104 protein-coding genes, 1 pseudogene and 1 riboswitch (1 of these 106 cut by a window edge) are annotated in these 98084 nt (G+C 66.5%); of the genes and pseudogenes, 67 read left to right on the top strand and 38 right to left on the bottom strand.

Features of this window, described 5'->3' with window-relative positions:
* Together GFY24_RS22035 and GFY24_RS22030 are read left to right on the top strand one after the other, a co-directional pair.
* On the top strand, window positions 1-449 hold a 449-nt coding region (locus GFY24_RS22035; RefSeq protein ID WP_228566528.1), incomplete at its 5' end, for a hypothetical protein.
* 55 nt (window positions 450-504) lie between these two features.
* Window positions 505-3798, top strand: a complete 3294-nt coding sequence (locus GFY24_RS22030) for an arabinosyltransferase domain-containing protein (protein WP_153806989.1) — start codon at window positions 505-507, stop codon at window positions 3796-3798.
* A 59-nt stretch (window positions 3799-3857) separates the two neighbouring features.
* Here the strand turns inward: GFY24_RS22030 and GFY24_RS22025 are convergent, their stop codons facing one another.
* Both GFY24_RS22025 and GFY24_RS22020 read right to left on the bottom strand, forming a co-directional pair.
* Window positions 3858-4595, bottom strand: coding sequence for a hypothetical protein (locus tag GFY24_RS22025; RefSeq protein WP_153806925.1), 738 nt, complete (start codon window positions 4593-4595; stop codon window positions 3858-3860).
* A 59-nt stretch (window positions 4596-4654) separates the two neighbouring features.
* Complete coding sequence (locus GFY24_RS22020) at window positions 4655-5548, bottom strand: hypothetical protein (RefSeq protein ID WP_153806988.1); 894 nt, start codon at window positions 5546-5548, stop codon at window positions 4655-4657.
* Window positions 5549-5745: 197 nt separating this feature from the next.
* Here GFY24_RS22020 and lspA point away from each other — a divergent pair, with 197 nt between their 5' ends.
* The 7 genes from lspA to GFY24_RS21985 all read left to right on the top strand — a co-directional run bounded on the left by lspA (window position 5746) and on the right by GFY24_RS21985 (window position 10740).
* The gene (gene lspA, locus GFY24_RS22015; protein WP_228566550.1) at window positions 5746-6465 is read left to right on the top strand and encodes a signal peptidase II; all 720 of its coding nucleotides are present in this window, start codon (window positions 5746-5748) and stop codon (window positions 6463-6465) included.
* Complete coding sequence (locus tag GFY24_RS22010) at window positions 6462-7388, top strand: RluA family pseudouridine synthase (RefSeq protein WP_153806923.1); 927 nt, start codon at window positions 6462-6464, stop codon at window positions 7386-7388. Before lspA ends, GFY24_RS22010 begins: the two co-directional genes overlap by 4 nt.
* Window positions 7389-7481: 93 nt before the next feature.
* Window positions 7482-8174 carry a hypothetical protein gene (locus GFY24_RS22005; RefSeq protein ID WP_309231162.1) on the top strand — a complete coding sequence of 231 codons (693 nt, stop codon included), beginning with the start codon at window positions 7482-7484 and terminating at the stop codon, window positions 8172-8174.
* 340 nt (window positions 8175-8514) lie between these two features.
* Window positions 8515-8907 (top strand): hypothetical protein, encoded by a 393-nt coding sequence (locus tag GFY24_RS22000; protein WP_309231161.1) that lies wholly within the window; start codon window positions 8515-8517, stop codon window positions 8905-8907.
* Window positions 8897-9799, top strand: coding sequence for a hypothetical protein (locus GFY24_RS21995; protein ID WP_153806922.1), 903 nt, complete (start codon window positions 8897-8899; stop codon window positions 9797-9799). Before GFY24_RS22000 ends, GFY24_RS21995 begins: the two co-directional genes overlap by 11 nt.
* 120 nt (window positions 9800-9919) lie before the next feature.
* Window positions 9920-10357 carry a roadblock/LC7 domain-containing protein gene (locus GFY24_RS21990; protein WP_228566527.1) on the top strand — a complete coding sequence of 146 codons (438 nt, stop codon included), beginning with the start codon at window positions 9920-9922 and terminating at the stop codon, window positions 10355-10357.
* 11 nt (window positions 10358-10368) lie between these two features.
* Window positions 10369-10740: a hypothetical protein gene (locus tag GFY24_RS21985; protein ID WP_153806921.1), complete on the top strand. Its 372-nt coding sequence runs from the start codon at window positions 10369-10371 to the stop codon at window positions 10738-10740.
* Window positions 10741-10779: 39 nt separating this feature from the next.
* Here the strand turns inward: GFY24_RS21985 and GFY24_RS21980 are convergent, their stop codons facing one another.
* A complete protein-coding gene (locus GFY24_RS21980; protein ID WP_153806920.1) occupies window positions 10780-11382 on the bottom strand; it encodes a hypothetical protein in 603 nt (200 codons plus the stop codon).
* Window positions 11383-11698: 316 nt separating this feature from the next.
* On the opposite strand from GFY24_RS21980, the gene GFY24_RS21975 reads away from it, so the two are divergent.
* Entirely contained in the window at window positions 11699-12610 is a 912-nt protein-coding gene (locus GFY24_RS21975; RefSeq protein ID WP_153806919.1) for an ADP-ribosylglycohydrolase family protein, read from the top strand.
* A 42-nt stretch (window positions 12611-12652) separates the two neighbouring features.
* On the opposite strand, the gene GFY24_RS21970 is transcribed toward GFY24_RS21975, so the two are convergent.
* Complete coding sequence (locus tag GFY24_RS21970; protein WP_153806918.1) at window positions 12653-13480, bottom strand: PhzF family phenazine biosynthesis protein; 828 nt, start codon at window positions 13478-13480, stop codon at window positions 12653-12655.
* A gap of 147 nt (window positions 13481-13627) precedes the next feature.
* Window positions 13628-16120 (bottom strand): HAD-IC family P-type ATPase, encoded by a 2493-nt coding sequence (locus GFY24_RS21965; RefSeq protein WP_153806917.1) that lies wholly within the window; start codon window positions 16118-16120, stop codon window positions 13628-13630.
* A gap of 212 nt (window positions 16121-16332) precedes the next feature.
* On the opposite strand from GFY24_RS21965, the gene rarD reads away from it, so the two are divergent.
* Complete coding sequence (rarD, locus tag GFY24_RS21960) at window positions 16333-17190, top strand: EamA family transporter RarD (protein WP_153806984.1); 858 nt, start codon at window positions 16333-16335, stop codon at window positions 17188-17190.
* On the opposite strand, the gene GFY24_RS21955 is transcribed toward rarD, so the two are convergent.
* Window positions 17150-18394 (bottom strand): MFS transporter, encoded by a 1245-nt coding sequence (locus GFY24_RS21955; protein WP_153806916.1) that lies wholly within the window; start codon window positions 18392-18394, stop codon window positions 17150-17152. The genes rarD and GFY24_RS21955 overlap by 41 nt on opposite strands.
* A 23-nt stretch (window positions 18395-18417) precedes the next feature.
* Window positions 18418-19194 (bottom strand): MBL fold metallo-hydrolase, encoded by a 777-nt coding sequence (locus GFY24_RS21950; protein WP_309231160.1) that lies wholly within the window; start codon window positions 19192-19194, stop codon window positions 18418-18420.
* Window positions 19195-19282: 88 nt separating this feature from the next.
* On the opposite strand from GFY24_RS21950, the gene GFY24_RS21945 reads away from it, so the two are divergent.
* Together GFY24_RS21945 and GFY24_RS21940 are read left to right on the top strand one after the other, a co-directional pair.
* Complete coding sequence (locus GFY24_RS21945) at window positions 19283-19882, top strand: ABATE domain-containing protein (protein WP_153806915.1); 600 nt, start codon at window positions 19283-19285, stop codon at window positions 19880-19882.
* 77 nt (window positions 19883-19959) lie between these two features.
* Window positions 19960-20988, top strand: a complete 1029-nt coding sequence (locus tag GFY24_RS21940) for a hypothetical protein (protein ID WP_194852964.1) — start codon at window positions 19960-19962, stop codon at window positions 20986-20988.
* Here the strand turns inward: GFY24_RS21940 and GFY24_RS21935 are convergent.
* Complete coding sequence (locus GFY24_RS21935) at window positions 20981-21460, bottom strand: GtrA family protein (RefSeq protein WP_309231159.1); 480 nt, start codon at window positions 21458-21460, stop codon at window positions 20981-20983. The genes GFY24_RS21940 and GFY24_RS21935 overlap by 8 nt on opposite strands.
* A 94-nt stretch (window positions 21461-21554) precedes the next feature.
* Between GFY24_RS21935 and GFY24_RS21930 the strand changes: the two genes are divergently transcribed.
* Together GFY24_RS21930 and GFY24_RS21925 are read left to right on the top strand one after the other, a co-directional pair.
* Complete coding sequence (locus GFY24_RS21930) at window positions 21555-22211, top strand: SRPBCC family protein (RefSeq protein ID WP_153806913.1); 657 nt, start codon at window positions 21555-21557, stop codon at window positions 22209-22211.
* Window positions 22211-22588 carry a helix-turn-helix transcriptional regulator gene (locus GFY24_RS21925; protein WP_153806912.1) on the top strand — a complete coding sequence of 126 codons (378 nt, stop codon included), beginning with the start codon at window positions 22211-22213 and terminating at the stop codon, window positions 22586-22588. Before GFY24_RS21930 ends, GFY24_RS21925 begins: the two co-directional genes overlap by 1 nt.
* On the opposite strand, the gene GFY24_RS21920 is transcribed toward GFY24_RS21925, so the two are convergent.
* The gene (locus tag GFY24_RS21920; RefSeq protein WP_153806911.1) at window positions 22569-23621 is read right to left on the bottom strand and encodes an ABC transporter substrate-binding protein; all 1053 of its coding nucleotides are present in this window, start codon (window positions 23619-23621) and stop codon (window positions 22569-22571) included. The two genes, GFY24_RS21925 and GFY24_RS21920, sit on opposite strands and share 20 nt — an antisense overlap.
* 124 nt (window positions 23622-23745) lie before the next feature.
* Here GFY24_RS21920 and GFY24_RS21915 point away from each other — a divergent pair, with 124 nt between their 5' ends.
* The 4 genes from GFY24_RS21915 to GFY24_RS21900 all read left to right on the top strand — a co-directional run bounded on the left by GFY24_RS21915 (window position 23746) and on the right by GFY24_RS21900 (window position 25735).
* Window positions 23746-24264, top strand: coding sequence for an ATP-binding protein (locus tag GFY24_RS21915; protein WP_309231158.1), 519 nt, complete (start codon window positions 23746-23748; stop codon window positions 24262-24264).
* Window positions 24246-24929 (top strand): response regulator, encoded by a 684-nt coding sequence (locus tag GFY24_RS21910; protein WP_309231157.1) that lies wholly within the window; start codon window positions 24246-24248, stop codon window positions 24927-24929. Before GFY24_RS21915 ends, GFY24_RS21910 begins: the two co-directional genes overlap by 19 nt.
* Window positions 24930-24961: 32 nt before the next feature.
* Window positions 24962-25168: a hypothetical protein gene (locus tag GFY24_RS21905; RefSeq protein WP_153806910.1), complete on the top strand. Its 207-nt coding sequence runs from the start codon at window positions 24962-24964 to the stop codon at window positions 25166-25168.
* A 165-nt stretch (window positions 25169-25333) separates the two neighbouring features.
* Window positions 25334-25735 (top strand): VOC family protein, encoded by a 402-nt coding sequence (locus tag GFY24_RS21900; protein WP_309231170.1) that lies wholly within the window; start codon window positions 25334-25336, stop codon window positions 25733-25735.
* Window positions 25736-25760: 25 nt separating this feature from the next.
* Here the strand turns inward: GFY24_RS21900 and GFY24_RS21895 are convergent, their stop codons facing one another.
* Window positions 25761-26378, bottom strand: a complete 618-nt coding sequence (locus GFY24_RS21895; RefSeq protein ID WP_153806909.1) for a class I SAM-dependent methyltransferase — start codon at window positions 26376-26378, stop codon at window positions 25761-25763.
* A 38-nt stretch (window positions 26379-26416) separates the two neighbouring features.
* A complete protein-coding gene (locus GFY24_RS21890) occupies window positions 26417-27802 on the bottom strand; it encodes a S9 family peptidase (protein ID WP_153806908.1) in 1386 nt (461 codons plus the stop codon).
* A gap of 130 nt (window positions 27803-27932) precedes the next feature.
* Here GFY24_RS21890 and GFY24_RS21885 point away from each other — a divergent pair, with 130 nt between their 5' ends.
* From GFY24_RS21885 to dnaE, 3 genes are all read left to right on the top strand, one after another.
* Window positions 27933-29183 carry a serine hydrolase domain-containing protein gene (locus GFY24_RS21885; RefSeq protein ID WP_153806907.1) on the top strand — a complete coding sequence of 417 codons (1251 nt, stop codon included), beginning with the start codon at window positions 27933-27935 and terminating at the stop codon, window positions 29181-29183.
* A gap of 121 nt (window positions 29184-29304) precedes the next feature.
* Window positions 29305-30192, top strand: a complete 888-nt coding sequence (locus GFY24_RS21880) for a DMT family transporter (protein ID WP_309231156.1) — start codon at window positions 29305-29307, stop codon at window positions 30190-30192.
* Between the two features lie 95 nt (window positions 30193-30287).
* On the top strand, window positions 30288-33836 hold the full coding sequence (gene dnaE / locus GFY24_RS21875) for a DNA polymerase III subunit alpha (protein ID WP_309231155.1): 3549 nt from the start codon (window positions 30288-30290) through the stop codon (window positions 33834-33836).
* Between the two features lie 27 nt (window positions 33837-33863).
* On the opposite strand, the gene GFY24_RS21870 is transcribed toward dnaE, so the two are convergent.
* The gene (locus GFY24_RS21870; protein ID WP_309231154.1) at window positions 33864-33998 is read right to left on the bottom strand and encodes an MspA family porin; all 135 of its coding nucleotides are present in this window, start codon (window positions 33996-33998) and stop codon (window positions 33864-33866) included.
* A 76-nt stretch (window positions 33999-34074) separates the two neighbouring features.
* On the bottom strand, window positions 34075-34314 hold the full coding sequence (locus tag GFY24_RS21865; protein WP_153806906.1) for a hypothetical protein: 240 nt from the start codon (window positions 34312-34314) through the stop codon (window positions 34075-34077).
* Window positions 34315-34437: 123 nt separating this feature from the next.
* On the opposite strand from GFY24_RS21865, the gene GFY24_RS21860 reads away from it, so the two are divergent.
* Both GFY24_RS21860 and ilvA read left to right on the top strand, forming a co-directional pair.
* Window positions 34438-34875, top strand: coding sequence for a nitroreductase family deazaflavin-dependent oxidoreductase (locus GFY24_RS21860; RefSeq protein ID WP_153806905.1), 438 nt, complete (start codon window positions 34438-34440; stop codon window positions 34873-34875).
* Window positions 34876-34950: 75 nt separating this feature from the next.
* The gene (ilvA, locus tag GFY24_RS21855; RefSeq protein WP_153806904.1) at window positions 34951-36315 is read left to right on the top strand and encodes a threonine ammonia-lyase IlvA; all 1365 of its coding nucleotides are present in this window, start codon (window positions 34951-34953) and stop codon (window positions 36313-36315) included.
* Between the two features lie 87 nt (window positions 36316-36402).
* Here the strand turns inward: ilvA and GFY24_RS21850 are convergent, their stop codons facing one another.
* Window positions 36403-37080: a response regulator transcription factor gene (locus GFY24_RS21850; protein ID WP_228566526.1), complete on the bottom strand. Its 678-nt coding sequence runs from the start codon at window positions 37078-37080 to the stop codon at window positions 36403-36405.
* 191 nt (window positions 37081-37271) lie between these two features.
* Here GFY24_RS21850 and GFY24_RS21845 point away from each other — a divergent pair, with 191 nt between their 5' ends.
* The 4 genes from GFY24_RS21845 (at window position 37272) to GFY24_RS21830 (ending at window position 41008) form a co-directional block, all read left to right on the top strand.
* On the top strand, window positions 37272-38441 hold the full coding sequence (locus GFY24_RS21845) for a DUF2235 domain-containing protein (protein ID WP_153806903.1): 1170 nt from the start codon (window positions 37272-37274) through the stop codon (window positions 38439-38441).
* A 109-nt stretch (window positions 38442-38550) separates the two neighbouring features.
* Window positions 38551-39540, top strand: a complete 990-nt coding sequence (locus GFY24_RS21840) for an NADPH:quinone oxidoreductase family protein (RefSeq protein ID WP_309231152.1) — start codon at window positions 38551-38553, stop codon at window positions 39538-39540.
* A gap of 107 nt (window positions 39541-39647) precedes the next feature.
* On the top strand, window positions 39648-40649 hold the full coding sequence (locus tag GFY24_RS21835) for an RNA polymerase subunit sigma-70 (protein ID WP_153806902.1): 1002 nt from the start codon (window positions 39648-39650) through the stop codon (window positions 40647-40649).
* Window positions 40650-40774: 125 nt separating this feature from the next.
* Window positions 40775-41008 (top strand): hypothetical protein, encoded by a 234-nt coding sequence (locus tag GFY24_RS21830; RefSeq protein ID WP_153806901.1) that lies wholly within the window; start codon window positions 40775-40777, stop codon window positions 41006-41008.
* A 5-nt stretch (window positions 41009-41013) separates the two neighbouring features.
* On the opposite strand, the gene treY is transcribed toward GFY24_RS21830, so the two are convergent.
* The 3 genes from treY to GFY24_RS21815 are packed head-to-tail and all read right to left on the bottom strand — an operon-like array spanning window position 41014 to window position 46112.
* Window positions 41014-43422, bottom strand: a complete 2409-nt coding sequence (gene treY, locus GFY24_RS21825) for a malto-oligosyltrehalose synthase (protein WP_153806900.1) — start codon at window positions 43420-43422, stop codon at window positions 41014-41016.
* Between the two features lie 11 nt (window positions 43423-43433).
* Window positions 43434-45551, bottom strand: coding sequence for a glycogen debranching protein GlgX (gene glgX / locus GFY24_RS21820; RefSeq protein WP_153806899.1), 2118 nt, complete (start codon window positions 45549-45551; stop codon window positions 43434-43436).
* A 9-nt stretch (window positions 45552-45560) separates the two neighbouring features.
* Complete coding sequence (locus GFY24_RS21815; RefSeq protein ID WP_153806898.1) at window positions 45561-46112, bottom strand: GNAT family N-acetyltransferase; 552 nt, start codon at window positions 46110-46112, stop codon at window positions 45561-45563.
* Window positions 46113-46343: 231 nt separating this feature from the next.
* Here GFY24_RS21815 and GFY24_RS21810 point away from each other — a divergent pair, with 231 nt between their 5' ends.
* Complete coding sequence (locus GFY24_RS21810; protein WP_153806897.1) at window positions 46344-47612, top strand: adenosylmethionine--8-amino-7-oxononanoate transaminase; 1269 nt, start codon at window positions 46344-46346, stop codon at window positions 47610-47612.
* A gap of 4 nt (window positions 47613-47616) precedes the next feature.
* Here the strand turns inward: GFY24_RS21810 and GFY24_RS21805 are convergent, their stop codons facing one another.
* Window positions 47617-47928, bottom strand: a complete 312-nt coding sequence (locus tag GFY24_RS21805) for a hypothetical protein (RefSeq protein WP_153806896.1) — start codon at window positions 47926-47928, stop codon at window positions 47617-47619.
* A 75-nt stretch (window positions 47929-48003) separates the two neighbouring features.
* Between GFY24_RS21805 and GFY24_RS21800 the strand changes: the two genes are divergently transcribed.
* The 4 genes from GFY24_RS21800 (at window position 48004) to GFY24_RS21785 (ending at window position 51825) form a co-directional block, all read left to right on the top strand.
* Complete coding sequence (locus tag GFY24_RS21800) at window positions 48004-49179, top strand: 8-amino-7-oxononanoate synthase (RefSeq protein ID WP_309231151.1); 1176 nt, start codon at window positions 48004-48006, stop codon at window positions 49177-49179.
* Window positions 49176-49865 carry a dethiobiotin synthase gene (bioD, locus tag GFY24_RS21795; protein ID WP_153806895.1) on the top strand — a complete coding sequence of 230 codons (690 nt, stop codon included), beginning with the start codon at window positions 49176-49178 and terminating at the stop codon, window positions 49863-49865. Before GFY24_RS21800 ends, bioD begins: the two co-directional genes overlap by 4 nt.
* Before the next feature lie 263 nt (window positions 49866-50128).
* A complete protein-coding gene (locus GFY24_RS21790; protein ID WP_153806894.1) occupies window positions 50129-50608 on the top strand; it encodes an SRPBCC domain-containing protein in 480 nt (159 codons plus the stop codon).
* Window positions 50609-50670: 62 nt separating this feature from the next.
* Complete coding sequence (locus GFY24_RS21785) at window positions 50671-51825, top strand: alpha/beta fold hydrolase (RefSeq protein ID WP_153806893.1); 1155 nt, start codon at window positions 50671-50673, stop codon at window positions 51823-51825.
* A 50-nt stretch (window positions 51826-51875) separates the two neighbouring features.
* On the opposite strand, the gene GFY24_RS21780 is transcribed toward GFY24_RS21785, so the two are convergent.
* The 7 genes from GFY24_RS21780 to GFY24_RS21750 form a co-directional block, all read right to left on the bottom strand.
* The gene (locus GFY24_RS21780) at window positions 51876-52895 is read right to left on the bottom strand and encodes an ABC transporter substrate-binding protein (RefSeq protein WP_153806892.1); all 1020 of its coding nucleotides are present in this window, start codon (window positions 52893-52895) and stop codon (window positions 51876-51878) included.
* A complete protein-coding gene (locus tag GFY24_RS21775) occupies window positions 52892-53671 on the bottom strand; it encodes an ABC transporter ATP-binding protein (RefSeq protein ID WP_153806891.1) in 780 nt (259 codons plus the stop codon). Before GFY24_RS21775 ends, GFY24_RS21780 begins: the two co-directional genes overlap by 4 nt.
* Window positions 53668-54699, bottom strand: coding sequence for an iron ABC transporter permease (locus GFY24_RS21770; protein WP_153806890.1), 1032 nt, complete (start codon window positions 54697-54699; stop codon window positions 53668-53670). Before GFY24_RS21770 ends, GFY24_RS21775 begins: the two co-directional genes overlap by 4 nt.
* Before the next feature lie 55 nt (window positions 54700-54754).
* Window positions 54755-54826: riboswitch (cobalamin riboswitch) on the bottom strand.
* Window positions 54827-55048: 222 nt separating this feature from the next.
* Window positions 55049-55696, bottom strand: a complete 648-nt coding sequence (locus GFY24_RS21765) for a response regulator transcription factor (protein WP_309231169.1) — start codon at window positions 55694-55696, stop codon at window positions 55049-55051.
* Complete coding sequence (locus GFY24_RS21760) at window positions 55687-56904, bottom strand: sensor histidine kinase (protein WP_153806889.1); 1218 nt, start codon at window positions 56902-56904, stop codon at window positions 55687-55689. Before GFY24_RS21760 ends, GFY24_RS21765 begins: the two co-directional genes overlap by 10 nt.
* A 50-nt stretch (window positions 56905-56954) precedes the next feature.
* Window positions 56955-58445, bottom strand: coding sequence for a nitrilase-related carbon-nitrogen hydrolase (locus GFY24_RS21755; RefSeq protein WP_153806888.1), 1491 nt, complete (start codon window positions 58443-58445; stop codon window positions 56955-56957).
* 118 nt (window positions 58446-58563) lie between these two features.
* Window positions 58564-59148, bottom strand: coding sequence for a TetR/AcrR family transcriptional regulator C-terminal domain-containing protein (locus GFY24_RS21750; RefSeq protein WP_309231150.1), 585 nt, complete (start codon window positions 59146-59148; stop codon window positions 58564-58566).
* A 108-nt stretch (window positions 59149-59256) separates the two neighbouring features.
* Here GFY24_RS21750 and bioB point away from each other — a divergent pair, with 108 nt between their 5' ends.
* The 6 genes from bioB to GFY24_RS21725 all read left to right on the top strand — a co-directional run bounded on the left by bioB (window position 59257) and on the right by GFY24_RS21725 (window position 62940).
* Entirely contained in the window at window positions 59257-60294 is a 1038-nt protein-coding gene (gene bioB / locus GFY24_RS21745; RefSeq protein WP_067573390.1) for a biotin synthase BioB, read from the top strand.
* A gap of 99 nt (window positions 60295-60393) precedes the next feature.
* Window positions 60394-60609: a hypothetical protein gene (locus tag GFY24_RS21740; RefSeq protein ID WP_309231168.1), complete on the top strand. Its 216-nt coding sequence runs from the start codon at window positions 60394-60396 to the stop codon at window positions 60607-60609.
* Window positions 60609-61325 carry a DUF2567 domain-containing protein gene (locus tag GFY24_RS21735; protein WP_194852963.1) on the top strand — a complete coding sequence of 239 codons (717 nt, stop codon included), beginning with the start codon at window positions 60609-60611 and terminating at the stop codon, window positions 61323-61325. The genes GFY24_RS21740 and GFY24_RS21735 overlap by 1 nt, the downstream gene beginning before the upstream one ends.
* Before the next feature lie 71 nt (window positions 61326-61396).
* The gene (locus GFY24_RS41185; RefSeq protein ID WP_194852962.1) at window positions 61397-61573 is read left to right on the top strand and encodes a hypothetical protein; all 177 of its coding nucleotides are present in this window, start codon (window positions 61397-61399) and stop codon (window positions 61571-61573) included.
* Between the two features lie 105 nt (window positions 61574-61678).
* The gene (locus tag GFY24_RS21730; protein WP_153806886.1) at window positions 61679-62071 is read left to right on the top strand and encodes a VOC family protein; all 393 of its coding nucleotides are present in this window, start codon (window positions 61679-61681) and stop codon (window positions 62069-62071) included.
* Entirely contained in the window at window positions 62068-62940 is an 873-nt protein-coding gene (locus tag GFY24_RS21725; protein WP_309231149.1) for a sigma-70 family RNA polymerase sigma factor, read from the top strand. Before GFY24_RS21730 ends, GFY24_RS21725 begins: the two co-directional genes overlap by 4 nt.
* A gap of 6 nt (window positions 62941-62946) precedes the next feature.
* On the opposite strand, the pseudogene GFY24_RS21720 reads toward GFY24_RS21725, so the two are convergent.
* Window positions 62947-63114, bottom strand: a pseudogene (locus GFY24_RS21720) (VOC family protein); the annotation flags it as partial.
* A 212-nt stretch (window positions 63115-63326) separates the two neighbouring features.
* Here GFY24_RS21720 and GFY24_RS21715 point away from each other — a divergent pair.
* The 3 genes from GFY24_RS21715 to GFY24_RS21705 all read left to right on the top strand — a co-directional run bounded on the left by GFY24_RS21715 (window position 63327) and on the right by GFY24_RS21705 (window position 67337).
* Window positions 63327-64451 (top strand): phosphotransferase family protein, encoded by a 1125-nt coding sequence (locus GFY24_RS21715; RefSeq protein ID WP_153806885.1) that lies wholly within the window; start codon window positions 63327-63329, stop codon window positions 64449-64451.
* An 11-nt stretch (window positions 64452-64462) separates the two neighbouring features.
* A complete protein-coding gene (locus GFY24_RS21710) occupies window positions 64463-65563 on the top strand; it encodes a hypothetical protein (protein WP_153806972.1) in 1101 nt (366 codons plus the stop codon).
* Between the two features lie 268 nt (window positions 65564-65831).
* Window positions 65832-67337, top strand: coding sequence for an acyl-CoA carboxylase subunit beta (locus GFY24_RS21705; RefSeq protein ID WP_153806971.1), 1506 nt, complete (start codon window positions 65832-65834; stop codon window positions 67335-67337).
* A gap of 67 nt (window positions 67338-67404) precedes the next feature.
* On the opposite strand, the gene GFY24_RS21700 is transcribed toward GFY24_RS21705, so the two are convergent.
* Window positions 67405-67758: a hypothetical protein gene (locus tag GFY24_RS21700; protein ID WP_153806884.1), complete on the bottom strand. Its 354-nt coding sequence runs from the start codon at window positions 67756-67758 to the stop codon at window positions 67405-67407.
* Window positions 67759-67844: 86 nt separating this feature from the next.
* Here GFY24_RS21700 and GFY24_RS21695 point away from each other — a divergent pair, with 86 nt between their 5' ends.
* Both GFY24_RS21695 and GFY24_RS21690 read left to right on the top strand, forming a co-directional pair.
* Complete coding sequence (locus tag GFY24_RS21695; RefSeq protein ID WP_228566525.1) at window positions 67845-68828, top strand: hypothetical protein; 984 nt, start codon at window positions 67845-67847, stop codon at window positions 68826-68828.
* A 2-nt stretch (window positions 68829-68830) separates the two neighbouring features.
* Window positions 68831-69304, top strand: coding sequence for an NUDIX domain-containing protein (locus GFY24_RS21690; protein WP_153806883.1), 474 nt, complete (start codon window positions 68831-68833; stop codon window positions 69302-69304).
* Here the strand turns inward: GFY24_RS21690 and GFY24_RS21685 are convergent.
* The gene (locus GFY24_RS21685; RefSeq protein ID WP_309231148.1) at window positions 69301-70050 is read right to left on the bottom strand and encodes an NUDIX domain-containing protein; all 750 of its coding nucleotides are present in this window, start codon (window positions 70048-70050) and stop codon (window positions 69301-69303) included. The two genes, GFY24_RS21690 and GFY24_RS21685, sit on opposite strands and share 4 nt — an antisense overlap.
* Before the next feature lie 76 nt (window positions 70051-70126).
* On the opposite strand from GFY24_RS21685, the gene nadA reads away from it, so the two are divergent.
* From nadA to nadC, 3 genes are read left to right on the top strand one after another with little or no spacing between them, the layout of a single operon-like run.
* Window positions 70127-71164: a quinolinate synthase NadA gene (gene nadA / locus GFY24_RS21680; RefSeq protein WP_153806881.1), complete on the top strand. Its 1038-nt coding sequence runs from the start codon at window positions 70127-70129 to the stop codon at window positions 71162-71164.
* A 36-nt stretch (window positions 71165-71200) separates the two neighbouring features.
* The gene (locus tag GFY24_RS21675) at window positions 71201-72841 is read left to right on the top strand and encodes an L-aspartate oxidase (protein ID WP_375336077.1); all 1641 of its coding nucleotides are present in this window, start codon (window positions 71201-71203) and stop codon (window positions 72839-72841) included.
* Window positions 72842-72869: 28 nt separating this feature from the next.
* Complete coding sequence (gene nadC, locus GFY24_RS21670) at window positions 72870-73730, top strand: carboxylating nicotinate-nucleotide diphosphorylase (protein ID WP_153806880.1); 861 nt, start codon at window positions 72870-72872, stop codon at window positions 73728-73730.
* A gap of 58 nt (window positions 73731-73788) precedes the next feature.
* On the opposite strand, the gene GFY24_RS21665 is transcribed toward nadC, so the two are convergent.
* The 3 genes from GFY24_RS21665 to GFY24_RS21655 all read right to left on the bottom strand — a co-directional run bounded on the left by GFY24_RS21665 (window position 73789) and on the right by GFY24_RS21655 (window position 76098).
* Window positions 73789-73968, bottom strand: a complete 180-nt coding sequence (locus GFY24_RS21665; RefSeq protein ID WP_153806879.1) for a hypothetical protein — start codon at window positions 73966-73968, stop codon at window positions 73789-73791.
* An 83-nt stretch (window positions 73969-74051) separates the two neighbouring features.
* Window positions 74052-74537, bottom strand: a complete 486-nt coding sequence (locus GFY24_RS21660; protein ID WP_153806878.1) for a tellurite resistance TerB family protein — start codon at window positions 74535-74537, stop codon at window positions 74052-74054.
* Between the two features lie 382 nt (window positions 74538-74919).
* On the bottom strand, window positions 74920-76098 hold the full coding sequence (locus GFY24_RS21655) for a winged helix DNA-binding domain-containing protein (protein ID WP_153806877.1): 1179 nt from the start codon (window positions 76096-76098) through the stop codon (window positions 74920-74922).
* A gap of 205 nt (window positions 76099-76303) precedes the next feature.
* Here GFY24_RS21655 and GFY24_RS21650 point away from each other — a divergent pair, with 205 nt between their 5' ends.
* From GFY24_RS21650 to GFY24_RS21635, 4 genes are all read left to right on the top strand, one after another.
* Window positions 76304-77257 (top strand): S9 family peptidase, encoded by a 954-nt coding sequence (locus tag GFY24_RS21650; RefSeq protein ID WP_153806876.1) that lies wholly within the window; start codon window positions 76304-76306, stop codon window positions 77255-77257.
* 169 nt (window positions 77258-77426) lie between these two features.
* The gene (locus tag GFY24_RS21645) at window positions 77427-78278 is read left to right on the top strand and encodes an arylamine N-acetyltransferase (protein ID WP_153806875.1); all 852 of its coding nucleotides are present in this window, start codon (window positions 77427-77429) and stop codon (window positions 78276-78278) included.
* Window positions 78279-78572: 294 nt separating this feature from the next.
* Window positions 78573-80177: a protein kinase gene (locus GFY24_RS21640; protein WP_309231146.1), complete on the top strand. Its 1605-nt coding sequence runs from the start codon at window positions 78573-78575 to the stop codon at window positions 80175-80177.
* Between the two features lie 128 nt (window positions 80178-80305).
* Window positions 80306-80905, top strand: coding sequence for a maleylpyruvate isomerase family mycothiol-dependent enzyme (locus GFY24_RS21635; RefSeq protein ID WP_228566524.1), 600 nt, complete (start codon window positions 80306-80308; stop codon window positions 80903-80905).
* On the opposite strand, the gene GFY24_RS21630 is transcribed toward GFY24_RS21635, so the two are convergent.
* Window positions 80902-81747 carry a helix-turn-helix transcriptional regulator gene (locus tag GFY24_RS21630; RefSeq protein ID WP_153806874.1) on the bottom strand — a complete coding sequence of 282 codons (846 nt, stop codon included), beginning with the start codon at window positions 81745-81747 and terminating at the stop codon, window positions 80902-80904. The two genes, GFY24_RS21635 and GFY24_RS21630, sit on opposite strands and share 4 nt — an antisense overlap.
* A 163-nt stretch (window positions 81748-81910) precedes the next feature.
* On the opposite strand from GFY24_RS21630, the gene GFY24_RS21625 reads away from it, so the two are divergent.
* From GFY24_RS21625 to hisH, 8 genes are all read left to right on the top strand, one after another.
* Window positions 81911-82987 carry an aldo/keto reductase gene (locus GFY24_RS21625; protein WP_228566523.1) on the top strand — a complete coding sequence of 359 codons (1077 nt, stop codon included), beginning with the start codon at window positions 81911-81913 and terminating at the stop codon, window positions 82985-82987.
* A gap of 191 nt (window positions 82988-83178) precedes the next feature.
* Window positions 83179-83466, top strand: a complete 288-nt coding sequence (locus tag GFY24_RS21620; RefSeq protein WP_153806873.1) for a putative quinol monooxygenase — start codon at window positions 83179-83181, stop codon at window positions 83464-83466.
* Between the two features lie 65 nt (window positions 83467-83531).
* The gene (locus GFY24_RS21615) at window positions 83532-83828 is read left to right on the top strand and encodes a DUF6412 domain-containing protein (protein ID WP_153806872.1); all 297 of its coding nucleotides are present in this window, start codon (window positions 83532-83534) and stop codon (window positions 83826-83828) included.
* 72 nt (window positions 83829-83900) lie between these two features.
* Entirely contained in the window at window positions 83901-84677 is a 777-nt protein-coding gene (gene yidC / locus GFY24_RS21610) for a membrane protein insertase YidC (protein WP_153806871.1), read from the top strand.
* A 262-nt stretch (window positions 84678-84939) separates the two neighbouring features.
* Window positions 84940-86277: a histidinol dehydrogenase gene (gene hisD, locus GFY24_RS21605; RefSeq protein WP_153806870.1), complete on the top strand. Its 1338-nt coding sequence runs from the start codon at window positions 84940-84942 to the stop codon at window positions 86275-86277.
* Window positions 86274-87404, top strand: coding sequence for a histidinol-phosphate transaminase (locus GFY24_RS21600; protein ID WP_309231145.1), 1131 nt, complete (start codon window positions 86274-86276; stop codon window positions 87402-87404). The genes hisD and GFY24_RS21600 overlap by 4 nt, the downstream gene beginning before the upstream one ends.
* Window positions 87405-87442: 38 nt before the next feature.
* Window positions 87443-88057 (top strand): imidazoleglycerol-phosphate dehydratase HisB, encoded by a 615-nt coding sequence (hisB, locus tag GFY24_RS21595; RefSeq protein WP_153806869.1) that lies wholly within the window; start codon window positions 87443-87445, stop codon window positions 88055-88057.
* Window positions 88054-88686 carry an imidazole glycerol phosphate synthase subunit HisH gene (gene hisH, locus GFY24_RS21590; protein WP_153806868.1) on the top strand — a complete coding sequence of 211 codons (633 nt, stop codon included), beginning with the start codon at window positions 88054-88056 and terminating at the stop codon, window positions 88684-88686. The genes hisB and hisH overlap by 4 nt, the downstream gene beginning before the upstream one ends.
* Before the next feature lie 65 nt (window positions 88687-88751).
* On the opposite strand, the gene GFY24_RS21585 is transcribed toward hisH, so the two are convergent.
* Window positions 88752-89192 carry a nuclear transport factor 2 family protein gene (locus GFY24_RS21585; protein ID WP_153806867.1) on the bottom strand — a complete coding sequence of 147 codons (441 nt, stop codon included), beginning with the start codon at window positions 89190-89192 and terminating at the stop codon, window positions 88752-88754.
* A gap of 98 nt (window positions 89193-89290) precedes the next feature.
* On the opposite strand from GFY24_RS21585, the gene GFY24_RS21580 reads away from it, so the two are divergent.
* The 6 genes from GFY24_RS21580 (at window position 89291) to hisI (ending at window position 93211) form a co-directional block, all read left to right on the top strand.
* Entirely contained in the window at window positions 89291-89740 is a 450-nt protein-coding gene (locus GFY24_RS21580; RefSeq protein WP_153806866.1) for a MarR family winged helix-turn-helix transcriptional regulator, read from the top strand.
* Window positions 89741-89868: 128 nt separating this feature from the next.
* Window positions 89869-90600: a bifunctional 1-(5-phosphoribosyl)-5-((5-phosphoribosylamino)methylideneamino)imidazole-4-carboxamide isomerase/phosphoribosylanthranilate isomerase PriA gene (gene priA, locus GFY24_RS21575; protein WP_309231144.1), complete on the top strand. Its 732-nt coding sequence runs from the start codon at window positions 89869-89871 to the stop codon at window positions 90598-90600.
* Window positions 90601-90606: 6 nt separating this feature from the next.
* The gene (locus GFY24_RS21570; RefSeq protein WP_153806865.1) at window positions 90607-91449 is read left to right on the top strand and encodes an inositol monophosphatase; all 843 of its coding nucleotides are present in this window, start codon (window positions 90607-90609) and stop codon (window positions 91447-91449) included.
* A 4-nt stretch (window positions 91450-91453) separates the two neighbouring features.
* Window positions 91454-92227, top strand: coding sequence for an imidazole glycerol phosphate synthase subunit HisF (gene hisF, locus GFY24_RS21565; protein ID WP_153806864.1), 774 nt, complete (start codon window positions 91454-91456; stop codon window positions 92225-92227).
* A gap of 207 nt (window positions 92228-92434) precedes the next feature.
* Window positions 92435-92797, top strand: a complete 363-nt coding sequence (locus GFY24_RS21560; RefSeq protein WP_153806863.1) for a hypothetical protein — start codon at window positions 92435-92437, stop codon at window positions 92795-92797.
* Between the two features lie 45 nt (window positions 92798-92842).
* On the top strand, window positions 92843-93211 hold the full coding sequence (gene hisI / locus GFY24_RS21555; RefSeq protein WP_153806862.1) for a phosphoribosyl-AMP cyclohydrolase: 369 nt from the start codon (window positions 92843-92845) through the stop codon (window positions 93209-93211).
* A gap of 44 nt (window positions 93212-93255) precedes the next feature.
* Here hisI and GFY24_RS21550 read toward each other — a convergent pair whose 3' ends face one another.
* The 5 genes from GFY24_RS21550 to GFY24_RS41175 all read right to left on the bottom strand — a co-directional run bounded on the left by GFY24_RS21550 (window position 93256) and on the right by GFY24_RS41175 (window position 95565).
* Window positions 93256-93753 (bottom strand): MarR family winged helix-turn-helix transcriptional regulator, encoded by a 498-nt coding sequence (locus tag GFY24_RS21550; RefSeq protein WP_228566522.1) that lies wholly within the window; start codon window positions 93751-93753, stop codon window positions 93256-93258.
* 190 nt (window positions 93754-93943) lie between these two features.
* Window positions 93944-94552 (bottom strand): permease, encoded by a 609-nt coding sequence (locus tag GFY24_RS21545; RefSeq protein ID WP_228566521.1) that lies wholly within the window; start codon window positions 94550-94552, stop codon window positions 93944-93946.
* 109 nt (window positions 94553-94661) lie between these two features.
* The gene (locus GFY24_RS21540; RefSeq protein WP_153806860.1) at window positions 94662-95120 is read right to left on the bottom strand and encodes a peroxiredoxin; all 459 of its coding nucleotides are present in this window, start codon (window positions 95118-95120) and stop codon (window positions 94662-94664) included.
* A gap of 107 nt (window positions 95121-95227) precedes the next feature.
* Complete coding sequence (locus GFY24_RS41180) at window positions 95228-95386, bottom strand: hypothetical protein (protein ID WP_194852961.1); 159 nt, start codon at window positions 95384-95386, stop codon at window positions 95228-95230.
* A complete protein-coding gene (locus tag GFY24_RS41175; RefSeq protein WP_194852960.1) occupies window positions 95383-95565 on the bottom strand; it encodes a hypothetical protein in 183 nt (60 codons plus the stop codon). The genes GFY24_RS41180 and GFY24_RS41175 overlap by 4 nt, the downstream gene beginning before the upstream one ends.
* 173 nt (window positions 95566-95738) lie before the next feature.
* Here GFY24_RS41175 and GFY24_RS21530 point away from each other — a divergent pair, with 173 nt between their 5' ends.
* Together GFY24_RS21530 and GFY24_RS21525 are read left to right on the top strand one after the other, a co-directional pair.
* Complete coding sequence (locus GFY24_RS21530; RefSeq protein WP_153806858.1) at window positions 95739-97286, top strand: anthranilate synthase component I; 1548 nt, start codon at window positions 95739-95741, stop codon at window positions 97284-97286.
* Window positions 97279-98084: the 5' portion of a TIGR02234 family membrane protein gene (locus GFY24_RS21525; RefSeq protein WP_153806857.1), read on the top strand. It continues 130 nt past the right edge of the window; the window shows 806 of its 936 coding nt (coding positions 1-806); it begins with the start codon at window positions 97279-97281; its stop codon lies beyond the right edge, outside the window. Before GFY24_RS21530 ends, GFY24_RS21525 begins: the two co-directional genes overlap by 8 nt.

Below are 98084 nucleotides of genomic sequence, written 5' to 3'. Positions count from 1 at the left end.
GGGCGGGGTTTCCGCGGGTTGGGGTGGGTCGTGGGTTCGGTGCTGGGCGGGGGCGGGTGTTGGTGCGGTCGTTGAGTGGGTTCGGGGAGGTTGGGGAGTTGGATTTGGTGTCGGGGGTTTTGGGTGTGGGGGCGGTGCCGCCGGAGGTGGGTGTTGCGTTCGGGGGCGTGTTCGGGGAGTTGGGTGGGGTGGGGGCCGTGTTTTATCGGGATTCGGCCGGGTTGGTATTGCGGGTGGGGGAGACCGTGATCGGGGTGGGGGCGGGGGTTGTCGCCGAGTGGGAGTTGAGTGCTGGGTTTGCCCGGTTTGCGCTGGTTATCGGGGCGGAGGTCTTGTTCGAGACGTGGTATCGGGGTGGCGGAGGGGAGGGGGATATCGGGGTATTCGTGCGGGATGTGCTCGCTGATCCGGGGCGGCGGGAGCGGGTGTTCGGGGGTGGTGGGCGGTGACTCGGGAGCGGGATATCAGGATTGCCCCTTAATATCGGCGATCGTGACCGACGTGATGGAGAAGGCGGGGCAGGATTCCGCCGGACGAGCTGGGCCCGACACCGATCGAGGAAGATACGGGGGATGGGAGCGGCCCGTCGCGTTGATCGCGGGGTTGATCGCGGTACTGGCGGCGATCGCGGTGCCATTGCTGCCGGTGCGTATCGATGCCGCGACACTCTCATGGCCGCAGGGTGATTCGGCGAAGAGCGTGGAGGCGCCGCTGATCTCGTACGCGCCATTGGCCTTCGACGCGACCGTCCCGTGCGCGGCGGCGGCGCAATTCGATTCGCACGGTGGGACGCTGATCGCGACCGGCCCGAATGGCGCACCGAATCGGGATCGATACGGTTTCGCCGCGCGCGTGACAGCCACCACAACCGGTGCGGACGGGTCGGTCACGCCGGGCAAATTCGAAGCGGTACTGCAGGATCAGGCCCTGGTGAGCGTCCCGCTGGACCAGCTCCCGGCGGGCTGTGTGCTCACCGTGCACACCGAAATGACCAAGGCCACAGCCACTCTCGCGGGCTCGTCGGTGACGCCGGTCACGCTCGAGGGTGACTACCGTCCGCAGTTGGTCGGATTCTTCACCGAGCTGCCGAGCCCGGACGGCGTCACCGCCACCGCGAAGGTCGACAGCCGCTTCTCCGCGCATCCGTCCCAGGTCAAGCGCATCGCGCTGTGGACCGCGGTGCTGGCCACCCTGATCGCGCTGTTCGCCCTCTACCGCCTCGATCGCCTGGACGGCCGCCGCGCCCGTCGTTTCCTGCCGCAGCGCTGGTGGACGTTCTCAGTGGTGGACGCGATGGTGCTGGGCACGCTGCTGCTATGGCATTTCATCGGCTCCACCACCTCCGATGACGGCTACCAGTTCGGTATGGGCCGCACCTCGATTCACGCGGGCTATATGGCCAACTACTTCGCGTACTTCGGTGTCCCCGAAAACCCGGTCGGCACACCGTATTACGACCTGATCGGCCGTCTCGCGGAGATCAGCGTGGCGAGCCCGTTCGTGCGATTGCCCGCACTGCTGGCCGGTTTCATCTGCTGGCTGGTGATCAGCCGTGAAGTGATTCCACGCCTGGGTGCGCGGATTCGCCGCAATCGGGTCGCGGTGTGGACCGGCGCGCTCGGCTTCCTAGTGGTCTGGTTGCCGTACAACAACGGCTTGCGCCCGGAGGCCATGGTCGCCCTGGGTGTCCTGCTGACCTGGGTCTCGGTGGAGCGAGCGATCGCCACGCGTCGACTGCTGCCTTACGGCATCGCGATCATGATCGGCGCGTTCAGCTGTACCGTCGGCCCGTCGGGTCTCATCTGCTTCGCCCCACTGCTGGCCGGTATCCGCCCGATGTGGCGAGTGCTGGATTCGCGGGCGGCCGCGCTGAGCAAGCCGGTGCCCGAGGGCGCGAAGTTCCGGACCGTCCTGCGCACCCGCTTCGTCGCCTATCTCACCCTGGCCACCCCGCTGGTCGCCGCCGGCACCGTGGTGCTGGTTGCCATGTTCGGCGTGGAGACCCTCGCGGCCATGTTCGAGATGAGCCGCGTGCACGGCATTGTCGGCCCGAATGTGAAGTGGCCGGACGAATATCTGCGCTACCAGTACCTTTTCATGGTCTCGATCGACGGTTCGGTGGCCCGCCGCTTCGGCATGTTCATGTTGTGGCTGGGCATGGCGGCGTGCGCGTTCGTGTTGCTGCGCAAGGGTGGTCGGATTCCGACCATCGCGTCGGGTCCGGCCCGCCGCGTGCTCGGCACCACGGTCGGCGTCATGCTGCTGATGATGACCACGCCGACCAAGTGGACGCACCACAACGGCATCTACGCCGGGCTGGCGGGCGTGATCGCGGTGATCGCGGCAGTTGCCTTGGGCCCCAAGGTAATGCGGTCGCCGCGCAATCGCGCGCTCTTCGCCGCCGTGGTGGCATTCATGCTGGCGCTGACCTTCTCCAGCATGAACGGCTGGTGGTACGTCTCGAATTGGGGCATCTCGTGGAATGACAAGATGCCGGTGGTCGCGGGCATCGGCGTGAACAAACTGCTGCTGCTGGTCGCGCTGCTATTGCTGGCGCTGGCCGGTTTCTGGCATGTGCGTGCACCCGAACCCATTGCCCCGCACCGTGTTTCACCGCGTGCCTGGCGGGTGGCGGCGCTCTCGCCGCTGACGGTCGCGGCCGCGTTCATGGTCGTGTTCGAGGTGGCCTCGTTCGCCAAGTCGACCGTCGCCCAGTATCCGGCGTTCTCGCTGGCGCGCTCCAATATGGACGCGGTCATGGGTGAGCCGTGTGGTTTGGCGCGTGATGTGCTGGTGGAGACCGATCCCAACCAGGGCCTGCTGACGCCATTGACCGGTGATGCGTTCAGCACCTTCAACGCCGAGGTGAAGGGTTTCACCGTCGGCGGTGTGGCCACCGATATGCGGGCCGATGACGAGGTGGACACCAGTGCCATCACCACCACGCTGAACAGCAAGTCCGGTAGTAGCGAATCCGGAACCACCACCACCGCACTGCCATTCGGCCTGGATCAGGCAAAGGTGCCGGTGCTCGGCAGCAACGGGACGAGCGAGTCCATCGCCTCCCTCACCACGGGCTGGTATCGGCTGCCCGCGGCGAAGGATAGGGACGGCCTTATCGCCGTCGCGGCGGCCGGACGTATTCGATCGGTCGATCAGTACGGTGTGGTCGCTCCCGGCCAGTCCGTCGAAATCGAGTACGGCACAGCCGATTCCGCCGGTCAGGTGGATCCGCGGGGCCGGGTCACGCCCATCGATATCGGCCCGACGCCGACCTGGCGCAATCTGCGGGTGCCGTTCACCGATATCCCGGCCGATGCCACCGTGATTCGCCTGGTCGCCACCGATCGTGATCAGGACGGTAGGCAGTGGGTCGCACTGACCCCGCCGCGCGTCCCGCAGACCAGGGCGCTGCAGGATGTCGTCGGCTCGGAACAGCCGGTACTGCTGGATTGGGCGGTGGGCCTGCAATTCCCGTGCCAGCGGCCCTTCGACCACCGCTATGGCATTGTCGCGGGGGTGCCCGGCTACCGGATCCTGCCCGACCGCGGTGGCGCGCATGACACGAATCTGTGGGAGAACCACGACAGCGGCGGCCCGCTCGGCTGGAGCACCATGCTGCTGCGCCCGCACACCCTCGCCACCTACCTGAACAAGGATTGGCGACGCGATTGGGGTGAGCTGCAACAGTTCTCGCGCATCGATGACACCGCCATCCCGGCGCGCCCGGTGATCACCCCCGAAACCCATTCGGGACTGTGGAGTCCGGGACCGATCAATGTGACCGGCTGGAAGTAGAAAATTCCGCCCCCGCTGCAACAGCGGGGGCGGAATCTGTTTCCGGTATTCGATGCCGGCTAAGGCCCTGTGGTGCCCCGCAGCTTCCGCACCTGTGCCGCGGTCAGTGCGGTGAGTTGTTGCGAGTCGGGTTCTCTCGCGCCCGACATGGAGAACTGCACCACTGTGGAGCCGACCTGGGTCACGGTCACCGCCGAGTACAGGGTCAGGCCCTGGCTGGTGGTGTGTACCCGGAACGCGAATGAGGCGTCCCCGGAGCTGGGCTGCTCCAGTCCGCCGACCTGATACTCGACCTTGGTTCCATCGGGATCGGTGCTGGAGTAATTCGCACAGTCGCGCAGCAGCGCCTGCACCGTCGAGAATGCCTGCGCCGCTCCGCCGTTCGCGTACGCCGCGGCGTCGATATCGATGCTGTCGAAATCCGGTCCGCCGTATTGCGCGGCAGCCCGGGTGGCGGCATTGGTGGCTTGTTCGGCAATGGGGGCGAGTACTTTCGCGCACTGTGGCGGCGTGGTGTTGGCCCCCGCCCCGGTGGTGCTGCCCGTCGGCGGATCACCGAGGGAGGTGTATCCGCTCGGCAATTGCGAGGCGTCGAGCAGGTTGTTTCGCAGCGCCGTCACATCCGGCACCGGTGCGCCGTCCTGTGTCTTGGGCTGCACCGGGGCACCCAGGGTCGGCAGTGCGGGCGCGGAATCGTGCGAGCCGCAGGCGGATAGCGCCAATGCGGTGATGCCGAGCAGCGCGGCGGTCGCGGTCCGCCCGCGTGGCCGGTATGCGGTGGTGCAGGATGCGGTCACGGCGACATCATGCATGCCCGGTCCGGTTCGGCGCGCGGTCCGGGTCCGCGGCGCGCGTGTCAGGCCCCCCACTGCACCTGGGTGCGCAGGGTCTGGCGCAGCGTGACCGCGCTGTTCGGATCGCGGTAGCTCTGAATCCCGCCGACCTCGACCGAGCCCGAAACGGGCAGTGGCAGACCGAGATCCACGGTGATCACCCCGGTGCCGTGCATGAGGTAGTCCATGATCTCCAACTGTCCGGCCTCATTGGGCAGATGCCATACGGTGGATTTCGGGGTCTGGGTCACATCGAGTGCGATGGTGAGCAGATTGCCGTCGCGATGCGTGAGCGTCGCGGTGGTCACCTGTTCCAGTGGCACACCGCCGGAGACCTGTTGCCGCACCGTCCATACCGCGCCCTCGCCGACGGGATCGTCCGGGAACGCGATGGATTGGTAGACGGCTTGATAGAACGCCTGCTCCAATGCCGCGCGGGCGACATCGGGCGTGGCGGGCTTGGGCGTGAGCCGTAGCGCGGTGATAGCGCCGAGCTCACTGATATCGAATCCGGCGTGCGATCCGTCGGCGGGCAGGAGTGCCTTGGCCAATGCGGGATCGGGGGAGGTGACGGTGCCGAGGGTGAGCTCCACCCCGTCGGTGCCGGCCCGCGCGGTGAGCGGAATCGTCACGGCGGGCGGTGAGATATCGCGGATCGCCTGCGTGCCGATCTGCTGTTCGATGTGATGGTCGGTGCGCAGCGTGACCTGCTGGGCGGAGTCGGGTTCCAGCACCGGGCGCAGCGTGGCACGCGGTTCGGTGCCGGGATCGAGCACGGTGGTGGTCACCGCCTCGATGGGCATGGTGACCTCTTTGCCGAGGCCGACCGGCTCCGTACTGTCGGTCTCCGCGGTGGCCTCGGAGTGGTCGCCGCAGCCGACACCGAAGGCCGACAGGGTGACCGCCAGGACCAGCAGTAGGACGCCGGATCGTGTGGCGCGCTGTCCTTGCCGGGCTCGGCCGGGGGAACCGGTACAGCGTGCGGTGGCGTTCGCCGAGCTGGGGGATGAAGACAACACCGTCACGTCGAACAGGTTACGGCCACTTCCTGATAATCAGCTTGGGATGCGGGCGCGGCGTCCGGTCGACGGTCACTCGATGGCCATAGGGAATGATGTCAGGGGTGAGTACCGACCGGCCGCGCGAATCCGCCGCAGACGAAACAGATGAGTCGCCAGCAGATAGCGCACCCCTCGGCACCCCGGAAGAGGTGGCCGAGGCCGCGGCTTCCGAGTCGGCGGCAACCGTCGAGCCCGCTGCCGCCGAGTCCGATCCGGCTGGAGAGTCCGCGGCGATCGAGCCCGCTGCCGCACAGCCGCTTCGCCTGCGGACGCTGCTGATTGTCGCCGCGGTGCTGCTGGGTCTGGATCTGCTGGCCAAGACGATCGTCGTTGCCAAGATGACACCGGGCCATCCGATCTACCTCATCGGCGATTGGCTGCGACTGACGCTGGTGCGTAATCCGGGTGCCGCGTTCTCGATGGCGACGGGGATGACCTGGCTGCTGACGCTGGTCGCGGCGGCGGTGGTGATCGGTGTGATCCGGATCGGGCGCACCATGCGCTCACTGCCGTGGGCGATCGGGTTGGGCATGGTGCTCGGTGGCGCGCTGGGCAATCTGATCGACAGGTTGTTCCGGGCGCCCGGCCCGCTGCAGGGGCATGTGGTGGATTTCGTGGCGGTCGGCTGGTGGCCGGTCTTCAATGTCGCGGATTCGGCGATTGTTTGCGGTGCGGCGTTACTGGTGGCCTTGACGGTGTTCGGTTTCGAACCCGATGGCACGCGTGCGAACCGGCACGAGGAGGACGAGAGCTCGGAGGAGAAGACCGTATGAGGGAAACCCGCAGTATGCCCGTGCCGGACGGACTGGACGGTATGCGTGTCGATGCCGGACTGTCCCGGCTGCTGGGCCTGTCGCGCACGGCGGTCGCCGCCATGGCCGAGGACGGCTCGGTCCAATTGGACGGTGTGGCGGCCGGCAAGTCCGACAAGTTGAACGCGGGCTCCTGGCTCGAGGTCGAATTCCCCGAGCCCAAGCGGGAACTCACCGTCGAGGCGACCCCGGTCGACGGTATGAAGATCCTCTACGCCGACGATGACATCGTCGCCGTGGACAAGCCGGTGGGCGTGGCCGCGCACACCGGTGTCGGCTGGACCGGACCGACCGTGGTCGGTGGCCTGGCCGCCATGGGTTACCGCATCTCCACTTCCGGCGCGCACGAACGCCAGGGCATTGTGCATCGCCTGGATGTGGGCACCTCCGGCGTCATGGTGGTGGCGCAGTCCGAGCACGCGTACACGGTTTTGAAGCGCGCCTTCAAACAGCGCACCGTGGACAAGCGCTATCACGCTCTGGTGCAAGGGCACCCGGATCCGAGCAGCGGCACCATCGATGCCCCCATCGGCCGGGCGCGCGGTAACGACTGGAAGTTCGCCGTCACCGCCGACGGCCGCCCCAGCGTCACCCACTACGACACGGTCGAGGCGTTCCAGGCCGCGAGCCTGCTGGATATCCACCTGGAAACCGGTCGCACACACCAGATTCGCGTGCACTTCTCGGCGGTCCGCCACCCCTGCTGCGGTGACCTCACCTATGGCGCGGACCCCCGCCTGGCCGAACGCCTCGGCCTGGAACGCCAATGGCTGCACGCCCGCCAACTCGGCTTCAACCATCCCGCTGACGGCCGCTGGATCGAGATCACCAGTGAATACCCCGCCGATCTCGAGCACGCCCTGGATGTGCTTCGCGCACACTGAATTCGGTACACGGTCATGCACGGTCGCGTGCCCGAACCTGTCGGCGTGCCGGGATGATGGGGTGAGGTCGAGTCCCGATGCAAGGAGGATCGCGTGCGGGTCGGTCGGGCGGTAGCCGCCTTCACACGTGATCCTCGGGCCAAGCGGATTCTCGGCTGGTCGGTCGCGGCGCTGCTGGTGATTCTGATTCTGGTGCTGGGGTGGGCGATTCCGCCGCGAGCTTCGATGATCTCCACCGATCGGCTGGGACCGGAGAACAGTGAGCCGGTGGCCGAGTATCTGGCGCGGGCGCAGGACAGCTTGCGAGGCAACGACAGTGCCGGGCATTGGGCGCTGATCTCGTTCACCGCAGGCATTTCGGCCGATCACCTTCCGGAATACAGTGGCGGCCTGCGTATCTCGGATGCGGTTTACCACGTGGCGATCGACCGGGTGGCGACGCCGGTGGTCGATATCCCGCTTCCCGCGGGCGAAGCCGTCGCGGTGGCTTCGCAGCGGTCGGCCGCCGCCGCGGTCGGTGCGGCGCACGCGTACGACGATCGCGGTGTCCGCACGAATGCGGTGGTCGCCGCCCGCCTGCGCGCCAACTGCCCCTGTCTGGTGGGCCTGGTGGTGTACGGCACCCTGGCGGAGCTCCGAAATATAGCCGCCCACCCGGGAGTTCGCGCCGTGGAGGCCCTTCCCGCCGATGCCTCGGCCGCCGTCTTCGCCGTCGCCCCATTGCTCCCCGAGCACCGAGACCTGGCCGACGCCGGCCTCAACGACGGCCCCGTCCCCGACAACTGACCAGCCCCCCGGCGAGTGTGCACTCATGGCGGCGGAATTCTGTCCGATTTCGCCGCCATGAGTGCACACTCGCGGGATGCTCTGCCGGTCGGTAGGTGGGTTGGCTAACGGTCAGCATCGGGTTTGCTGGGAGGGTGTTTTCAGCAAACAATTCGAGTGAATATTGCATTTCGAATGTTGTTGATACCAGCGGGTATTGAGTACCGGAAGGTATTCTTAGAGGGTTTACTGGGGGAATGCTTTGGGGGGCCTTGATTATCGCGCATTCGGGGTGCGGGCGTCTCCGCGCATGTGTAGCGTCTGGAACTCGAATAGGGTTATCTGACAAAGCGGTGGCGCAGTGATCGGTATAGACGGCTGCCTGCAGCGCATCATGGATATTCCGGGTGCGCGCAGTGTGACGCTGGTGGATGGCGCAAGTGGGCTCGCGGTAGCGGGGGCGGGGCGGCAGGACCCCCTCGATCAGCACGAGGACGCCGCGGCAAGCACCGATGTGGTGCGCGCGGTGCTCGGCTGCCCGGCGCTGGCCGGTGGCCGCGACGATGACGACATCTCCGAGATCATCGTCTGCGGCACCCGCGGGTATCACCTGATGAATCTCGTCAAGGGGGACTTCGACGGTCGCCTCTTCGTTCATGTGCTCTTCGATGACGAAACCGGAAATCTCGGTATGGCCCGATTCCGGCTACGCGGAATTCTGGCCGAATTCACCGAGGGCGGTCATGAACGCTGAACTCGCAAGTGAATTGCGGAGATTGGCGGCGGAGGGCTCCACCGGCGTACTGCACGCGGGCGATGGCGCAATCCATCTCACCGAGGGTACGATCGCCCGCGCCGATTGCCGCCGGACTACTGGACTCGATCGACTGGTGGTCGAGGCGGGTGTGGCGACCCCCGAGGAGTGGCAGCGGGCCGAGGCCGGAGATCTGGGTCCGCTGCTGCACCGGCCGCAGCTCGAAACCCTGGCGCTGCTCTCGGTTTTCGATGCCGCGTACTTCCTGCTGGCCGCGCCGACCATCCCCGAATTCCATCCCGCGCCGCCGCATTGGCTGGCGCCCATCTGCCGGATCGCCCCGCCCACGCTCGTCGAAGAGTGCGCGCGCCGTGGCGATCCCGAGTCCGGGCCCTGGCCGGTGACGCTGGTCGACCGCGTCCCCGTGGTCCCGGCCCGTCGTATTCCACGCCGCCGGGTGGTCCTCACCGGCGGCCAGGCCGAAATGCTCGCCGCCGCCGACGCCCGCCGCAGCATCACCACCATCGCGAATGACTTGGGCCGCACCACCTTCGGCTGTCTCACCGCCGTTCGTGAACTCACCGAGGCGGGTTTGATCGAACCGCCCAGGCCGATATCGGTCCCGCGGCACGCGGCCGAACCGCACGCCGCCGCGCCCCGGAATCTGGCATTGATCGTGCCGGCGCGGAGTTCACCGCAGCCGGCGGCGGCCCGCGAACCCGATCCCGGGTCGGCCGCGCCGGATCGTGCGCCGCTGTCGGTGTCGCAGCCGTCTCAACTTCCCCGCCGCCGAACACGTTCCGGCACAACGACTCCCGTGTCGGAACGGTGGAAACCCATCGACCGTGAGGTGCTGGTCCGGGTGCGGGCGGCACTGGAGGAGCTGGCATGACCGTGCGGAAGCCGCGTTCGAGCGAACGCAGGGTACCCGGCGGACGGAGTGGGAGGCGGCCTTGGAGGAGCTGGTGTGACCGCGCGCAGGAGGCGGCTCGGCGAAATGATGGGAAGAAGGATGACGAAGGTGGCGATCTCGCGACCCGAACCGAACACCGTGCTGCTGGCACAGCTGAAGTCGTTGCGGGACAGCATCCCCCGACTGACCGGCGCCCTGGTGGCCTCCACCGACGGGCTGCTCATCGCACACGATCTGCCGCCGCATATCGAACCCACCGGCATGGCCGCGCTCACCGCCTCCCAGCTGTCGCTCTCGCACCGGCTGGCCACCACCGCGCATGGGGGCGGCTTCCACGAGGTCGTGGTGCACGGCTCCGGCGGTTACGTGGTGATCTACGCGGCCGGTTGGACGGCCTCGCTGACCGTGCTGGCGGGCCCGGAGGTGAATGTGGGCCGCCTGCACCTGGAATCGCGTCCGGTGGCACGGGCCATAGCCGAAGAACTCACCGCTCTGGCGAACAACGTCAAGCGCACCCCGAAGAAGAACACCGATTGAAAGGAAAGGCCATGTCCAACATGGATATCGCACTGAAGGACATGATGGTGATCGACGGCGCGATCGGCGCCGCCGTCGTCGACTACAACAGCGGTATGGCGCTCGGCCTGCTCGGCAGTTCCAAGGCGCTGGATCTGCAGGTCGCCGCCGCCGGCAATACCGAGGTGGTGCGCGCCAAGATGCGCACCATCGATCAGCTGGGGATCAATGAGGAGATCGAGGACATTCTCATCACCCTCGGCAACCAGTACCACATCATCCGGCCGATGACGGGCCGAAAGTCCAAGGGCCTGTTCCTCTACCTCGCCCTCGACCGGGGCCGCGCCAATCTCGCCATGGCACGGCACCGCCTCAAGGGCATCGAGGAGGAGCTGGAGGTCTAACCGAATCCCCACGGGCGGCGGCGCGGGCAGCCGCCGCACTTACTTTGCCGCGCTGGTGGTTGCGGGGGAGGTGGCTTCCGGGACCGTTGTCACGGGTGCGGTGGTGGCCGGGTTGGTTGCCGGGCTCGTGGTGGTCGGATCTGCCGGGGGCGCAACGGTTGTCGTGGAGGGGGTGGTGGCCACCGTCGTGGTCGGGACGATCGGGGCGGGGCAGTCGCCGCCGTGGCGTTCGCCCTCGAGGTTGATCTCGGCGTTGGAGCGGGGGTCACCGGCGTAGTTGATCTTGTCGGTGCACTTCACGTAGTGGTCGGTGCCCAATGGGGTGGTCGGCTCGGGTGCGGGCCCCGGTTCGTCGATCGGCGCGGCTCCCGGCGCCTGCGGTTGGGCTTGGGGCGCACCACCACCGCCGCCCGGTTGCGCTCCGCCGGGCTGTGCTCCGCCCGGTTGTGCCGCGCCGGGATTCGCGGCGGATGTGGTGGTCTGCGCGACCGCGCCGGTGGTGACGGCCGGTGATCCCTTGACCGTGGTCGGGCCGGACGAACTCGAAGTGTCGGAGCAGCCCGCGATGAGCGCGAGCGCCGCGACCGCCGCCATGATCGTCGCTGCCCGTCGTGTGCCCGGCCGACGGCTGGTCTGATGCATGGGGAAGTCCTCTTTCTCCGGGAGATCACCGCTGCTCCGCCCGACCGGTGCTGTGCGGCAAAATCTTTCGCTGATTCCGACATGGCGGCACGCCCGATCGAGCCGGGTGGCACCCCCGGCAAGACACTAGGGGCCGCCGCGCCCGCGCACCATCGGACACATGCCCCCAATTCGATGGGCGGCCGGCGCACCGTCAAGGAAGTGCTACCGTCTCCCGCCGCACACCTCGCCGGGGCGGCGCGAGGGTTACCGTGGCAGGAGAGTCGGCCGTGGCAGAGTGGCGGGCAATGGGCTCATCGAGAGGGGCTGGGAGCGGATGGAACTGACCACGGAGCAGGCGGACCGCGCGGCCGGCGTGCTGCTGGGTACGGCGGCGGGCGATGCGTTGGGCGCGGGCTTCGAGTTCACCCATCCCGGACCGGAAGTGGTCATCGAGATGAAGGGCGGCGGCAGTTTCGACTGGGCGCCGGGGGAGTGGACCGACGACACCTCCATGGCGATCGCGGTGGCGCGCGCGGCCGCGCGGGCCGGGAACCTGCACGAGGAGGCCGGCCTCGACGCGGTGGCCGCGGAGTTCATCGCCTGGTGGGATTCCAAACCCGCCGATGTCGGTTTCCAGACCAGCCAGGTGCTGCAGTGGCGCAGTACGTCCGGGCGCGAAATGCAGGTGCGCGCACACGATCTCGGCGGTTTGAAGGCGGGCAACGGCTCGCTCATGCGCACCGCGCCGGTGGCCCTGGCCTATCTCGACGACGAGCCGCACTGCGCCAAGGCCGCGGCCGTGGTCAGCTCGCTCACGCACTACGACATGCAGGCCATGCAGGCGTGCAAACTGTGGACGCTCGCCATCCGGCACGCGGTGCTGTACGGCACCTATGGCGGTGTGCGGCAGGCACTTTCGATCGTCGACTCCGGATTCTGGGGCCCGCTGCTGGACAAGGCCGAGTGCGGTACCCCGGCGGATTTCCCCAAGAACGGCTGGGTGGTGCACGCCCTGCAGACCGCGTGGTGGGCCATTACGCACGCCGACACCCTGCCCGCCGCACTGGAACTCGCGGTGCGGGCCGGCGGTGATACCGATACCACCGCCGCCATTGCCGGTGGGCTGCTCGGCGCGCGCTGGGGTGCGTCGGCGATTCCGGCGGAGTGGCGGGCCAAGCTGCACGGTTATCCGGGCTACCAGGAAGCGGATCTGCTCGCGCTCACCGACAGCATTGTGAATCGCTGACGGCCCGCGCAGCGTCGATGGGCGGTGGCGTCGCTGAAATCCTCAGTCCGCCAGGCGAATTACGCCGTCGAGGTAGCGGCGGCAGCGACCGGCCAGGCGGACGCGATCACCACTGAGCGTGCAGCGCAGCGCTCCGCCGCGGGCGGAGAGCTGGCGCGCGGACAGGGTATTGCGCCCGAGTTCGCGGCTCCACAGCGGCATGAGTTGCGCATGGGCGGAACCGGTTACGGGATCCTCGGGAATGCCCTGGCCGGGCGCGAAGAACCGGGAGACGAAGTCGGCCTCTTCACCGGCGGCGGTGAGAATGGCCCCGCGATGTATTTCCGGAAATTCGGAGAAGTTCGGATTCGCTTCGCGCACTTCATGTTCGGAGGTCACCATCAGCACCACGTCGACACCGGCGTAGGCGCGCAACGGCCGTACCCCCAGCGCTTTGGCCAGGGCCTGCGGAATGTCTTCGTGCACATCGATCTCCACCGAGGCGGCGCTCGGCAGATCCAGCACCAGATCGTCGCGATCGCGATCCACTCGCAACCAGCCACTGCGCGTGTAGAAGTGCACGCGGTCCGCGCCGGGATGCATATCGTCCAGGATCTGCGCCGCGGCGGCGAGTGTGCCATGCCCGCAGAGGTCGACCTCGGTGGTCGGGGTGAACCAGCGTAGGTGGAAGGCGGGCGAGTTGTCCGGCGCCGCACCGGCGTCCGGGGGTAGCGCGGAGGTGTAGAAGGCGGTCTCGGCGAGATTGTTCTCCTCGGCGAGCTGTTGCAGCAGGGCATCCGGCAGCCAGGACAGCAGCGGCATGACAGCGGCGGGATTGCCCGAGAACGGTGCGTCCGCGAACGCGTCGATCTGGTGCAGCAGGACCTCCATGCGGCCCAAGGTACATGGCGAGTCAAAGAACGTCCGGGACAAGGCAGTTCACCGGCGAGCCAAATCATGCGACCAGTTTGGATGTTATGTCAACGGCGGCGCACCGAGTCGGTGCGCCGCCGTCATTGGCACGGAATGTCCTTGATTTCAGTCGTTTTCGCCGGGCGGGCTCGGCAGCAGATGCGGTGTCTCGCCGTGCAGTTTGGCGCTCACCCACCACGCCACCTCGACCAGTACCACGCCGATCGCACCGCAGATGATCGCCGCGGTGGTGAGCGCGATATTGCTCGGATCGAGTTTGAAGAAGTGCCGGGTGAACGGGACCGCGAACAGAATCAGGTAGCCCACAACGGAACCCGCGACCAAGAGCATCTTCCACCAGTTCCACGGCCGCGCCACGATGGCCAGCACCCACACCGCGATAATCAGCAGGGTGATGAGCGCGGTGGTGCCCGCCTGGATCTTCGCGGTCTCGCCCACATCCGGTCCCTTGTAGGCGATCAGGTACGCGATGAACGTCATGACACCGATCACCAGACCGGACGGAATCGCCAATCGCATGACGCGCCCGACGAATCCGGTGCGCGCCCGCTCGTTATTCGGCGCCAGCGACAGAATGAAAGCCGGAATGCCGATGGTGAACCACGCCGCGATCGTGACATGCCGTGGCAGGAACGGATATCCGATCGCCTTGTAATGGAAGATCTGCGAGCCGATACCCGCGATACCGACCAGGAACGCCAGCACCACCGAGTACACGGTCTTGGTGAGGAACAGATTCGAGACGCGTTCGATATTGCCGATCACCCGGCGGCCCTCACCGACCACATACGGCAGCGTCGCGAACTTGTTGTCCAGCAACACAATCTGCGCCACCGAGCGGGTGGCGGGACTGCCCGAACCCATGGCGACGCCGATATCGGCGTCCTTGAGCGCGAGTACATCGTTCACGCCGTCACCGGTCATGGCGACGGTATGCCCGCGCGACTGCAGCGCGGAGACCATGGCGCGCTTCTGATCCGGGCGCACCCGGCCGAATACGGTCTTTTGATCAAGCACGTCCGCGAGCTCGTTCTGATCGGTCGGCAGCGTGCGCGCGTCGACCGGATCGGCGCCGCCCGCCATACCGAGCGAGGTCGCCACCGCGCCGACGGAGACCGCATTGTCACCGGAGATGACCTTGGTCGACACATGCTGCGACGCGAAGTAGTCCAGGGTCTCCTTGGCATCGGGCCGCACCCGTTGCTCCAGCACCACGAGCGCCGCGGGCGTCACCTGCCCCGGCGCGTCGGCCGCGTCCACCGGCCGGTCACTGCCGGCGAGCAGCAGCACCCGCAGCCCCTTCGCCCCGACTTCCTGTGCGACAGCCGCGGTTTCGGAGTTCGGATCGAGGAGCACATCGGGCGCGCCGAGCAGCCAGTTGCCGTGCTCGCCGTAGGAGAATCCACTCCACTTCTTGGCGGAGGAGAACGGCGCGACGCCGCTGGGCTTCCAGCCCGGTGAATCCGGCAGCGCCTCGGCAATGGCCGCCACACTCGCATTCGGTCGTGGATCATCGGAGGCCATCGCCGCCAGCACCTGGGCCAGTTCACCTCCGCCCGAGGAGGATTCGCCATCCACCGCGCCGGATACGGCGGACGGCAAGGCGAGCGCGGTACCGACCCCGTTCGCGTCCACCGGTCGAATCTCGCTGAGCCGCATGCCATTTTCGGTGAGCGTGCCGGTCTTGTCGGCGCACACCACGTCCACGCGCGCCAGGCCCTCGATGGCGGGGAGCTCCTGTACCAGGCACTGGCGCCGCCCCAGCCGGACCACGCCGACGGCGAAGGCGATGGAGGTCATCAGCACCAGGCCCTCGGGGACCATGGGCACCAGCGCCGCCACCATGCCGTTGACGGCGGGCCGCCAGGATTCCTTACTGGAGACCAGCTGGTTGTAGATGGACAGCAATCCCGCCGGAATCAGCAGGTAGGTAATGACTTTCAGAATGGTGTCGATGCCGTTGCGCAGTTCGGAATTGACCAGCGTGAACTTGCTGGCCTCATCGGCGAGTTTGGCGGCGTAGGCGTCCTTGCCGACCTTGGTGGCCCGGTACGCGCCACTGCCGGACACCACGAAGCTGCCCGACATGACCGGCGCCGCAACGGTTTTGTCGATCGGGTCGGCCTCACCGGTGAGCAGTGATTCATCGACCTCGAGCAACTCGGATTCGGTGACCTGACCGTCGACCACGATCTGATCGCCGGGCCCGAGCTCGATAATGTCGCCGAGCACGATCTCCTGCGGCGCGACCTTGGTGGCCTTGCCCTCGCGCCGCACCACCGGCTGCGCCTGTCCGACAATCGCCAGCTGATCCAGGGTCTTCTTGGCCCGGACCTCCTGAATGATGCCGACCGCGCTGTTCGCGACGATGAGCAGTCCGAACATGCCGTCGATAATCGATCCGGTCGCCAGCACCAGAATGAACAGCACACCGAGGATCGCGTTGATGCGCGTGAAGATATTGGCCTTGACGATGTCTCGTACCGAGCGGGAGGCCCGCTCGGGAACATCATTGGTGAGCCCATCGCGACGGCGTTGCTCGACCTCTGCGGAGGTGAGTCCCGTCGCGGGTGTCGCTGCCTGTGCGGTGATCGACATGATCGACAGCCTAAAGGTTTGCCTGTGGTTAACCGGATTTCCCCAGGTGAGCCGTGCGCGCGTCGGCAATCAGGACATATCGGGCGAATATCCGATGGTCGCCTGGTCGTTGCGCAGGCTAACGTTGACGGGTGCCGGAGAGTCCCACTGCCGCCGAGGCAGGTTCAGCCGAATCGTCCCGCGCCGGGCGCGCGGACTACACCGGCACTCAGCTGGGTGTCGCGTTCGGCTTCGGCGCGTATTTCCTGTGGGGCCTGTTCCCGGCCGTGTTCGGACTGCTGAAATTCGCGGACCCGGTGGAGGTGCTCGCCGAACGCATTCTCTGGACCCTCGGTATGGCCCTGCTGGCGCTGCTCGTCACCGGCCGCCTGCGGGAGCTGCGCGGTATCGACGCCCGCACCTGGCGGCTCGCGGCGGCGGCTTCGCTTGCGCTGTCCATCAATTGGGGCGTCTATGTCTACGGCGTCATCAATGAGCAGGTTGTCGAGTGCGCGCTCGGCTACTTCATCAATCCGCTGGTGACGGTCGCGTTCGGTGTCATCATCTTTCGGGAGCGCCTGCGCCGAGTGCAGTGGGTGGCACTGGCTTTGGGCGCGAGCGCCGTCATCGTCCTGACCGTCGACTACGGCCGCCCGCCGTGGATCGCGCTCATCCTGGCCTGTTCCTTCGCCACCTACGGTCTGATCAAGAAGGTCATTCGCCTGGACGCCCTACCCGGCCTTGCGGCGGAGGGTATTTCGGCCGCGCCCTTCGCGCTGATCACGGTGATCGTGCTCGGTGTCACCGGTAATGCCACCTTCGGCTCCAGCGTCTCGCATTCGGCGCTGCTCATGGTCACCGGCCCGATCACGCTCATTCCGCTGCTGTTCTTCGCACTGGCCGCACCGCGAGTTCCCTTGTCCACCATGGGAATCCTGCAATACCTGACCCCGGCACTACAGCTCACCTGGGGCGTGCTGATCGGTCATGAACCCATGCCCGCCTCCCGCTGGGCCGGGTTCGCGCTCATCTGGCTTGCCCTGGCCATCTTCACCGTCGACGCACTGCGACGGCGACAGCGGGCAGGATAGCCAGCGCCAGCAGCCCACCACCCAGCGCCAGCTGCGGGAAGCCCGCGGCCGCGACGATGAACCCCGAGGCCATACCGCCCGCCGCGCCGGCGATGGCAATCGAAACATCCACCAGACCTTGGGTTTTGGCGCGGGTGGCCAGCGGTACGGCATCGGTGATGATCGCGGTGCCGGTGATCAGGCCGAAGTTCCAGCCCAGACCCAGCAGCGCCAGGGCCACCGCGAACGGGGCCAGGGAATCGTCGGGGGCAAGGGCGGCAACGATTCCCGCGGCCAGCAGTGTCACTCCGGAGGCGGCCGCGATCGGGAGCCGGCCGAAGCGGTCGACGAGCCACCCGGTCAATGGTGAGGGCAGGTACATCGCGCCGATATGAATGCCGATGACGAGACCGGTGGCGGCAGCACCGTGGCCGTGATCGTGCATATGGACCGGTGTCATCGTCATGATCGCCACCATGACCAACTGGGTCAGCACCATGATCAGCGCGCCGACCAGCACACCGGAGCGCCGCGCGGAGTGCGGGTCCGCCTCGCCCGGCCGCGAGTCCGTCGCGGTCCCTTCGCCGGACATGGTGCGCGCCAACAGCAATGGGTCGGGCCGCAGCCACACCGCCAGCACCACCGCCGCCAGCGCGTAGGCGACCCCGGCGAGCAGGAAGGGGCCGGCCAGATACGGGATGCCGAGCCCGCGTGCGAGGTCGCCGGTGAGCGCGGTGAGATTGGGGCCGACCACCCCGCCCAGCGTGGTGGCGACCAGAACCGTGGACACCGCACGGGCGCGATGTGCCGGGGCCGCCAAATCGGCTCCGGCATAACGGGCTTGGAGGTTCGTGGCCGTGCCCGCACCGTAGACGAACAGCGCGAGGAACAGCAGGGCGACATTCCCCGCGACGGCCGCCGCGATCACTCCCGCACTGCCGATGGCACCCGTCAGATATCCGGCCGCCAGCCCAGGACGACGGCCGCGAGCGTGCGAAACACGGCCCACGGCAACCGCCGCCAGCGCGGAACCGGCGGTGCCCAGCGCGCTGGGCAGTCCGGCGAGACCGGTGGATCCGAGCATGTCCTGCGCGAGCAGCGCGCCGACGGTTACCCCGGCCGCCAGCCCCGCGCCGCTCAGGACCTGCGCGGCGACCAGGACGGTCAGGATGTGGCGCTGCGCCCCGGGGATATCCTCGGCCCGCTCGGCGACGGAAATTGCCATGAGAGAGTTCCTTTACTGCCCGGTCAGCCCAGCTCGCCCAGGTCCAGGCGGTCGCCCAGTCCGGCGGCGGCGAAGGCTGCCACCAAATCGTCCCGGCCCTCGGTGAAGTGGGCCCAACCCTCGTAGTGAACCGGAACCACCCGTCGCGCGCCGAGGATCGCGGCGGCCTCGGCGGCCTGCGCGCTGTCGAAAACGATTGCCGCACCGTCGAAAAGGATCGGGAAGCGCGGCGCACCGGCGTAGAGAATGGCGGTATCGACGGGGCCGCTACGCTCGGCGATCTCCCGAACCAGGTCCAGCGAGGCATTGTCGCCACTGACATAGACGCTGGGCAGATCCGTTCCGGTCAGCACGAATCCGACGACCTGACCGAGGATCGGTTCGACCTGCTCGCGGGTTCCGGGCCCGTGGATGGCGGGCACGCCCGTCACGGTGATGGTGCCGCCGTCGGGCCGGTCCAGTTCGATCGACTCCCAATCGGCAAGTCCCCGAGCCGAATTCCCCAATCGCTCGGCGCCGCCGGGGGTGGTGAGGGTGAGCGGGACATCGGCGAGCAGGGCCCGGCCGGAGTCGTCGAGATTGTCGGGGTGCTCGTCGTGCGAGAGCAGCACGACGTCGATCCGGCCGAGGTCGGCCACCACCGCGGGTCCGGTCTTGGTCAGCATCCCGCCCTGATATTGCTGCGGTGCGTCGAAGGTCGGGTCGGTGAGGAACCGCAGCCCGCCGTATTCGAACAGCGCGGTCGGGCCGCCGAAGACTCGGACGGGGAAGTGCTGCTGGGTGGTGCCGACGGTGGTCACGATAAAACTCCTCACGGAAGATTGCTTGTCTATCCGTGAGGACAGTAGGCGTGTCTCACGGATAAACGCAAGAGGTAACATGAGATTCATGAGGGAGAACCTGACTACCGAGTCAGTGCTGCCACCCGCGCCGGGCGCGGAGCGATACCTCGCGCTGGACTTCGTCAACAGCGCCATCGCGCTGCCCGGCGGGCAATACATCGATCTGCTCGGCACCCCCGAGACAACCAATCGATGGCTCACCAATCGCGATCTCGCACCGGAAAACGCCGGCGTCCAAGAGATGTGCACGACCCAGCTGCGCGCGCTACGTGAACATGTCAGATCGTTGTTCGCCGCCCGTATCGCCGGAGTAACCCCCCTTCCCGCCGCGCTCTCCGCGGTCAACGACGCCCTGACCAGCGTCCCCACCGCCGCCCTACTGCTGTGGGACGAGCGGAACGGCCCGCATCGCGCGGCGGCGTGCCCGCCCAACGAGATCCTCGAACGCGCGCTCGCCACCCTCGCGGCGGATGCGGCCGACCTCCTCACCAGCACCGATGCCGCGGACCTCACCCCTTGCGACTCCGCCCCCTGCAATCGCTACCTGCTGCGCCACGGACGCCGGCACTGGTGCTCCACCCGCTGCGGCGACCGCGTCCGCGCCGCCCGCGCCTACGCCCGGCGCACCCGGGCGGCGACGGATTGACGCACATGCCGGACAGTGGCCGATTGGCGACCGATTCGGGCAGAGCGGACTCGCGCCGATCGCTTTAGGGTGTTGCGGTGGGTGCTCGAAATGGACGGGGCGGCAACGCCGACAACCTCGCTGTGAATCGTCGGGAGGTGGCGTCCTGGGCCGAGGTCCAGTCGCTGTTGCGTCCGGTCCTGCGGCCGACCGGCTATCGCGCCGGTGCCTCCGGTGCGGGGTTGTTGCGACGGCAGGTCTTCCCGTTCGTCGATGAATTGGTCGTGATCGATCTGCCGGATGCGCGCGCCTTCGTCGACTCGAATCTGGTGCGCCGGTGGGGGGTTCCGCCCGGCGGAGTATTCGCGGTGGCGCGCGCGAACCTGGCCGCGTCGTCGGCGTCGGTGGGTGCCGAGCCCGCGCCCTCACTGCGGATTGTCGACAACAGCGGATACGCCTCCTCGCTACCGCTGCTGGCCGAGTGGCTGTCCGGCATGAGCTATCGGGGCCGGCGCGCGGTCGCGTTCGTGCCCGACCCGGACACCCTGCTGATCGTCGCCGATGAGCCCGGCCTGCTCGACGAGGCGTTCGCGACCGCCGCGGAGCACTACGACCGAGCGGCCAATCCGCTGTCGCCGCAGGGATATACGACCGATGAACACGGCCGGGTCGTACCCTTCGACCACGCGGGCCCGCACCCGTCACTGCCCGCCGCGATCCGCGCCCGCTGTACCCTCGCCGTCAGCGCCTACGCGCCCCAGACCGCATTGCTACGCGGAGCCTTGGACGAATACCTGGAGTACGGAACGGGATTCGAGGCATACGGTATCGAGCCGGCATTCGCGCCGGAGGTATTGCTGGTCGATCGCGGCCGCGGTCCGCTCACCCTGACGACCTGGGTGGAGCAGGAGGCCGATGTGCTGCTGCCGCGTACCGACTGCATCTCCTTCGTGCGCTTCGCCGAGGACAACACCGTGCTCGGTGATTTCGTCGTGCCCTCCGAAGTGGTGGTCAACCTGCTCGGATTGCGGCCCGCACCGGGAATCCGCCCGGAGCGCTTGGTGATTCGGGAATGGCCCAGCCGGTCGGTCTACGCGGCGATTCGCGCCGCTGCCGTCGTCATCTGACCCCGGTCGGTATCATGGCACCGCGGAAGACGAGCCAGCGCATGGCCGCGTACATGTAGAGCCCCTCGCCGGCTCCGCCGAGTACCCGCGCGAGCTGATATTCGATGCCGAGCGCGGTGAATCCGCTGGTGACGCCGAGAATGAAGACCAGATAGTTCACCACGACCACCACCACATACACCGCGAGCTGCGGGCCGACGGCGGCGTGCGAGGAGAAGTTCAGCGTCCGGTTGAGCAGATAACTCAATCCGAACGCGGTGATATAGCCCGCGGTGACCGCGATCGGCAACGGCAGCCCCAGCGTGCCGTGCAGCAGGGTGAGAATGACCATATCGGCCGTGAAGCACACCGCGCTGACCAGTAGATAACCGATGAAGGTCGGCGGCGCGAGGCGTTCCAATCCGAACGGCAGGCGTTCGGAGATGCCCGCACACAGCCGGTGAAACCAGGTATCCGGCATGACTTTCTGCACGAGATCAAGATGGCATCGCGAGATGGCTGGCAGGTTATCCGCGAACCAACTCGCCGCTGGTAATATAAGTCGCAACTTATGCATAGGAGGCGTGATGACCCTGCTCGACGACCCGATAGCCACCGCTGGACTGGTCGCCCGGGAGGTGCGCAGCGGTGCGCGCGACGGCGTGCCGACCCGCATTGCCGTGGCCCGCCGCAGCTACCCGACAGATCAGGCCGACCTCTGGGACGCGCTGACCAATCCCGACCGACTGCCGCGCTGGTTCCTGCCGGTCACCGGCGAGCTGAAGCCGGGCGGCCGGTATCAGACCCAGGGCAATGCGGGCGGTGTCGTCGAGAGTTGTGATGCGCCCCGGCAATTCGCGGTGACCTGGGAAATGGGTCCGACCATGTCCTGGCTGACCATCAGCCTCGCGCCGGACGGTGCGGACACCGTGCTGGAACTGGTGCATGAGGCGCAGGTCGATCCGGGATTCTGGACGCGGTACGGTCCGGGTGCGGTCGGCGTCGGCTGGGATCTCTCACTCATGGCGCTGGGCCTGCACGTCGAATCCGGCGCATCGGTGGATCCGGCTGTGGCCCTGCCCTTTCCGACCTCGCCGCCCGGTATCGAGTTCGTCCGGGCCGCGGGCAATGGCTGGGCCGAGGCCGCCATCGCCGATGGCGACGATCCCGTGACGGCCCGTACCGCACGGGACAATACGATCGAGTTCTACACCGTCGAAGCGGAGGGCAGCGCGGAGTCCTGATGGAGCATTCCCCGGCGAAGATCTTCGACGCGCTCGGCGATCCGGTGCGCCGCTTCATTCTCGAACTGGTGGGTGCGGGTGAACTCCCCGCCGGGTCGATTGTCGCCGCGGTGCAGGCGTTCACGTCGATCTCGCAGCCCGGCGTCTCGCAGCATCTCAAGGTGCTGCGCGACGCCGGACTGCTCGGCGTGCGTGCCGAGGGCACCCGCCGGATCTATGCCATCGATCCCGAGGCGACGCGAGCGGCCCGGTCCTGGCTCGCGGCCCTCGGCGAACAGCCCTTCGCGCAATCGCTCGACGCGCTGGCCACCGAGATCGCCCGTGGGAAACGCGAGCGCCGTGACGACCGGCGCGGTACTACTGCGCGCCCTGCTTGAGCGCCTGCTCCGCGAAGTGATTCGTGTAGGTCGCATCGAGATCGATGCGGTCCCGCACGGGCTTCACATTCCGCGAGTACCGGCCGAGGATACGCAGAACATTCTCCGCCCCTTCGCGTTTCATGAGTCCGTCGCCATTGAACATGCTGATCGAGTCACCGACCGATTTCACGTACAGCTCGGGGTCGCCGCCGGCGTACTGGGACGGCATCTCGGCCGCGATCTCCGCGGGCGTATGTGTCTTGATCCACTGCAGGGTCTGCACGAACGAGGTGACCAATTTCTGCACGATCTCGGGGTGGCTGTCCACGGTCTCGCAGCGCATGTACAGCGACGCAGCCGGATACAGTCCGCCCAGGGCCGCGCGGGTGCCCTGCTCATTGCGCATATCGATGAGTACCTCGGCATCACCGGAGGTGACCATCTTGGCGACGGTCGGATCGGTGGTCATGCCCGCGTCGATGCCATTGTGGTTCATACCCGCGATGAAGGTTTGTCCCGCACCGACTTTCACCCGCGTGTAGTCCGAGGTCTGCAAGCCTTCCTGCCCGGCCAGGGCCTGGGTGAGGAAGTCGGTGGACGAACCCAGTGAGGTGACGCCGAGGTTCTTGCCACGGAAATCCTTGGGGGAGTGGATGGTTTCCGCATCCTGTGTCGATACCAGCTCCACTTCGCCTGGCACAGCGGCGAATTGGACCACGGTGCGCAGGCATTGATCCTTGGCCTGCAGGTCGATGGTGTGATCGTAGAATCCGACCACGCCCTGCACATCGCCGGTGAGCAGCGCGGTTTCGGCGGTCGCGCCGGACTGTTCGCCGAGGAGTTTCACATCGATGTCATTGCGTTCGAAATTGCCGAGCTGCCGAGTCAGCATGGCGGGCAGGTAGATCACCTTCTCCAGGCCGCCGACCATAATGGTGAGCTGCGGTCGGCCGTTCGCCACCGGAATGGTGCGCGAATCACGGCAGCCGGTCGCCAGCAGCAGGGAACAGACGGCGAGCAGAATCAGCGCCAAGCTCTTGCGGTATCTCATGCTCACATCCCGCCGTGGCCCGCGGCCGCCTGCGACGGACGCCATTTCAGCAGGCGTCCCTCGGCCAGACCGATAATCCACTCCGCGAAGGGGCGTCCAGCTCCGCCTCGGACCGAACACCTGGGTGGCGGCGAATCTCGGTGCGCCGGTGGATGTCACGACCGTTCTGGGCAATCTGCTCGACAATGCCATCGAGGCCGCGAGAGAGCAGGCCGCCGCGGGCGGCACCGACGTGGCACCCGCGCCGGAATGCGGTACCGATGAGCCGCCGGTGGTGGAGGTCGAACTGGTGCAGGAGGGTGAGACACTTCACCTCACCGTCGCGGACAGCGGTGCCGGAGTAGCGGTGGATCTGGTGGATTCGGTGTTCAGCGAAGGGGTTTCGACGCGCTCGGGCAGCGGTGTCCCGGGCGGGCGCGGGGTGGGACTGGCGCTTTCCCGACAGGTCGCGCGGGCGCGCGGCGGCGAAGTGTGGCTGGCGCATCCGGGCGGGGGAGCGGTCTCGTCCGTCGAGCCGGACGGATCCGGGCCTGTTGCGGCCACGGGGCGTGCGGCCGAAAAGCCTTTGCGGGGTGCGGAGTTCATTGCCCGGCTACCGGGTGCGCTGACCGAGGGAGAACCGGCGTGGGCCGAGCAGAAGTGAACGTCCTGGTCGTCGACGATGACTTCCGGGTGGCGAATATGCACGCCGGAATCGTCTCGGCGCTACCGGGATTCACCGTGGGCGCGGTGGCCAATACCATGGCCGCCGCGCGCGCCGAGATCGAGCAGGGCGGGTTCGACCAGGCCCTGGTCGATGTCTACCTGCCCGACGGCTCCGGCGTGGACCTGGTGCGCGAGATCCGCTTCGACGCCATGATGCTCACGGCCGCAACCGAATCCGAGACGGTGCGGGCCGCGCTGTCGGCCGGTGCGCTGGGTTATCTGGTGAAGCCGTTCGATCATGCCGCGCTGGCATCCCGGCTGGCCGGATACGCCCGATATCGGCGCATTCTGTCCGCCCCCGAGGTCGCGGCGGCCGAGGTCGATGCCGGCCTGCTCGCCCTACGTCCCGGTGCGTCCACGAACAGCGCCGCGGCGCAGTCCGCCGTGGCCGCCTCGCCCACGAAAGACCTTGTGCTGCAAGCGGTGCGGGGCGCCACCGGCCCCATGTCGGCCGCGCAGGTCGCGGCCGCCATCGGTATCTCCCGTGCCACCGCGCAGCGCTATCCGGCCGCGCTGGTCGGCACCGGCGGTGTGCGCATGCAATTGCGTTACGGCAGCACCGGTCGTCCGGAGCAGGAGTACTTCGCGGGGCCCGTACGCTGAGATCGATAGCCACTACGGAAGGAAATACCCTCATGCGCAATCGTTTCCGTGCCGGAGTCCTCGCGAGCGCCCTGCTGCTCGCACCGTTCGCCGCCGTAGCCACCGCTTCGGCCGTACCGCTCGACCAGGCTCCGGTGCAGAACGCCGATGTGGCGGGCACCGTCTGCGTTCAGCAGTTCCCGCAGAGTGTGATCTGCCTGCTCAGCACGTTCTCGGCCTCGGCGTCGGCGCAGAAGTAGCGCGGCTCGAAGTTAGCTGGTTACGCCGATCATCCTGTGATGCCTGCCACAGGATGGTTGGCGAATCGACCATTCGTTGGCTAACTTCGATGACGTGGCGGTGCTCCTGTCGGCCGACTCGCACCGGTCCAGGGTCGGGATCGCCACGGACACAGGAGAATTCCCATAACTATTCAGTTCAACCACACCATTGTCGCAAGCAATGACAATCGCGAGACCGCCGAATTCTGGGCGGATATCCTCGGATTGGAGGTGGGGGCGGAGTGGGGCCCGTTCATCGCACTGCCGGTGCACAACGGCGTCACTTTCGACTTCGCGAAGAGCCCGCCGGATATTCCGGGCGGCATTCACCCCACTCATTACGCCTTCCTGGTCTCGGAGGACGAATTCGATTCGGCCTACAAGAAGATTCAGGAGCGTGGTCTCACCTACTGGGCGGACCCGCGCATGCAGGCCGAGAACGAGATCAACCACAATGACGGTGGCCGCGGTATCTACTTCACCGATCCCAATGGCCACTATATGGAGCTGATCACCGTTCCGTACGGTGGCTGGCCGGAGAAGTAGTACCCGGAGCGGGGCGTCGGCGATTTCACGCCGAAATCGCCACGCCCCGCGACAGCGCACCGATGAACTTCGGCAACTTGTGCTCGTAGAAGCAATCCACTTCGCGAATCTCGAAGCCCGCCTCCTCGATCATCGCGCGAATATCGCGATTCAAATTGCAGCCGCCGAAGAGTTTCCGCTGCACCGGATTCAAACGGTGCTGCCATTTCTGTACCCCGGCATCCGGGGCGAGCCCGTGTTCGACGAAGTGAAAGGTGCCGCCGGGCACCAGCACTCGTCGCAATTCCGCCAGCGCGGCCTGCGCGTCGGGAATGGTGCACAGTGTCCAGGTGGACAGCGCCGAATCGAAACTGTTGTCCGCGAACGGCAGTGACTGCCCGTCCAGACCCGCCCGCTCGACCGGGACCTTGGCCGCAGCCAGGCGCTTGCTCGCCATTCGCCAGCCGGTATCGACCGGCTCCACCGCGGTCACCGAATCCACCGCGCCCGGATAGAACGGCACATTGCGGCCCGAACCGAAACCGATCTCGACCACCCGCCCGTGCAGGCCCTCGCAGGTCAGTTCGCGTACCGGATCGAGCATGCTCGCCCCGCACGACAGATCGACGATCCGGGGCAGGACCTGGTTCTCGTAGATGCCCATGTCAGCTCTCCCTCACTAAATCTGTTGTGTGCCAGGCACTAACGGTTCGCCGGGAAACGCTGGGTGAGCCAGGCGGTGTAGTAGTCCAGCACCTGCGGGTCGATGGTCGTCTCGATGGTGGAGTACTCGCCCGGCAGTCCGCTGTTCGCCGGTTGCATCAGGTGATCGAGTCCGTCGAAAACATGCACGGTGGCATCGGGATCGGCGGCCAGCAGGGTGCGCGCGGGACCTTCATTCTGTATGGCGAGCACCTGTACATCCTTACCGCCGTACACCGCGAGCACCGGAATCCGCAGGGCCGAAAGCGCCGGGGCCGGATCGTAATTCGCCAGTGCCAGCATGCTCGTGGTCACCGAGCGGTCGATGACCTCCGCACTGGCGCGCTGGTCGGCGGGGAGCGAATCATTGTGCTCGTGCGCGAATTTGCGTGCCGCCGCCAGATCGCCACCGCCCATCACCTCGGTGAGCTTGGTGATGTAGCCGACCTGAGCGGCGACCTGCTCCGGGGTGGCTCCGCTCGTGGTCATGATCAGCCGGTTCTGTTCGATGAGCACCTCGGAGCCGCGCACCGCCGGTCCGGCCATCAGAATCGCGAAGGCGACGCCGCTGTCCGGCTCGGCCGCCACCAGCGGCGCGAGGTATCCGCCCTCGCTGTGGCCCAGCAAACCGATGCGTTTGCCGTCGATCTCCGAACGCCCGTGCAGGAACGCCACTCCGGCCGCCACATCCCCGGCCAGATCCTGATAAGAGGCTTCGTCGCGCTTGCCCCCGGTGCCACCGACACCGCGATCGTCGGTGCGCAGCACGGCATAACCGGCACGCGTCAAAGTGTCCGCGATCAGCAGGAATGGCTTATGCCCCGCGATTTCCTCATTGCGATCCTGCGCCCCGCTGCCGGTGATCAGCACGACCGCGGGATGCGGTCCGGCGCTCCGCGGTTCGGTCAGCGTGCCCGCGATGGTGATATCGCCGCTGCGATAGCTGACATCCTCGGACCGGTACGGCCACGGCGGTTTCGGCTCCTGCGGGCGGGCCGGAGCCTCGACCTTGCCGCGAGTCAGATTCAATGGGAATTGCGTGCCGGACTGGCTGAACTGGCCCTTGATGGTGTCCGCGCCCTTGTCGAAGCTCCCCTTGAACGATGGATCGCCCGGGATCCCGGGAATGGTCCACTCCACCTGCCCCGGATCGTTCCTCACCCCACCGAGCTCCTTGCCCGACACCCCTTGCGCCGGAATATCGATGGTGGCCCTACCGCCATCGGTGAAGCTGACCCCCACCGCCAGCGGCTGGTCCGGGATCTCGATACTCCCGTGCCAATCCCCGGTGATCCCGGCCGGTGTATCAGATTTCGACGAACAACCCGAGGCCGCCAGGGCCACCACGACCAGCACACTCAACGAGAGAGATCGCAAGGCACGCATGCCGCCCAGCGTACGCGGCGGTAACACCCGGATTACCGATCAGACACTCGAAATAACCTCTGGGCCTTGGCCGGTAACTCTCCGGTTCATCCCATTGCCCGGCACCATGCGCGGCTCGTACCGTGAGCCGATGAGCAGTGTCGCCATCGCACCCGGTCTCGCGGATCTACCCACCGGCGTGGGCGGTTACGCGACCTCCGAATTCGGCCCCCTGGTAAAGACTTTCGCACGTCTGATGGGCGGGCAGCCCGGAGCAGGCGGTGCGCTCACCGTGCACCTGCGCGGCACCCCGCTGGTCGAGATCTGGACCGGTGAATCCGCCCCCGCCACCCCCTGGACCGCCGATACCGGCGCGATAGTCTTCTCCGCCACCAAAGGCATTGCCGCGACGGTCATCCATCGCCTCGCCGACCGCGGCCTCATCGACTACGACACCCCCGTCGCCGCCTACTGGCCCGAATTCGCCGCCAATGGCAAAGAGCGAATCACCGTGCGCCACTTGCTCTCCCACCGCGCGGGCCTGTCCGGCCTACCCGAAATCGCCGCGGGCCTGGACGACATCCTCGACCACCGCCTGATGGAACAGCGCCTCGCCGCCGCGAAACCCGACCACCTGCTGGGCACCCCCACCTACCACGCCCTCACCTACGGCTGGCTCCTGGCCGGACTGGCCCGCGCCGTCACCGGCCGCGGTATGGCCGAGCTGTTCCGAACCGAAATCGCCGCCCCCCTCGGCACCGACGGCATCCACTTGGGCCGTCCCCCAGCCACTTCCGCCACCACCGCGGCGACCATGCACGGCGGCCGCCTCGCCTTCATCGGCACCACCTACATCTCCCTCATCCTCGGCCGCACCCACACCCTCCCCGGCGCACTCGGCGCGGCAGCCCGCGCCCTCCTGCTCCCCGGCCTCGAAGACTTCCTGGAGGGCGAGGCCCCACCCATCCTCGACACCGAACTCCCCGCCGGAAACGGCGTCTGCACCGCCACCGGCCTGGCCACCCTCTACAGCGCCCTGGCGAATGACGGCATGTCCCAAGGCCGCCGCTTCCTCTCCCCGTCGACCATGAAAACCATGCGCCGCATCGAGTCCTACTCCCTCGATCACGCCCTCTTCTACATCCCCATGCTCTGGCACATGGGCTACCACTCCCTCCCCATGCCCGGCGCCCGAGCGGGTTTCGGCCACGTAGGTCTGGGCGGCTCCTTCGGCTGGGCCGACCCCCGCCGCGGCCTCTCGGTCGGCTTCGTCCACAACCGCCTCTCCCTCTCCACCCTCACCACAGACCAGTTGGCCACAGCCTGGGTCCTGCCCCTGACCCTGCGCTGCGCCCGCACCACCCGCCGCTCCACCCAACCCGCCATCCCCCGCGCCGCCTGAGTTGCCGCCGAGTGTGCACTCACGGCGGTGATTCCCGGATTTCGCCGCCCTGACTGCACACTCGCGGGGTGCCCTGCCGGTCGGTAGGTGCCGTCGGAGGGCGGGGCGGCAGACTGGGGGAGTGCAGCTTCCTGTGGGTGCGGTGATTTGTGCGTTTGTGGCGGCTCTGCTGTTCGCGGTGTCGGCGGTGGCGCAGCAGCAGGCGGCCTCGGAGGTGCCCGAGGGGGAGGGGCTCATGCGGGCCCTGGTGCGGAATCCGCGGTGGTGGGCCGGAATGATCGGGGACGGTGGGGGATTCGCGTTTCAGGTGGCCGCGCTGGCGTTGGGGTCGGTGCTTATTGTGCAGCCGATTCTGGTGAGTGCGCTGGTGTTCGCGCTGCCGATGGCGGCGCGGTACAGCGGGCGGAAGACCACCGCGGGGATGTGGGCGAACGCATTGGCATTGTCGGTCGCGCTGGCGGTTTTCCTGATTGTCGGGGATCCCACCGAGGGGCTCGACAATGCGCCCTGGCATCGGTGGCTCTTGCCGCTGGGGTTGGTGTTCGGGGTGGTCGTGGCGGGGGTCGTCGGTGCTCGGGTCGTGAAAACGCCTGCGCTGCGGGCACTTCTGCTCGGTGGGGCGGGTGGCACGCTGGTGGGTGTGTCGGCCGCGTTGACCGCGAATGTGACTCGACTGTTCGGGCAGAGCGTCAGCGGTGCTCTCACCGGCTGGCAGTTGTACGCGTTGGTCGCCACCGGCATCGGCGGCGTCTACCTGCAGCAGCGCGGGTATCAAGCGGGGTCGCTGGCCGCGTGCCTGCCGGCGTTCACGATCGCCGAACCACTGGTTGCCGCGTTCATCGGAATCGCCGTGTTGGATGAACGGCTCCGGAGTGGTCCGGTGGGGACCGCCTTCGTCCTGGTGGCGGTTGTCGTCATGTGTGTTGCCACCGTTGCGCTCTCGCGGGCGCAGGCGGGCGAGCCTCTCGAAGCCGGTGATTCCGCACCGGTTTCGCAGCTCCGCGAGTGACCTTCACCACGACACGCGGACCGCGAAACGCCGTACTCCCAAGTCGCCTCCGCGTGCCTTCGGAACTCGTCGGTGGGGGCGCTTAGTATGTCTGCGTGTCAGCCTCGTCGGGATCATTCGTCCATCTCCACAACCACACCGAGTACTCGATGCTCGATGGCGCGGCGAAGATCACGCCTCTGTTCAAAGAGGCCAAACGGCTGGGCATGACCGCGGTCGGCATGTCCGACCACGGAAACATGTACGGCGCTTCGGAGTTCTACAACTCCGCCAAGAAGCTGGGCGTCAAGCCGATCATCGGCATCGAGGCGTACATCGCGCCGGAGTCCCGGTTCAACACCAAGCGCGTGCAGTGGGGCGATCCCTCACAGAAGAGCGATGACGTCTCCGGTTCGGGTGCGTACACGCATATGACCATGGTCGCGGAGAACGCGACCGGTCTGCGGAACCTGTTCAAGCTGTCGAGCCTCGCGTCCATCGAAGGCCAGCTCGGCAAGTGGGCGCGTATGGACGCCGACATCATCGCCGAGCACGCGGCCGGCATTATCGCCACCACCGGCTGCCCCTCCGGCGAGGTGCAGACCCGCCTGCGCCTGGGCCAGGAACGCGAAGCCCTCGAGGCCGCCGCCAAATGGCAGGAGATCTTCGGCCCGGAGAACTTCTTCCTCGAGATCATGGACCACGGTCTGTCCATCGAGCGCCGCGTCCGCGAGGGCCTGCTCATGGTCAGCAGGGAACTGGGCATCCCGCCGCTGGCCACCAACGACTGCCACTACGTGCACGAGACCGACTCGGGTAATCACGAGGCGCTGCTCTGCATCCAGACCGGCAAGACGCTCTCCGATCCCACCCGCTTCAAGTTCGACGGCTCCGGCTACTACCTCAAGTCCGCCGAGGAGATGCGCGCCATCTGGGATACGGAAGTCCCTGGGGCCTGCGACAATACGGTCCTCATCGGCGAGCGCGTGCAGCCCTACGACGATGTCTGGGAACACCGCGACCGTATGCCCGTCTTCCCGGTCCCCGAGGGCGAGACCCAGGGCAGCTGGCTGCGGCACGAGGTGATGGAGGGCCTGAATCGCCGCTTTCCCAATGGGATTCCGGGCGACTACCTGCCCCGCGCCGACTTCGAACTCGACGTCATTATCGAGATGGGCTTCCCCGCCTACTTCCTCATCGTCGCCGACCTCATCAACTACGCCCGTTCGGTCGGCATCAATGTCGGCCCGGGCCGTGGTTCGGCCGCCGGTTCGCTGGTCGCCTACTCCATGGGCATTACCAATATCGACCCGATTCCGCACGGTCTGCTCTTCGAGCGCTTCCTCAATCCCGAGCGCGTCTCCATGCCCGATATCGATATCGACTTCGACGATCGCCGCCGCGGTGAAATGGTCCGCTACGCCACCGAGAAGTGGGGCAGCGACCGCGTCGCCCAGGTGATCACCTTCGGCACCATTAAAACCAAAGCGGCACTGAAGGATTCGGCGCGCGTCCAGTTCGGCCAGCCCGGCTTCGCCATCGCCGATCAGATCTCCAAGGCGCTGCCGCCGCCGATCATGGCCAAGGACATTCCGCTCTCGGGCATCATGGATCCCGAACACGAGCGGTACAAAGAGGCCGCCGAGGTCCGCGAACTCATCAATACCAATCCGGACGTCAATAAGATCTACGAGACCGCCCGCGGCCTCGAGGGCCTGATCCGCAATGCCGGCGTGCACGCCTGCGCGGTCATCATGTCGTCCGAACCGCTCACCGACGCGATTCCGGTGTGGAAGCGCGCGCAGGACGGCGCGATCATCACCGGCTGGGATTACCCGTCCTGTGAGGCCATCGGCCTGCTGAAGATGGACTTCCTGGGCCTGCGCAACCTGACCGTCATCGGTGACGCGCTGCTCAATATCAAGAACAACCGCGGTATCGACCTCGACCTGGACACGCTGCCGCTCGAGGACCCCGCCACCTACGAATTGCTCGCGCGCGGAGACACTCTCGGCGTCTTCCAGCTCGACGGTGGCGCCATGCGCGACCTGCTGCGCCGCATGATCCCCACCGGCTTCGACGATATCGTCGCCGTGCTCGCGCTGTACCGCCCCGGCCCCATGGGCATGAACGCGCACAACGACTACGCCGACCGTAAGAACGCGCGGCAAGAGGTCAAACCTATCCATCCGGAGCTCGAAGAGCCTCTGAAGGTCATCCTGGGTGATACCTACGGCCTGATCGTGTATCAGGAACAGATCATGCAGATCGCGCAGAAGGTCGCCGGGTACTCGCTCGGCCGAGCCGATATTCTGCGCCGCGCCATGGGTAAGAAGAAGGCCGAAGTCCTGGAGGCCGAATTCGAGGGCTTCGAAAAGGGCATGATGGACAACGGCTTCTCCAAGCCCGCCATCAAGGCGCTGTGGGACACCATTCTTCCGTTCGCCGGCTACGCGTTCAATAAATCGCATGCCGCGGGCTACGGCCTGGTCTCCTTCTGGACCGCCTACCTCAAGGCCAATTACCCGGCCGAGTACATGGCCGGTCTGCTCACCTCCGTCGGTGACGACAAGGACAAGGCCGCCATCTACCTGGCCGACTGCCGCCGCCTCGGCATCCAGGTGCTGCCCCCGGATGTGAACGAGTCCGAAATCGAATTCGCCTCCGTCGGTGGCGATATCCGCTTCGGTATGGGCGCGGTCCGCAATGTCGGCGCGAATGTGGTCTCCTCGATTATCGCCGCGCGCAAGGAGAAGTCGAAGTTCACCGACTTCTCCGACTACCTGAACAAGGTCGACGCGCAGGCCTGTTCGAAGAAGGTCACCGAATCCCTCATCAAGGCAGGCGCTTTCGACTCGCTCGGACATCCGCGCAAGGGCCTGCTGCTGGTGCACTCCGACGCCATCGACGCGGTCATGTCGACCAAGAAGGCCGAGGCCATCGGCCAATTCGACCTCTTCGGCGGCCTGGACGACGACGATTCCATGGCGAGTGTCTTCAATGTGAAGGTGCCCGACGAGGAGTGGGAGTCCAAGCACAAGCTCGCCCTCGAACGCGAAATGCTGGGCCTGTACGTCTCCGGGCATCCGCTCAATGGTGTCGAGCATGTGCTTGCGGCACAGTCGGATACGGCCATCCCGACCATTCTCGAGGGTGATGTCAAGGATGGCCAGCAGGTGACCATCGGCGGTATCTTCGCCAGTGTCACCCGCCGCGTCAACAAGAACGGCCTGGCCTGGGCATCGGCCCAGTTGGAGGACCTCACCGGTGGTATCGAGGTGCTGTTCTTCCCGCAGTCCTACTCGGTCTACGGCATGGATGTCACCGAGGACGCCATCGTCCTGGTCAAGGCCCGGGTCTCCGCCCGCGACGATCGCATCTCGCTGATCGCCAATGACCTTGTGGTGCCGGACCTTTCACATATCGGCGTGGAGAAGCCGCTCTCGGTGATCATTCCGACCCGGCTCTGCACCCCCGACAAGATCGGCGCGCTCAAGCGGGTCCTGAACAGTCATCCCGGCACCGCGGACGTCATCATCAAGCACGTCGGCTCCCGCGAACGCACCACCACCCTGAAAGTGGCCGACAACCTACGGGTTTCGCCCTCCTCGGCCCTCATGGGCGATCTCAAGGCGCTACTCGGGCCGGGCTGCCTGGCGAGCTGAGCCGTCGGCGCGTGGGACGTGCCGCGTTCAGAGCCAGGTGGGGTCGCCGAAGACCGCGCCGCTGTCGTCCACTTCGGCGGATTTGGCGTAGAGGTAGGTGTATTGGCGGATCGATACCGGGCCGGCGCACTGATTGACCGAGATATGGAAGTCGCGGATCACTATTTAATAGGCAAACCGCATGATTCGGCCGAATGGCACGTACCGACTGGTCGCGATTGAGATAAGGCCGAAAGTCTCAGTTCGGGCTGCGTGCCGCGTGCCGTACGAGCGCGAGTACCCAGCGCACCGCCATGACGGTCGCACCCGCCAGCACGGCGGTCTGCGCGGAAGCGGTGACCAGCAGCAGAATCAGGGCGATGACCAGCCCGGCGGCGAGGGCCTCGAGCTTGAAAACCGGCCAGGCCGTACCCGCGATATTCACGGTCGCGAGGCGCGCGCGAGGGCGGCGCATCTGCGTTGGGTGAACCACTGCCATCTGATCAGGCTACCCGCAGTCCGAAAGTTCGGGCAAACGAACTTTCTGTCGGACACGCCACAGCGGGTCGGACACGCCACCGCGGCTGGAACATTTCGAGCCCCCGCCGGTGTTAGCTGGGTCATGCCACTAACCGGAGAGTATGAACCCAGCCCTACCGATTGGGCCCGTGAGCAGGCAGAGCTGTACGAAGGCTCGAACGGCGCGGAGGGCAGCGTTATGCAAGGTAAGCCCATCATTCTGCTCACCACCCGCGGCGCGAAGTCCGGCAAGCTCCGTAAGACGCCACTCATGCGGGTCGAACACAATGGTGAGTACGCGGTCGTCGCCTCGCTCGGCGGCGCTCCGAAGCATCCCGTCTGGTACTGGAATATCAAGGCCGATCCGCATGTCGACCTGCGTGACGGCGCGGTCGTGAAGGATTACACCGCCCGTGAGGTCACCGGCGATGAGAAGGCCATTTGGTGGGAGCGCGCCGTGCAGGCGTGGCCGGATTACGACAGCTACACCAAGAACACCGATCGCGAGATTCCGGTCTTCGTCCTGTCCGAGCGCGACTGACGTTCATCGCTTTTGTCCATTACGCCGATCGGGTTCGCCCGGTCGGCGTAATGCTGTCCGGTCCGCCTCAGTAGCATGGGCCGGGTGTCGGATCCGGTAGTAGTCGCAGAGAAAGTGTCCAGTCACGTGCCCGAGTTGAGCGCGGACGAAATCGATGCTGCCGCCAAGAGAATTTCCGACATTATCGAGCCGACACCGCTGCAGAGGATTGCGCGGTTGTCGGCGGCGACGGGTGCCGAGGTCTACCTCAAGCGTGAGGACCTCACCGCCGTGCGCTCGTACAAGCTGCGCGGGGCGTACAACCTCATCATCCAGCTCAATGCCGCCGAACGCGCCGCGGGCGTGGTCACGGCGAGTGCCGGAAACCATGCCCAGGGTGTGGCTTTCGCGTGCAAGGCGATGGGGATCCGCGGCCGCATCTACGTCCCGACCACCACTCCCAAGCAGAAGCGTGACCGAATCCGCGTGCACGGCGGCGAATTCGTGGAATTGATCGCCGTCGGCGATACCTATGACGCGGCCGCCGCGGCCGCCGCCGATGATGTGGCGCGCACCGGGGCGACCATGGTCCCGCCCTTCGACGATCCGCGCACCGCGGCGGGTCAGGGCACGATTGCCGCGGAGTTCCTGGAGCAGCTGGATCGAGCTCCCGATCTGGTGGTGGTGCCGGTGGGCGGCGGTGGCTGCCTGGCCGGAATCAGCACCTATCTCCGGGAACGGTCGCCGCACACCATGATTCTGGGTGTGGAGCCCGCGGGCGCGGCCTCCATGACGGCCGCCCTGCTGGCCGGGGGACCGGTCACGCTCCCGGAGATCGACCCGTTCGTGGACGGCGCGGCGGTGCGTCGCATCGGCGGCCTGCCCTACACCGCGGTGTCCCGGCTCGGTGGCGGCGTGCGCTCGCATGCCTCGCTGCCTTTACTGTCCGCGACCGAATCCGGTGCCGGCGCAGGCGCTTTCCGCATGATGACCGTCGATGAGGGCGCCATCTGCACCACCATGCTCGAGCTCTACCAGAACGAGGGCATTATCGCCGAGCCCGCGGGCGCACTGGCCACGGCAGCACTGCGCGAGATCGAAATCAAGCCGGGCTCGATCGTGGTGTGCCTGCTCTCGGGTGGTAATAACGATGTGTCCCGCTACGGCGAGGTCATCGAGCGGTCGCTGGTGCATCAGGGGCTGAAACACTATTTCCTGGTGGACTTTCCGCAGGAGCCGGGCGCGCTGCGGCGCTTCCTGGACGAGGTGCTCGGACCGGACGACGACATCACGCTGTTCGAATACGTCAAGCGCAACAACCGGGAGACCGGTGCGGCGCTGGTCGGTATCGAACTCGGATCGCCGAATGGTTTGGAACCGCTGCAGAAGCGGATGGACGAGTCACCGATTCGCGGCACCCGCCTCGATCCGGGCTCACCCGCCTACCGCTATCTGACCTGATCGACTCGATCCCGGGCAGGGCGGGGAAGAACCCTGCCCGGGACGGTCGTTCGCGATCCACCCCACTGGGATCGCGGGTCTCGCAGGTCAGATGTGCATCAGATAACCGGGGCCGGTCGGATGAATGAGCTGCGGCTCACCGAGTTTGCGGTCCAGCCGGTGGATGACATCCTCCACGCTCGTCAATGACGGTGTCGCACTGCAGTATTCGGCGATCTCGGTGCGGCTGACCATGGTGCCCGCCCGGGTTGCCAGCAATTCCAGCGCACAGAATTCGCGCGAGGTCATGGTGAGTAGTACGCCATTGCGCTGCACCCGGCGGCGCAGCCGATCCACCACCAGATCGCCGACCGTCAGCACCGGTGCCGGTGAACGCGGGCGGCGACCGCACAGGGCCCGCACCCGGGTGGCCAGTTCGCTCAGCGAGAAGGGTTTGGCCAGATAGTCGTCCGCGCCGCTGGCATAGCCCTCCGAGCGATCCGTCGGGCTGTCCCGCGCGGTAATGACCAGTGCCGGGGTGCGATGACCCGAATCCCGTTGCCGCCGAATCAGATCCAGGCCGTCGCCGTCGGGCAGCCCGCGATCCACGATCAGGCAGTCATAGCGGCGCGTGCCGCAGCTGCGCCCGGCCTCGGCGAGATTTCGGGTCAGGTCGACGATGAATCCGGCCTCTCGCAGCCCGGCCGCGACCCGATCGCCCAGATCGTCGTCGTCCTCGCACACCAGAATCCATATGCTGCGGGGCGTCATCCGATCGTCGGGCATGGCGCAACATTGCCATGCCGATTGTGAACGAATTATGAGCGATCGCCGGATATCCGCCGGGCGTTAACACCCGCGCCGGTCGCGCACGGATTCGCCGAAGTCTCGGTTAACGCGATCACGCGGTTCATACGATGAATCCGAGTAGTCCACTACGCAAGAGAACCCGATGCTCGTGGCGGGAGGATCTGTTCATGAAGAGACTTGTGGTGTGCTGCGATGGCACCTGGAAGGCCGAATCTTCGACGACGGTGTCGAACATAGTCAAAATCGCGCAAACCGTCTGCCATAGCGGCGCGGATCGGGCCGGTAACACCATCGGCCAGCGCGTCTACTACATCTCCGGTCCCGGAGCGCGCGGATTCACCACCGATCGACTGCTCGGCGGCGCGTTCGGACTCGGCCTGGAGGCCAATCTCTCGGCTGCCTACTGGCAGTTGGCGCTGAACTGGGAGCCCGGCGACGAGATCTTCATCTTCGGTTTCAGTCGCGGCGCGTACACCGCGCGCAGTCTGGCCGGGATGATCAACCGGCTCGGCATCCTCACCTACAAGGCCATGATCGACGGTAAGTATCCGGACGCGCTGAAGATCTACCACACCCGCAAGGCCAATCCGGATGATCCGGATCCGCCGGAGTGGGCCGAATTCCGCAGGGCCAATTGCTATCCCGATCCGGTGGTCATCAATTTCCTCGGCGTCTTCGATACCGTCGGTGCGATGGGTATTCCGGGTGTCACGGCCCGGCGGCACCGCTTCCACGATGTGCGGCTGTCTCCCGCCGTGCACTGCGCCCGGCAGGCCCTGGCGCTGAATGAGCGCCGCCGCGCCTTCGAACCCTGCCTGTGGGAGGTTCCGGTCGAAATCGGTCACAAGTATCGCCGCACCGATCGGGTCAAACAGGTCTGGTTCGAGGGCGTGCACAGCGATGTCGGCGGCGGCTACCCCGAATGCGCCCTGGCCGATATCACCCTGCGCTGGATGATCCGCGAGGCCGAGGCCGAGGGCCTGCGCTTCGACCACACCCGCCTGACCGCCCTGCGGCAGCACTGCCCGCATCCGCCGAAAAAGCATCTGCTGCTGCACAATTCGCTCGGCCCGGCATTCCGCCTACTCAATTTCCTGCGCCTGCTCCGCAACCCGCGCAGCCCCCGCTTCTACTGGGATTCCTGGCGTCGCATCCTTACCCCCGCCGACCAGTCCAGCTTCCTGGCCTCCTCCGCCCGCCACGCCCGCGACTACCACCCCTGCAACCTCACCCGCTGGCACGAAACTCTGGACGGCCCAATCCCTTCCGCCCTGATCGAACCCACCGAACTCGGCCCGTTGGACGCTCCGATCGGGGAGCCGGTCACCGTCGGCTGAGGGTTGCCCGCGATTCCTTTCGGCGACGGCCACGGTCTACCTATTCGACGGTGCGGCTCGCACAGGAGGCCGACCGCGACGAGACAGGCCGAGAAGAGAGCTGATCGCCGTGAGTATTCCCACCACTATGCGTGCCCTGCAACAGAATTCGCTGCGGGGGCCGCAGGATATGCGTTCGATCGCCGAGGTGCCGGTGCCGGCCCCGGGCCGGGGTGAGGTGCTGATCAGGGTCGCTGCCGCCGGGGTCAATTTCGCCGATATCTCGAAGGCGCACGGCACTTTTCGGGACGGGCCGCAGCCACCGTATGTGGCGGGCTTCGAGGCCGCGGGGGAGGTGGTCGCGGCGGGGGATGCGGTGACCGGTCCGGCGGTGGGAACCCGGGTCGTCGGCGTCGGGGATGGGGCTTTCGCGGAGTACATGGTGTTGCCCGCGGTCGCCGCCATGCCGGTGCCGCCGGGGTGGACGGCCGAGCAGGCGCTGGGTTTGGTCGTGAACTGGCCGACCGCGCTCGCCGCGCTGAAATTCCTGGGCCGGGTTGTCGCGGGGGAGACGGTCCTGATCCATGCGGCGGCGGGTGCGACCGGCCAGGCCGCGGTGACCTTGGCCAAGCATTACGGTGCGACGGTCATCGCCACGGCCGGGCCGGGTAAGCATGAGATCGTGCGGGCACTCGGGGCCGACCACATCTTGGACTCCGGTTCCGAGCAGCTTGCCGCCGAGGTATCGGAGTTGACCGGCGGTGGTGCCGATCTGGTGCTCGAATGCGTCGGTGGCGCGACGTTTCAGACCAGCCTGAGCGCGGCCAAACGGGTCACCGGCCGGGTTGTCGTCTACGGTCTGCCGGGTGGGGAGGCCGCGATCACGAACTGGGAGTTGGTGTACAAGAACCAGATTCAGTTGATCGGCCTCAATATCGGGGTGCTGATCGAGTCCGCGCCGCAGCTCTTCGGCGAGGTGATGGGTGAGCTGTTCGGGCTCATTGCCACGGGCATCGTCCGGCCCGCTCGTCCCGCCACCCATGACCTGGCCGATGGCCCGAAGGTGCTCGCGGAGCTGGAGAACCGAACTACCATCGGCAAACTGGCCCTGCTGCCCTGACCTCGTCGGGACCCGCGCTGACCTGAGGTTCGATTCCTTCGCGGCGGCGCCCGGGTCGTAATGGGTGAGAGTCCCGCGCGCGGGATCGGCCCGGACGAGGAGCGTGTATGGCAGGCAAGCAAGCCGCGGCGGTGGTGGCGCCGGATCAGGACCGGTTCGCCGCCGAGACCGCATGCTTCCGGCGGGAGTTGTTGGCGCACTGCTACCGCATGGTCGGCTCGGCACATGATGCCGAGGATCTGGTGCAGGAGACGTATCTGCGGGCCTGGCGTTCCTACGCGGGTTTCGAGGGTCGTGCTTCGGTGCGCTCCTGGCTCTACAAGATCGCCACCAATGTCTGCTTGACGGCATTGGAGCCGCGGCATAAGCGGGTGCTGCCCTCGGGCCTGGCCGGTCCCGACGGCAGGCCCGATCGTCCGCCGAGTTATCTTGCGCCGGGCGAGGTTTCGTGGCTGGAACCGCTGCCGGACAGCTGGATCGCCCCGGCCGCCGCGGATCCGGCGATGGCGGTCATCGCGCGGGAGTCGTTGCGGCTGGCGCTGATCGCGAGCCTGCAGCATCTGCCCGCCCGGCAGCGCGCGATCCTCATCCTGCGTGAGGTGCTGGCATTCTCCGCGGCCGAGACCGCCGAGATCCTCGGCACCACCCGGGCGGCGGTCAAGAGCGGCCTACAGCGTGCCCGTGCCCGCCTGGACGAACTCGGCCCGCAATCCGGGGAACTTCTGGAGCCGACCGATGCGCGGGCGCGCGCACTGCTCGACGGCTATATCGCGGCCTTCGAGCGCTCCGACGCCGCACTGCTGGAACAGGTGCTGCGCACGGACGCCACCCTGGAGGCCACGCCGTTCCGGGAGTGGCAGGCGGGTCGCGCGCACTGCATCCACATGCTCGACGCGTATGTCCTCGACACGCCGGGGAATTGGCGAATGCTCGCCACGACGGCCAATGGTCAGCCCGCCGCCGTCAGCTACCGCCGGGGCGCGGACGGGGTGCTGCGGGCGGACGGAGTCGTGGTGCTGACAGTGACCACGACCGGTGTTTCCCAGGTCATCGCCTTCCACCACGACCCGGGACTGGTCGCGCTGTTCGGCTTCCCGGACCTATTGTGAGGCGCGGTCTTGCGGCGGTCCGAGCCCCTGTACCCAGATTCTTACCCGTTCAAACAATCCCGTAACTCGCCGAACGACGTCGAGGTGCACCGAATCGCCTTGTGCCGCCGGTAGCGTCGCGATGTATGACGAAAAAGAAGCCCATCGGCCTGCTTGTCGGTGCGTTTGTTTGCGCCACCGTATTCACCCTGAATCCGTCCGCGGCATGGGCTTCGGGTGATACCGGCCCCGCCGCGCCGGTGCCCGGACCCGGAAAATCCCTGCCCGCGGGCGTGGCCCCGGAAAGGCCGGTCCCGGCCCCCGAAAAGATCCTTCCCGCTCCGCCGCCGGGCGCCGGTGCCTGGTGCCCGACCCTATGACCCATTCATCTAACCAATAGCGCTACAGGCAGCCGGGCGAACAGCTTCTCCAATCGTGATCGCCCGGAGAATGTATGTCCGGTAAGACGGTCGGTCCAGTGTCCCTGGGGCAGATCCAATACGGTATCGCCCCAGCCACCGGCCTCATCGAGTCGAATACTGTGCCGGGTCACCGCGACAATGACCTCCGGTGTCTCACCACTTCGTCCACGCGCATAGGACACCAGATGCTTGGCATGATCGCCGGAGGCGAACAGCGGCGTATATGTCCCGCCGACAAAGCATTCGGGTCTTTCTCGGCGTAGCCATAGCGCATAGGCGACTATCCACATTTTCACCGCGCCGGTGTGGTCGAGATCCGGTGTCCCGGTGAGCGATTGCAATAGCAGCGACCGATGCGTGAAGTCGACGGGCCGGCGATTGTCGGGGTCGACCAGGGAATCTTCCCAGAGTTCGCAGCCCTGATAGATATCCGGAATCCCGGGTCCGCACAGTTGCAGCAGCTTCTGTGCCAGTGCGTCGGTCCAGGCATGTGTCGCGAGATCGGTGACGAATTCCCCCAATTCGACGCCGACCGGGCCGTCGAGAATGTCGTCTATCCATCGGTGCACCGAGCTCTCGAATTCGAGATCCGGTTCCTCCCAGGAGGATTGGGTGCCCGCTTCGCGAACGGCCTTCTCCGCGAACTGATGTAGGCGCTCCCGGAAGCCGGGTACGGTTCCGGCGGGCCGGCCGTCCGCGGGCCACGCGCCGTACATGTTCTGCAAGAGGAACAGTGTGGTCGCGCCGTCGGGGCCGGGGGCGATCTCATTCCACGCGGCCACCGACCGCGACCAGATATCGGATACCTGCGAGAGCATTCCGATGCGCGCCCGGGTGTCCTCGCCGCGCTTGGTGTCGTGGGTGGAGAGCGTGGTCATGGTGGCGGGCCAGCGTGCGGCCCGTTCGGCGTTGGCCAGATGGAATTCGATCATCGAACTGCCGAAGCGCGCCGGATCCGAACCCATCTCCTGCAGCGAGACCAGTCGCGCGGCGCGGTAGAACATGGTGTCTTCCACGGCTTTCGCGGTGACCGCCCCGCCGACCTGCTGGAATCGGGTGGCCGCCTCCCCGCGAATGGCGAGCGCGGTGACCAGGACGTGTAGCGGCGCGGTGAGTTCGCTGTTGCGCTCGGCCACTTCGGCCACGACGGTGCCGACGGTGCCGGCCAGGGGCGCGTAATCGGTGCGCGCGAAGGGTATATGCGAGAGCACTTCGATGGTCGCGTTGGTGAGCGCCATGGTGTCGAAGGCGTCCGCGCGGGCATCGCGTTTGACGGCGGCGACGAGTCTGCGGACCTCCGGCACCAGCATGGTTTCGGCCACGGCCCGTTTGATCCGATGCTCGTGCTCGCCGAACCAGGCGCGGTCGCTGCCGTGTCCGGTGAACTGGCGGGACAGATCGGTGAGGATCTTCTCGCCATCGGGATCGATCAGCACACCGCCGATATCGGTGAGCGCGTCATATCCGGTGGTGCCGTCGATCGGCAGTCCGGAGTCCAGGGGTTCGCCGTGCGCGAGCACCTTCTCGACCAGTAGCAAGCGCTGCGGTCCGATGAGTTTGCGCAGCCGAGTGAGGTATTCGGTCGGATTCGCCAGCCCGTCCGGATGGTCGACGCGCACGCCGTCGATCAGATCGTGTTCGCACCAGGCCGCGAGTTCGCGGTGGGTGGCCTCGAAGATGACCGGATCTTCCTGTCGCAGTGCCGCGAGCCCGCCGACGGTGAAGTACCGCCGGTAGCCGCAGAGCCCGGACTTCCAGTTGACCAGCCGATAGTGCTGCTTGTCGTGGATCCGCAGCGCGTTCTCGCCATCGGTGCCGGGTGCGATCGGGAAGCGCAAATCGTGCAGTGCCAGCATGGGTTCGAGCCCGGCGCGATCCACCGACAGTGCGGCCGGATCGTTCTCATTGGCCAGCACCGGCAGCGCCAGCCGCCCGCCCGCGCCATTGCCGGCGCTCCAGTCGATATCGAAGTAGTGCGCGTACTTCGATTCCTTGCCGTGCGTGAGCACATCCCACCACCACGGGTTCTGCCGTGGATCGGCGACGCCGACATGGTTGGGCACCAGGTCGACGATCAAACCCATGCCGCGGCCGCGCACCTCGTCCGACAGCGCCTTGAATCCGGTAGGTCCGCCCAGCGCCGAGGAGACGGTGGTCGGATCGGTGATGTCATAGCCGTGCGTGGAGCCGCGGGTGGCGGTCATGACGGGGGACAGGTACAGGTGCGAAATACCCAGTTGCTGCAGGTATTCGGCGATGGTTCTGGCATCGGCGAAGGTCAGTGCGTCGGGGCGCAGCTGCAGTCGATAGGTGCTGCGCACGGGCGTCTGCCGCGCGATGGGTCCGGTGAGATGTTCGGGCGTGCTGGTCATGGCCTTCTTGATCATGCCGTACGGCGCAGGACGAGTAGACAGCGCGCGGGCACTGCCATGGTGGACGAGGCGGAGTGTCGCTGGTCATCGGCGGCCGCACCGGTGGGTGTGGAGCAGTCCAGCTCCACCGACCAGGCCGCACCGTGTTCGGCGGGCGGGAGGGTGAAGTCGAGGGCGCCGTCATGGGCATTGAAGCAGAGCAGGAACGAATCGTCGCCGATGCGTTCGCCGCGCGGTCCGGGTTCGCGAATGCCGTCGCCGTTGAGGAAGACGGTGAGCGAGCGGCCGAAGCCGGTTTCCCAATCGGCATCGGTCATTTCGGTGCCACCCGGGGTGAACCAGGCGATGTCGTCGGGATGGTCATGGGTGGTCGCGGGCCGTCCGTCGAAGAAGCGCCGCCGCCGGAATACCGGATGCGCGGTGCGGACCGCGACCGCGCGCCGGGTGAATTCGAGCAGTTCGGAATTGGTGTGCATGAGGGACCAGTCCATCCACGACAGTGCGGAATCCTGACAGTAGGCATTATTGTTGCCGCCCTGGGTGCGGCCGAGTTCGTCACCGTGCGCCAGCATCGGGGTGCCCTGCGAAAGCAGTAGTGTGGCAAGCAGATTGCGGCTCTGCCGGGCGCGCACGGCCAGGATTTCCGGATCGTCGGTGGGGCCTTCGATACCGCAGTTCCAGGAGCGGTTGTAGTTCTCGCCGTCGCGATTGCCCTCACCATTGGCGTCATTGTGTTTGTCGTTGTAGGACACCAGATCCGCGAGGGTGAAGCCGTCATGCGCGGTGACGAAATTGATACTGGCGCTGGGGCGGCGGCCGGTGGCCTCGTACAGATCCGAGGAGCCGGTGAGCCGAGAGGCGAACTCGCCCAGCGTAGCCGGTTGCCCGCGCCAGTAATCCCGTACGGTGTCACGGTATTTCCCGTTCCATTCGGTCCAGGCGACCGGGAAATTGCCGACCTGATAGCCACCCTCGCCGACATCCCACGGTTCGGCGATGAGCTTCACCTGACTCACCACCGGATCCTGGTGCACCAGGTCGAAGAACGTGGAAAGCCGGTCCACATCATGTAATTCGCGTGCCAGGGTGGCGGCCAGGTCGAAACGGAAGCCGTCCACGTGCATTTCGAGCACCCAGTAGCGCAGCGAATCCATGATCAACTGCAGGGTGTGCGGATGGCGCACATTCAGGCTGTTGCCGGTGCCGGTGTAATCCATGTAGTGCTGCGAATCATCGTCCACCAGACGGTAATACGCGGCATTGTCGATGCCCCGGAAGGACAGTGTCGGCCCGAATTCATTGCCCTCGGCGGTGTGGTTGTAGACCACATCCAGAATCACCTCGATGCCCGCCGCGTGCAAAGCCTTCACCATGGCCTTGAATTCGGTGACGGCCGCGCCGGGTGTCTTGCTCGCGGCGTACTCCAGATGCGGGGCGAAGTAGCCGAAACTGTTGTAGCCCCAGTAGTTTCGCAGTCCGCGATCGAGCAGGATGCGGTCGTGCAGGAACTGGTGCACCGGCATGAGTTCGACGGCGGTGATACCCAGGCCGCGCAGGTGTTCCACGATCGCCGGATGCGCTATCCCCGCGTAGGTGCCGCGCAGCTCCGCCGGCACCGCCGGATGCGTCATGGTCATACCCTTGACGTGGGTCTCGTAGATCACCGTCTCGTGGTACGGGCGTTTTGGTGAGCGGTCGTCGGCCCAGTCGAAGAAGGGGTTGATGACGACACCGGTCATGGTGTGCCCGAGGGTGTTCTGTCCGTAGTTGTAGGGCGCGGCATCCGCCCCGAAATCCCCCTCGAATGCCTTGCCGTACGGGTCCAGCAGCAGTTTGCTCGGATCGCAGCGCAGCCCGCGCGTGGGATCGAACGGGCCGTGCACGCGGAAGCCGTAGCGTTGCCCGGGTCCGACGCCGGGTAGATAGGCATGCCAGACATACCCGTCCACCTCGTCCAGGGGTATGCGCGTCTCGCGATTGTCCTGGCCCAGCAGGCATAGCTCGACCCGCTTGGCGACCTCGGAGAACACCGAGAAGTTGGTGCCGACTCCGTCGTAGGTGGCGCCGAGTGGATATGCGGTTCCCGGCCAGACACCGAGCGGTGCCATGTCGGTAGTCGCGGGAGCCATGCCCAGACCCTATCGGTCCGGATCGGCCCCCGAATCAAGTGCCCTCCGCCAGGTCTGGCCGATCAGATCCGCGCCGAAGCTGTGATGCGGATTCGATTCCACCAGTTCGAATCCGACGCGCTGGTAGATGTGCCGCGCGGCGGTCAGCACATCATTGGTCCAGAGCACGATCTCGCGGTAGCCGGCGGTGGTGGCGAAGCGCAGGCATTGCTCGACCAGTGCGCCGCCCATGCCGAGGCCGCGCGCGGAGGGTTCCACCAGCAGCAGGCGCAGCCGGGCGGTGCTGTCGGTCTCGCGCATGCAGTAGACGCAGCCGACCGGTGCGCCCTCGTACTCGGCGATCCAGGCCCGTTCCCGTTGTGGGTCATGGGAATTCAGGAAGTCGGCGACGATACGGGCGACCAGTGACTCGTATTCGCCGTTCCAGCCGTACTCGCGGGCGTAGAGCGCGGCATTGCGCGCGATCACCCAGCCGTGGTCGCCGGGCAGTGGTTCGCGCACCAGCACGCCCGCCGGATCGGGTTCGGCGTCGGTGTCCAGAATCCGCTCGATGGCGTGCATGGCCGCGACCAGCCGGGTGCGGGTGTCGGGGGAGGCGATTCGAGGAGTTCGCCGATCTGCCGGTGGGTGAGTTCATCGAGTTCGGCGAAGGCCGCGCGGCTCCGATCGGTCAGTTCGACCACCTGACGTCGCCCGTCGGTGTCCGAGCGGCGGCGGGCGACCAGGCCCTTGTCCGCGGGGTTCTGGTAACTTGAACGGTGTTCAAGACGCCGCCTGTGAAGGAATCTCCCGTTGGCACTGACACCTGACGAGATCACCGCCATCGATACCGCACATGTGTGGCATCCGTACGGCGGCTTCCCGGCGACCACCGAACCGCTCATCATCGCCTCCGCTTCGGGCACCCGGCTCACCCTCGCCGACGGCCGCGAACTCGTGGACGGCATGAGCTCGTGGTGGGCGGCGGTGCACGGGTATGGGCATCCGGTGCTCGACGCCGCACTGCTCGCGCAGTCCCGGCGCATGAGCCACGTGATGTTCGGCGGGCTCACGCACGAGCCCGCGGCGCGGCTTACCCAGCTGCTCGTCGAACTCACCCCGGACGGGCTGGACAAGGTCTTCCTCTGCGACTCCGGTTCGGTCTCGGTCGAGGTCGCGGTCAAGATGTGCCTGCAGTATCAGCGCGCGCTCGGCCGCCCGCGCAAGCGCCGCCTGCTCACCTGGCGCGGCGGATACCACGGCGATACCTTCACGCCCATGAGCGTCTGCGATCCGGACGGCGGTATGCACGCGCTCTGGACCGATGTGCTGGCGCAGCAGATCTTCGCGCCCGCACCACCGAGTGATTATGTGCCGGAATATGTTTCGGAGCTGAAGCGGCTGATCGCAACGCACGCGGGCGAATTGGCTGCGGTCATCGTGGAGCCCGTGGTGCAGGGTGCGGGCGGTATGCGCTTCCACGATCCGCGCTATCTCGCCGATCTGCGCAGGCTCTGCGATGAGCATGACGTGCTGCTGGTCTTCGATGAGATCGCCACCGGATTCGGCCGCACCGGAACGCTTTTCGCCGCCGAGGCCGCCGGGGTGCGCCCGGATGTGATGTGCGTGGGCAAGGCGCTCACCGGCGGGTATATGACACTCGCTGCGGCACTGTGTACTTCGGAGATCGCCGAGAGCATCAGCCGGTCGCACGGCGGGCTCATGCACGGGCCGACATTCATGGGTAATCCGCTTGCGTGCGCGGTGGCGGTGGCCTCGATCGAGCTGCTGCTCTCGCGGGATTGGCAGGGCGAGGTGCAGGGTATCGAGGCCGGGCTGAATACCGGTCTGGCTCCTGCCCGTGATCTTCCCGGTGTCGCCGATGTCCGGATTCATGGTGCTATCGGCGTGGTCGAACTCGATCATGAGGTGGATGTGCGCAAGGCCACCCATGCCGCAGTCGAGTCCGGCGTGTGGTTGCGGCCCTTCCGCAACCTCGTTTACACCATGCCGCCCTTCATCAGTTCGGCACAGGACGTCCAGCGCATTACCGCCGCGGTAGTCGCGGCCGCGGCGGTGTGAGCGCTCAGCGGCTCGCGCGTTTCTCCCGGGCTCGATCGGGATTCTCGCTGTCCGACAGCACTTCCCAGACGCGGAAGACGCAGTGGTAGTCGTCGGACCAGCCGCGTGCGATCAGCATGAAGGTGTCGCCGTCGCGCAGGATGGTGCGGCGGCTGACCATCTTCGGATGATCGGGAATGAATTTCTGGACGAGATCGGGCACCTTCGCAAGGGCTTGTTCGCGGGTGCCGACCACCTCGGTGAGGACCTTCGGGGACCAGGTTTTGCTGTCTCCGAAGCCGGTCGTCTGCTCGACCACTATTGCCCATCGTGGCATCGCGCAGCCTCCTTAAGGCTTCCAGCATAGCCCGCCGGATGCCTCCTGAACGGTGTTCAAGTATGCTGCGGAGCTGTGAGTGCCGATCCCCTGAGTTGGTTGGACGAGCGCGCCGCCGAGCGCGTGGACGCCGGGCTGCGCCGAGAACTGCGCCCCCGCGCGCCGGAGAGCGGGACCATCGATCTGGCCTCCAATGACTACCTCGGGCTGGTCCGGCATCCGGAGGTGATCGACGGCGCGGTCGACTCGGTGTGCAAGTGGGGCGCGGGCTCCACCGGGTCGCGCCTGGTCACCGGCACCACCGCCGAACACGAGATGCTCGAGGCCGAACTCGCCGAATTCGTCGGCGCGGAGGCCGGTTTGGTCTTCGCCTCCGGCTATGCGGCAAACCTCGGTGTGGTCACCGCACTGGCCGCGCGCGGGACGCTGGTGGTCTCGGACGCGGGTTCACACGCCTCCCTGGTGGATGCCTGCCGGTTGTCGCGGGCTCGCGTAGAGGTTGCCGCACACCGGGATCCGGCCGCGGTGGACCGATTGCTGGCTGAACGCACCGAGGAACGGGCGCTGGTGCTCACCGACTCGGTCTTCAGCGCCGACGGTGACCTCGCACCCCTGGCCGAACTGCACCGGGTGACTCGGGCCAATGGCGCGGTACTGATCGTCGACGAGGCACACGGCCTGGGCGTGCGCGGCGCAGGCGGCCGCGGTCTGGTCCACGAGGTCGGCCTCGCCGGTGAACCCGATCTGGTGATCACCGCGACGCTCTCCAAAGCCCTTGCGGCACAGGGCGGTGTGGTGCTGGCCGGCGCCCGCGTGCGCGCCCACCTCATCGACTCCGCCCGCACCTTCATCTTCGATACCGGCCTGGCCCCCGCGGCCGTCGGGGCGGCCCGCGCGGCCCTGCGCGTCCTGCGCCGCGATACCGGCATGGCCGCCCGTGTGCTGGCTCGAGCAGCCGACCTGGCACGCATTGCCGGTGTCCCCGAACCGGATTCGGCCGTCGTCTCCGTCGTCCTCGGCGAGGCCCAAGTCGCCTACGACGCCGCCCAAGCCTGTCTGGCCCGCGGCCTCAGTGTCGGCTGCTTCCGCCCACCCTCGGTGCCAGAAGGCACCTCCCGCCTGCGCCTGACCGCCCGCGCCAACCTCACCGAGCACGACATCGCCACCATCGCAACGATTCTCGCCGAAGTGCTGGCCGAGGCCCGCACGGGAACGGCAGGGGGCCGTCACCGCGCGGCGGTGGTGTCATGAGCCTGCTTTTCATCACCGGCACCTCCACCGATGTCGGCAAAACGATCGTCACCGCGGCGCTCGCCGCCACCGCCCGCGCGGCGGGTGCCACCGTCGCGGTCTGTAAACCGGCCCAAACAGGTGTAGCCCCAGGCGAACCCGGCGACCTCGCCGAGATCACCCGCCTGTCCGGCGTCACCCGCACGGTGGAGCTGGCCCGCTACCCGGAGCCCCTCGCCCCGGACACGGCCGCCCGCCGCTGCGGCCGGCCCCTGCTCACCCTCGCCGAAACCGTGGCGGGCATAGAATCCTGCGCCGACGCCGACCTCACCCTGGTGGAGGGCGCAGGCGGCCTCCTGGTCCGCATGGGCGAATTCACCCTGCTGGACCTGGCCCAAAAACTCGACGCCCCGGTCCTGCTGGTGGCCGCCGCGGGCTTGGGCACCCTCAATCACAGCGAACTGACAACGCGCGCACTGCAATCCGCCGGCATTCACTGCGCCGGCCTGGTAATCGGCTCCTGGCCGGAATCTCCCGACCTGGCCGCCGAATGCAACCGCACCGACCTCCCCGCCGTAACCGGCGTAGACCTCATCGGCGCCCTCCCCGCAGGCGCGGGGTCCTGGGATCCCGCTCGCTTCACCGCCACCGCCCCCACCTGGTTCGACCCCACCTGGACCACCCACCACCTCCACCCCGCCCACTAGGCCCCCGTCATCCCGGCATGCTTTCCGCCGGGATCCACACAGAGCGAAGCTCACGATTTCCTGACGCTTCCCCTGCGAGTGTCGGTTCATGACACCGGAAACAACCACTGCCGCACGGGATCCGGCCTTGCACGGGCCGAACCGACTGTGCTGCGGGCGGATCCGGAGCTGTTCACCCTGCCCGCCCCGCCGCCGCTCTGACCTGCGCGCTGTCCACTCGAACCGGCCGCGCGGTGTCACCCGGCAGGCGTATGGTCGCGGCCATGAACTCCACCCGCGTCGAGTGGTTCGTGAGTGCTCCCCGCCCGAATGTCTTCCGGGCACTCCTCGATGCGCGGTCGGTCCGAACGTGGATGGTCCCCGACGGGATGACCAGCCGTATCCACGAATTCGACCCGCGCATCGGGGGACGCTTCCGAATCTCCCTCAGCTATGACATTCCCACCGCGGCGGGCAAGACCTCCGCGCACACCGACACCTTCCACGGCCATTTCGTGCGCATCGTCCCGGATACGGAGGTGGTGCAGAGCGTCGAATTCGAGACCGAGAACCCGGAGCTACGTGGCGAAATGACCATTACGTATTCGCTGAGCAGCGAGCACGGCGGTACTCGCGTGATCGCCCAGCACGACAATCTGCCGCCCGGGCTGTCCCCGGAAGACAATGAACTCGGCTTCCGCATGTCCCTCGCCAGGCTCGCCGATCTGGCCGAAAAGGCCGAATCCGCTGCCCCGCCCGGCTGATCGGCGGAAGGAAGTACTGCGCGGATGCGAGATTGCCGGGTCGGTGCCTATGGTGGATTGGTATGGCGCTGCCGGGCTATCCACGTCCGTCCACTGCCACCGAATACGACGATCGGCGGCGGGAGTCCCGCCTGCGCGAAACCCGCCTCGGCCACGACCGGGCCGATTGGCGGCGTACCCGGCTGATCCTGTTGCGCGGCAGCCTGATTCCGCTGCTTCTGATCGGTGTCTTCGCGCAATACCTGGCGTGGGATGTCATGCCGGAGCGCACCCGGCTGGCGCGCACCGAACCGGCGGTCACCTCGATCGCCGGACCAGCCGGCCCGCAGGCCGCCGATACCGCCGTCTTCGATCTGGTCGGACTGGGCGTCCTCGATGCCGGTGATACCGCGCGCGCCCTGCCCGCGCTGAGCCGCCTCGGTTCGGTGTGGGCGGTGCGCTACGACAATGCCGGTATCGACACCAAGGTCATCGCGGACCTCATCGTGAAAGTCACCGAGGCGGCCAAGGCGCCGAATGTGATCCTCACCGGGCACAGTATGGGCGGGGTCATCGCCCTCGAGATCGCCAAACACCTGCACACCGGCAGTGATCGCCGCGTCCTGGCCGTCATTCTGGATTGCACGCCGGTGGACCTGCATGCCGTCCGCCGCGAAGCCCGCGACCAAGGCGAGGAGATGATGCGCTGGACCGGTTGGATTCCCGGTGCGCGCGAAAGCCGCCTGCTGCGCTTCACCGTCGAAATGTACGCGCGCCATGAGAGTTTCATGGGCGGCGGCCGCTACGGGTTCCGCGCCGACCGCCTGCGCGAGGCCGCGAACAACGTATGGCACGACAAGATCCTGAGCACCGACACCGCCAGCAACGGTCTCATCGAAGCCCAATTCAAGGCGATAGTCGCCGGCGGCGCGATCGACGACCTCCAAGCCCTGGCAAAACCCGTGAACGGCAAACCCCGCCCCGCGATTGTCTTCATCCGCCCGCACGACGCTTACCGGGACCCGATCGTCGACGTCGACTACTCGCACCGGGTACTTGTCGAACAATCCGGCGGCCTCAACGGCAATCTCCTGGTCGTCACCACCCGAACCACTGCCCACGCCAACCCGATTCAGCGCCCGGAGGAGTACAACACGGTCATCGAACAGCAGATAGTCCCGTTCATCCGCCTGTCCCAGCGAGATTCCCCCATCGCAGCCGCATCCCCCGGTCGCTGACCCCACCCCGTCATCCCGGCATGCTTTTGGCCGGGATCCACCCATTTCGGCTACCGCACCGAATCATCCGAGCCCGGCCGAATCCCGGAGGCGGGCACCAGACCCCACCTCTCCAGTTGCGCCCGAACCTGTTCCGCGGCATCGATATTCAACGGCCCGCTGGTCCACAGCGCATACGGCAGGTTCAGGAACCGCGATTCGCGTACCGCCCGCAGATTCTGGATACCCGGCTTGGAGCGCAGCAGCTCCACCTTCTGCTGGAAGGATTGCGGCGGGTAATCGACGAAGACGATCGCCTCCGGGTCGGCGGCGGCGAGCCGCTCCCAGGAGACGGCGGTCCAGGTGTCGGCCACATCCTCGATGGCATTGCGCGCGCCCGCCGTCTCCAGAATCGCCTGCGGCGCACCGTATTTGCCGCTGGAGAAGATGGTGTCCGAGGCGCTGTCGAACAGGAAGAGGATGGGTTTGCGCTCCGGCTGCGGTGCGGCGCGCAGCGCGTTCACCCGTCGATCGATATCGGCATTGAGCTCGGTGGCCTTCTCGGTCCTACCCGTAATCGCGCCCAGATCGGTGAGATCGGTGCGCAGCGCCGTCCACGCATCGGTGATACCGCGCTCCCCATCGGGCCGGCGGCAGCTCTCGGTCAGCACGTACGGTGCGACACCGGCGGCTCTTAGCGAATCCGGTGTCAGATTCGTGGCCTCGGAGTACCCGTAATTCCAGCCCGCCACCATCACATCGGGCCGCTGCGCCAGCACGGTCTCCCGTGAGGGATAGTCCGGCGCAACGGAATTCAACCCATCCACCGCATCCCCGTAATGCTTGCGCAGCGTCTCGGCGTCGCGCTTCAGGCTGGATACCGCCACCACCTGCTGCTGCGCACCCAGCGCGAGCACCATGGAGATCAGGTTCCCGTCATTGACGAACATCCGCTGCGCGGGCGCCGGAAACCGCGCGCTCACACCGCAATTGCGAATGCTCAGATTGCCGGTGGCAGCCTGCGGTGAGCTGCAGGCCGCCAGCGCACCCACCAGTGCCGTGGCCGCGAAGATCCGGGTGAGGTGTCTCAAGACTGTGCCTTTCGCGCGGTGATCAGCAAATGCGAATCCCCGGTATCCGGATGCGCCACACGCAGCGCGTGCACCCCGAACACCCGGTCGAGAATCTCGGAATCCAAAGCGATTTCCGGAGTTTCGAGCGGTAACGCCGCCCCGTCGTGCAGTACCAGCACCCGATCGCAATACCGATCGGCCAGCGCCAGCTCGTGCAGGCTGGTCACCACGGTCCGATCCAGCGTCCGAGCCAGCTCCAGCAACTCCAATTGATGCGTGACATCGAGATGATTGGTCGGCTCATCCAGCAGTAGTAACGGCGTCTCCTGCACCAGCGCCCGCGCCAGCAACACCCGCTGTCGCTCCCCACCGGACAGCCGGCTCACCAACCGCCCGCCGTATCCCGCCAAATCCACACTGCGCAGCGCGTTTTCGATAATCTCGCGCTCATCGGCCGAACCGCCACCCCAGGGCGGCAGAAACGGCGTCCGGCCCAACGCCACCAACTCGCCGACGAGAAGATCCTCCGGCGCACCCTGATCCTGCGCCACGAACGCCACCCGCCGAGCCCGGCCCCGCCCGGAAACCCCGTGCAACTCAACCCCATCGACCAGAACCTGCCCCCGCACCGGCCGCGCCAGCCCGGCAAGCGTCCGCAACAGCGTCGTCTTCCCGCTCCCATTCGGACCGACAATCCCCACCGTCTCACCGGACCGGATAGCGAAATCCACACCCGCGACCACGGTTCGGCGTCCCGCGGCGCAAGCCAGACCGATCGCTTCCAGGGCGGTCATGCCGCACCGAACCGGTAGCGGCGGCGGCCCATCAGGATCAGGAAGGCCGGTGCGCCGATCAGCCCGGTAAGCACCCCGACCGGGATTTCGGTGGGCCGCACCAGGACTCGGGTCGCGGCATCGGCGATAACCAGGAAGACCGCTCCGCACAGCGCACTCGCCGGCAGCAGTGCGCGATGACGAGGCCCGACGAGCAGCCGTGCCGCGTGTGGCACCACCAGGCCGACGAACCCGATCCCGCCCGACACCGCGACCAGCACGCCGACCAGCACCGCCAACAGCACGAAGAGCGCGATTCGCAGCTCCCGCACCGGAACTCCAACCGACGCGGCGGCATCCGCGCCGAGATTGAGCGCATCGAGCCAATTGGCGGCGATCAGCAGCGCCAACAGGCTCGCCCCGACTACGCAGGCGGGCAACGGAATTCGCGTCCAATCCGCCCCGGAGAGACTGCCGAGCAGCCAGAACAGCACCGACTGCGCCGCCGCCGGATCGCTGCTGCGGAAGATCATATAGCTGCTCAGGGCAGCGAACGCCGACCCGAGCACGGTGCCCGTGAGCACCAAACGCAAAGGGGTGAGCCCACCTTGGGCAATGGCGATCAGAAATACCGCGGCAGCGGCGGTCAGCGCGCCCGCGAGCGCTCCGGCGGACAGCGCCCACAATCCCGCTCCCGCGAAGAGCCCGGAGGTGATGACGGCCGCCGCCCCCACTCCAGCTCCCGACGAAACTCCGAGCAGATAGGGGTCGGCAAGCGGATTCCGTACCAGCGTCTGCATGGCGGCCCCGGCCACGGCCAGCCCCGCTCCGACAATCGCCGCCAGCACGGTCCGAGGCACCCGCAACTGCCACACAATGGTGTCCGGTCCGAGATCGTTGGGCGCGAGTCCGACTATCCGCCGGTGCAATACCTCGATCACCGCCGGCACCGGCACGATCTCCGCCCCGAATCCGGTAGCCACCACCATGGCAATAACCAGCAGCCCCCCGAGCACGGGCAATACGACCGATGTCCGAGCACGGCTCATCGACAAAGCTCCACAGGCAATTCGCGGCCTCTCCAGAGTTCTACGCGGTGGAGGAGGTCTGACTCGCACCCGGCCGAGACCGAGCACTCACAGTGGCGCGACCGTCCCGGATTCCCACCGGATTCCCGCACCCACCAACGATGACAGCGCAAAACTCTACCGCCCAGTCTGTCCAACTCTCCGCCCACCACCGCCTGCGCCGGGCGGAACTACCCATGTAGTTATGGAAGAGCCCTGGGGCGGGCTGTCCGATAGCGAGCCGCGCTGTTCGATGCGGTGGTGGACGGACCTGGGTTCATGCCGAACGCGGTGACCGCGCCTCGAACCTCGGGGAATCCACGACCTGTGGTCAGAGCGACTCGAGATAGGCGAGTACCGCCAGGACTCGGCGGTTGTCGTCGTCGGACTCCGGGAGGTGGAGTTTGCCGAAGATGCTCGCGATGTGTTTGTTGACGGCGCTGGCGGACACGGTGAGTTGGCGGGCTATGGCGGCGTTGGAGCGGCCCGCGGCGATCAGGCTCAGTACCTCACGTTCGCGCGGGCTCAATTCCGTTGTGCGGCCCCGCGCATCGCCTCGGCTCAGCAGTTTGGCGACGACTTCGGGATCCATCGCGGTGCCGCCGCGGGCCACCGATCGGACCGCGTCGATGAACTGCTCGGTATTGGAGACCCGATCCTTGAGCAGGTAGCCGACCGCACCGATGCCGTCGGCGAGAAGTTCACGGGCATAAAGCTGTTCGACATATTGCGACAGCACCAGCACCGGGAAACCCGGCCGCTGCCGTCGCGCTTCGATCGCGGCCTGCAGCCCCTCATCGGTGAACGACGGCGGTAGTCGCACATCGACGACCGCCACATCGGGTTGTTCCTCGGCCAGCGCCTTACGCAGCGATGGGCCGTTGTCGACGGCGGCCACGACGGCGAAGCCGTGCTCGGTGAGCATGCGCACCAGCGCATCTCGGAGCAGGAACAGGTCTTCCGCGAGGACTACGCGGATTTCGTCGCGCACGGCACCTCCAGGTGGATACGGGTCGGGCCGCCGATCGGGCTGTCGATGGTGATCGTTCCGTCGAGGGCTGCCAGTCGGCTTCGAATCCCTTGCAGCCCGGTGCCTTCGGCGGGATCGGCGCCGCCGTCGCCGTCATCGGTGACCTCGCAGCTCAGCACACCGGCGCGGTGGTGCAGGGCGATATGGACCGTTGCCGCGTTGGCGTGCTTGCCGATATTGGCCAGCAGTTCGGCGACCGCGAAGTAGACGGCGGACTCCACCGGCGGTGCGAGCCGTCCGGTCAGCTCGGACGACACTTCGGCATCGAGCAGGGAATCCAGCGCCAGCGCGCGGATCGCATCGGTGAGACCTCGGTCGGCCAGAACCGGCGGATGCACACCGCGCACCAGGTGGCGCAGCTCGTCGAGGGCCTTGGAGGACGCCTCCCGGGCGGCGGCCACCAGCTGGCGGGCCGCCTCCGGATCCCGATCGAACAACCGCTCGGCGTTACCGAGTCCCATACCCAGTGCGACCAGTCGCGCCTGCGCACCGTCGTGCAGATCGCGTTCGATGCGGCGCAGTTCGGTGGCTTGCGCGTCCACACTGTCCGCGCGGGTCTCCGCGAGCGTCTCGACGCGGTGCTCCAATTGTGTTGTCCGCGAGGGTCCGAGCAGTTCGCGGGCCCAGCGTGCGCGCACGCGCAGCACCTTCGGCCCGATATACAGGCCGAGCGCGATCAAGGAGAGGCCGACCGGGATCGCCGCCAGCGCAGTCGATGTCGAGTTCACGTGCAGGACGCCATAGGAATTGGTCCCGCCCGCCCGCGCATTGGCCCGCCACACCCAGGGCTGCACCGCGACGCCGTACAGGCCGTACAGCGGCATGCCCAGCGCGAGCGCGGATGCCCAGGTGCCGATGACGGGGTCCAGGATCGCCCAGGCCACATCTCTCCAGGTGGTGCGCGCCCACAGTAACTCGACCGCTCCGGTCTCGGTGCCGTAGGGCCGCTCGATGTCCACGCCGAGCCGGCCCGCGATCCGGCGAGCCGTGTCCGCGACCGTGCGGAGCAGCGAAACCGCCTGCGGGAGAACATGCTTGCCGACACCGACCGCCATCAGTGCCGCGGCGACGAGGACCAGCATCGCCGCACCGATACCGGCGACGGAGAGCGCGAGCATGGCCAGTGCCAGCAGCGGTGTCGCGAGCCATGCTCTCATCGATGTCCTGCCTTTCGGTCCTCGCCTGAGCATTGCGTGCTTGTCCATGATCAACCCCGCCGTCCGATTCCCCGGACAGCGGCCAGTGCCGCCACGCCGGTGACGCCCGCGCCGCAGAGCCACGCGAACAGGTCACCGACCACGCCGTAGATCGTCCAGGTGCCGCGTGTCGGAACCGATACGACCATGCTCTGCTGTGCGGTGCCGAAGTAGTTCGTCCTGGCCAGCGGCACGCCATAGGCGTCGACGGTGATCGCGATGCCATTGCTGGTCTGCCGGACCAGGCTGTATCCGTTCTCCACGGCCCGGAACACCGCATTCGCCGAATGCGTGCGCGCGATGCCCTTCCAGTCGTTGGCGGGCACGAGCATGATGTCGGCGCGGGTGCGCAGGGTGCCGGGGAAATCGGCATCGAAACAGATGACATTCGCCAGCCTGCCGTACGGCGTGTGCGATACCGGGACGATGCCGTCACCCGGGCGCAGACTCTCCATACCCGGCACCGGATGCGCCTTGTCGTAGGTCGAGAGCACCTGACCGTCGGGTGCTATGAGCACCGCGATATCGCGTGAGCGCGGTTGACCGTCCAGGATCACCGCGATCCCCATATCGAGATAGATCCGCTTGTCTACGGCCAGATCTCGCGCCTGCCGCAGGAATTCGGGGTAATCCTCGTCGAGTACGACCGCGGCGGTCTCGGACCAGGCCACGATCTCGGCTCCGGCGTCGGCCTCGATTCGACTGTGCGCGAACAGATCATCGTCGAGTACTGCGAACGCTCGGCGCAGCACCGGTTTCTGCTCGGGCAGGAGCCGCGGCGTGTGGAAGTTGTCGATCTCGCGCATTCGATCCTCGGCCGCGAGCGAGACACTGATTCCGGCGATACGCACCAGATTCGGTGCCGTGGGCGCGAGAGCCAGTCGCAAGCCGCCACCGGCGAAGACCAGTACGGCCACCACGGCGAAGGCCGATGTCGCGGCGCGGGTCGGCCGGCTCCAGCGATACTCCAACGCGCAGTTGACGATCGGCGCGACCCAGGCCATCAAGAAGCTGATGCCGTAGATGCCGGTGACCGACACCAATTGCAGTAGAGGAAGATTCGTCGACTGGGTGTCGGCCAGGGGACCGAAGACCGTGCCGAATGGACTGATCACCGCGATCAGGAATTCGACTGCCACGCGGGCTGCCGGGAAGACCAGGGTGGCGGTGAATGGATTCAATCGCTGGAAAAGCAGCCGGTCGATCAGTAGCGGAAGGCTCAGCAGCACGCTCAGTATTGCGCACCCGAGCACCATCGGCAGGACCGTGAGTTGTCCCGCGGCGGCGACCAGAATCACCGATGTCGCGGTCGAAGCCGAAGCGACGCAGGCGAATCCGGTGAGCGCACCGGTACCGCGGGTGAACCGCATCAAGCCGATCGAGAACAGCCAACCGGCAATCGGGATCGACCACTCGCCGTTCGCGGCGACCAACCCGGTCCCGATTCCGGCCGCCAGCCAAAGGTATTTTCGCCAACCGGTGGCGCACGCCAGATATGCCATAGCTCAGAGCTTCTCGAACCGCGCGCCCTTTGCCATTGCGGCTGACTCCCGAGCTGCCCTGTAGTTTTCTGCACCCCGGCCTCGCGACCTACCCGGACGGTGTAGCTGACACCGCAGCTCAGCGGACGCGGGTGCCCAGCAGGTGGCGGACTCCGGAGATGAACAACTGCAGGCCGAAGTCGAAGCGGGAGGTCGCGTCCGGGCTGTCGTACAGGGGTGAGCTCTCCTCGGAAAGCGCTCCGACGGAGTCCATTTGGATGCGGGACTGCTCGTCGACCGTTTGACCGAGCACGTAGTAGAGCAGGGTGTAGGCGGCGAGGTCGGCTTCCTCGCGGGTCATGCCCGCGCGAATCGCCGCCCCGGCCAAGCGTTCCCGGCCCTTGCTGGTGGTGAGTCTGGAAGCGTATGTGGCGGAGACCAATTCGGCGCCGTCACGGTAGGCGAGCAGGCAGGAGCGCAAGCGGTGCGCCAAGTCGGTGATCTGACCGGACCATTCGGTGGTCTCGACCGGTTCGTCCATGGGCGCGAGAATGCGGTCCGCGACCGCGCCGAGCAGGGCCTGCTTGTTGGGGAAGTGCCAGTACAGCGCACCGGGCTGCACATGCAGTGATCCCGCGAGCCGCCGCATGGTCAGATCGGCGAGTCCGTACTGGTCGAGAATGGCGATGGCCCCGTCGACCACGTCCGTGCGGTGCAGTTGCACTGAGAATCCGACCCCTTCGTGTTTCGGCTCACTCTCCGGACTGCTAGCCTACCCTGAACACCGTTCAAGTTGCTCGGCCACACCGGCCGGACGAAGGGATTCGAGTCAATGACCCAGGCAGCCGTCAGGACCGAAGCCGACAGCGCGGCAGGCGAAGACATTCTGACGATCGCCCGCGAGCAGGTGCTCGAGCGCGGCGTCGGCCTCACCCAGGAGCAGACCGTCGAGGTGCTGCGCCTCGGCGACGACCGGCTCGAGGAACTGCTCGCGCTCGCCCATGACGTGCGCATGAAGTGGTGCGGTCCCGAAGTCGAGGTCGAGGGCATCATCTCGCTCAAGACCGGCGGCTGCCCCGAGGATTGCCACTTCTGCTCGCAGTCCGGCCTTTTCCAGTCGCCGGTGCGCGCCGCCTGGCTCGATATCCCGAGCCTGGTCGAGGCCGCCAAGCAGACCGCCAAGACCGGCGCGACCGAATTCTGCATCGTCGCCGCCGTGCGCGGACCGGACGAGCGGCTCATGGCGCAGGTCGCCGCGGGCGTCGAGGCCATTCGCAATGAGGTCGACATCCAGGTCGCCTGCTCGCTGGGCATGCTCAACCAGGAGCAGGTCGATCAGCTCGCCGCCATGGGCGTACACCGCTACAACCACAATCTCGAGACCGCCAAGTCGCACTTCCCGAATGTGGTCACCACGCACTCCTACGAAGAGCGCTGGGACACCCTGCGCATGGTGCGCGAGGCCGGTATGGAGGTGTGCTCCGGCGGCATCCTCGGTATGGGCGAATCCATCGAGCAGCGTGCCGAATTCGCCGCGCAGCTGGCCGAATTGGAGCCGGACGAGGTGCCGTTGAACTTCCTCAACCCGCGCCCCGGCACGCCCTTCGGTGACCTGGAAGTTCTGCCCGCGGCAGACGCGCTGCGCGCCGTCGCCGCCTTCCGTCTGGCGCTGCCGCGCACCATCCTGCGCTTCGCGGGCGGTCGCGAGATCACCCTCGGCGACCTCGGTGCCAAGCAGGGCATCCTCGGTGGCATCAATGCCGTCATCGTCGGCAATTACCTCACCACCCTGGGCCGACCCGCCGAAGCCGATATCGATCTGCTCGGCGAGCTCAAGATGCCGATCAAGGCGCTCAACGAAACCCTCTGAGATCGGCGGGTTATCGAAAACCGGTACCGTACAAATGGCTCGGTTTGCGGTGCCCTGCGCTGAGGCATCGAGGATCTCGACATACAGGTGGGCGTGGACGTGGATATAGAGGAGCGCTACAACCCCTTCACGGGCAAGCGAGTGGTGCCGGGTCTCGACGATCCGGTCCCGCCCGCCGCCGCCATGGGGTTGGAGCCGCCGCGGTTCTGTGAACACTGCGGCCGCCGCATGATCGTGCAGGTGAGCCCCGACGGCTGGTGGGCCAAATGCTCCCGGCACGGTGTGCTCGAGTCACATCAGCTGGAACGCCGCTAGTGGCAACCACATTCACCGCTGCCGAGCAGCCCGCCATGCGTATCGACGGTGTGATGCGCGAGGCGCGCGCGGCAGCGGTGGTGTTCGCCGCGATCGCCGCGGTGAGCGCGCTCGGCGGCGTGCTCTGGGCTTTTCTCGCACCCGCCGAACGGTTGCTGGTGGTCGACGCCGACCGGGGCGCGGCGCTGACGGGGGAGAGCACGCACCGCTTCGACGCGGTCGCCATCTTCGTACTCATCGGCCTGGTGGTCGCGGTGCTGAGTACCGTCGCGGCCTGGCGTTGGCGCAGTGTGCGCGGCCCGGTACTGCTGCTGGGCCTGCTGGCCGGATCGGCGCTCGGTTCGTCCGTGATGCGCTGGGTCGGTGAAGCCATTGCCGAGCAACGACATTCGCGTCCCGCCCATCCTGCTGTGCATGCGATTATCGAATTCGCGCCGACGGTCGAAGGCTGGCCGGCGCTGCTAGTGCAGCCGTTGGTCGCGGTTCTGGTCGTGCTGATCATGGCGGCCGTGAGCACCTCCGACGACCTCGACAGCGGGCAATTCCTGCCCTTCGGCGGGCGTCCGAAGGAGCCGGTTGCCCTCGCCCCCGGCCAGTACGGGTCCGCCATCAGCTACGGACCGTACGGCGGGCCCGCCGGAAATGCCGGCGCGAACTACGGTCCACGCGACCCGGTCGTCCCCTTCGAAGCACCCGGCTCCGAAACCACCCGCTGAAATTCGCTGGAACCCCCGCCCGAATCCCCCTACCGTGGAGTGGAACTCACGACACCGCAGGGGGATCGGCCATGAAAGCCGCACCACACGCCGATCGTGCCCCGGCGGCTACGCAAGCCCCCGCGGAACGACCGGATCTCATCGCATGGCGGCAACGCCATGCCATTCGGCAATCCAATGCCGCGCAGCCCATCCCGAGTGCTCGCACCTACAAGCGCGCCACCAAGCATCGCAATCGCGACTGGTGAATCGGCTCGTCCGAGCGCGGTTGTTACCTTCTTCCCACAGCATTCGTCATAGGTGTGACGACCGAATGTGAATGGTCGTCGCATCGACGAACAGTGGAGAAGAACATGCTGAGCAAGATCATGTACGCGACGATCTATGTCACCGATCAGGACCGGGCATTGGCGTTCTATACCGAGAGGCTGGGCCTGCAGACCCGGATCGATGTCACCGGGCCGGACGGGCGGTTCCTCACGGTCGGGGTTCCCGACAGTCCGGTGGAGATCATTCTGTGGCCGCATGCGGCGTCCGCGGGGCAGCCCGCCGACGCGGGTGAGCAGGCCGCGCCCGGGCCGCTGATCCTCGAATCCGATGATCTGCGAAAGGATTTCGAGATCCTTCGCGATCGTGGCGTCACCTTCGAGCAGTCCGAGCCCGAGGAGTACCCGTTCGGTATGCGGATCGAGGCGGTGGATCCGGACGGTAACCGGATCTCGCTCCGGCAGCAGCGGAAGCCGTGACCGACCACCCGTCCGGCCTCGTCACCGAGGCGTTCGAAGCCCAGCGCGACCGGTTGCGTAGCGTCGCGTACCGCGTGCTGGGCTCGCACGCCGATGCCGAGGATGTGGTGCAGGAAGCGTGGATGCGCCTGGTCCGGCAGGATGCCGCGACCATCGGCAATCTGGCGGGCTGGTTGACCACGGTGGTCGGTCGAATCAGTCTGGACGTCTTGCGTTCTCGGCAAGCCCGCCCCGAAATCTCCTATGGGGAGCAGTTTTCGGATTTCGTGGTGACGCCCGACGATGATCCGACGCCGGATGAGCAGGTGGCGCTGGCTGATTCGGTCGGATTCGCCCTGCTGGTCGTGCTTGATTCGCTGTCCCCGAGTGAACGTCTGGCCTTCGTCCTGCACGATATGTTCGCGGTCCCGTTCCACGAAATCGGCCATATCCTCGGCAAATCCGCCGATGCGAGCAAGATGATCGCCAGCCGCGCTCGCCGCAAGGTGCAATCCACGGACCGGTCGGCGAGGCCCGGCCGGGAGCATCGCGAGGTCGTCCGAGCCTTCCGCGCCGCCGCCCTCGGTGGTGATTTCGAAGCGCTGCTCCGGGTGCTGGATCTGAACGTGAAGCTGACCGTCGACACCCCCAACGGCGTCGTCGTCACCCTCGGCGCCACCGAGGTCGCGCGCGGTGCCCGCATGTTCTCCGGCGAGGTCGCCCGCCACCGTCCCGTGCTCCTGAACGGCTTGCCCGGTCATATGTCCTGGCGGTCGGATGGAACGCCTCTGTCCGTTATCGCTTTCGCGGTCACCGATGATCGAATCACCGCGATCCACATAGTGGTCGACCCGGCCAAACTCTCCTCGATCCACCTACCGGACCGGTGAGCGGCGTCAGCTCTGCGCCGCCTCGACCCGACGGCGCAGCAGGCAGAACTCAGTCCCCTCCGGATCGGCCAGCACATGCCACGACTCGGCCCCGGTCTGCCCGACATCAACCTGCCGCGCCCCCGCATTGAGCAACCGCTCCAACTCCGCATCCTGATCGTGGTGATCTGCTGGCAATCCGGTGCCACCAAAGCTCCGAGGGTGTTTCGCCAATGGGGGATCCCACTGAGCGGTACAGGTGAAATCAGGTGCTGAATCCCGTCCCCTGACAAATGGGAACGCGTTAGATTGCTCGCACCGTGGCGTCCGCCGCGGGACGGGATCGACAGCGTGCCAGGGCTGTAATCCGTTGCCATGCAACTCTTTACGCAGCACCAGGAGGCCCGATGACGTCGGCCGACCCCAATCAGCGGTGGGAAATGACCACCAGTGAGCGTGACCTCGATGCCCTCACCGCCGATCTCACCCGATGGCTGGCCTCGAAAGTGGACGCTGACACGCCACCCGATATCGTTTCGCTGACCCGGCCCGCGGGCGGCATGTCCAGCACCACGCTGCTGTTCGATGCCGAATGGACCGTGAGCGGCGAGCCCATGAGCGATTCGTTCGTGGCACGAATCGCCCCGGAGGACAGCTCCTTCCCGGTCTTCGAGAAGTACGATCTCGCCACGCAATACGCGGTGATCGCCGGTGTCGCCGCGGCCACCGAGGTGCCGCTGCCACAGCTGTGCTGGCTGGAGAACGACGAAACGGTGCTCGGCTCACCGTTCTTCGTCATGCGCCGGGCAAATGGGCGAGTGCCCGAGGATAATCCGCCGTACGTGTTCCTCGGCTGGATCTTCGATGCGACGCTCGCGGAGCGGGCCGCGATGACCCGCAATATCGTCGATGTCATCAGCGCGGTCCACGCCATCGAGAATCCGGACGAGAAGTTCCCGATGCTCGCCGGTGAAGGCTCGGCGCTGCGTCGGCATTTCGAGGCGCAGAAGGCATGGTACGAATGGGCACTGGCGGGGGATGGCATTCGAATCCCGCTGCTGGAGCGCACCTTCGACCATCTCGAGGCGAACTGGCCGACCGAGACCGGGCCGGATGTGCTCACCTGGGGTGACGCCCGCCCCGGCAATATTATTTTCGACGGCTTCGACCCGGTCGCCGTGCTCGATTGGGAGATGGCCGCGATCGGCCCGCGTGAACTCGATATCGCCTGGCTCATCCACTTCCACCGATTCTTCCAGGACATCGCGGTCCGCTTCGACCAGCCCGGCCTGCCCGACTACCTGCGGCGCGGCGATGTGGAACGGCTGTACGAAGAATTCAGTGGGTACACACCTCAGCAGATGGACTGGCACCTGACCTACGCGGCCCTGCGCAATGGGATTGTCATGGCCCGAATCAAACGGCGCGCCATCCACTTCGGTGAGGACATCCGACCCACCGACCCCGACGACTATGTCCTGCACCGGCCCATGTTGGAAGCCCTGCTCGACGACGCCTACGACTGGGAATGAGAACCGCCATGATGATCGGCCCCTTGGACGAGTACCCCATTCACCAGACCCCGCAGCCGATGGCTCGCGTCGGCACCAGTGATCGAAACTTCTATGACCGCAGCTACTTCAACGCCTGCGACCGCGACGGCGGCACTTTCCTGGTCGCCGGGCTCGGCGTGTACCCGAACCTCGGCGTGACGGACGCCTTCGCGACCGTGCGCCGCGGTGACCAGCAACGCGCGGTGCGCTTCTCCGACGCGCTCGCCCAGCGCAGCCTCGATACCCGAGTCGGCGGGTTTCGCCTCGAGGTGGTGGAGCCGCTGCACAAGATTCGCGTGGTCTGCGAGCACGACGACCTGTCCTTCGACCTCATGTGGGAGAGCACTTTCCCGATCGCGCAGGAACAGCCGCACACCATCCTGACCGGTCTGAACAAAACCATGATGGACGCGCAGCGCTTCACACAGGTCGGCACCTGGTCGGGCACGCTCGCCGTGGACGGCACCGATTACGCCGTGGATCCGGCGGTGTGGACCGGCACCCGCGACCGCTCCTGGGGCATCCGCCCGGTCGGCGACCCCGATCCGGTGGGCCGCGGTGCAGATGAACCGTCCGAAGGCTTTTGGTGGCTGTACCTGCCGCTGGGCTTCGACGAATTCTCCGTCCTCGTGGTAATCCAGGAGGAGCCCAACGGTTTTCGCACCATCAATGACGCCACCCGCACCTGGAAGGACGGCCGCGTCGAACAGCTCGGCTGGCCGCGCGTGCACCTGACCTACCAGCCCGGCACCCGCATCCCGACCACCGTGCGCTTGGAACTCACCACTCCGGACGGCAAACCCCTCGAACTCGAGGCCGAAGCCGGCGCCTTCGTCGCCCTCAATGTCGGCTGTGGCTACGGCGGAGACCCGGAGTGGTTGCACGGCCAATGGAAGGGCCGCAACTGGTCCGAAAGCAGTTGCTACGACCTCACCGATCCCGCCATCGCTGCCCGGGTCGCCTTCGGAGTTATCGATCACGTAGGCAAGGCTCGTTGTGGAGACGCCGAGGGCTGGGGCCTGTTCGAACACGCCAGCCTCGGCCGCCACGACCCCACCGGTTTCGCGGATTGGGGCTCGGTCTCGCCCTGATCGTGCGCGGAAAAGCCTCTCCGGTAACGGAATTGACGGTGTCCGGAGGGGCTACCCCGCGTGGCCTATTGCGCTTGGAAGCGCCGCGTGGCAGGTGTTGACGATGCGCCGCCCCCAACTGTGATTCATCTCTTGAATCCGCTTCGGCTACCCGTTCTGACGCGACACCGCTTAACGTCGCACGGGCACAGACAGTTTGGTTGGGAAGGTGGCAGTAAGCGTGATCGGTACGCGGGCGAAGCTCGATGAACTGGCCAAGATCCTGGAGATGGCTGCGGAGCCGGCGGGTGAGGCAGGTGTCGCCAAGCGGGCGAAGAAGGGCATACCGAGTGTTCGCCAGCGGGTGGACATGTTGCTCGACCGGGGGACGTTCATCGAGACCGGGGCGCTGGCTCGGCAGCCCGGGCAGCCGGATGCTCTTTGGGGTGATGGGCTGGTCACCGGTCACGGGTTGATCGGGGGGCGGCCGGTGGTGGTGATCTCGCACGATCAGACCGTGTACGGCGGGTCCGTTGGTGTCACGTCGGCGCAGAAGTTCATGCGCGCACTGAAATTCGCGTTCGACAACGCGTGCCCGGTGGTGACGATCAACGATTCGGGTGGTGCGCGCATCCAGGACGCGGTGGGTTCGATTGCCTCGTTCGGTGACATTTCCAGAGTGCTGGAGAAGCTGTCGGGGTATGTGCCGCAGGTGTCGATCATTCTCGGTAAATGCGCCGCGGGTTCGGTGTACGGGCCGATCAATACCGACGTGCTCATCGGCACCAAAGACTCGTACATGTTCGTCACGGGGCCGGACGTGATCAAAGCCGTGAACGGTGAGGACGTCACGGCCGAAGAGCTCGGCGGCGCGGAGGTGCAGGCCAAACGCGGCACCCTGCATCACGTGGCCGACACCGAGCAGGAAGCCTACGACTGGGCTCGAAACTACTTGAGCTACATGCCGACAAGCTGCGTCGAGCAGCCGCCGATCGTGAATCCCGGCCTGGAACCGGAGATCACGGCCAGCGACCGCGAGCTCGACACGATCATCCCGGACTCCGATCGCACCGGATACGACATGCACGAAATCCTGCTCCGGCTCTTCGACGACGGCGAATTCCACGAAATACGCGCTCAATTCGCCCCGAACCTGATCACCGGCTTCGCCCGAGTCGACGGCTATCCGGTCGGCGTGATCGCCAATCAGCCACTGGTACTCGGCGGTTCGATCGACGCCGCCTGCTCGGACAAGTCGACCTATTTCATTCGACTCTGCGACGCCTTCAACATCCCACTGGTGTTCATCGCCGACACCCCCGGCGTGCTGCCCGGCCTCTCTGAGGAGGCCAACGGCGTCATCATCCGCGGCGGCCGCGTCCCCCGCGCGATCATCGAAGCGACAGTCCCGATCATCAACCTGGTTGTGCGCAAGTCCTACGGCGGCGCATACGGAATGATGGCCGCCCGCCAGGTAGGCGCCGACTTCAGCTTCGCCTGGCCGACCGCCCGCATCGCGGTGATCGGCGCCGAAAGCGCCGTCGACCTACTCGGCAAACGCCAGCTCGCGGCGATCCCGGAAGAACATCGCGCGGCAGCCCGCGAATTCATGGTCAACCAATACAACGAAACCATCGCAACCCCTTGGATCGCCGCCGAACGCGGCTACATCGACGCGGTAATCGAACCGGCCACCACCCGCCTCGAAATCCGCCATGCCCTACGCCTGCTCCGCGACAAGCAACCGACCAAGCCGGAATTCAACCCCCGCAAACACCCGATCTACCCGATGTAACCCACCCCGAACTCTGCTGCCCTGGTCTCACGGCAAGGGCAGCGGACCGCGAAAATCGAAGAAGGCGTTAGGGTTTCGCGGTCGGCGCGCCTTCCTTCAGCGCCGCCGCGGAGCGCGTCATCGGTGACTGCCATTGCCGGATTTCCGGAGGGACAACAGTCACCAGAACCGCGAAGAGCGTAACCTTTTCCGCTTCGCCACCTACATGGTCGAGCGACGGTGTGATCACCATCAACGCGTCAGCCCGGTGAACTTCCTCGTGTAGCTTGTCCAACGGGTCGTCCACTTGTCTTGACTCCCACAGGATCTTGACGAACCGCACACCCAACCGTGCGGCATGCTGCTTGATCTGGAACGCCGCCAACTCCAGCTCCCCGGGAGTCGGCGTCAAACTCTTGTCTATCCACCCAATCGCCTTCACCGCTGCCCTCCTTGCCGCGCCCACAGTGACTCGTTCAGATACTCGGTGGCCCGCTGTTTCCGTGGGCATGGTGGGTCGCATTCCGCGTGGATCGCGAGAATTCCCTTGGCGCGCTGGCTATCCAGCGGAGATATCCAACTCTTCTCGCAGTCGTCCTGAACCCACCCTGCCTTCCCGTCCTTCGTCATTTCCACCTCTCTCGTCGCTGGTCGGCGATGTTCTCCGACGATACGAAACGGGCGTGGACACTTGAACTGCGTGCAGGACGTTTTGCCGGACACTCGAAAACGTATGTATGTCCCTGGAAACGTCCGTATGGTTCCGGTATGACTCACCGGCTGGAGTCGGCGATGCTTCGGGCGCAACTGGATTCGGTGGCGCTCGCTGCTGCGGTCGGCGTGGATGTGAAGACCGTGAATCGGTGGCTGACCGGACGGGTACCCCATCGGCGAACACGGGTGGAGGTGGCTCGGGTACTGAGCGAATCAGAGGATGTGCTGTGGCCGCAAACGCGGCCGGATCTCGTCGCCGGGGCCCCCGCCACAGCCGAAGTCCTTGCGGCGTATGCGCATCGGGCCGAAATCCCTACCGATGTGTGGACTTCACTTCTGCTCAAAGCAAATGAGACGATCGATATTGTCGGGTACGCGTACCCATTCGTATTCGAGCTGATGCCCGACGCTGCCGATATTGTCGCCGCCAAATGCCGGAATGGTGTTCGGGTAAGGCTTGGTTTCGCAGACCCGGACTGCGCTCATGTTTTGGAGCGTGACACATTGGAACAGATGGGTGGCACCTTGCCGGGGCGTATTCGGAACGCACTGAGCATGCTTGGTCCGTTGACCGAGGCTCCCGGGTGCATGATCGGATTGCACAGTACTCACCTGTACAACTCGGTATTTCGATTCGACGATGAGATGGTAGTGACTCCGTATCTCATTCGGGCTCGCGGATATCAGCACCCCGCACTGCATCTGCGGCGGCTGTCCAAGCACGGCATCTTCGCATCATTCGCTGACCAGGTGGAACAGATATGGGGTACTGTCACCCCCCTACGCGCAAGGGATTGATAATGGGCTCACGGCGTGATTATTACCGGGATCCGAACGCGCCCAAGGCGAATAGCCTGGTTCCCGGCGGCTCTGCTCTGATTGTCGACGAGCACGGTGCGGTGCTCATGCAACGTCGAGGGGATTCCGGGAATTGGTCGTTGCCGGGTGGGGCGATGGAGATCGGGGAGACGTTGGAGCAGTGCGCTATTCGGGAGACCAAGGAAGAGACCGGGCTGGATATCGAGATCACAGGGCTGCTGGGGATTTATACCGATCCTGAGCATGTTATCGAATACGGGGATGGTGAGATTCGTCAGGAATTGGCGGTTACGTACTACGGTCGCGTAATCGGGGGGAGTATCAGGGTCAGTTCGGAGTCGACGGCGGTTCGGTTTCTGGGGTTGGACGAGTTGGCCGGGCTGCCGGTGCATGAGTCGGTGCGGCTGCGGCTGCAACACCATGTGGAGCAACGGGATTCGCCCTACTTGGGTTAGGTCGGGGGGCGGAGGGCGGCGAATTCGTCGGTGACGCGGATTTCGGAGTCGGTGAAGCGGTAGAGGGCTGCGGGACGGCCGCCGGCTCGGCCGGGGGAGGCGGTGGCCCCGGTGGGGGTGATTACGCCTCGGCGGGTCAGCACGCGCTGGAGGTTTGTGGTGTCCACGTCGTATCCGAGTGCAGCGCAGTAGATTTCGCGCAGCGTGGACATGGTGAAGCGTTCCGGGGCCAGGGCGAAGGCGATGTTCGTGTAGGACAGTTTCGCTGCCAGGCGGGTGCGGGCATGCTCGACGACTATGCCGTGGTCGAAGGACATGTCGGGCAGGGCCGAGACCGGATGCCAGCGGGTGTCGGGTGGGAGTTGGGGGTCGGCGGTCAGGGGGACCAGGCCGAGGTAGGCCGAGGCGATTCGGCGGTCGCCGGGGACGCGATTCGGGTCGCTGAAGACCGAAAGTTGTTCCAGGTGGGTCAGTTCGCGGACATCCACCTTCTCGGCGAGTTGGCGGGCGGCCGAAGTGTTCAGGTCCTCGCCATCGCGTAGCCGTCCGCCGGGGGTTGACCAGGTGCCGATCGCGGGATCCAGCGCTCGTTCCCACAGCAGCACTGCGAGTTCGGTGTGTTTTCCGGGCGGGCAGCGGTCACCGGCGGGGGTGGAACTGGTCTCACCTGGGGTGATGGTGTCCGGGAAGCGACGAACCTGGAACACCGCGGTGAGCGTTTCGTGGATGGTGCTACGATGGGGCACGTTTTCGATTCTAAGTCGAAAACCGGTTGGATGCGAATCGGCGAAGTGGCCGGCGCATGAGAGAAGGAGCCATCCCATGGCTGCACCAGGTGCGACGATGCCGCTCACCGAGCGCATTGTGGACGGGCCCGCGGGGTTCACCGGCGTCGATGCCACCCCCGAGTGGGCGCAGGAGATCAAGCGACTGGCGCGTGAGCGCAATGCGACGATCTTGGCGCACAACTACCAGCTCCCCGAGATCCAGGACATTGCCGACCATGTCGGCGACTCCCTCGCGCTCTCCCGAATCGCCGCCGAGGCGCCCGAGGACACCATTGTCTTCTGCGGCGTGCACTTCATGGCCGAGACGGCCAAGATCCTCAGCCCGGAGAAGACCGTGCTGATCCCGGATCAGCGCGCCGGCTGCTCGCTCGCGGACTCCATCACCGCCGACGACCTGCGCGAGTGGAAAGCCGAACACCCTGACGCCGTAGTGGTTTCGTACGTGAACACCACCGCCGCGGTGAAGGCGCTCACCGATATCTGCTGCACCTCTTCGAACGCCGTCGACGTGGTCGCCTCCATCGACCCCGACCGTGAGGTGTTGTTCCTGCCGGACCAGTTCCTGGGCGCGCACGTCAAGCGCATCACCGGCCGCGAGAACATGCACATCTGGATGGGCGAGTGCCACGTGCACGCCGGCATCAACGGCGATGAACTCAACGCACAGGCCAAGAGCCACCCGGACGCCGAACTCTTCGTGCACCCCGAATGTGGTTGCGCCACTTCGGCTCTCTACCTGGCGGGCGCGGGCGAATTCCCGGCCGACCGGGTGCACATTCTCTCCACCGGCGGCATGATCGACGCCGCGAAAGCGGCGAAGTCCAGCCAGGTTCTGGTGGCCACCGAGGTCGGCATGCTGCACCAGCTGCGAAAAGCGGCCCCGGGCATCGACTTCCAGCCGGTCAACGACCGCGCCTCCTGCCAGTACATGAAGATGATCACCCCCGCCGCCCTGCTCCGCTGCCTGGTGGAGAACCGCGACGAGGTGCATGTGGACCCGGAAACCGCTGCCCTGGCTCGCAATTCGGTGCAGCGCATGATCGAGATCGGCAACCCCGGCGGTGGCGAATAGTCGAAATTCGGTCGTTCGCCGGAAAGGGTGACAGCCGTGAGTATTTCCCTCACGTGGGAGGCCGAAGCGGATCTCGTGGTGGTGGGCGGCGGTGTCGCGGGTTTGACCGCGGCGCGTACCGCCTCGCTGCGTGGCCTGCGCGTCCTCACGCTCAGTAAGGGCGGGGCCACCGATACCTCCACGCAGTACGCGCAGGGTGGGATCGCAGTGGTTGCGCCGCACGGTGATTCGGTGGAATCGCATGTGCAGGACACCGTGATCGCCGGAGCCGGATTGTGCGATCCGGACGCGGTCCGCTCGATCGTCGAGGGCGGTGTGGATGCCGTCGCGGCACTCACCGATCTCGGCGCGGTCTTCGATCACGGACGCGACGGCGAGGTTTCGCGAACCCGCGAAGGCGGGCACAGCACCCGGCGCATCATTCACGCCGGTGGTGATGCCACCGGAGCCGAGGTGCAGCGGGCCTTGAACGCGGCCGGACTACCGGTGCTCTTCGGGGCCGCCGTAGTCGAGATCGTCACCGGACCCGACGGCGTGCGAGGCGTTATCGCGGTGTCGGACAAGGGATTCGGCAAGGTGCACGCACCGGCCGTCCTGCTGGCGACCGGTGGTCTCGGACAACTGTATGCGTGCAGCACCAACCCACCGGGCGCCACCGCCGACGGCATAGCGCTCGCCCTGCGTGCCGGAGCCGTGATCGCGGATCTGGAGTTCTTGCAGTTCCATCCGACCGTGCTGTTCACGCCGGGCGGAGTCGGGCGGCGTCCGCTCATCAGCGAGGCCGTGCGTGGCGAAGGCGCGATACTCGTTGACTCCCAAGGTGATTCGGTCACGGCCGGAGTGCATCCGCTGGGTGATCTCGCACCCCGCGATGTGGTGTCCCGTGCCATCGCGGCCCGCATGCGCGAGCTCGGCACCGATCACGTCTATCTCGACGCGCGTGCCATCGAGGGCTTCGAGGAGCGGTTCCCGACCATCACCGCGTCCTGCCGGGCCGCCGGGATCGATCCGCGGGTGAATCTCATCCCGGTCGCACCCGCCGCGCACTACCAGTGCGGTGGCGTGGTCACCGATACCAGCGGGCGCACAACGGTTCCCGGTTTGTACGCGGCCGGTGAGGTCGCGCGCACCGGACTGCACGGCGCGAATCGTCTCGCCTCCAACAGCCTCCTGGAGGGTCTCGTGGTCGGCGGACGTGCCGGTGCGGCGGCCGTCGAACGGCTCGGACGGGCCGAGCGCATTCCCGCGGGAAAGCAGTTCGCCGGGGTCGACGCACTCCCTCGGGCGGATCGGAAACTGTTACAGGAGTTGATGACCGAACACGCGGCGGTCGTCCGCGACGGCGACGGACTGCGCGGCGCGGTACTGCGCCTGGTCGGCCTGATCTCCGGCGGCGAAGCCGACGATGGCGATGTGCGAGCCGACGACCCCGCCGCGGTAATCCGCGACCTCGAGGACGCCGCGCTCACGCTCACCGCCCGCGCCCTGCTGCTGACCGCCGCCGCGCGCACCGAGAGCCGTGGCTGCCATACCCGTTCGGACCATCCGAACCCGCGCGAGGAGCTGCATCGCAGCACCGCGGTGCGGCTCGGCGCGGACGGACGCGCGCAATTGATCACGGACGGATCCGGACTGACGCCGTCGTGGCCTCGCGACGCCGTACCCGCCGCCCACTAGTGCATCGCATCGAAGAAGGAGTATCGCAATGACTCTCGACGCCGGACTCGATCGCGACGAGGTGATCGCGCTCATTCGCCGGGCCCTGGACGAGGACCTGCGCTACGGACCCGATATCACCACGGTCGCAACGGTTCCCGCCGAGGCGGTGGCCAAGGCCGATATGGCGTCCCGTCAGCCCGGTACCGTCGCCGGACTCGATGTCGGCCTGCTGGTGCTCGACGAGGTGATCGGTGCGGGCAATTACGAGGTCACCGGCCGGGTCACCGACGGCACCCGGGTACAGCCGGGGGATACCGTGCTGAGTCTGGTCGCGCCGACCCGCGGCCTGCTCACCGCCGAGCGCACCATGCTGAACCTGGTGTGCCATATGTCCGGAATCGCGACGGCGACCTCCGCCTGGGTGGATGCCGTCGCGGGTACGAATTGCCGGATTCGCGACAGCCGCAAGACCTTGCCCGGTTTGCGAGCTTTGCAGAAGTACGCGGTGCGCACCGGCGGCGGCGTCAATCACCGCATGGGACTGGGCGATGCCGCGCTCATCAAGGACAACCATGTGGTGGCCGCCGGTTCGGTGGTCGCGGCCCTGCGCGCGGTGCGCGAACTGAACCCGGACATCGAGTGCGAGGTCGAGGTGGACAGCCTCGAACAACTCGATGCCGTCCTCGACGAGGATGTCCAGCTGGTGCTGCTGGACAACTTCCCGCTCTGGGCAACCCAGGCCGCGGTGCAGCGCCGCAATAATCGCTCACCGCAGACCAAACTGGAGTCCTCGGGCAGTCTCTCCCTGGACGTGGCGGCGGAATACGCGGGCACCGGAGTCGATTATCTCGCGGTCGGCGCACTCACCCATTCGGTCCGAGTATTGGACCTGGGTTTGGATATGTGAATCCGTAATTCCCGAAAAGTCCGAAATTCCTGATTTATCCCGGAATTTCGCTGCGGGTTCAGCGGCGGTATTGCGGGGCCTCGGCTATCCAGCCGGTGCCACCGCATGCCGAGCACCAGTGCACCGAGCCGTTGACCAGCCCGTAATCGCCCCGTCCCTCGCACATTCCGCAATAACGCCATCCCCTGTTCGGGGCGATCGTATCGAAGAAAAGATTCAGAAAACCTTGGATCGCCATCCAGAGTGCACTCCTCGCTCGGAATCCAAACTCACCAAGGGTGCGTTATGGGTCCGGCGATGTAAAGGCGGATCCAGCGGTCTTTACACGCCGAATTCGTGTGAATCCAGGTGTAATATCTGACAAGCCTCCATGACAGCGGCAACCTCGTGGGCATCCAGTCCGCCATTCACCGCGCCGATCATGATGCCCAGGCGTACCACCGCCCGCGCCTGCGTCGGACTGTCCGTGCATTTGGCGATCTGCGCCATCACATAGGCGCGCCCGAAGGCCGGATCCATACTCATGCGAGAGCAGTTGTCCTCGAAGAGATTTCGCAGCTCATCGGCTGGAAAGTGCTGCAGCAAAGGGTCTGCCCCGATACGCTGCGCCACCCGCGCCCGATGCTCCGGATCGATACCGCCGTCCGCCGCGGCCACCAGGGCACAGAGCCCGATGGTGGCATCCCGGAATGGCCCGCCGCGCAACTCGTTTCGCTGCGCGAGCAACTGCTCCCGCCACCGCAGCGCCTGCTCCGGCAACCGGTCCAGGGAGATCGGATTGGGGACGAGGCGGTTCAGGAAAGCCATGACACACTCCGAAATGATCTCCCGGACTCACAGACCCCTGCGTCGGTGTCCGGACTGTGCAGATGTACGAACAGACCCTAACAGTCGGACACCCGGTGAAGACTGGGAAATCCTTGTGCGAACCCACAGCATTCCCTGATCGTGACTGTACGAGAACGACTCCGCCCGTTCGGGATTCGGTCGAGGGGGTGGATCCCGGCCAAAAGCGCGCCGGGATGACGAGGGGCGCGCGCCGGGAAGGCGAGGGGGCGCGCTGGGATGGCGAGGGGCGCGCGCCGGGATTGCGAGGGGCGCGCGCCGGGATTGCGAGGGGCTCACGCTGGCATGACGAGGGGCGCGCGCCGGGGATGCCGAGGGGCGCGTCCCGGCCGGTGAGCTTTGGTCAGGTGGTGAGTTCGCGTTCCAGCGGGGTGCGGAAGCGGGGGATGGGGCGGACTTCGCCGTACCAGGTGGTGAGGCGGGCGGCTTCGGATTCGATGCGGGATTCGGCTTCGGAGCCGATGTCTTCCAGTAGCCGCCAGACGATTTCGCCGTCGGGGCGCTGCGCCCAGCCGCCGACTATGCGGCCGTCGCACCAGATGGTGGGGCCGACATTGCCATTGCGGTCGAAGAGGGCGGGGGCGTGCGGGCCGAGGTACCAGTCGCGGGATTGCCAGCCCATCGGGGTGGGGTCGAGAGCGGGTAGGAGGGATATCCAGGGGTCGGGGGTGGGGACCGGATCCAGATCGTCGGCGAGTACCAGGCCGGTTTCGCCGCCCAGGTCCACTTCGACCGTGTCCAGTTGCGCGAGGGTTTTACGGACCTCGCCCAGCGTCCAGCCCGTCCACCATTTGATATCGCTCACCGGTGCGGGGCCGAAGGCGTACAACCACTTTCGCACCAGTTCCGCGCGGGCCTGCTCGGCGGCGACCACCGGAATGCCTTCCGGCAGCCAGGATTCGATCGGAGCCCAGGTGTATTGGCTACTGCCCCAACTGCCATTGGGCCGCCCGCGCACAATGCGCCCCTCCGCACCGAGAATCACCAGCACCCAGGTGGTGATGCTGTTCGGCTTGGAATACGACTTGCCCGGGGCGGTATCGACCTGGGTGCGTAGCCGCGGCACCAGCTTGCTCAATTGCGCACCGGTGGCCGAGCCGCGCGCCAGCAGCGCGGCATGCGTCTCCGCCTCCACCTCGCCGAGCCAGGCGGACACATCGCCCTCGACCACCTCGGCCAGTTCGATGAACCGCCCATAGGTCCGGCGCTGCTTGTGCGCCAGCGCGTCCGCGCACGAAGCCTGTAGCGCCGGAACCAATTCCACCGGTGCGACGAACATGGTGCGCCGCATGGCCAGCATGCGCAGCAGGGTCCGATCCTCGTACAGCGCCTTCTCCACATGCCCCGGCTCGACACCCCGGCTGCGCGCCGCCACCGATAGGAATACCGTCGCCGGATCGGTGGCATGCAACACCACCAGCGACCGCACGATCGCATTCACATCATCGCTGCGCTCCGGCATGGCCAGCCGATGCCGCACCCCCACCCGAGCCCGCCGCTCCGCCACACCCATCGAACGCATGGGCGAATATTAGCCCGCCCCACCGACATCGGGCGCACAACGAATTCCCGTGTCCGGAGCGTGAGGCAGGTTGGAGCAGGGGCGGTCGCGCGCCGCCGATCGGATCCCCGGCCCGCCGGCAGTGTGCATTACATCTTGGAACGATCCCGGGGACACCCGTCGCCGGGTACCCGAACCGGCGTCGAGTACATGTCATGATTCGGCGATGTCAGGTCGGCGATGGGCGATTTGCGGCACGATTCTCGGCGTTCTCGCCACCATGGTCATTGCCGCACCGGAGGTTTCGGCCGAGCTGCCGGTGCGGATGCGCGAGGTCACCCTGACCGTGGACGGTGAACAGGCCACCGGGCGGGTGTACGAACCCGAAGGCGGGGCGCGGGATCTGATCGTGGCCGTGCACGGGCACGCGGGCAGCGCCGCCGATTTTCCCGAGTACATGGCCTCCATCGCGCAGCACACCGGTGCGGCGCTGCTGACCATGGATCAGCGCTCGAACAACGGCCGCTGGCGCACCGGAGACTGGAATGTGTGGGCGGGCTGGCAGGACATAGTAGCCGCGACCCAGTGGTATCGCGGTGAGCATCCCGGCGGCCGCACGGTGCTGTGGGGTTGGAGCCAGGGCGGATTGACCAGCGGCCTGGCCGCCGTCCACGCCCCGCCCGGCACCTACGACTACTGGGTCGACACCTTCGGTCAAGCGGACGACTTCACCTCGTGGACCGAGGCCCCACTCGCGGGCCCGGACCTGCGCCCGCAGATCGAACGAGATGCCGGCGACTGCGGTCCACTGGCCTGCCCCGCCGCCTACGCCGCCCGCTCACCGGCACTACAGGCCGGCCGAATCAATGTGCGCCGCACCGTACTTCTGCACGGCACCGCCGACGCCCTGGTCCCCTTCTCCTCCACACTCGAAATGCGCGCCGCCCTGCTCGCCGCCGGAAAACCGGTCTCGGTGTACACCGTCATCAGCGGCCGCGACCTGGACGGCACGGTATCGCCGGCCGGCCACGGCCTCGGCCCGGTCTTCTACGAATCCGGTTGTGTCGTAGAACGATTGCTCTCCGACACCGAACCCCCCACCACCGACTACCTGGTCGACACCGCCAACAACATCAACACCGCGCCCCCACCCCCACCCAACTCCAAATGCGCCAACTGATCTCGTGAGTGTGCGGCCTTGGCGGTGAATCGGGCATAACGCCGCCAAGGCTGCACACTCGCGGATCGGTCGTCGGGCATTCTCGAATGAGAATGCCCGAGCCCGGAACATCGGCGGGCTGTGAAGAGTTGGTGGAGTGAACGATCGTGAAGCGAAGCGGAGGTTTTCGATGACCGGCCCGGTGGACCCGTCCTATCTGTGGAGTGGTGCGGAGTTGGATCTCGACGCGTACCTGAACCGGATCGGATACACCGGCGAGCGCACTCCCACCCTCGCCACCCTGCGCGGGCTGGTGCACGCCCACACCACCACCATTCCCTTCGAGAATCTGGAGAGCATTCTCGGCCGCGGTGTGCCGCTGGATCTGGAATCGTTGCAGGACAAGCTGATCCGGCAGCGACGCGGCGGTTACTGCTACGAGAACGTGCTCCTCTTCGCCGCCGCGCTGGAGCGTCTCGGCTTCGAGTTCACCGGCATCTCGGGCCGAGTCTCCATGGGCGCCAGCGGATTGCGTCCCGCCACGCACGCACTGCTGCGGGTGCGCCCGGCCGATGACGAGCGCGCCTGGCTCTGCGATGTCGGCTTCGGCGCGGGTCCGCTCGCACCCGTCGAACTCACTCCGAATCGCGGCGAATTCTCGCTCGGCGCTTGGCGTTACCGCCTCGAGCTCGGTGCGGACGCACTCGGCGGCGAGCTCTGGACGCTCTTCCAGTTCGGTCGCGACGGCTGGCTGGATCGCTATACCTTCAGCCCGAATCCGCAGTACGCCATCGACTACGCGGTCGGTAATCATTTCGTCTCCACCGCGCCGCGTTCGCCGTTCACCGCGCGCCCGTTCATTCAGCGGTTCCAGCCCGAGGTGCATCATCAGATCGATGCCACCACCTGGACCATCAGCTATCCGGATGGAACGGGCGAAGTACGCGAATTGGACACCACCGAGCTACCCAAGGTGCTCGCCGAAGTGTTCGATATCGAACTCGACGCCGCCGATGCGGCGCAGCTCACCCGGGGGGAGTAGCCCGCCGCGACACGCAAAGACTGAAAAACCGTCCCACGCGGTGGGATGCGGCTTTATACGGCAGAATTCGCTGTCATGTCATCGAACTGCTCTGAGCAGCGGATTCACGTGAGCCGTCACATAAACGTCACCTGGGTGCGGCATAGATCTCACCGAGATCTCGCTCATATCTCACGCTGACGTCGGCGCCAGGTCTATCGCCCGCTACACTCATGCGGGGAAACACGCGGGCAACCGCGTCGTCACAGTCACCATCGCGCAGAATTTCGGAGTAGTGCCATCGAAACCGGCCAAGTGATCGCAGGGCATTACCGCCTGGTCGAACGGATTGGTAGCGGCGGCACAGGCGTCGTCTGGCGAGCCGTCGACGAGCGGCTGGAGCGTTCGGTGGCGATCAAACAGATCATCACCCAGCCGAGTCTGTCCGCAGCCGATAAGGACATCGTGCGTCAGCGCGCTGCCCGTGAGGCTCGCAATGCTGCTCGCTTCCAGCATCCCAACGCCATTGTGGTGTTCGACATTACCGAGCACGAGGGCGACCCGTGCCTCGTCATGGAGTACTTACCGTCGCAGAGCCTGGCGGTGGTGCTCTCCTCGCAGGGCACCCTCCCGCTGCCTCAGGTCGCGCGCATCGGTGAGCAGGTCGCATCGGCGTTGATCGCCGCGCACCGGGTGGGCATCGTGCATCGCGATGTGAAGCCCGGCAATATCCTGCTCGGCGACAACGGGGCGGTGAAGATCACCGACTTCGGCATCTCCAAGGCCAAGGGCGATGTCACCCTCACCGCCACCGGACTCATCTCCGGCACCGCCGCCTACCTCGCACCCGAGGTCGCGCGCGGCGCCGAACCGAGCCCGGCCGCCGACGTATTCGCCTTGGGCGCGACGCTCTTCCATTCCTTGGAAGGCGAACCGCCATACGGCACCAACCCGAATCCGCTCGCACTGCTGTACGCGGCGGCCAATGGGCAGATCAGCACGCCGCGCAATGCCGGACCGCTGAGTGATCTGCTGCTGGCACTGCTCAGCTTCGAGCCGGAGGACCGGCCGAGCATGACCGAGGTCCGCGACATCATGGCGGAGTTCGCGGAGATCGGCCCCGATGCCGAGGCCACCCGGGTCATGGCCGCGCGTCGGACCGGCGGAGCCCTGACCCCGCCGCCTGGCAAACCGGCAGGTGCCCGGCCCGCACCGCAACGCGGGAACACCCGGCAGATGGACCGGCGCGGATCCGCCAACGCGGACATTCCGACCGGTGCCATGAGCCAAGCGCAACTGCTCGAAACCCCGCCACCGCGGCCGTCCGTCTCGGGCGGTCCGCCCACTCGCTCGACTCCGCGTCCGGAGCTCGAACAGAGTGGTGGGTCCAGCCGGAAACTGGTGTGGGCGGGCGTAATAGCGGTCGTCGTCATCGCGGCCGCGGTTATCGCCGGCGTACTGAGCTCCTCGAGTTCGGACAGTCCCACCGGACCGGGTGGTAGCACCAGCGCTACCAAGGCATCGGTGCAGACCACCACCGGTAAGGGCACCGCGGGTGCGCTGGGCCAGACCAAGAGCGCCGGACAGGTGACCGTGCAGAACGGTGCCGATGCCGTGCAGGCGTTCTACGACGGCCTCGTCTACCTGAGCTTCGGCGATGCGTGGAACCGGCTCACCCCGGCGGCGCAGCAGCTCTACGGCAGCCAGTCGGGTTTCCAGTCCTACTGGACCGACAATCGCGTCCAGCGCTACTCCACCATCACCGGTGCGCGCGGGGCCTCGGACAGCGTCAATTCCGATGGCTCGGCCGATATTTCGGTCGGTAGCGTCTCGGCCGGTGGCCAGACCAAGTCCTTCACCCTGCGGGTGATCGACGCGGGCGGCGGCAGCCTCAAGATCGACAGCGACACCAAGATGTAAATCGCATACCTGTTCAACAGTGCGCCGCACCGGTAATCCGGTGCGGCGCACTGCGTTTCCGGGCAGATCGCTTTCCGGTGTCCATCAGCCGGGTGATTCACGCCGCTGAACTCGGTAGCCTGTCGGTCATGAACGTGCGCCAGCTGCTCAGGGACGAGCGCGGGGAACTGGTCGAGCTCTTGCGCTCGCTGACCGAGTCGGAGTGGGAGACGCCGTCGCTATGCGCGGGGTGGCGGGTGCGAGATGTGGTCGCGCACTTGCAAACCGATGCGGTGGGGCTACCCAGTTATATGTTGATGGGGTTGCGCGCCGGATCGGTGAACGGCACCAATGCCGCACTGGTGGACCAGTTTTCAATGCTGCCGACCACCGAACTGGTGGATCGGCTGGCCAAGGCCAATGGCTGGTTCTCGCGGTATATGCCCAAGATCGCGCTCGCGGATATGTTCGTGCACCAGCAGGATATTCGCCGCCCGCTCGGACATGCGCGCAAGATTCCGGCCGAGCGCCTGATCGCGGTGCTCGGTCATCCGGATCCGTTCGCCTCACCCGGGCGGTATCTGAAGGGATTGCGCTGGGAGGCAACCGATGCCGACTGGTCGCGTGGCTCCGGGCCGCTGGTGCGCGGGCCGGGGGAGGCGCTGGCACTGGCCATGGTCGGGCGGACCGTCGCCCTCGATGATCTCGACGGCGACGGCGTGCCCGAACTGCGGGTGCGCTGCGGCTAGACGGTCTGGGTCTGCGCGGTGAGACTCGCCAGCAGGTGTAATGCGTTGGCGCTGGGCGAGTCCGCCTCGACGGTATGCGCGATCAGGCCCTGATCGGGATCGTCCGGCAGGCGCAGTGTTTCGAAGCCGAGGTCGATGCGGCCGACCACCGGATGCAGGTAGATGTACCGGCCGTGCGTTTTGTCCTTGAGCGCGTGCCGGTTCCATAGCTCGCGGAAGTCCGCACTCGCCTCGAGCAATTCGGCGATCAGCTCCGCTATGCCGGAATCGCCGGGATTGCGGGCGGCATCCAGGCGCAGATACGCCACCACATCGGCGGCCTTGGCCGGCCAATCCTCGTACAGCTCCCGCATGCCCTCATCCAGGAAGACCAGGCGCGCCAGATTCCGTTCGCGCGGCGGCAAGGCCGAGAAATCGGTGATCAGCGCCGCCGCCAGCCGATTCCACGCCAGCACGTTGGTGCCCCGGCCGACGATATAGGCGGGCACATCCGACGACTCCAGCAATCGCCGCAGTCCGGGCCGGACCTGCTGCTCGGCGGGCGGCTCCTCGCCCGACCAGGGGCGCGCCAGCCGATGGAAATGCTCCCGCTCCACCGGATTCAAGCGCAGCGCCCGCCCCACCGCATCGAGCACCGACTCCGAAAAGTGCAGTGTGCGGCCCTGTTCCAGCCGCACATAATGGTCGACACTCACCCCGGCCAGCAACGCGAGTTCCTCACGCCGCAGCCCCGGAACCCGCCGTCGCGCACCGTGATCGATCAATCCGACCTCCTGCGGGCTCAATCGAGCCCGGCGCGAGCGCAGGAATTCACCGAGTTCGGCACGACGGTCCAAGGTCATGAGATCAGTATCGCGGGCGGGCCCCCGGCTATTCCTGGTCATGCCGTGCCCAGGCACGAGCGGCACTGTTTACCGCGCTCGTATCGAACGAAAGTAGTGGTCACAGCCGGAACGGATCCGGCTCCGCGGCTCGCCGCGGGAGGTTTCCACTCAGGAGATTCGAATGACCACAACAGCACGCGGCGACTCCTCGACGGGCGGCGCGGTCGAGTCCACCCGCCCCTTCGGTGACACCGGTATGAACATCACCCGGCTCGGTCTCGGCACCTGGGTGATCGCCGGACCCGGTTGGGAGTACTCGTGGGGCGCCACCGATGACGCCGAATCCATTGCCGCCATTCGGCACGCGGTGAACAGCGGCCTCAACTGGATCGACACCGCCCCCGCGTACGGACTCGGTCACGCCGAGACGCTGGTCGGCCGCGCCCTCGCCGATCTGCCCGAGGCCGACCGGCCGTACCTGTTCACCAAGACCGGCCTCATCTGGGAGGAGGGCGACGACCGCTCCGGCCCGCCGCGCCGCATCATGCGACCGGAAACCATTCGCGCCGAACTGGAATCGTCGCTGCGCCGGCTGCGCGTCGACCACATCGACCTCTACCAGGTGCACTGGCCCGACACCGGCGCGGTCTTCGTCTACGGCGGGGAAGGCGAGAACCTGGCCGAGCCCACGCCGCTGGAGGAGTACTGGCAGCTCATGGCCGACTTCAAGAAGGAAGGTAAGGTCCGCGCCATCGGCCTCTCCAATCACAGTGTGGCAGAACTGGATCGGGCCGAAGCCGTAGCGCACGTGGACGCCATCCAGCCGCCGTTCTCGGCCGTCAACCGCACCTCGGCACCCGAAATCGCCTGGGCGAAGGCACATTCCACCGGCGTGATCGCCTACTCGCCGCTGCAGTCGGGGCTGCTCACCGGCGCCTTCACCGCCGACCGCGAACTCACCGCCGACGACTGGCGTTCCGCCAGCCCGGATTTCACCACCGGGCTGCCCGCCAACCTGGCGCTGGTCGACGCGCTGCGGCCGATCGCCGCCCGCCACGGCGTCACCGTCGCCGAAGTAGCCCTGACCTGGGTCAACTCCTGGCCCGGTATCACCGGCGCGATCGTCGGTGCCCGCAATGCCGGCCAAATCGACGGCTGGACAGGCGGTCTCACCCTGGAGCTCACACCCGCCGACCTGGCGGAAATCGCCACGGCCATCACCGCCACCGGCGCGGGTACCGGCCCCACCCACGCCTGACGGTCCACTCAACCCCAGACCCCTTGTCATCCCAGACCGTCCCTCACGTAATCCCAGTCCGTCCCATCCCATCCCCCGTCATCCCGGCATGCTTTTGGCCGGGATCCACACCGAGACCCTCCAACAGGTTTCCGCGGATCCCGGCCGAACTCCCGGAATGCCGAGGCACTCGCCTTGAAGGAGTACCCCTGATGTCCCTGCATGTCGTCGCCGAACTTCGCGCCCTCCCCGGCAGGGAGGATCGCCTCCGCACCGCTCTGGAAGCCATGATCGAACCATCCCTGGCCGAGCCGAATTGCCTGAATTACCAGCCCTTCGCCAACCCCAACGAGCCCGCGCACATGGTCGTGGTCGAGGAGTGGTCCAGCGCGCACGCCCTCGAGGAGCACTTCGCCACCCCGCATTTCCGTCATATCTCGGGCGTCCTCGAGGGCGTCCTCGCCGAGCCCATGATCATCCGGCGACTCGTCGCCGAGTGATCTCTTGATCTTCGATCAGCTCACAACCTGGGACGGGTTCCCGATTCATGGGTAGTGTCGAGCGCATGGTTGCGCGGATTCGGACGACAGTGGTGCTGGTATGCACCCTCGTCGTCGCCGCGTGGGCCGTTCTCTTCCTGGCTGCGGCACAGCCGAACTCGCTGATCGTGTTGGGTGCCGCGGCGCTGGTCGCCCTCACCGCCGCGCTGATCGCGGCGCGGGGACCGGTGCTGCGGGTCGTGGTCAGTGCGGGTCCGCCGGAGTCCGCCGGTCGGCGGCGCCGGGGAGCGTTTCTGCGACAGAGCAATCCGGATGCCGAGGGGCGGCCTCGCCCGCGAGCGCCGGGGGTGTGCCCGGCCTGATCGCGTGCGCGCGATCGGGTCCGCGGCTGCCCTGATTCCATTCACCCGCGCCGAAAACGCGGGTGCCTCGCAGTGAAGGTCCCCATGCTCGATTTCATCTATTACCCGGTGTCCGCGGTGCTCTGGTTGTGGCATACGGCCTTCGCGTCGGTGCTCGGCGCGTCCAGTGGCCTGGCGTGGGTGCTGGCCATCATCTTCCTCGTGCTCACCCTGCGCGCTCTGCTCATTCGGCCGTTCATGGCGCAGTTGCGTTTTCAGCGCACGCTGGCTCGTATCGCGCCGGAGATGAAGGAGATCCAGCGCAAATACGCCGATGACAAGGAGCAGCAGGTCATCGAGGTGCGCAGGCTGCAGCAGGAGCACAGCTTCAATCCGCTACTCGGATTTCTCCCCATGATCGGGCAGATTCTGGTGTTCATCGGCCTGTTCCACGTGCTGAATTCATTCCATGCCGGGACCACCAACTACGTGTTCTCCACCGAACAGGTGCAGTCCTTCCTGAACGCGCATCTCTTCGGTGCCCCACTGTCGGCGAGCCTGGCTCATGCGGGTGGAGCCGCGCCCGGTTCGCTTGCCGCCGTGGTGATTCCGCTGGTCGTGATCGCCGCGGTAGCGACCCATTACACCGCCCGCTACTCGGTGGCCCGCCAGCGCGAGATGGCTCCCGAAACGCCGCAAACCCGGGTCATGAACCTGCTGTCCATGTGGGCCTTCCCGCTCGGCACACTCGTCACCGGTGCTCTTTGGCCGATTGCGATCCTGCTCTACTTCGTCACTCAGAACGCCTGGACCTTCGTACAGCAGCACCTGGTCTATCGGCGCTTCGGCGCCGAAACGCCGGTGCCGTAATCGCCACCGGACGTCCGGCCGCACTGCCCCTCGGGCGGGATCTCGCGTGGTCGCGGCACCCCGGCCCGAAGCTGCCCGGCGGTCGGTCGACGGTGTGAGCTGGGTCGCATTCGCGGGGATGCCGCGGCCGGTGTGGGGCCGCGAGTCGGTCTGGCGGATAACCGGTGGCACCGACCCGATAGTCTGGTAGCTGGTCGCGGGCCGTTTCGGCGGTTCGCGCGACCCCTTCGATGATCAGCACAGACAAGGACTTGACAGCGCTATGACAAGCCGCATCGAGCTCGCCCGCGTGGATCTGCGCGGACGTACTCCCACTGCCGCCGAACTGCGCGCGGCACTGCCGCGTGGAGGCGTCGACGTGGACTCGGTGCTGCATCATGTGCGGCCGGTCGTGGAGGCGATTCGCGATCGGGGTGTCGAGGCCGCGCTGGAGTTCAGTGAGAAGTTCGACGGGGTGCGGCCGGTCTCGGTGCGGGTGCCCGCCGCTGAGATCGACAAGGCTCTCGAAGAGCTCGATCCGGCGGTGCGCACCGCCCTCGAGGTCGCGATCGAGCGCACCCGCAAGGTGCACGCCGATCAGCGGCGCACCGATAAGACCACGCAGGTGGTGCCCGGCGGCACCGTGACCGAGCGATGGATTCCGGTCGAGCGGGTTGGGCTCTATGTGCCGGGCGGCAATGCGGTCTACCCGTCCAGCGTGGTCATGAATGTGGTTCCCGCGCAGACCGCGGGGGTCGAATCGCTGGTGGTGGCCTCGCCGCCGCAGGCGCAATTCGGCGGACTGCCGCACCCGACGATTCTCGCGGCGGCCAAGCTGCTCGGGGTCGAGGAGGTGTGGGCGGTCGGCGGCGCACAGGCGGTCGCACTGCTGACCTACGGCGGTATCGATACCGATGGCGCGCAACTCGAACCGGTCGACATGATCACCGGGCCGGGCAATATCTATGTGACCGCGGCCAAGCGGCTCTGCCGCGGACTGGTCGGCATCGATGCCGAGGCCGGGCCCACCGAGATCGCGATTCTGGCCGATGCCACCGCCGATCCGGCTCATGTGGCCGCGGATCTGATCTCGCAGGCCGAACACGATGTGCTCGCGGCGAGCGTGCTCGTCACCGACAGCGTGGAACTCGCCGATGCCGTGGACCAGGCGCTGACCGCGCAGATGGCCGTGGTCAAACACCACGACCGGGTCACGGAAGCGTTGTCCGGCAAACAGTCCGGCACCGTGCTCGTCGATGACATCGCGCAGGGCCTGCGCGTGGTGAACGCCTACGCGGCCGAACACCTGGAGATCCAGACCGTCGATGCCTCCGCCGTCGCCGCCCAGGTGCGCAGTGCCGGAGCGGTTTTCGTCGGCGCGTGGTCCCCGGTCAGTCTCGGCGACTACTGCGCGGGCTCCAATCACGTACTGCCCACCGCCGGATGTGCCCGGCACTCTTCAGGTTTGAGCGTGCAGACGTTCCTGCGCGGAATCCACGTCGTGGACTACTCCGAGGCGGCGCTGAAAGACGTTGCCGGACATGTGGTCGCGCTCGCCAATGCCGAGGACCTGCCCGCGCACGGTCAGGCCGTCCAGGTGCGATTCGGAGAACTGCGGTGAATGCTGTGACTGTCCCGGGATCCGCCGTCTCGCTGGAAGATCTGCCGCTGCGCGAGAACCTGCGCGGCAAAAGCCCTTACGGCGCACCGCAATTGACGGTGCCCGTCCAGCTGAACACCAATGAGAACCCGCACCCGCCGAGTGGGGCGCTCGTCGACGATGTGGCCGAATCCGTTCGGGCCGCCGCCGCTGACCTGCACCGTTACCCCGATCGCGATGCCGTGGGCCTGCGCACCGACCTGGCCGCCTACCTGACCCGGCAGACCGGCGTCGCGGTGGATGTGTCGAATGTGTGGGCCGCCAACGGTTCCAATGAAATCCTGCAGCAGCTGTTGCAGGCGTTCGGTGGACCCGGCCGCAGCGCACTGGGTTTCGTACCGTCGTACTCGATGCACCCGATCATCTCCGAGGGCATCGATACCGAATGGGTCGAGGCCAAACGCACTGGCGACTTCTCCCTCGATATCGACTACGCCGTCATGGTGATCGCCGAGAAGCGTCCCGATGTGGTGTTCGTGACCAGCCCCAATAATCCGACCGGACACAGCGTTCCGATCTCGGACCTGGAGCGGATTCTCGATGCCGCACCCGGCATCGTGGTGGTCGACGAGGCGTACGGGGAGTTCTCCAGCGCACCCAGCGCCATCTCACTGATCGACCGGTTCCCGGCGAAACTCGTTGTGAGCCGGACCATGTCGAAGGCATTCGCCTTCGCGGGCGGGCGGCTCGGATACCTGGCGGCCGCGCCCGCGGTCATCGACGCCATGCTGCTGGTGCGACTGCCCTATCACCTGTCCGTGGTCACCCAGGCCGCGGCGCGGGCGGCACTGCGGCACGCCGACGAAACCCTCGGCAGCGTCGCGGAATTGGCCTCACAGCGTGATCGCGTCATGGCCGCGCTGACCGAAATGGGTTACGACGTAATCCCTTCCGACGCCAACTTCGTCCTCTTCGGCCGCTTCGCCGACGCCCCGCGCGCCTGGCAGCACTACCTCGACGAGGGCGTGCTCATTCGCGATGTCGGTATCCCCGGCTACCTGCGCACCACCATCGGCCTGGCCGCCGAGAACGACGAATTCCTGCGCGTGAGCGCGAAACTTGTTGCGACCGAAGTGGTTGCCCGATGAGTACGGCGGCGGGCCGCCCCGTGGATAGGGAAGCGAGCATGGACCGAATCGCCCGGGTGGAACGCACCACTCGTGAATCCAGCATCGTGGTGGAACTGAACCTCGACGGCTCCGGTAAGACCGATATCTCCACCGGCGTCCCGTTCTACGATCACATGCTCACCGCATTCGGCCAGCACGGCAGCTTCGACCTGACCGTGCAGGCCAAGGGCGATATCGAGATCGAGGCGCACCACACCGTCGAGGACACCGCCATCGTGCTCGGCCAGGCGCTCGCCCAGGCCCTCGGCGACAAGAAGGGCATTCGCCGCTTCGGCGACTCCTTCATTCCTATGGACGAGACCCTCGCCCAGGCCATTGTCGACGTCTCGGGCCGCCCGTACTGCGTGCACACCGGGGAGCCGGAACACCTGCTGCACACGGTGATTCCCTCCGCCGGGCCGGGCGCGTCCTACTCGACGGTGCTGAATCGCCATGTGTTCGAATCGATTGCGCTGAACGCCCGCATCGCCCTGCATGTACGGGTGCTCTACGGCCGCGACCAGCACCACATCACCGAGGCCGAATTCAAGGCTGTCGCACGGGCTTTGCGTGCCGCGGTCGAACTCGACCCGCGTGTCACCGGTATCCCCTCCACCAAGGGAACCCTATGAGCAAGAAACTCGCCCTGCTCGATTACGGCTCCGGCAATCTGCACTCCGCCGCTCGCGCCCTGGCGCGCACCGGCGCGGAGGTCGTTGTCACCGCCGACCCCGAAATCGCCTTGAACGCAGACGGTCTCGTGGTTCCGGGCGTCGGCGCGTACGCCGCCTGCATGTCCGGATTGCTGTCCGTGCGCGGTGACCGCATTATCGGCAAGCGCCTCGCCGGTGGACGTCCGGTACTGGGCATCTGCGTCGGCATGCAGATCCTCTTCGAACGCGGCGTCGAATTCGGTGTCGAGACCGAAGGCTGTGCCGAATGGCCCGGCGTCGTAGAGCGTTTGAACGCCCCCGTGCTGCCGCATATGGGCTGGAACACGGTCAAAGCACCGCAGGACAGCATTCTGTTCGCCGGTATGGACGAGGAGACCCGCTTCTACTTCGTGCACTCCTACGCCGCCCAAACCTGGGCACTGGACGAGACCGGCCCGCTGGCCCCCGCCAAACTCACCTGGGCCGAACACGGCGTTCCATTCCTCGCGGCGGTGGAGAACGGCCCGCTGAGTGCCACCCAGTTCCACCCGGAGAAATCCGGCGACGCCGGAGCCCAACTCCTGCGCAACTGGGTCGACTCGATCTGAGCCCCCGCCCTGAACCCGAAACCCCCGCCGAGCGCGGGGGTTTCGCATTTCTCCTGCCTCGGAGTTCAGGCCGCCAAGGTGGGGCGGGTGCCGGTTTCCCATACCGGGACCGTCCGCACTCGGTCGAAGAGCCAGCCGGTGGGGGTGCGGACGGCGTCGAAGTTGTAGACCTCGCCCAGGGTGTAGAACGGTTGGGAGAGTGGTGTTTTCGCGGTGGGGGCCGCCGCGAAGATGGCGACGAAATTGGCGCGGACGGTCGCGGTGTCGTCCTGCACGTCGATGATGACGCTGCTGATCAGGTGTTGAATGCGCCGGTCGGGGGAGTGGGTGCGGGTGGCCTGGGCGACCATGGCGGGCAGGCCGCGTGCCAAACCGCCGGGAGTTTCGACGGTGGCATCGTGCGTGTAGATCTCGCCCAGTTCGCCGAAGCGGCCCTCATCGAGGATCCGGCCGAGTCTGTCTACGAGAGTGGTGATTTCGGCGCGATCGTTCAGGATCGTGTTCATGGGGAGCGGCTTTCGCAGAAGTGATTGGTTGCTCCAACGTTGGTAGAACCAACATAACAGAATGTTGGCCGCACCAACAAGGGTTGTAGATTGCCCATATGGACAAAGCGCACACCGGCGCCTCCGGCAGGCTGCGCGCCCTGCCGACCCGCCTGGTCGGCCAGGTCGCCATCATCGCCAACCGCGCCACCGAACGCGCCCTGGAATCCACCGGTTCCCGCCGCTATCACTACGCGCTGCTGGCCACCCTCGACGAACACGGCCCCCTCAGCCAGGCCGAAGTCGGCCGCCGCACCGGCATAGACCGCAGCGACGTGGTAGCCGCCGTCAACGACCTGGCAGACCGCGGCCTCCTCACCCGCACGCCGGACCCCACCGACCGCCGCCGCAATATCCTCACCCTCACCCCCGCCGGCCGCGCCCACCTCCTCGACCTCGACACCCGCCTCGAAGCCGCCCAATCCGAACTCCTCCCCGGCTTCACCCCCGCCGAACGAGCCAACTTCGTCCTCACCCTCACCCGAATCCTGGAACTCCACGCCCCATGACCGAACGAACAGCGCGTCTGGGGATCGCACTGCGGGTATCGAGGGTGTTCGATACCGAGACAAGCTGTTCCGTCCGTTGCCGCCGGGGCGCGGGCAGGCGACCGGTCAGTAACCACTAGGATGCTCCCGTGAGTCTTGTGCTGCTACCTGCCGTCGATGTCGCCAATGGGGAGGCCGTGCGCCTGGTTCAGGGGGAGGCGGGGAGTGAGACCAGTTATGGGTCGCCTCGCGATGCCGCCCTGGCTTGGCAGAACGACGGGGCCGAATGGGTGCATTTGGTGGATCTCGATGCCGCGTTCGGTAAGGGATCCAATCGGGAGTTGCTGGCGGATGTCATCGGCGAACTCGATGTGAAGGTGGAGCTGTCCGGCGGCATTCGTGATGACGAATCGCTGAAGGCGGCCCTGGCCACCGGGTGTGCGCGCGTGAATCTCGGGACCGCGGCGCTGGAGAATCCGGAGTGGTGCCGGCGCGCCATCGGTGAGTACGGCGACAAGATCGCTGTTGGTATGGACGTCAAGATGATCGACGGGGAGTACCGGCTGCGCGGGCGCGGCTGGGTCACCGACGGTGGCGACCTGTGGGAGGTGCTCGAGCGCCTGGAGCGCGACGGCTGCTCGCGGTATGTGGTCACCGACGTCAGCAAGGACGGCACGCTGACCGGGCCGAACCTGATCCTGCTGCGCGATGTCGCCAATGCGACCGACTCGCCGGTGGTCGCCTCGGGCGGAATCTCCACCCTCGACGATCTGCGCGCCATCGCGACGCTCACCGGAGACGGCGTGGAGGGTTCGATCATCGGCAAGGCCCTGTACGCGGGCCGTTTCACCCTGCCCGAAGCTCTCGCAGCGGTGCGCTGATACCTGATGGCCGCCGAACTCGCCGAGCTGCTCACCATCGCCCGTGACGTACTCGACGCTGCCGCACCGCGTTTCGTGGAAGGCGTCGGCGCGCCCAGCGCGGTCGACAAGGGTCGCGGTGACTTCGCGACCGAACTCGACCTGGAGCTGGAGCGCACCCTCTCCCGGCAGTTGACCGAGCGCACCGGATTCGAGGTGCACGGTGAGGAATTCGGCGGCCCCCAGCTCACCTCCGGGACCGCATGGGTGCTCGACCCCATCGATGGCACCTTCAATTACTCTGCGGGACACCCGCTTTCGGGCATGCTGCTGGCGCTGGTGCGTGACGGCGAACCGGTTATCGGCCTGACCTGGCTGCCCGGTCTCAACCAGCGGTACGCCGCGACGGTCGACGGCCCGGTCCACCTGAACGGTCAGCCGCTGCCGAAACTGGAGCGCGGCAAGCTTTCCGACGCCATGATCGGCTTCGGTGCCTTCAATATCGATGGTGCGGGCCGTATTCCGGGCATCTTCCGCTTCAACCTGCTGGGTGCGCTGAGCCGCCTGTCCGGCCGGGTCCGCATGCACGGCTCGACCGGAATCGACCTGGCGTACACCGCTTCCGGGGTATTGGGTGGAGCCGTGGTCTTCGGCCATCACCCTTGGGACAATGCCGCCGGAGTCGCCCTGGTGCGCGCCGCGGGCGGCGTCGTCACCGATCTGCTCGGCCGCGACTGGACCATCGAATCGAAATCGGTGCTGGCCGCCGCGCCCGGCGTGCACGAAGAACTACTGGACATGATCGGCGAAACCGTCAGGGCCGCCGACACGGCGGGCCGTGGGTCGGACGCCGGGTCCGAGGAGAGGTAGAGCAATGACATTGGCAGTGCGCGTAATCCCGTGCCTGGATGTGGACGCCGGCCGCGTGGTCAAGGGCGTCAACTTCGAAAACCTGCGTGACGCGGGCGATCCCGTCGAACTCGCCGCCACCTACGACGCCCAGGGCGCGGACGAACTCACCTTCCTGGATGTCACCGCCTCCACCGGCGACCGCGGCACCATGATCGACGTGGTCACCCGCACCGCCGAACAGATCTTCATCCCCCTCACCGTAGGCGGCGGCGTCCGCACAGTCGCCGACGTAGACCGCCTCCTGCGCGCCGGCGCGGACAAGGTCTCGGTCAACACCGCCGCCATCGCCAATCCCGAAGTGCTGCGCGAAATGTCGGAACGCTTCGGCTCCCAGTGCATCGTCCTGTCGGTAGACGCCCGCACCGTCCCCGCGGGCCAACCCGCCACCCCCTCCGGCTGGGAGGTCACCACCCACGGCGGCAAACGCGGCACCGGCATCGACGCCGTCGAATGGGCCATCCGCGGCGCGGAACTGGGCGTAGGCGAAATCCTCCTCAACTCCATGGACGCCGACGGCACCAAAGCCGGCTTCGACCTGACCATGATCCGCGCCGTCCGAGCCGCCGTCTCGGTCCCCGTAATCGCCTCGGGCGGAGCGGGAAAGGTCGAAGACTTCGCCCCCGCCGTCCAAGCAGGCGCGGACGCCGTCCTCGCCGCCAGCGTCTTCCACTTCGGCGACCTCACCATCGGCCAGGTCAAGGACGCCATGCGCACCGAAGGTATCGTGGTCCGCTGACACCAGCCTGAGGGGGAGGCATGACAGCCATCGAGCCGTCGCCGGACCAGCCCGACCCCGACAAGGCCCAGCAGGATCCGGTATCCCCGCGTTCTTCGACTGCGCCACAACCGGATTCGGACACGCTCTCGACCGACCCGGTCACCCGGCCCGACCCGGTCACCCGGCCCGACCCGGTCGGCGGACGCGACCGGTGCCGATCTGTTGGTGCAGGCACCTTTCGAGCACGGCAAGCCGGACGCGGTAGAGGTCCGGCGCGGTGCCGATGGCTCTGTCGTGTACCGCATCGAGATCCCGGGCCGCGGCACGCCACTGACGAAGGCAGTCGATCTCTTCCTCACCGATGAACTGGTGGAAGTCACTTACTACGGCGATGGGAATGGTCAGTACAGCAGACAGGCGCATGCTTGGAGTCGCACGGATGGCAGCATCGTCAATGTGACCCCGATCAGCCGTGCGGGTGGCGAGGAGTGCGAAACGCTGCATCCGATGACCAGCCCTGGGGCGACACTCGTACTCTGCTACGGGAAGACCGGCATGGATATCATCGGCTTCGCCCCGCAGCGGTAGCTACCCGCCGGTAGTGCATGCCCCGCAACCTGTTATAACCGAACCATGAGTCTCGATCCCGCAATCGCCGCCCGTCTCAAGCGCAATGAGGATGGGTTGTTCGCGGCTGTCGCGCAGGAGCGCGCTACCGGGGACGTGCTCATGATGGCCTGGATGGATGATGAGGCGCTGGCGCGCACGCTGGAAACCCGTAAGGGGACGTACTATTCGCGGTCGCGGCAGCAGTATTGGGTGAAGGGGGAGACCTCGGGGCACACGCAGTATGTGCATGAGGTTCGGCTTGATTGTGATGGGGATACCGTGCTGCTGATCGTGGATCAGGAGGGGGCGGCCTGCCATACCGGCACGCATACCTGCTTCGATACCGACGTGCTGCTGGCTCGTGGCGACAAGCTGCTTTCCGGTGAAGACTGAAGAGCTGCCCCGGGCTGCGGCCCGAGAATGAAAGCCGCTGTGCGCTAGCGGTTTTCGTGGCGGTCGAAGTCCGCGTGGGTGTCGGGGCGGCCGGAGCGGCCGACGCCGCGGGCCATGCCCTTGTCGAGTTGCTGGAGCATCGCCTCGCCGAGTTCGAGGAGCTGTTCGGTCTGGTCTTTGTCGAGTCCGTCGAAGACCAGTCCGCGGACGCACTCCAGATATCCGGGGGCGGCCTCGGTCACCTTGTCGAAGCCCGCGTCGGTGAGTACCGCCTGTGCGCCACGCCGTCCGGAGATGCTGACGCGCTCGGCCCAGCCCAGTCGTTCGAGCTTGGAAATGACATGCGAGAGCCGTGATAGCGATGCGTTTGCCTTTTGCGCAAGCTCACTCAGTTGCAACCGGTGGCCGGGTTCTTCGGAGAGCAGAGTCATCACGAAGTATTCGAAATGGGTAATCCCGGACTCGCGTTGCAGCTGGGTATCCAGGGCGGCGGGGAGCCTGGTCGTGAGCGCAATGACGGTACGCCAAGCTCGCTGTTCCATGGGATTCAACCACTTGGTCACCGTGCCAGCCCTCTCGTAGCAGCCAAGTGACATGTTGCGCTGGTCAGTCCGGCAGTCGGTGGAGCAGCAACAGCGAGTCACCCGCAAAGGAAAGTTTGCCACGATTTCGCTCGTCAGTCACGGTGTTCATCAATGACGTGACATCGATCACGCGTGTCGCATGCGGAAATCAGTACGTGCCGGGTTCGACAGGATTTGGCGGAGTATCGACCGACACGCGCGACTTTTCCTGATCCGCGAGCTGCTTCGTGGCGCGGTTTTTGCGGATTCGCCTGCGCACCAAGAGAAATGCAGCTGGCAGGAACAGTGCCGCGGCCACGATCGCGCCCGCCAGTGCGGCCCCGCGAAATGCCGGTGCGTCCACATCGAGAATGCGTTCACCGGCGTGTGCGGCATTGGAGCTGCCCAGTACAACGGTCAGTGTCATCAAATTCGGGATGGCGGTTATGAGCGCGAGTACCACTGCCGCACCCGCGATAAACGGACCGCCCCGTTTCCGCCAGGTCATTCCCGCGAGCAACAGGAGAAAAAGCGGCAATGCGGTACAAACCGCACCCATCACCAATCCGGACCAGATGCCTTTGGAGAAACTGCCGTGTACGTTTTCGGCAATTCGCTGCGCCCACCATCGCGGAATGAACGCCGCCAGAATGAGATACGACAACCACAGCACCACCGCCGCGATAACCAACGCGATGATCCGATTGCGCCACATGACGAACGACGATCGCTTGCGCTCCGGCAGGTCCTCGCTGGGCATCGTGCTGGGCGTAGTCATAGGCCCAGCGTATGCCGCCCCGCACGGCGCGTCATGGAGCGCCACTCCGGACCGAACGGACGCGACGGACAAACACGGCATGGCGGTCGCGCATGTGCCAGAGGCGAACTCAGCCGCGTGCGCGCAGGAACTCCAGGGCCTCATCCGCGTGCACATTGGCGCGCAGCTCGCTGTTGATCACCTTGGCGATCGTGCGATCCGGGTTGATGACGAAGGTTGTCCGCTTCACCGGAATGAGTGGACCGAGCAGCCCACGCTTGACACCGAATTCGGCCGCCACCTTCGCGCCCTTGTCCGACAGCAGCGGATAGCTCAGGCCCTGCTTCTCGGCGAAGCCGGACTGCACCTGCACATCGTCGCCGCTGATGCCGACGCAGGAGGCGCCCAGAGCCTTGAATTCGCCTGCCAGATCCCGGAAGTGGCACGCCTCGGCGGTGCACACCGGCGTATTGGCGGCGGGATAGAAGAAGAGCACCACGGGCCCGTCCGCGAGCAGCGAATCGAGGGACCGCATGACACCGGACTGATCCGGAAGCTCGAACCGCGGGGCGAGCTGACCTGGCTTCATAGGCAGCAGATTACGTGATCACCTTCGCGCACGAATCAGCCCGTGGACGGACCGGTCTGTCCGGTCCGGCCACGGGCTCTATGAAAACGTCGGTTAGTCCACCGATTTCACGCACCGATGAGTGCGGCGACCTCGGGGTTCCTGATATCCATGACATCGAGAATGCCGTGCGCCCGCAGGAATGGCTCGAGCTCCCGAATGCGATCGGTGTGCTCGGCGTACTCGTCCGGGAAACGCCGCGGATCGATCGCCTCCATCGCCTTCACATAGGTATCGCCTCCATCGCCTTCACATAGGTGACGAACGAGGCGAGCGCGCTGTACTTGCCGCCACCCCGCTGGTGATTCATATTCATCTTCCGCGGCGACTGACCGGGCATGCCCTGGCCGACCTGCGGAGCTGCGTGCCGTGGACCCTCCGGTGCGACCGGTTGCGAGGGGTACATCTGTGTTGAACTCCTCTCGAGTGGGATACCGCGTGCGACCTCTCCATCTGCTGGAGGAGCAGATTGCCGCGTGGGTAGCGATTGAGCGCATCGAGTATTCGCCGCCGCCGGGCTCTCGGCTGGGCGGGGATAGCGAATTCAATCCCGGTTGTGCGGCCTGGAATGATGGGGTGATGCCCAGCGCGTCTAACCACTCCACCACCTCCCGTGCACAGTTCCGGATGCTCGCGGCCGATCATCGGGTTGTGCCGGTGACTCGAAAGGTGTTGGCGGACTCGGAGACTCCTCTGTCGGCCTACCGCAAGCTGGCGGGCGATCGGGCGGGGACGTTCCTGCTCGAGTCGGCCGAGAACGGCCGCTCCTGGTCGCGATGGTCGTTCATCGGGGCGGGCAGTCCGACCGCGTTGAGCGTGGTGGACGGGCAGGCGGTCTGGCTCGGACAGAGTCCGGCGGATGCGCCGTCCGGTGGTGATCCGCTGGTCGCGCTGCGCGAAACCCTGGAATTGCTGCGCACCGAACGGCTGCCCGGTCTGCCGCCTTTGACCGGTGGCATGGTCGGCTACCTCGGCTATGACGCCGTGCGGCGGATGGAACGACTGCCCGCGCTCGCCGAGGACGATCTGGAACTGCCGGAGATGGTGCTGCTGCTCGCCACCGATCTGGCCGCCTTCGACCACCACGAAGGCGCGATCACGCTGATTGCCAATGCCGTCAACTGGAATGGCACCGATGAGCGCGTCGATGAGGCGTACGACGATGCCGTGGCCCGGCTCGATCGCATGACCGAGGCCCTGGCCGCGCCCGCCGATTCCACCGTGTCGGTCTTCGATCGCCCGGAACCGGACTTCCGCCGCCAGCGCACCTCCGAAGAATTCGGTGCGGGTGTACGCCGCCTGGTCAAGGAGATCGAGGCGGGTGAGGCGTTCCAGGTGGTGCTGTCGCAGCGCTTCGAGATGGAGTACGGCGGCACGCCGATCGATCTGTATCGCATGCTTCGCGCGTCGAATCCGAGCCCGTACATGTACCTCATGCACATTCCGGACGGCTCGGGCGGCACCGCGTTCTCCATCGTCGGCTCCAGCCCCGAAGCGCTCGTCACCGTGAAGGACGGCGTGGCCACCACGCACCCCATCGCGGGCACCCGCTGGCGCGGAGCCACCGAGGAGGACGACCTGCTGCTCGAGAAGGGTCTCCTCGCGGACGAGAAGGAGAACGCCGAGCACCTCATGCTCGTCGACCTCGGCCGCAACGACCTCGGCCGCGTCTGTGAACCCGGCACCGTGCGCGTCACCGAATACCGGCATATCGAGCGTTATAGCCATGTCATGCACTTGGTTTCGACGGTTTCCGGTCGCCTCGCCGCCGGCAAGATCGCCTTCGACGCGGTGCGGGCGTGCTTCCCCGCGGGCACCCTGTCGGGCGCTCCCAAGGTGCGCGCCATGGAGCTCATCGAGGAACTCGAACCCACCCGCCGCGGTGTCTACGGCGGCGTGGTCGGCTACCTCGATTTCGCCGGTGACGCCGATACCGCCATCTGCATTCGCACCGCACTGCTCAAGAACGGCACCGCCTATGTCCAGGCCGGCGCGGGCGTGGTCGCCGACTCCGATCCGAACTACGAGGACGTCGAATCCCGCAATAAGGCAATGGCCGTCCTCAAGGCCGTGGCCGCCGCCGAAACCCTGCGCGCCTACCGCCCGATCGGCAATAGCGATGACTGATTCGGACCCCGACCCGAAAACCGAGGCGGCACAGCCCAACCCGACCGGACCCACCCCGCCGAGTGACGAGGTGGCCGCCGATATCGCTGCCGCGCAAGAGGATGCGCGCGCGGCCCGCGCCGAAAAGCACGGCGTGGAAGCGGATCTTCGTGCCGCCGAAGCCGATATCGCGGAGGCTCGGGCGGACGCGCGCAGTGCCGAAGCCGATGGTGCCGCGAAGAAACGCAGGCCCATCGGCGCGGTCGCGCTACTGGCACTCGCGGCGGCCCTGCTGTGGGTCTCCTCGCGCATGACATGGGTGACCCTCGATGTGGTCAGCGAGCTCGGACCCGGACGGACCATGCACCTCAACGGCGGCAGCTGGTTCGGGGCTCTGACGCCGCTGGCGCTGGTGCTCGTCGCGACCATCGCCGCGGTATTCGCCGCGCGCGGCTGGTGGCGGCGTGGACTCGGCGTGGTGGTGGCCGTACTGGCGGCCGTCGCGGCCGTCCCCGCGTACGCACTGCTCAAGGGCGCCGGTAAAACCGCGGAGCGGGCCGGTCGGCTGGCCGAATTGCGCGACTGGGAACATGTGGGAGGGACGCAGACCTCCACGCTGCCCGCGGTACTGACCATCATCGGTGCGCTGGCGGCATTCGGAGCCGGTGTGCTGCTGACGCGCATGCCATCGGAGAGCGCCGCGCCCATGTCCGGAAAGTACGACAATCCGGTTTTCCGCAAGTCCGAGGCGGCCGAACAGGTTGCCGAACATCACGCGGTCAAGCGCGCTGCGGAATCCGGGTCACAGCAAACCGCTGC

Source organism: Nocardia sp. SYP-A9097, from assembly GCF_009649815.1.
Lineage (GTDB): Bacteria > Actinomycetota > Actinomycetes > Mycobacteriales > Mycobacteriaceae > Nocardia.
Note: the sequence above shows the minus strand (reverse complement) of the source record. Positions and strands in the feature narration are given on the sequence as shown.

Excerpts from the sequence above, each read along its gene's own strand:
- GFY24_RS22030 (WP_153806989.1), top strand. The coding sequence starts at position 505 with ATGGAGAAGGCGGGGCAGGATTCCGCCGGACGAGCTGGGCCCGACACC.
- hisH (WP_153806868.1), top strand. The coding sequence starts at position 88,054 with ATGAGCAAGAAACTCGCCCTGCTCGATTACGGCTCCGGCAATCTGCAC.
- GFY24_RS21955 (WP_153806916.1), bottom strand. The coding sequence starts at position 18,394 with ATGGCAATTTCCGTCGCCGAGCGGGCCGAGGATATCCCCGGGGCGCAG.
- GFY24_RS21930 (WP_153806913.1), top strand. The coding sequence starts at position 21,555 with ATGACCCTGCTCGACGACCCGATAGCCACCGCTGGACTGGTCGCCCGG.
- GFY24_RS21540 (WP_153806860.1), bottom strand. The coding sequence starts at position 95,120 with ATGAAGCCAGGTCAGCTCGCCCCGCGGTTCGAGCTTCCGGATCAGTCC.
- GFY24_RS21975 (WP_153806919.1), top strand. The coding sequence starts at position 11,699 with ATGGAACTGACCACGGAGCAGGCGGACCGCGCGGCCGGCGTGCTGCTG.
- GFY24_RS21620 (WP_153806873.1), top strand. The coding sequence starts at position 83,179 with ATGTCCCTGCATGTCGTCGCCGAACTTCGCGCCCTCCCCGGCAGGGAG.
- hisF (WP_153806864.1), top strand. The coding sequence starts at position 91,454 with ATGACATTGGCAGTGCGCGTAATCCCGTGCCTGGATGTGGACGCCGGC.
- GFY24_RS21630 (WP_153806874.1), bottom strand. The coding sequence starts at position 81,747 with ATGACCTTGGACCGTCGTGCCGAACTCGGTGAATTCCTGCGCTCGCGC.
- GFY24_RS21815 (WP_153806898.1), bottom strand. The coding sequence starts at position 46,112 with ATGCACGCCATCGAGCGGATTCTGGACACCGACGCCGAACCCGATCCG.
- GFY24_RS21710 (WP_153806972.1), top strand. The coding sequence starts at position 64,463 with ATGATCGGCCCCTTGGACGAGTACCCCATTCACCAGACCCCGCAGCCG.
- GFY24_RS21790 (WP_153806894.1), top strand. The coding sequence starts at position 50,129 with ATGAACTCCACCCGCGTCGAGTGGTTCGTGAGTGCTCCCCGCCCGAAT.
- GFY24_RS21580 (WP_153806866.1), top strand. The coding sequence starts at position 89,291 with ATGGACAAAGCGCACACCGGCGCCTCCGGCAGGCTGCGCGCCCTGCCG.
- GFY24_RS21850 (WP_228566526.1), bottom strand. The coding sequence starts at position 37,080 with ATGCCCGACGATCGGATGACGCCCCGCAGCATATGGATTCTGGTGTGC.
- GFY24_RS21585 (WP_153806867.1), bottom strand. The coding sequence starts at position 89,192 with ATGAACACGATCCTGAACGATCGCGCCGAAATCACCACTCTCGTAGAC.
- GFY24_RS21550 (WP_228566522.1), bottom strand. The coding sequence starts at position 93,753 with ATGGAACAGCGAGCTTGGCGTACCGTCATTGCGCTCACGACCAGGCTC.
- GFY24_RS21530 (WP_153806858.1), top strand. The coding sequence starts at position 95,739 with ATGCCCAGCGCGTCTAACCACTCCACCACCTCCCGTGCACAGTTCCGG.
- GFY24_RS21730 (WP_153806886.1), top strand. The coding sequence starts at position 61,679 with ATGCTGAGCAAGATCATGTACGCGACGATCTATGTCACCGATCAGGAC.
- GFY24_RS21665 (WP_153806879.1), bottom strand. The coding sequence starts at position 73,968 with ATGGCGATCCAAGGTTTTCTGAATCTTTTCTTCGATACGATCGCCCCG.
- GFY24_RS21845 (WP_153806903.1), top strand. The coding sequence starts at position 37,272 with ATGAAGAGACTTGTGGTGTGCTGCGATGGCACCTGGAAGGCCGAATCT.
- GFY24_RS21655 (WP_153806877.1), bottom strand. The coding sequence starts at position 76,098 with ATGCGTTCGATGGGTGTGGCGGAGCGGCGGGCTCGGGTGGGGGTGCGG.
- GFY24_RS21865 (WP_153806906.1), bottom strand. The coding sequence starts at position 34,314 with ATGGCAGTGGTTCACCCAACGCAGATGCGCCGCCCTCGCGCGCGCCTC.
- GFY24_RS21615 (WP_153806872.1), top strand. The coding sequence starts at position 83,532 with ATGGTTGCGCGGATTCGGACGACAGTGGTGCTGGTATGCACCCTCGTC.
- GFY24_RS21635 (WP_228566524.1), top strand. The coding sequence starts at position 80,306 with ATGAACGTGCGCCAGCTGCTCAGGGACGAGCGCGGGGAACTGGTCGAG.
- GFY24_RS21545 (WP_228566521.1), bottom strand. The coding sequence starts at position 94,552 with ATGACTACGCCCAGCACGATGCCCAGCGAGGACCTGCCGGAGCGCAAG.
- GFY24_RS21970 (WP_153806918.1), bottom strand. The coding sequence starts at position 13,480 with ATGGAGGTCCTGCTGCACCAGATCGACGCGTTCGCGGACGCACCGTTC.
- nadC (WP_153806880.1), top strand. The coding sequence starts at position 72,870 with ATGACTCTCGACGCCGGACTCGATCGCGACGAGGTGATCGCGCTCATT.
- GFY24_RS21775 (WP_153806891.1), bottom strand. The coding sequence starts at position 53,671 with ATGACCGCCCTGGAAGCGATCGGTCTGGCTTGCGCCGCGGGACGCCGA.
- GFY24_RS21570 (WP_153806865.1), top strand. The coding sequence starts at position 90,607 with ATGGCCGCCGAACTCGCCGAGCTGCTCACCATCGCCCGTGACGTACTC.
- GFY24_RS21835 (WP_153806902.1), top strand. The coding sequence starts at position 39,648 with ATGGCAGGCAAGCAAGCCGCGGCGGTGGTGGCGCCGGATCAGGACCGG.
- GFY24_RS22010 (WP_153806923.1), top strand. The coding sequence starts at position 6,462 with ATGAGGGAAACCCGCAGTATGCCCGTGCCGGACGGACTGGACGGTATG.
- lspA (WP_228566550.1), top strand. The coding sequence starts at position 5,746 with ATGTCAGGGGTGAGTACCGACCGGCCGCGCGAATCCGCCGCAGACGAA.
- bioB (WP_067573390.1), top strand. The coding sequence starts at position 59,257 with ATGACCCAGGCAGCCGTCAGGACCGAAGCCGACAGCGCGGCAGGCGAA.
- GFY24_RS21925 (WP_153806912.1), top strand. The coding sequence starts at position 22,211 with ATGGAGCATTCCCCGGCGAAGATCTTCGACGCGCTCGGCGATCCGGTG.
- GFY24_RS21990 (WP_228566527.1), top strand. The coding sequence starts at position 9,920 with ATGACGAAGGTGGCGATCTCGCGACCCGAACCGAACACCGTGCTGCTG.
- GFY24_RS21755 (WP_153806888.1), bottom strand. The coding sequence starts at position 58,445 with ATGGCATATCTGGCGTGCGCCACCGGTTGGCGAAAATACCTTTGGCTG.
- GFY24_RS21885 (WP_153806907.1), top strand. The coding sequence starts at position 27,933 with ATGAGCAGTGTCGCCATCGCACCCGGTCTCGCGGATCTACCCACCGGC.
- bioD (WP_153806895.1), top strand. The coding sequence starts at position 49,176 with ATGAGCCTGCTTTTCATCACCGGCACCTCCACCGATGTCGGCAAAACG.
- GFY24_RS21980 (WP_153806920.1), bottom strand. The coding sequence starts at position 11,382 with ATGCATCAGACCAGCCGTCGGCCGGGCACACGACGGGCAGCGACGATC.
- ilvA (WP_153806904.1), top strand. The coding sequence starts at position 34,951 with ATGGGCCGGGTGTCGGATCCGGTAGTAGTCGCAGAGAAAGTGTCCAGT.
- GFY24_RS21625 (WP_228566523.1), top strand. The coding sequence starts at position 81,911 with ATGACCACAACAGCACGCGGCGACTCCTCGACGGGCGGCGCGGTCGAG.
- GFY24_RS21905 (WP_153806910.1), top strand. The coding sequence starts at position 24,962 with ATGCGCAATCGTTTCCGTGCCGGAGTCCTCGCGAGCGCCCTGCTGCTC.
- treY (WP_153806900.1), bottom strand. The coding sequence starts at position 43,422 with ATGACCAGCACGCCCGAACATCTCACCGGACCCATCGCGCGGCAGACG.
- hisB (WP_153806869.1), top strand. The coding sequence starts at position 87,443 with ATGGACCGAATCGCCCGGGTGGAACGCACCACTCGTGAATCCAGCATC.
- GFY24_RS21830 (WP_153806901.1), top strand. The coding sequence starts at position 40,775 with ATGACGAAAAAGAAGCCCATCGGCCTGCTTGTCGGTGCGTTTGTTTGC.
- GFY24_RS21805 (WP_153806896.1), bottom strand. The coding sequence starts at position 47,928 with ATGCCACGATGGGCAATAGTGGTCGAGCAGACGACCGGCTTCGGAGAC.
- GFY24_RS21690 (WP_153806883.1), top strand. The coding sequence starts at position 68,831 with ATGGGCTCACGGCGTGATTATTACCGGGATCCGAACGCGCCCAAGGCG.
- GFY24_RS21965 (WP_153806917.1), bottom strand. The coding sequence starts at position 16,120 with ATGTCGATCACCGCACAGGCAGCGACACCCGCGACGGGACTCACCTCC.
- GFY24_RS21890 (WP_153806908.1), bottom strand. The coding sequence starts at position 27,802 with ATGCGTGCCTTGCGATCTCTCTCGTTGAGTGTGCTGGTCGTGGTGGCC.
- GFY24_RS21785 (WP_153806893.1), top strand. The coding sequence starts at position 50,671 with ATGGCGCTGCCGGGCTATCCACGTCCGTCCACTGCCACCGAATACGAC.
- GFY24_RS21895 (WP_153806909.1), bottom strand. The coding sequence starts at position 26,378 with ATGGGCATCTACGAGAACCAGGTCCTGCCCCGGATCGTCGATCTGTCG.
- GFY24_RS41175 (WP_194852960.1), bottom strand. The coding sequence starts at position 95,565 with ATGTACCCCTCGCAACCGGTCGCACCGGAGGGTCCACGGCACGCAGCT.
- GFY24_RS21660 (WP_153806878.1), bottom strand. The coding sequence starts at position 74,537 with ATGGCTTTCCTGAACCGCCTCGTCCCCAATCCGATCTCCCTGGACCGG.
- nadA (WP_153806881.1), top strand. The coding sequence starts at position 70,127 with ATGGCTGCACCAGGTGCGACGATGCCGCTCACCGAGCGCATTGTGGAC.
- GFY24_RS21715 (WP_153806885.1), top strand. The coding sequence starts at position 63,327 with ATGACGTCGGCCGACCCCAATCAGCGGTGGGAAATGACCACCAGTGAG.
- GFY24_RS21860 (WP_153806905.1), top strand. The coding sequence starts at position 34,438 with ATGCCACTAACCGGAGAGTATGAACCCAGCCCTACCGATTGGGCCCGT.
- GFY24_RS21650 (WP_153806876.1), top strand. The coding sequence starts at position 76,304 with ATGTCAGGTCGGCGATGGGCGATTTGCGGCACGATTCTCGGCGTTCTC.
- GFY24_RS21770 (WP_153806890.1), bottom strand. The coding sequence starts at position 54,699 with ATGAGCCGTGCTCGGACATCGGTCGTATTGCCCGTGCTCGGGGGGCTG.
- GFY24_RS21920 (WP_153806911.1), bottom strand. The coding sequence starts at position 23,621 with ATGAGATACCGCAAGAGCTTGGCGCTGATTCTGCTCGCCGTCTGTTCC.
- hisI (WP_153806862.1), top strand. The coding sequence starts at position 92,843 with ATGAGTCTCGATCCCGCAATCGCCGCCCGTCTCAAGCGCAATGAGGAT.
- GFY24_RS21760 (WP_153806889.1), bottom strand. The coding sequence starts at position 56,904 with ATGAGAGCATGGCTCGCGACACCGCTGCTGGCACTGGCCATGCTCGCG.
- glgX (WP_153806899.1), bottom strand. The coding sequence starts at position 45,551 with ATGGCTCCCGCGACTACCGACATGGCACCGCTCGGTGTCTGGCCGGGA.
- GFY24_RS21985 (WP_153806921.1), top strand. The coding sequence starts at position 10,369 with ATGTCCAACATGGATATCGCACTGAAGGACATGATGGTGATCGACGGC.
- GFY24_RS41185 (WP_194852962.1), top strand. The coding sequence starts at position 61,397 with ATGAAAGCCGCACCACACGCCGATCGTGCCCCGGCGGCTACGCAAGCC.
- GFY24_RS21945 (WP_153806915.1), top strand. The coding sequence starts at position 19,283 with ATGAGGGAGAACCTGACTACCGAGTCAGTGCTGCCACCCGCGCCGGGC.
- GFY24_RS21705 (WP_153806971.1), top strand. The coding sequence starts at position 65,832 with ATGGCTGCGGAGCCGGCGGGTGAGGCAGGTGTCGCCAAGCGGGCGAAG.
- hisD (WP_153806870.1), top strand. The coding sequence starts at position 84,940 with ATGACAAGCCGCATCGAGCTCGCCCGCGTGGATCTGCGCGGACGTACT.
- GFY24_RS21645 (WP_153806875.1), top strand. The coding sequence starts at position 77,427 with ATGACCGGCCCGGTGGACCCGTCCTATCTGTGGAGTGGTGCGGAGTTG.
- GFY24_RS21995 (WP_153806922.1), top strand. The coding sequence starts at position 8,897 with ATGAACGCTGAACTCGCAAGTGAATTGCGGAGATTGGCGGCGGAGGGC.